The 112,590-nt window shown below is 66.4% G+C and carries 107 protein-coding genes (2 of these 107 running past the window's edge); 43 read left to right on the top strand and 64 right to left on the bottom strand.

Annotation, left to right across the window (positions count from 1 at the left end):
- Both KRR55_RS02290 and KRR55_RS02285 read right to left on the bottom strand, forming a co-directional pair.
- Window positions 1-627: the 5' portion of an ABC transporter permease gene (locus KRR55_RS02290; protein WP_217387410.1), read on the bottom strand. It extends 396 nt beyond the left edge of the window; the window shows 627 of its 1,023 coding nt (coding positions 1-627); it begins with the start codon at window positions 625-627; the stop codon falls past the left edge of the window.
- Window positions 624-2,267, bottom strand: a complete 1,644-nt coding sequence (locus tag KRR55_RS02285) for an ABC transporter substrate-binding protein (RefSeq protein WP_336245017.1) — start codon at window positions 2,265-2,267, stop codon at window positions 624-626. Before KRR55_RS02285 ends, KRR55_RS02290 begins: the two co-directional genes overlap by 4 nt.
- Before the next feature lie 447 nt (window positions 2,268-2,714).
- Between KRR55_RS02285 and KRR55_RS02280 the strand changes: the two genes are divergently transcribed.
- On the top strand, window positions 2,715-4,142 hold the full coding sequence (locus tag KRR55_RS02280; protein WP_336245016.1) for an LLM class flavin-dependent oxidoreductase: 1,428 nt from the start codon (window positions 2,715-2,717) through the stop codon (window positions 4,140-4,142).
- Between the two features lie 154 nt (window positions 4,143-4,296).
- Here KRR55_RS02280 and KRR55_RS02275 read toward each other — a convergent pair whose 3' ends face one another.
- Window positions 4,297-5,103, bottom strand: coding sequence for a Gmad2 immunoglobulin-like domain-containing protein (locus KRR55_RS02275; RefSeq protein WP_217387408.1), 807 nt, complete (start codon window positions 5,101-5,103; stop codon window positions 4,297-4,299).
- 168 nt (window positions 5,104-5,271) lie between these two features.
- Complete coding sequence (locus KRR55_RS02270) at window positions 5,272-6,447, bottom strand: NAD(P)-dependent malic enzyme (protein ID WP_217387407.1); 1,176 nt, start codon at window positions 6,445-6,447, stop codon at window positions 5,272-5,274.
- A gap of 355 nt (window positions 6,448-6,802) precedes the next feature.
- Here KRR55_RS02270 and KRR55_RS02265 point away from each other — a divergent pair, with 355 nt between their 5' ends.
- Complete coding sequence (locus KRR55_RS02265) at window positions 6,803-7,204, top strand: helix-turn-helix domain-containing protein (RefSeq protein WP_217387406.1); 402 nt, start codon at window positions 6,803-6,805, stop codon at window positions 7,202-7,204.
- 273 nt (window positions 7,205-7,477) lie between these two features.
- Here KRR55_RS02265 and KRR55_RS20180 read toward each other — a convergent pair whose 3' ends face one another.
- The gene (locus KRR55_RS20180) at window positions 7,478-7,699 is read right to left on the bottom strand and encodes a hypothetical protein (RefSeq protein ID WP_254455746.1); all 222 of its coding nucleotides are present in this window, start codon (window positions 7,697-7,699) and stop codon (window positions 7,478-7,480) included.
- Between the two features lie 25 nt (window positions 7,700-7,724).
- Between KRR55_RS20180 and KRR55_RS20175 the strand changes: the two genes are divergently transcribed.
- The 3 genes from KRR55_RS20175 (at window position 7,725) to KRR55_RS02250 (ending at window position 9,810) form a co-directional block, all read left to right on the top strand.
- The gene (locus KRR55_RS20175) at window positions 7,725-8,120 is read left to right on the top strand and encodes a GerMN domain-containing protein (RefSeq protein WP_254455745.1); all 396 of its coding nucleotides are present in this window, start codon (window positions 7,725-7,727) and stop codon (window positions 8,118-8,120) included.
- Between the two features lie 68 nt (window positions 8,121-8,188).
- Complete coding sequence (locus tag KRR55_RS02255; RefSeq protein WP_217387680.1) at window positions 8,189-9,442, top strand: aminotransferase-like domain-containing protein; 1,254 nt, start codon at window positions 8,189-8,191, stop codon at window positions 9,440-9,442.
- 71 nt (window positions 9,443-9,513) lie between these two features.
- Window positions 9,514-9,810, top strand: a complete 297-nt coding sequence (locus tag KRR55_RS02250) for a DUF503 domain-containing protein (RefSeq protein WP_217387404.1) — start codon at window positions 9,514-9,516, stop codon at window positions 9,808-9,810.
- 11 nt (window positions 9,811-9,821) lie between these two features.
- Here the strand turns inward: KRR55_RS02250 and KRR55_RS02245 are convergent, their stop codons facing one another.
- From KRR55_RS02245 to KRR55_RS02235, 3 genes are all read right to left on the bottom strand, one after another.
- Window positions 9,822-11,291, bottom strand: coding sequence for an L-lactate permease (locus KRR55_RS02245; RefSeq protein ID WP_217387403.1), 1,470 nt, complete (start codon window positions 11,289-11,291; stop codon window positions 9,822-9,824).
- A 208-nt stretch (window positions 11,292-11,499) separates the two neighbouring features.
- Window positions 11,500-11,952 carry a DUF4383 domain-containing protein gene (locus tag KRR55_RS02240; protein WP_217387402.1) on the bottom strand — a complete coding sequence of 151 codons (453 nt, stop codon included), beginning with the start codon at window positions 11,950-11,952 and terminating at the stop codon, window positions 11,500-11,502.
- A gap of 112 nt (window positions 11,953-12,064) precedes the next feature.
- On the bottom strand, window positions 12,065-12,442 hold the full coding sequence (locus KRR55_RS02235; protein WP_217387401.1) for a winged helix-turn-helix transcriptional regulator: 378 nt from the start codon (window positions 12,440-12,442) through the stop codon (window positions 12,065-12,067).
- Between the two features lie 108 nt (window positions 12,443-12,550).
- On the opposite strand from KRR55_RS02235, the gene KRR55_RS02230 reads away from it, so the two are divergent.
- On the top strand, window positions 12,551-13,159 hold the full coding sequence (locus KRR55_RS02230; protein ID WP_217387400.1) for an NAD(P)-dependent oxidoreductase: 609 nt from the start codon (window positions 12,551-12,553) through the stop codon (window positions 13,157-13,159).
- A 94-nt stretch (window positions 13,160-13,253) separates the two neighbouring features.
- Here the strand turns inward: KRR55_RS02230 and KRR55_RS02225 are convergent, their stop codons facing one another.
- On the bottom strand, window positions 13,254-14,183 hold the full coding sequence (locus KRR55_RS02225) for an alpha/beta fold hydrolase (RefSeq protein WP_217387399.1): 930 nt from the start codon (window positions 14,181-14,183) through the stop codon (window positions 13,254-13,256).
- 332 nt (window positions 14,184-14,515) lie between these two features.
- Between KRR55_RS02225 and KRR55_RS02220 the strand changes: the two genes are divergently transcribed.
- Genes KRR55_RS02220 through KRR55_RS02205 form a run of 4 tightly spaced genes read left to right on the top strand, consistent with a single transcriptional unit; the run spans window position 14,516 to window position 19,728 of the window.
- Window positions 14,516-16,180 (top strand): ABC transporter substrate-binding protein, encoded by a 1,665-nt coding sequence (locus tag KRR55_RS02220; RefSeq protein ID WP_217387398.1) that lies wholly within the window; start codon window positions 14,516-14,518, stop codon window positions 16,178-16,180.
- Between the two features lie 28 nt (window positions 16,181-16,208).
- A complete protein-coding gene (locus KRR55_RS02215; protein WP_217387397.1) occupies window positions 16,209-17,186 on the top strand; it encodes an ABC transporter permease in 978 nt (325 codons plus the stop codon).
- Complete coding sequence (locus KRR55_RS02210; protein WP_217387396.1) at window positions 17,183-18,076, top strand: ABC transporter permease; 894 nt, start codon at window positions 17,183-17,185, stop codon at window positions 18,074-18,076. The genes KRR55_RS02215 and KRR55_RS02210 overlap by 4 nt, the downstream gene beginning before the upstream one ends.
- Entirely contained in the window at window positions 18,073-19,728 is a 1,656-nt protein-coding gene (locus KRR55_RS02205) for a dipeptide ABC transporter ATP-binding protein (protein WP_217387395.1), read from the top strand. The genes KRR55_RS02210 and KRR55_RS02205 overlap by 4 nt, the downstream gene beginning before the upstream one ends.
- A 15-nt stretch (window positions 19,729-19,743) precedes the next feature.
- On the opposite strand, the gene KRR55_RS02200 is transcribed toward KRR55_RS02205, so the two are convergent.
- The 3 genes from KRR55_RS02200 to KRR55_RS02190 form a co-directional block, all read right to left on the bottom strand.
- Window positions 19,744-20,877, bottom strand: coding sequence for a cation diffusion facilitator family transporter (locus KRR55_RS02200; RefSeq protein ID WP_217387394.1), 1,134 nt, complete (start codon window positions 20,875-20,877; stop codon window positions 19,744-19,746).
- The gene (locus KRR55_RS02195; protein WP_217387393.1) at window positions 20,874-21,236 is read right to left on the bottom strand and encodes an ArsR/SmtB family transcription factor; all 363 of its coding nucleotides are present in this window, start codon (window positions 21,234-21,236) and stop codon (window positions 20,874-20,876) included. The genes KRR55_RS02200 and KRR55_RS02195 overlap by 4 nt, the downstream gene beginning before the upstream one ends.
- 225 nt (window positions 21,237-21,461) lie before the next feature.
- On the bottom strand, window positions 21,462-22,757 hold the full coding sequence (locus tag KRR55_RS02190; protein ID WP_217387392.1) for a benzoate/H(+) symporter BenE family transporter: 1,296 nt from the start codon (window positions 22,755-22,757) through the stop codon (window positions 21,462-21,464).
- Window positions 22,758-23,055: 298 nt separating this feature from the next.
- On the opposite strand from KRR55_RS02190, the gene benA reads away from it, so the two are divergent.
- From benA to KRR55_RS02155, 7 genes are all read left to right on the top strand, one after another.
- Complete coding sequence (benA, locus tag KRR55_RS02185) at window positions 23,056-24,456, top strand: benzoate 1,2-dioxygenase large subunit (protein ID WP_217387391.1); 1,401 nt, start codon at window positions 23,056-23,058, stop codon at window positions 24,454-24,456.
- Window positions 24,440-24,979 (top strand): benzoate 1,2-dioxygenase small subunit, encoded by a 540-nt coding sequence (gene benB / locus KRR55_RS02180; RefSeq protein ID WP_217387390.1) that lies wholly within the window; start codon window positions 24,440-24,442, stop codon window positions 24,977-24,979. Before benA ends, benB begins: the two co-directional genes overlap by 17 nt.
- 120 nt (window positions 24,980-25,099) lie before the next feature.
- Complete coding sequence (gene benC / locus KRR55_RS02175) at window positions 25,100-26,650, top strand: benzoate 1,2-dioxygenase electron transfer component BenC (protein WP_217387389.1); 1,551 nt, start codon at window positions 25,100-25,102, stop codon at window positions 26,648-26,650.
- Entirely contained in the window at window positions 26,647-27,486 is an 840-nt protein-coding gene (locus tag KRR55_RS02170; RefSeq protein ID WP_217387388.1) for a 1,6-dihydroxycyclohexa-2,4-diene-1-carboxylate dehydrogenase, read from the top strand. Before benC ends, KRR55_RS02170 begins: the two co-directional genes overlap by 4 nt.
- Window positions 27,487-27,673: 187 nt before the next feature.
- On the top strand, window positions 27,674-29,032 hold the full coding sequence (locus KRR55_RS02165; protein ID WP_336245015.1) for an MFS transporter: 1,359 nt from the start codon (window positions 27,674-27,676) through the stop codon (window positions 29,030-29,032).
- Between the two features lie 117 nt (window positions 29,033-29,149).
- Window positions 29,150-31,810, top strand: a complete 2,661-nt coding sequence (locus KRR55_RS02160) for a helix-turn-helix transcriptional regulator (protein ID WP_217387386.1) — start codon at window positions 29,150-29,152, stop codon at window positions 31,808-31,810.
- A 38-nt stretch (window positions 31,811-31,848) separates the two neighbouring features.
- Window positions 31,849-32,643, top strand: a complete 795-nt coding sequence (locus tag KRR55_RS02155) for an alpha/beta fold hydrolase (RefSeq protein ID WP_217387385.1) — start codon at window positions 31,849-31,851, stop codon at window positions 32,641-32,643.
- Window positions 32,644-32,823: 180 nt separating this feature from the next.
- Here KRR55_RS02155 and KRR55_RS02150 read toward each other — a convergent pair whose 3' ends face one another.
- The 13 genes from KRR55_RS02150 to KRR55_RS02090 all read right to left on the bottom strand — a co-directional run bounded on the left by KRR55_RS02150 (window position 32,824) and on the right by KRR55_RS02090 (window position 45,028).
- The gene (locus KRR55_RS02150; protein WP_217387384.1) at window positions 32,824-33,012 is read right to left on the bottom strand and encodes a hypothetical protein; all 189 of its coding nucleotides are present in this window, start codon (window positions 33,010-33,012) and stop codon (window positions 32,824-32,826) included.
- Window positions 33,013-33,091: 79 nt separating this feature from the next.
- Window positions 33,092-33,652, bottom strand: coding sequence for a flavin reductase family protein (locus tag KRR55_RS02145; RefSeq protein ID WP_217387383.1), 561 nt, complete (start codon window positions 33,650-33,652; stop codon window positions 33,092-33,094).
- Between the two features lie 170 nt (window positions 33,653-33,822).
- Entirely contained in the window at window positions 33,823-34,677 is an 855-nt protein-coding gene (gene catA, locus KRR55_RS02140; protein ID WP_217387382.1) for a catechol 1,2-dioxygenase, read from the bottom strand.
- Between the two features lie 323 nt (window positions 34,678-35,000).
- Window positions 35,001-35,279: a muconolactone Delta-isomerase gene (gene catC, locus KRR55_RS02135; protein WP_217387381.1), complete on the bottom strand. Its 279-nt coding sequence runs from the start codon at window positions 35,277-35,279 to the stop codon at window positions 35,001-35,003.
- A gap of 33 nt (window positions 35,280-35,312) precedes the next feature.
- Complete coding sequence (locus KRR55_RS02130) at window positions 35,313-36,413, bottom strand: enolase C-terminal domain-like protein (RefSeq protein WP_217387380.1); 1,101 nt, start codon at window positions 36,411-36,413, stop codon at window positions 35,313-35,315.
- Window positions 36,410-37,303 carry a LysR substrate-binding domain-containing protein gene (locus KRR55_RS02125; protein WP_336245014.1) on the bottom strand — a complete coding sequence of 298 codons (894 nt, stop codon included), beginning with the start codon at window positions 37,301-37,303 and terminating at the stop codon, window positions 36,410-36,412. The genes KRR55_RS02130 and KRR55_RS02125 overlap by 4 nt, the downstream gene beginning before the upstream one ends.
- Window positions 37,304-37,465: 162 nt before the next feature.
- Window positions 37,466-38,146, bottom strand: a complete 681-nt coding sequence (locus tag KRR55_RS02120; RefSeq protein ID WP_254455744.1) for a phosphoribosylanthranilate isomerase — start codon at window positions 38,144-38,146, stop codon at window positions 37,466-37,468.
- Between the two features lies 1 nt (window position 38,147).
- The gene (locus tag KRR55_RS02115) at window positions 38,148-38,963 is read right to left on the bottom strand and encodes a hypothetical protein (protein WP_217387379.1); all 816 of its coding nucleotides are present in this window, start codon (window positions 38,961-38,963) and stop codon (window positions 38,148-38,150) included.
- Window positions 38,964-39,294: 331 nt separating this feature from the next.
- On the bottom strand, window positions 39,295-40,053 hold the full coding sequence (locus tag KRR55_RS02110) for a hypothetical protein (protein ID WP_217387378.1): 759 nt from the start codon (window positions 40,051-40,053) through the stop codon (window positions 39,295-39,297).
- Window positions 40,054-40,164: 111 nt separating this feature from the next.
- A complete protein-coding gene (locus KRR55_RS02105) occupies window positions 40,165-41,595 on the bottom strand; it encodes a dihydrolipoamide acetyltransferase family protein (protein WP_217387377.1) in 1,431 nt (476 codons plus the stop codon).
- Between the two features lie 62 nt (window positions 41,596-41,657).
- Window positions 41,658-42,638, bottom strand: coding sequence for an alpha-ketoacid dehydrogenase subunit beta (locus KRR55_RS02100; RefSeq protein ID WP_217387376.1), 981 nt, complete (start codon window positions 42,636-42,638; stop codon window positions 41,658-41,660).
- Window positions 42,635-43,783, bottom strand: coding sequence for a pyruvate dehydrogenase (acetyl-transferring) E1 component subunit alpha (gene pdhA / locus KRR55_RS02095; protein ID WP_217387375.1), 1,149 nt, complete (start codon window positions 43,781-43,783; stop codon window positions 42,635-42,637). Before pdhA ends, KRR55_RS02100 begins: the two co-directional genes overlap by 4 nt.
- A gap of 123 nt (window positions 43,784-43,906) precedes the next feature.
- Window positions 43,907-45,028: a histidinol-phosphate transaminase gene (locus tag KRR55_RS02090; RefSeq protein ID WP_217387374.1), complete on the bottom strand. Its 1,122-nt coding sequence runs from the start codon at window positions 45,026-45,028 to the stop codon at window positions 43,907-43,909.
- Window positions 45,029-45,146: 118 nt separating this feature from the next.
- Here KRR55_RS02090 and KRR55_RS02085 point away from each other — a divergent pair, with 118 nt between their 5' ends.
- Window positions 45,147-45,539, top strand: coding sequence for a phage holin family protein (locus KRR55_RS02085; RefSeq protein WP_217387373.1), 393 nt, complete (start codon window positions 45,147-45,149; stop codon window positions 45,537-45,539).
- 40 nt (window positions 45,540-45,579) lie between these two features.
- On the opposite strand, the gene KRR55_RS02080 is transcribed toward KRR55_RS02085, so the two are convergent.
- The gene (locus KRR55_RS02080; protein WP_217387372.1) at window positions 45,580-47,004 is read right to left on the bottom strand and encodes a hypothetical protein; all 1,425 of its coding nucleotides are present in this window, start codon (window positions 47,002-47,004) and stop codon (window positions 45,580-45,582) included.
- A 16-nt stretch (window positions 47,005-47,020) separates the two neighbouring features.
- Window positions 47,021-47,341: a hypothetical protein gene (locus tag KRR55_RS02075; protein ID WP_217387371.1), complete on the bottom strand. Its 321-nt coding sequence runs from the start codon at window positions 47,339-47,341 to the stop codon at window positions 47,021-47,023.
- A gap of 181 nt (window positions 47,342-47,522) precedes the next feature.
- Between KRR55_RS02075 and purB the strand changes: the two genes are divergently transcribed.
- The 4 genes from purB (at window position 47,523) to KRR55_RS02055 (ending at window position 54,278) form a co-directional block, all read left to right on the top strand.
- Window positions 47,523-48,932 (top strand): adenylosuccinate lyase, encoded by a 1,410-nt coding sequence (gene purB, locus KRR55_RS02070; RefSeq protein WP_217387370.1) that lies wholly within the window; start codon window positions 47,523-47,525, stop codon window positions 48,930-48,932.
- Between the two features lie 277 nt (window positions 48,933-49,209).
- Window positions 49,210-50,604: an MFS transporter gene (locus KRR55_RS02065; protein WP_254455743.1), complete on the top strand. Its 1,395-nt coding sequence runs from the start codon at window positions 49,210-49,212 to the stop codon at window positions 50,602-50,604.
- Complete coding sequence (locus tag KRR55_RS02060; RefSeq protein WP_217387369.1) at window positions 50,605-52,773, top strand: molybdopterin oxidoreductase family protein; 2,169 nt, start codon at window positions 50,605-50,607, stop codon at window positions 52,771-52,773. It abuts the gene before it with no gap.
- Window positions 52,770-54,278 (top strand): FAD-dependent oxidoreductase, encoded by a 1,509-nt coding sequence (locus KRR55_RS02055; RefSeq protein ID WP_254455742.1) that lies wholly within the window; start codon window positions 52,770-52,772, stop codon window positions 54,276-54,278. Before KRR55_RS02060 ends, KRR55_RS02055 begins: the two co-directional genes overlap by 4 nt.
- Window positions 54,279-54,456: 178 nt before the next feature.
- On the opposite strand, the gene KRR55_RS02050 is transcribed toward KRR55_RS02055, so the two are convergent.
- Window positions 54,457-55,236, bottom strand: coding sequence for a VOC family protein (locus tag KRR55_RS02050; protein ID WP_217387368.1), 780 nt, complete (start codon window positions 55,234-55,236; stop codon window positions 54,457-54,459).
- 279 nt (window positions 55,237-55,515) lie between these two features.
- Between KRR55_RS02050 and KRR55_RS02045 the strand changes: the two genes are divergently transcribed.
- The 3 genes from KRR55_RS02045 to KRR55_RS02035 are packed head-to-tail and all read left to right on the top strand — an operon-like array spanning window position 55,516 to window position 58,114.
- Window positions 55,516-56,472 carry a metal ABC transporter substrate-binding protein gene (locus KRR55_RS02045; RefSeq protein WP_217387367.1) on the top strand — a complete coding sequence of 319 codons (957 nt, stop codon included), beginning with the start codon at window positions 55,516-55,518 and terminating at the stop codon, window positions 56,470-56,472.
- Window positions 56,469-57,212 carry a metal ABC transporter ATP-binding protein gene (locus KRR55_RS02040; RefSeq protein ID WP_217387366.1) on the top strand — a complete coding sequence of 248 codons (744 nt, stop codon included), beginning with the start codon at window positions 56,469-56,471 and terminating at the stop codon, window positions 57,210-57,212. The genes KRR55_RS02045 and KRR55_RS02040 overlap by 4 nt, the downstream gene beginning before the upstream one ends.
- On the top strand, window positions 57,209-58,114 hold the full coding sequence (locus KRR55_RS02035) for a metal ABC transporter permease (protein ID WP_217387365.1): 906 nt from the start codon (window positions 57,209-57,211) through the stop codon (window positions 58,112-58,114). Before KRR55_RS02040 ends, KRR55_RS02035 begins: the two co-directional genes overlap by 4 nt.
- A 90-nt stretch (window positions 58,115-58,204) precedes the next feature.
- On the opposite strand, the gene KRR55_RS02030 is transcribed toward KRR55_RS02035, so the two are convergent.
- The 9 genes from KRR55_RS02030 to KRR55_RS01990 all read right to left on the bottom strand — a co-directional run bounded on the left by KRR55_RS02030 (window position 58,205) and on the right by KRR55_RS01990 (window position 67,350).
- A complete protein-coding gene (locus tag KRR55_RS02030; RefSeq protein WP_217387364.1) occupies window positions 58,205-59,488 on the bottom strand; it encodes a dicarboxylate/amino acid:cation symporter in 1,284 nt (427 codons plus the stop codon).
- A gap of 199 nt (window positions 59,489-59,687) precedes the next feature.
- Window positions 59,688-60,362 (bottom strand): metal-dependent transcriptional regulator, encoded by a 675-nt coding sequence (locus tag KRR55_RS02025; RefSeq protein WP_217387363.1) that lies wholly within the window; start codon window positions 60,360-60,362, stop codon window positions 59,688-59,690.
- Between the two features lie 58 nt (window positions 60,363-60,420).
- A complete protein-coding gene (locus tag KRR55_RS02020; protein ID WP_217387362.1) occupies window positions 60,421-61,056 on the bottom strand; it encodes a response regulator transcription factor in 636 nt (211 codons plus the stop codon).
- Window positions 61,053-62,204: a sensor histidine kinase gene (locus tag KRR55_RS02015; protein ID WP_217387361.1), complete on the bottom strand. Its 1,152-nt coding sequence runs from the start codon at window positions 62,202-62,204 to the stop codon at window positions 61,053-61,055. Before KRR55_RS02015 ends, KRR55_RS02020 begins: the two co-directional genes overlap by 4 nt.
- Window positions 62,141-62,896, bottom strand: coding sequence for an ABC transporter permease (locus KRR55_RS02010; RefSeq protein ID WP_217387360.1), 756 nt, complete (start codon window positions 62,894-62,896; stop codon window positions 62,141-62,143). The genes KRR55_RS02015 and KRR55_RS02010 overlap by 64 nt, the downstream gene beginning before the upstream one ends.
- Window positions 62,893-63,855: an ABC transporter ATP-binding protein gene (locus KRR55_RS02005; protein ID WP_217387359.1), complete on the bottom strand. Its 963-nt coding sequence runs from the start codon at window positions 63,853-63,855 to the stop codon at window positions 62,893-62,895. The genes KRR55_RS02010 and KRR55_RS02005 overlap by 4 nt, the downstream gene beginning before the upstream one ends.
- 172 nt (window positions 63,856-64,027) lie before the next feature.
- On the bottom strand, window positions 64,028-65,317 hold the full coding sequence (locus tag KRR55_RS02000; protein ID WP_217387358.1) for an MFS transporter: 1,290 nt from the start codon (window positions 65,315-65,317) through the stop codon (window positions 64,028-64,030).
- Between the two features lie 34 nt (window positions 65,318-65,351).
- Window positions 65,352-66,110, bottom strand: a complete 759-nt coding sequence (locus KRR55_RS01995) for an SDR family oxidoreductase (protein ID WP_217387357.1) — start codon at window positions 66,108-66,110, stop codon at window positions 65,352-65,354.
- Window positions 66,111-66,513: 403 nt separating this feature from the next.
- The gene (locus KRR55_RS01990) at window positions 66,514-67,350 is read right to left on the bottom strand and encodes an IclR family transcriptional regulator (RefSeq protein ID WP_217387356.1); all 837 of its coding nucleotides are present in this window, start codon (window positions 67,348-67,350) and stop codon (window positions 66,514-66,516) included.
- 268 nt (window positions 67,351-67,618) lie between these two features.
- Between KRR55_RS01990 and KRR55_RS01985 the strand changes: the two genes are divergently transcribed.
- The 3 genes from KRR55_RS01985 (at window position 67,619) to KRR55_RS01975 (ending at window position 72,044) form a co-directional block, all read left to right on the top strand.
- The gene (locus tag KRR55_RS01985) at window positions 67,619-69,022 is read left to right on the top strand and encodes an MFS transporter (protein WP_254455741.1); all 1,404 of its coding nucleotides are present in this window, start codon (window positions 67,619-67,621) and stop codon (window positions 69,020-69,022) included.
- A 76-nt stretch (window positions 69,023-69,098) separates the two neighbouring features.
- A complete protein-coding gene (locus KRR55_RS01980) occupies window positions 69,099-69,989 on the top strand; it encodes an amidohydrolase family protein (RefSeq protein ID WP_217387355.1) in 891 nt (296 codons plus the stop codon).
- Window positions 69,990-70,049: 60 nt separating this feature from the next.
- Window positions 70,050-72,044: an acetoacetate--CoA ligase gene (locus KRR55_RS01975; protein ID WP_217387354.1), complete on the top strand. Its 1,995-nt coding sequence runs from the start codon at window positions 70,050-70,052 to the stop codon at window positions 72,042-72,044.
- Between the two features lie 77 nt (window positions 72,045-72,121).
- Here KRR55_RS01975 and KRR55_RS01970 read toward each other — a convergent pair whose 3' ends face one another.
- Complete coding sequence (locus KRR55_RS01970; protein WP_217387353.1) at window positions 72,122-72,880, bottom strand: IclR family transcriptional regulator; 759 nt, start codon at window positions 72,878-72,880, stop codon at window positions 72,122-72,124.
- Here KRR55_RS01970 and KRR55_RS01965 point away from each other — a divergent pair.
- Window positions 72,879-73,886: a LysR family transcriptional regulator gene (locus tag KRR55_RS01965; RefSeq protein WP_254455740.1), complete on the top strand. Its 1,008-nt coding sequence runs from the start codon at window positions 72,879-72,881 to the stop codon at window positions 73,884-73,886. The genes KRR55_RS01970 and KRR55_RS01965 overlap by 2 nt on opposite strands.
- Before the next feature lie 44 nt (window positions 73,887-73,930).
- Here the strand turns inward: KRR55_RS01965 and KRR55_RS01960 are convergent, their stop codons facing one another.
- Both KRR55_RS01960 and KRR55_RS01955 read right to left on the bottom strand, forming a co-directional pair.
- Window positions 73,931-75,271, bottom strand: a complete 1,341-nt coding sequence (locus KRR55_RS01960) for an MFS transporter (RefSeq protein ID WP_217387352.1) — start codon at window positions 75,269-75,271, stop codon at window positions 73,931-73,933.
- Entirely contained in the window at window positions 75,268-76,314 is a 1,047-nt protein-coding gene (locus KRR55_RS01955) for an MBL fold metallo-hydrolase (RefSeq protein WP_217387351.1), read from the bottom strand. Before KRR55_RS01955 ends, KRR55_RS01960 begins: the two co-directional genes overlap by 4 nt.
- A 467-nt stretch (window positions 76,315-76,781) precedes the next feature.
- On the opposite strand from KRR55_RS01955, the gene KRR55_RS01950 reads away from it, so the two are divergent.
- Window positions 76,782-78,038 (top strand): hypothetical protein, encoded by a 1,257-nt coding sequence (locus KRR55_RS01950; protein WP_217387350.1) that lies wholly within the window; start codon window positions 76,782-76,784, stop codon window positions 78,036-78,038.
- A gap of 97 nt (window positions 78,039-78,135) precedes the next feature.
- Here KRR55_RS01950 and KRR55_RS01945 read toward each other — a convergent pair whose 3' ends face one another.
- Complete coding sequence (locus KRR55_RS01945) at window positions 78,136-78,582, bottom strand: MarR family winged helix-turn-helix transcriptional regulator (protein ID WP_217387349.1); 447 nt, start codon at window positions 78,580-78,582, stop codon at window positions 78,136-78,138.
- Window positions 78,583-78,740: 158 nt separating this feature from the next.
- Between KRR55_RS01945 and KRR55_RS01940 the strand changes: the two genes are divergently transcribed.
- The 3 genes from KRR55_RS01940 to KRR55_RS01930 all read left to right on the top strand — a co-directional run bounded on the left by KRR55_RS01940 (window position 78,741) and on the right by KRR55_RS01930 (window position 81,262).
- The gene (locus tag KRR55_RS01940; RefSeq protein WP_217387348.1) at window positions 78,741-79,931 is read left to right on the top strand and encodes an MFS transporter; all 1,191 of its coding nucleotides are present in this window, start codon (window positions 78,741-78,743) and stop codon (window positions 79,929-79,931) included.
- Between the two features lie 54 nt (window positions 79,932-79,985).
- The gene (locus tag KRR55_RS01935) at window positions 79,986-80,825 is read left to right on the top strand and encodes an aldo/keto reductase (protein ID WP_217387347.1); all 840 of its coding nucleotides are present in this window, start codon (window positions 79,986-79,988) and stop codon (window positions 80,823-80,825) included.
- Window positions 80,826-80,938: 113 nt separating this feature from the next.
- Complete coding sequence (locus KRR55_RS01930) at window positions 80,939-81,262, top strand: hypothetical protein (protein WP_217387346.1); 324 nt, start codon at window positions 80,939-80,941, stop codon at window positions 81,260-81,262.
- Window positions 81,263-81,373: 111 nt separating this feature from the next.
- Here the strand turns inward: KRR55_RS01930 and KRR55_RS01925 are convergent, their stop codons facing one another.
- Window positions 81,374-82,810 carry an MFS transporter gene (locus tag KRR55_RS01925; RefSeq protein WP_217387673.1) on the bottom strand — a complete coding sequence of 479 codons (1,437 nt, stop codon included), beginning with the start codon at window positions 82,808-82,810 and terminating at the stop codon, window positions 81,374-81,376.
- A gap of 289 nt (window positions 82,811-83,099) precedes the next feature.
- Here KRR55_RS01925 and KRR55_RS01920 point away from each other — a divergent pair, with 289 nt between their 5' ends.
- Genes KRR55_RS01920 through KRR55_RS01910 form a run of 3 tightly spaced genes read left to right on the top strand, consistent with a single transcriptional unit; the run spans window position 83,100 to window position 86,199 of the window.
- The gene (locus KRR55_RS01920) at window positions 83,100-83,768 is read left to right on the top strand and encodes a response regulator transcription factor (protein ID WP_217387345.1); all 669 of its coding nucleotides are present in this window, start codon (window positions 83,100-83,102) and stop codon (window positions 83,766-83,768) included.
- Entirely contained in the window at window positions 83,765-85,201 is a 1,437-nt protein-coding gene (locus KRR55_RS01915) for a sensor histidine kinase (RefSeq protein ID WP_217387344.1), read from the top strand. The genes KRR55_RS01920 and KRR55_RS01915 overlap by 4 nt, the downstream gene beginning before the upstream one ends.
- Entirely contained in the window at window positions 85,198-86,199 is a 1,002-nt protein-coding gene (locus KRR55_RS01910) for a TAXI family TRAP transporter solute-binding subunit (protein WP_217387343.1), read from the top strand. The genes KRR55_RS01915 and KRR55_RS01910 overlap by 4 nt, the downstream gene beginning before the upstream one ends.
- 120 nt (window positions 86,200-86,319) lie before the next feature.
- Here KRR55_RS01910 and KRR55_RS01905 read toward each other — a convergent pair whose 3' ends face one another.
- Entirely contained in the window at window positions 86,320-87,750 is a 1,431-nt protein-coding gene (locus tag KRR55_RS01905; RefSeq protein ID WP_217387342.1) for a sugar porter family MFS transporter, read from the bottom strand.
- Between the two features lie 185 nt (window positions 87,751-87,935).
- Between KRR55_RS01905 and KRR55_RS01900 the strand changes: the two genes are divergently transcribed.
- Both KRR55_RS01900 and KRR55_RS01895 read left to right on the top strand, forming a co-directional pair.
- Entirely contained in the window at window positions 87,936-89,078 is a 1,143-nt protein-coding gene (locus KRR55_RS01900) for an ROK family transcriptional regulator (protein WP_217387341.1), read from the top strand.
- Between the two features lie 228 nt (window positions 89,079-89,306).
- Window positions 89,307-89,576, top strand: coding sequence for a peptidase associated/transthyretin-like domain-containing protein (locus KRR55_RS01895; RefSeq protein ID WP_217387340.1), 270 nt, complete (start codon window positions 89,307-89,309; stop codon window positions 89,574-89,576).
- Between the two features lie 250 nt (window positions 89,577-89,826).
- On the opposite strand, the gene KRR55_RS01890 is transcribed toward KRR55_RS01895, so the two are convergent.
- The 14 genes from KRR55_RS01890 to KRR55_RS01825 all read right to left on the bottom strand — a co-directional run bounded on the left by KRR55_RS01890 (window position 89,827) and on the right by KRR55_RS01825 (window position 102,767).
- Window positions 89,827-89,994 (bottom strand): hypothetical protein, encoded by a 168-nt coding sequence (locus KRR55_RS01890; protein WP_217387339.1) that lies wholly within the window; start codon window positions 89,992-89,994, stop codon window positions 89,827-89,829.
- Between the two features lie 153 nt (window positions 89,995-90,147).
- Window positions 90,148-91,101, bottom strand: a complete 954-nt coding sequence (locus KRR55_RS01885; protein ID WP_336245013.1) for an HNH endonuclease family protein — start codon at window positions 91,099-91,101, stop codon at window positions 90,148-90,150.
- A complete protein-coding gene (locus tag KRR55_RS01880) occupies window positions 91,094-91,906 on the bottom strand; it encodes an excalibur calcium-binding domain-containing protein (RefSeq protein ID WP_336245012.1) in 813 nt (270 codons plus the stop codon). Before KRR55_RS01880 ends, KRR55_RS01885 begins: the two co-directional genes overlap by 8 nt.
- Before the next feature lie 302 nt (window positions 91,907-92,208).
- Entirely contained in the window at window positions 92,209-93,408 is a 1,200-nt protein-coding gene (locus KRR55_RS01875) for a hypothetical protein (RefSeq protein ID WP_217387337.1), read from the bottom strand.
- Between the two features lie 146 nt (window positions 93,409-93,554).
- Window positions 93,555-94,502 (bottom strand): hypothetical protein, encoded by a 948-nt coding sequence (locus KRR55_RS01870; protein ID WP_217387336.1) that lies wholly within the window; start codon window positions 94,500-94,502, stop codon window positions 93,555-93,557.
- 38 nt (window positions 94,503-94,540) lie between these two features.
- Complete coding sequence (locus tag KRR55_RS01865; RefSeq protein WP_256449105.1) at window positions 94,541-95,356, bottom strand: ABC transporter permease; 816 nt, start codon at window positions 95,354-95,356, stop codon at window positions 94,541-94,543.
- Window positions 95,346-96,317 carry an ABC transporter ATP-binding protein gene (locus KRR55_RS01860; RefSeq protein WP_217387335.1) on the bottom strand — a complete coding sequence of 324 codons (972 nt, stop codon included), beginning with the start codon at window positions 96,315-96,317 and terminating at the stop codon, window positions 95,346-95,348. The genes KRR55_RS01865 and KRR55_RS01860 overlap by 11 nt, the downstream gene beginning before the upstream one ends.
- Window positions 96,314-97,558 (bottom strand): LolA family protein, encoded by a 1,245-nt coding sequence (locus tag KRR55_RS01855; RefSeq protein ID WP_217387334.1) that lies wholly within the window; start codon window positions 97,556-97,558, stop codon window positions 96,314-96,316. The genes KRR55_RS01860 and KRR55_RS01855 overlap by 4 nt, the downstream gene beginning before the upstream one ends.
- Before the next feature lie 95 nt (window positions 97,559-97,653).
- Window positions 97,654-97,893, bottom strand: a complete 240-nt coding sequence (locus KRR55_RS01850; protein ID WP_217387333.1) for a helix-turn-helix domain-containing protein — start codon at window positions 97,891-97,893, stop codon at window positions 97,654-97,656.
- Entirely contained in the window at window positions 97,893-98,369 is a 477-nt protein-coding gene (locus KRR55_RS01845) for a DUF2975 domain-containing protein (protein WP_217387332.1), read from the bottom strand. The genes KRR55_RS01850 and KRR55_RS01845 overlap by 1 nt, the downstream gene beginning before the upstream one ends.
- A 170-nt stretch (window positions 98,370-98,539) precedes the next feature.
- Complete coding sequence (locus KRR55_RS01840) at window positions 98,540-99,037, bottom strand: SRPBCC family protein (RefSeq protein ID WP_217387331.1); 498 nt, start codon at window positions 99,035-99,037, stop codon at window positions 98,540-98,542.
- Window positions 99,034-99,384, bottom strand: coding sequence for an ArsR/SmtB family transcription factor (locus tag KRR55_RS01835; RefSeq protein WP_217387330.1), 351 nt, complete (start codon window positions 99,382-99,384; stop codon window positions 99,034-99,036). The genes KRR55_RS01840 and KRR55_RS01835 overlap by 4 nt, the downstream gene beginning before the upstream one ends.
- A gap of 213 nt (window positions 99,385-99,597) precedes the next feature.
- Window positions 99,598-100,935, bottom strand: coding sequence for an MFS transporter (locus KRR55_RS01830; RefSeq protein ID WP_217387329.1), 1,338 nt, complete (start codon window positions 100,933-100,935; stop codon window positions 99,598-99,600).
- Complete coding sequence (locus tag KRR55_RS01825; RefSeq protein ID WP_217387328.1) at window positions 100,932-102,767, bottom strand: FAD-dependent monooxygenase; 1,836 nt, start codon at window positions 102,765-102,767, stop codon at window positions 100,932-100,934. Before KRR55_RS01825 ends, KRR55_RS01830 begins: the two co-directional genes overlap by 4 nt.
- Before the next feature lie 118 nt (window positions 102,768-102,885).
- Between KRR55_RS01825 and KRR55_RS01820 the strand changes: the two genes are divergently transcribed.
- A complete protein-coding gene (locus KRR55_RS01820; protein WP_217387327.1) occupies window positions 102,886-103,578 on the top strand; it encodes a GntR family transcriptional regulator in 693 nt (230 codons plus the stop codon).
- Window positions 103,579-103,670: 92 nt separating this feature from the next.
- On the opposite strand, the gene KRR55_RS01815 is transcribed toward KRR55_RS01820, so the two are convergent.
- Both KRR55_RS01815 and KRR55_RS01810 read right to left on the bottom strand, forming a co-directional pair.
- Window positions 103,671-104,768 carry a pyridoxal-phosphate-dependent aminotransferase family protein gene (locus tag KRR55_RS01815; protein WP_217387326.1) on the bottom strand — a complete coding sequence of 366 codons (1,098 nt, stop codon included), beginning with the start codon at window positions 104,766-104,768 and terminating at the stop codon, window positions 103,671-103,673.
- A 175-nt stretch (window positions 104,769-104,943) separates the two neighbouring features.
- Window positions 104,944-105,219, bottom strand: a complete 276-nt coding sequence (locus KRR55_RS01810; protein WP_217387325.1) for a hypothetical protein — start codon at window positions 105,217-105,219, stop codon at window positions 104,944-104,946.
- Window positions 105,220-105,708: 489 nt separating this feature from the next.
- On the opposite strand from KRR55_RS01810, the gene KRR55_RS01805 reads away from it, so the two are divergent.
- On the top strand, window positions 105,709-106,254 hold the full coding sequence (locus tag KRR55_RS01805; protein ID WP_217387324.1) for a YceI family protein: 546 nt from the start codon (window positions 105,709-105,711) through the stop codon (window positions 106,252-106,254).
- A gap of 99 nt (window positions 106,255-106,353) precedes the next feature.
- Here KRR55_RS01805 and KRR55_RS01800 read toward each other — a convergent pair whose 3' ends face one another.
- A complete protein-coding gene (locus KRR55_RS01800) occupies window positions 106,354-106,956 on the bottom strand; it encodes a dihydrofolate reductase family protein (protein ID WP_217387670.1) in 603 nt (200 codons plus the stop codon).
- 306 nt (window positions 106,957-107,262) lie between these two features.
- On the opposite strand from KRR55_RS01800, the gene KRR55_RS01795 reads away from it, so the two are divergent.
- On the top strand, window positions 107,263-108,159 hold the full coding sequence (locus KRR55_RS01795) for a hypothetical protein (protein ID WP_254455739.1): 897 nt from the start codon (window positions 107,263-107,265) through the stop codon (window positions 108,157-108,159).
- Between the two features lie 482 nt (window positions 108,160-108,641).
- Here the strand turns inward: KRR55_RS01795 and KRR55_RS01790 are convergent, their stop codons facing one another.
- Together KRR55_RS01790 and KRR55_RS01785 are read right to left on the bottom strand one after the other, a co-directional pair.
- Window positions 108,642-109,685 (bottom strand): LLM class flavin-dependent oxidoreductase, encoded by a 1,044-nt coding sequence (locus KRR55_RS01790; protein WP_217387323.1) that lies wholly within the window; start codon window positions 109,683-109,685, stop codon window positions 108,642-108,644.
- A 37-nt stretch (window positions 109,686-109,722) separates the two neighbouring features.
- On the bottom strand, window positions 109,723-110,394 hold the full coding sequence (locus KRR55_RS01785; protein ID WP_217387322.1) for an NADPH-dependent F420 reductase: 672 nt from the start codon (window positions 110,392-110,394) through the stop codon (window positions 109,723-109,725).
- 92 nt (window positions 110,395-110,486) lie between these two features.
- Here KRR55_RS01785 and KRR55_RS01780 point away from each other — a divergent pair, with 92 nt between their 5' ends.
- A complete protein-coding gene (locus tag KRR55_RS01780) occupies window positions 110,487-111,002 on the top strand; it encodes a MarR family winged helix-turn-helix transcriptional regulator (protein ID WP_217387321.1) in 516 nt (171 codons plus the stop codon).
- Between the two features lie 99 nt (window positions 111,003-111,101).
- Entirely contained in the window at window positions 111,102-111,545 is a 444-nt protein-coding gene (locus KRR55_RS01775; protein ID WP_217387320.1) for an acyl-CoA thioesterase, read from the top strand.
- 35 nt (window positions 111,546-111,580) lie between these two features.
- On the opposite strand, the gene KRR55_RS01770 is transcribed toward KRR55_RS01775, so the two are convergent.
- Both KRR55_RS01770 and KRR55_RS01765 read right to left on the bottom strand, forming a co-directional pair.
- A complete protein-coding gene (locus KRR55_RS01770) occupies window positions 111,581-111,991 on the bottom strand; it encodes a DUF2695 domain-containing protein (RefSeq protein ID WP_217387319.1) in 411 nt (136 codons plus the stop codon).
- A gap of 138 nt (window positions 111,992-112,129) precedes the next feature.
- Window positions 112,130-112,590, bottom strand: the end of a protein-coding gene (locus tag KRR55_RS01765) for a pyridoxal phosphate-dependent aminotransferase (RefSeq protein ID WP_336245011.1). The gene runs 745 nt beyond the window's last position; 461 of the gene's 1,206 nt are visible here — the last part of the coding sequence; the start codon falls outside the window, past its right edge — the gene reads right to left on this strand; its stop codon occupies window positions 112,130-112,132.

Below are 112,590 nucleotides of genomic sequence, written 5' to 3'. Positions count from 1 at the left end.
CAAGATCAGGCCTTCAATTCCCGGGGCACCACTGGTGGCCGGAAGCCACTGCAGGCTGACGCTGAAGACCAGGATGAGCAGGCTGCCCAGCCAGAAATGGGGTACCGCGGCCGAAACGACTTCCAGCAGGTTTCCCACGAACGTGGCGCCCCTGCCGCCGCGTGCCGACCAGAGCGCCAGCCCGAGGGCAAGCACCCAGGCCGAGGCAAGCGCCAGAACCGCGAGCACCAGGGTGTTGCCAAGCTGGTCGCCCAGGACCTGCACGACAGGTTCTCGCAGCTGGTAGGAATTGCCGAGATCCCCGGTCACGAGCTTGCCGAGGTATGCGCCGTATTGGATAAGGATCGGTTCATTCAAGCCGTTCAGTTCCCGCGTCAGCTCACGTACCTCTTCGGTGGCGTTGTTGCCCGGTCCGCCCAGCAGCGCATCCACCGGATCCCCCGGCACCAAGCGCATCGCGAAGAAGGCCAGCGTGGCAACCGCCCACAGGACGCCAGCGGCTCCGAGGATACGGAGACCGCTCAGCCGAAGTACCGACCGCAGCCGTGAACTGCCTGCCGTCGAATCTGTGGTCGCGGAAATTGCTGCCGAGGTCGATGGTGTGTGGTTCAAGGTTTCGAGGCTCATGATCGGTCCAACCAGGTGTCGTAGAAGGTGGGCATGCCCAGCGGGGAAAGAAGCGCGACACCTTCGACATCCGAGCGGAAGCCAAGGCGCGTCTGCTGGTCGAAGATCGGCAGCGAGAGATACTGTGCGTCGACGAGTTGCTGGGCCTTGGCATATTGCTGACCACGCTGCTTTTCGTTCCCGGTGGTGGCGGCCAGGCGCAGGGCCTTGTCGATGTCATTGGCCGACGACCCGATCAGGCCATTGTTATTGGCGTGGTAGCCACCCTTGATGACCGAGGGGATGTGCGAGGAATCGTAAACGATGTTCAACACCGACGGTGAGTTCTTGGTGTAGTACAACGGCGAGAGTCCGTATTCCCAGGCGTAGCGCCGGGCGTTGAAGCTTGCCGGCTCCTCCTGGCTGATTATCAATTCGAATCCCACGGCCTTGGCACTGTTCTGAAACTGCTCAAGTACAGAAACCGGAACAAGGATGCTGTCATTCTGGATGACGGTGGTGGAAAGCCGTTGCCCGTCCTTGGTCCGGTACCCCTCGGAATCCCTTTCCGTCCAGCCTGCTTCATCCAGCAACCGGTTGGCCTTGTCCACATCGGTGGAATAGGCCTCGGGGTTTTGCCGGTTGAACTTCGTGATGCTGCTGAGCACCGAATTCGAGCGCGGGACGGTGCTCATGAAGATGCTCTTGAGCGCCGCGTTCACGTCCACCGAACGCACAAACGCCTCACGCACCCGCACGTCTGTCAGCGGTCCGGTGGTGGTATTGAAGGTCAGGTTCACGACGTGTCCGGGCCTGGATCCGATTAGCGTGTCCAACGCCGGGTCGGCGTCCGCCGCCACGGCGTTCTGCGGCTGCAGCACATCGATGACGTCGACCTCGCGGGACTGCAGGGCGGCAAAGCGCGCCGCGTGGTCCGGCAGGAAGCGCCAGACGATCTTTTCCAGGTAGGCGGGTCCCGCATGCCCGGCAGCGGGTGAGGGCGTGTGGTACTCGTCGTTGCGGGTGAGCACGACTTCCTGCTGCTTGGACCAGCTTTCGACCTTGAACGGCCCGGTGCCCACCGGGGAGAGGCAGTTTGCCTCGGCCCCGCGGGCCAGCGCCTTCTGGGACTGGATCGGCACCCAGACCTGGGCGAAGTGCTCAAGCAGCGCGTTGTCGGGTTCCGAGAGGTGCAGCCGGGCGGTGAACTCGCCGATCTTCTCGACGGAGGCCACCTTCTCCACGGCCAGGATTCCGGTGCTCGAGAGCGTCTGGGGATCCTTGATGTAGGCGACGTTCTCGACGATGGTTTCGGCATTGAGCTGCTGGCCGTCGGTGAAGTGGACGTCCTGGCGGACCGTGATGTCCAGGGCCAGCCTGTCCTTGGACCATTTCCAGTCTTTTGCCAGCCAAGGTCCGATTTCGCCCTTCTCGTCCTGGAAGAACAGCGGCTCCAGATATTGGGTGGAGACCAGTGCCTGCGGGACGTTGCCCGAGACGATCGGGTCAAGGCAGGCCGGCTCGGTGTCGCCCGTGGCGTACACCAGGGTGCCGCCGGAGACCGGTTCCCCGGTGGGGCCACTGGCCGAATCTGCGTGGACCGCACCGCCGCAGGCGGACAACGCCAGCACGGCGCCAAGTGCGGCGAATGCAAACGGCACGCGCTTCTTGAGGTTCCTTGTGCTTGTGGCGAGTGGGCTGTCTGCGGAACGGGAGGAACTTGCTGTCTCATCCCGGTACGCCGGCTGGCGGTTTTTCACGGTGGTACTCCTGGACTTGTCGTGGGGTGCGCAGCTCCCGTTCCCGGAGCACGGGAGCGGATTGGCGCGATGTCTGAGACAGTTCTATCCGTGGTCCGACAGCTAGCGCCAACACCGAGCGCCGGATGCTTTGCATGGGTTCTCGGCACGCAACATGGCGTCATTACCCGACCTCAAGGACGGGTCGCAAACCCGTCATAACATCACAAGAGGTCATGTGACGACCCGTTGGTTCGTAATCTTCCGGCCCCCGGATCGCGAGTGCCAGCATCGAGGAAGACAAGCCCCACCGGGAGATCCAGGTTCGGAGGCAGGGATTTCTACCTTAAAACAATCAGGAGACGCATCGTGAGCAAGCCGCTACATTTCAACGCATTCGTCATGAATACGACCAGCCACATCCACCACGGACAGTGGCGCCGGCCGGATGCCGGCCAGACCGAGTTCAACGACGTCAACACGTGGATCGAGCTCGCTCAAACGCTTGAGGCAGCGAAGTTCGACGCGATGTTCTTCGCCGATGTCTCGGGGCTCTATGGGGATTCGGACGCCGACTTCGACGTCTACGCGAACGAAGGGCTGCAGATCCCTTCGAATGATCCAACGGTGCTCCTTGGTGCCCTCGCTGTGAGCACCAAGCACATTGGCCTGGCCACCACGTCGAACGTCGTGCAGAACCATCCCTACAACTTTGCCCGGCAGATCTCCACGCTCGATCACATTTCCGGTGGCCGCATCGCCTGGAACATCGTGACCGGCATCAATGACAATGCCTCACGCAACTACGGCCTGCCCCAACTGACCGACCACGCAGAGCGATATGCCTGGGCCGACGAATACGTTGACGTCGCCTACAAGCTCTGGGAGGGTTCCTGGGATTCCGGTGCCTTGAGGAAGGACAAGGAAAACGGGGTCTACTCCGATCCGTCCAAGATCCACAAGATCTACCACGAGGGCCTGCGCTACCGGGTTGAGGGTCCGCACCTGCCATCCCCCTCCCCGCAGCGCACGCCACTGCTGTTTCAGGCCGGTTCTTCCACCTCGGGGCGTGCCTTCGCCGCACGAAATGCCGAGGCCACCTTCATCATTGCCCCGTCCCCGGCCATCGCGAAGGAGCTGATCAGCGACACCCGCCGGTTGGCCGCTGACTACGGACGCAACCCGGAGGACATCAAGTTCTTCCAGGGCCTGTCCTTCATCATCGGCGACACCGAGGAGGAAGCCAGGGAAAAGGAGGCGTACTACGACCAGTTCGTCAGCGTCGACGGCTACCTGGCCCATTCGGCCATCGTGGACAAGACCGGGCGCGTCTACCCACCTGAAACACCGATTGCCGACCTGGACACCAACACCGGCAAGGGCTTCTCCGAATGGGTGTCCAAGCACATCACCGATCGCGAGCCGGTCGTTGCCGACATAGCGTGGCTGCAGGCCCGCAACACCCGCGTGGTGGGAACTCCGGAGCAGATCGCCGACAAGATCGCCGAATGGCAGGCCGCCGGTGTCGACGGAATCAACGTCATCAACTGGGTGATCCCCGGCTCCTTCGAGGAATTCGCCGACAAGGTGCTGCCCGTGCTGCGCGAACGCGGCCTGGCCCAGAGCGAATACTCGCCCGGGACCCTGCGTGAAAAGCTGTTTGGCGGCGGTCCCCTGCTCAACGACCGCCACCCGGCGTCCGGCTACCGCGGCGCCTTCGCAGCGGGCCCGACCAGTTGGGAAGAGGCCGAGGCCAAGCGCAGCCTCGATGCTCCGCGCATCGGCGTGGATTCCTGATCCCGGCGCACCGCCGGTGGGTGGACAAGGGTGTGGGGTCTGTCCTTATCCGTCGACCCTGAGGAACCTCCTCAGCCCCAAGTCGGAATCCAGCCCCATGGCTGCCGGCATGCCTCCCGCCGAAGCCGCCGAAGAAACACCACACCGGCGTTGGCTAGGATTGCGCGGCGAACCCGACCGGCACCGCGGCGGCAGTCCACACGCTTCCGTCCTTGGCGCTGGAAACGAACAGCAGCAGCGCGCCCCCGCCGGTGCCGGGGTTGTCCCACTGGACGTTTCCGCTGAACGGCCCCAGATCGGGCCCGGATCCGCCCATGACTATCCCGCTTCCAAGCGGCTCTGCACTCCCGTGGGAACGGACCTCGACGTTCACTGTTGCCTCGAAGGCGCGCGACGATCCGGATAGCTCCACCGGGGAGGCGATCCGTTCACCGGCCACCGGGACCTCGAGCTGGATCTCGCTGCTGGTCGCCCCGATGGCGTACCACCGGCCGTCGGAAAGCTGCCGGAGCAGGACGGTGGTCACCGGCCCGTCCGCGGCGGGGCGGACCTCCAGCTCACCGGAGCGGGCATCCCCCTGCATGAATTCGCCATAGACCGGGTCGGTGAACCCGGCGAAGTCCTCGGCGAATCCGCGCGCGGCGTCTTCCGGGTTCGCGTAGCGCAGGGTGCCGCCGGGATCAGGCCACACGACGGTCGCCGCCTCGGCGGCGGGCAGCGACGGGGTGCCGGGCAAATCCGAGGCGCTCTGCGTCGGCGACGGGGTCGCGGGCGTGGCGGAGGGGCCGGGCGCCGTGGTGGTTTCCGGTGCAGGGGTCGTTCCCGGGCCGTTTTGGCCGGGGCCCCCGGTTTGTTGCATCAGCAGGATCGTGATCCAGACGGCGGCCGCCACAAGGGCCAAGACAAGCACGACGATGGCGGTTTTCCGGCCGCGGTCGGACGGCGCCGGGTTTTCGTTCATGGGAGCACCGTAACAACGTGCCCCGAACGCAAACAAGGCCGGAACGGCCGCATTTCGGTGACATTTGGGTGCACGCCACCGACGCGGAAATCGCCGTTGGCCCGCACACGGCTCCGGCCCGGACCCCCAGGGGAGATCCGGGCCGGAGCCGTTCGGGAAGCTGGCGCGCTACTGGCCCTGCGCGGCCTTTCCGACGGCGGCGGAGACTGCCGGCATGACGCGCGGGTCAAGCGGCGAGGGCACGATGTATTCGGCGGAGAGCTTGTCCTGGGCGAGCTCGGCGATGGCGTGCGCGGCCGCAACCTTCATTTCGGCGGTGATGCGGCGGGCGCCGGCATCCAGCGCGCCGCGGAAGATGCCCGGGAAGGCCAGCACGTTGTTGATCTGGTTCGGGAAGTCCGAACGACCCGTGGCCACGACCGCAGCGTACTTGCGGGCAACATCAGGCATGACCTCCGGGTCCGGGTTGGACAGCGCGAAGATGATGGCGTTCTCGTTCATCTTCGCCAGGTCCTCTTCCACGAACTTCGACGAGGACACGCCAACGACGACATCGGCCCCGTCGAGGGCCTCGCGGATGCCGCCGATCAGGCCATCCTTGTTGGTGATGGCGGCGTACTTGGCCTTGATGGCGTTCAGGTCGTCGCGGTCGCGGTGAATGATTCCCTTGGAATCAACCAGCACCACGTCGCCCAGGCCGACGTTGATGAGGATCTCGGCAATGGCAATGCCTGCGGCGCCCGCACCGGAAATGACTGCTCGCATCTGGCCCAGTTCCTTGCCGGCAACCTTTGCGGCGTTGAGCAGCGATGCCAGGACGACCACGGCGGTGCCGTGCTGGTCATCGTGCATGACCGGGCAGTCAAGGGCCTCGATGAGGCGCTCCTCGAGTTCGAAGCAGCGCGGGGCGGAGATGTCTTCGAGGTTCACGGCACCGAAGCTCGGGCGCAGGCGGACCAGGGTCTCGATAATCTCGTCGACGTTGGTGGTGTTCAGCACCAGCGGGATGGAATCCAGGCCGCCGAATTCCTTGAAGAGCGCGCTCTTGCCTTCCATGACCGGCAGCGAGGCGGCGGCGCCGATGTCGCCAAGGCCCAGCACGGCGGTTCCGTCGGAGACCACCACGACCAGGCGCGAGGCCCAGGTGTGGGTGGCGTGCATGGCCGGGTCCGCGGCAATGGCGCGCGAAACCTGGGCGACGCCCGGGGTGTAGGCAATGGAGAGGTCCCGCTTGGTTGCCAGCGGCATCTTGGACTGGACGGTGAGCTTGCCGCCGATGTGGGCGTCGAAGATATCGGCTTCGGTAATGGCGGCGGCGGCGTTAAGAGAGGTGTCAATGGACATGGGGGGACTCCTTGAAAGTTCTGAAATGTGTCGGAGCGAGGAATCGATTCGATGATCGTAGATGTCGTAAGTTTCAGCCGATCCCACGTCGACGTGGTGACCACCTACTGCTTAGCCTCGCTGTGCGTCTGCCGGCCCGGGGTGGGGGCTCAGACGATGCGCACTGGTCAGTACTTTCTTTAGACCGTGGTCCTCACACTACTGCAATTCACCGCGCTTGTGCCACCACTTGACGCAACCATGTCGATACATTCGCTACTGGACGAAGGCCGGGGACTGCCGGTTTCGATATGCAGGCACGCGTCATCGACGCGGCTGGGCGGCACTTTTGTGCGGCATCGGGCATGATGGAATCATGTCCTCCCCAACACCGTCATTGAGCAAAGCCACGGCCTTTCCCGCCCTCGAAAAGAAGGCCGCGGCACGGCTCGCGGCAGCCCTCGAAGAGTCCGCGGACACCACCATCTTTGTCAACGGCACCACCCTGCAATTGCCGGATGTCGCCCACGCGGCCTTGATCGACGTCCTGCAGCGCATGGCGCGTGGCGACGAGGTGAGCGTGAGCACCGTCGAGTCGTTGCTGAACACCTCTCAGGCGGCGAAAATGGCGGGTGTCTCGGCCAGTTACCTGCGCAAGCTCACCGACTCCGGGATCATCCCTGTCGAATACCGTGGCACGCACCGCAGGATCCGGCCGGCTTCCGTCCAGGCTTGGCTCGATGACCGCACCGAGGCGCCGACCGACACCCCGGAATAGGCCCAAACGCAACTCCACCGTGCTGGTTTGGGACGGCAAGACCTTCGTATGTTGGAAGTGGCCGCAGTGGCCGGCGTAGGTGCTTGAAGGTGAGGGACAGATGTTCCGCAATCATTTGATTCGACTCGGGCTGGGCGGGCTGACGGGTGCCGGATTGGTCTTGGCCCTCTCGGGCTGCGCCGGCGGGCCGGCACAGGCACCGACAGCGTCCGAGCCCCATCCAACCGTCGCCCCCTCGGCCACCACCGTGCAGTCAAGTACGCCTGCACCGGATCATTCTCCCTCCGCCGCGGCATCGGCGAGCGACGCTGCCACCCGGGCGAGCAGCGCCCCGGCGTCGCCAACGTCAGTACCGTCGGCGTCCACCCCCGCGACAGAGACTCCCACCGCCACCGCCACTGCGGCCAGCACCGCAGCAAGCAGCGCCCCACCGTCGCCAACTGCCACTCCAGCTCCCGCTCCCGCTCCCCCACCCTCCGCTCCGCCCTCCGACACGCTTCCGGCGACCTCGACCTCCTCCTTGACGGTTTTCTATGTGGCGCTCGGTGACCAAGGCCAGGCCGGTCCCATGATCGGTTGTGGCGACAGCATCGTCGCCACCGAAACCGGTCCCGTGATCTACGCCAGCCAGGTGGAGGCCGCAATGAGTGACCTGCTGGAGAACAAGGACACCGTGCACGGCGAATCGGGTCTCATGAATGCGCTCGCGGGGTCGAATTTGAGATACGTATCTTCTTCGGTGTCGGGTAACACCGTGACCGTCGAACTCACCGGGGACCTCAGCTCCGGAGGCATTTGCGACGATCCGCGCATCATTGCCCAGCTCACCTACACCGCCATGGTTGCCGCCGGGGCCGGGGAAGCGAGGATCCTCATCGACGGCATCGACATTGGCGACAAACTGAGCCAGAAATAGCCAGATGTTGACTTATAGGCAACAAGTGTTGATAAAGTGCCGGTGTGACCTCAACAACAGAACCCGGCATGGGCAGTGAAACCGAAATAGCCATGATTCGTGCCGCCGCGCATGAATCACTCTTATCCGAGCGGGCATCGCACATCAAGCAGTCCGCGGTCCGTGACGTTTTTGAGCTCTCCCTCGACCCCTCGCTGGTCTCGCTGGCCGGTGGCAACCCCTATCTGCAGTCGCTGCCTCTGGAAAAGCTCGGGGCCATGGCCTCCGAGCTCATCGCGACCCAGGGAATGACCGCGCTGCAGTACGGAAGCGGCCAGGGCACCGAGGAGCTGCGCAACCAGATCTGCGAGGTCATGGCCGAGGAAGGGATCACCGGGGTCGATCCAAATAACATTGTGGTCACCACCGGGTCACAGGCCGCACAGGACGTTGCCTGCAAGGTCTTCTGCAACCCCGGGGACACCGTGCTGTGCGAGGACCCCACCTACGTGGGCGCGCTGAACACCTTCGAGGCCTACCAGGTGCGCGCCGAACCTGTCGCCACGGACGAGCACGGCCTCGTTCCCGCTGCCCTGCGCCAACGGATCGCCGAACTGCGCGAGGCCGGCGCACGGATCAAGTTCCTCTACACGATCCCCAACTTCAACAATCCCTCGGGCATCACCCTGGCCGCCGAGCGCCGGGCCGAGATCGCCGAGATCTGCATCGCCGAGAACATCCTCATCCTTGAAGACAACCCCTACGGCATGCTGCGCTACACCGGGGAAGCGATCAAGCCGCTGCGCGCCGAAAACCCCGATCACGTGATCTACATGGGCTCGTTTTCCAAGATCCTGGCCCCCGGCCTGCGCATCGGCTGGGCGGTGGTTCCGACCCATCTCTTCCGCCGCTTCTATCTGGCCGCCGAGGCCGTCACGCTCTGCCCGGCGACCTTCAACCAGATGCTGATCAGCAAGTACCTCGCGGAACATGACTGGCGCGGGCAGATCCAGACCTACCGGGAGCTCTATGCTTCCCGCTGTGAGGCGATGCTGCAGGCGCTGGATGAGTACATGCCCGAGGGCGTGCACTACACCCGGCCGGAAGGCGGCTTCTTCATCTGGGTCACGCTGCCCGAGGGAATCGATACCTACGGGCTGCTGTCCAAGGGCATCGAGGCAGGGGTGGTCTTCATTCCCGGCGCCGCTTTCAGCCCCCTCGAAGGCGCCGGCCACCGACTGCGTCTGGCCTTCAGCGCGGTGCCCGAGGAGAAGATCCGCGAGGGCGTCAAGCGCCTTGCCCCGGTGCTCGCCGAGGCCATCGCCGCAAACGGCGTCCGCTAGGATCTCTTCGGCGCAGAACGGTTCCCTTGTCGGCCCTCCCGCGCAGACGATCGCCGGCGCATGATGTAACCATGTGGTTTGGATGGATCGAATTCGACATCCTGCTGGGCGATGTCCGCTCGCTCAAAGAGAAGCGCGCCATCGTGCGGCCGATCCTGGCCGAGATCAGGCGCCGGTTCGAGGTCTCGGTCTCGGAGACCGGCGGGCAAGACCTGCATCGGCGCGCCGGGGTGGCGGCGGGGCTCGTCGCGGCCGATGCCGCGCATGTCATCGAAGTGCTGGACGGCATCGAGCGCCTGGTCGCCGCCCGCCCGGAGGTGGAACTGCTCAGCGCGCGGCGCCGCCTGGGATCTTCCGGGGACGAGTAGCCAGCCGGGCGCTAGCGGATCACCCAGGTGACCAGGCCCAGCAGGGTGCAGACAACGGCCAGGAGAATGCCGAGCCGCGGGGCGATCCATGCGGTGACCTCGGCCTCGCTCGGCGGCCCCGCCAGCGCGGCAGGTCCGGGGACCGCGGCGACGGGAACCACCGCCATCTCGTAGGCCAGCAGGATCCGCGAGGGTGCCAGCATGGTGGCCATGGACGCGGTGACATTGGAAACCGCGACGATCTGCAGCACGGATGAGCCCATGCTTGCCGCCGCCTGCGCCTGGGTCGCCGCCAGCATCGAGTTTGCCGCGGTGTTGGATCCGGAAATGAACCCGGCCAGCCCGTTGAGCACCGGACCCAGCACCAGGTACCCGGCACCGATTCCGGCGAGCGCGGCACCCAGTTCCCTGCCCATGCCGGTGGCTGCAAGCAAAGCGCCCAGAACGGTGAAACCCCCGGTGGCGATTCCCACGGGTATCCAGCTGCGGTAGGCAAGGGCGGCGCGGGCACGCAGGCCGGCCGTCCCGCCGCCGAGGGAAGCGGAACCGTATTGCGCGACGAGGCAGGCCACGACGAGCCAAACCCCGCCGCTGGTGATGGTCCGCTTGAGCAGGGAGGCCTCCATCGGCGAACTAAGCGCGCGGGCAGCCAGCAATCCGAGGGTGAGCACGGCGTAGGGCAGCAAGGCCACCCAGACCTCGCGCCCCGCGGGCACCAGCGAACCGCCGATCCTGAAGGCCACCAGGTGCGCCGCCAACACGAGCAGCGAGCCGACGATGCCCGCCGGCGGGGTGCCCATGAGCAGGTTGGCGGCCAGGATGCCGGCGTTGAGCAGCACCGCGGCACCCAGCAGGTGCGCCAGCAGGCGCCCGGGCCGGGGCGACTCGCCGCGCAGCACGAGCCACGCGGTGACTCCGGCGCCGAGCACCACCGGCAGGGTCATGAGCGCCGAACGGACGCCCACGTCAAAGAGGGTAAGGCCGGCCAGGTCCGCGGCCACCAGGGTGCCCGGGCCCAGGGCTCCCCACGGGACCGCCACGAGCCCGAGCAGGCTCAGGATCGCCGAGTTCTTCACCGAATGCCCCAGCTGCAGCAGCAGCGGAACACCCACGGTGACGCCGATGCCGAATCCCGTCACCGACTCGGCGAAGGGCACCAGCCCGAAGATCACCAGCACGGTTCCGGCCTGCTGGTTGGAGGCGCTTTGGCGCAGCCAACCGGAAATCCTGTCCATGGCACCGGTTTCGGAGGTGATGCGCGAGAGCAGCACGCCGCCGAAGAGGATCAGCAGCACCTCGAGGATGGTGGGGCCGAACATGGCCCCGGCCCGCAGGAGCTCGACAAGGGGGGTGGGGAAGAAAAAGATGGCCGCGAGTACACCGGTGAGCAATGAATAGACGGCCATGGTGGTGGCCTTCGTCCGGGCCAGGAACAAGGCCATGGCCACCATTATCGGGGAGGCGGCAGCCAGTGCCAGCATGCGGCGGGTCCTTTGTTCGGGGTGCCGCACACGGAAGGCTCACGCGGCATGTTCTGCTGCGATCGACGATACCTCTCCGGCGACGGAACAACGACTTGGTTGCGGCGGCTTGGCCCGGGACGGCGACGGCCGAGAACCGCCGCACGTTTCACCAGGTGAACGTACGGCGGGTCCCGGGATCTGTTTCTGTTTGTGGAAGGGGCGGTGCCTAGGCGGTGCGGCGGGCCGGGGCCAGGTTCCGGCCCAGGGCCAGGCCGAGTCCGGCCATGCCAACGCCCAGTGCGAAGTGCAGGATGTTGTCCGCCGTGTTGACCGGCACGAAGTTGGCGGCGCTGGACTGATCAATGAAGACTCCATAGAAGCCCAGGACCAGGTACACGATCCCTCCTACGACCAGGAAGGCCTTCGCCTTGGCCGCACTGCGCCAGAGCGTGAGTCCCAGGACGCCGAAGAGCAGGTGGACCACGTTGTGCAGGACCGAGACCTGGAAGATGCCCAGCAGCATGGACTCGGAGTGGTGTCCCGCCATTCCGAGGTGTTCGGTGTTGCTGGTAATTCCGGGGATGAACCCCAGGATGCCGACCAGCAGGAAGACAGCGCCAACTGCCAGTGCCGCGTATTGCACCAGGGAATGGCTGGTGGTGGTGTGTGTCGAGGCCATGATGGGCTCCTTGGGTTCCTGTCGATTTTCAACGCGTTTGCGTTGCTGACACCAGGTATTCGGAACCCCGGCTCGGACGGATTGCCCCGGCGCGGAAAAATTTAGGAGGACCCTATACCTCGTTGAGCTCGTCGTAGTCGTTGCGCGCCCGGAGGATTTTCTCCGCGTGGTCCTGCGACCATTCACGGATGATTTCCAGCGGGCCCAGCAAGGTTGCACCGAGCTCGGTGAGCTCGTATTCCACCCGCGGCGGCACCTCGGGGTAAATGGTCCGGGTCAACAACCCGTCACGTTCTAGGGAGCGCAGGGTTTGGGTGAGAACCTTGGGTGTGACCCCGCCGATGTCCTGCCGCAGCTGCGAGAAACGCCGCGGCCCGGATTCCAGGGCCAGGAAGACCAATGGCGTCCATTTGTCCCCCATGCGCTGCATGATCGAGCGCGAGGGGCAGTCGGGGCTCATCACATCGAAGGCACGCCGTTCAGTATCCATTAGGTAACCATATTACGTTGAGGTACTCAATATCAATTGGATACCATTGACGTCATGCCCCTGTACGGGCCGGCATGGCCCGCACAACCAGAGAGAAGGGAACAGCCCATGAAGATTGCCGTTTACGGAGCCACCGGAATGGTCGGCAGCCAGATCGTTGCCGAGGCCGCCAAGCGTGGACATGACGTCACCGCCGTGTCGCGCAGTGGACGCGAAGTCCAGGGAGCCGCCAACGTGGCCACCGCCGAGTTGGGCGACATGTCCTCATACCGCGCCCTGGCCACCGAGCACGACGTGGTCGTCTTCTCGATTCCGCCGTCGCGCACCGGCGAATCCCACCAGCCCTTCATCGACGCCCACGAGGAAATCTCCGAGACCCTCGTCCCGTCCCGCGTGTTCATCGTCGGCGGAGCCGGCGCAACCGAGGTTGACGGCGTGCGCCTGGTCGACACCCCGGGCTTCCCCGAGGCATACATGCCCGAGGCCCGGACCATGGGCGAGGTCCTGGACTTCTACACCTCGGCCTCCGGCCTGGACTGGACGATGCTTGCACCGGCACCGGTCATCGCACCGGGCGAAGCCTCCGGCGCGATCGTCCTGGGCAACGACTCCCCAGCAGGCGACCACGTCAGCACCGGCGACTTCGCCGTCGCGGCGCTGGACGAGCTCGAGGATCCCAAGCACCAGCACCGCCGCTTCACGGTAGCCAGCGCCTAGCTTGCCCGAAGTTCCCTTGGACAGATCGCCAGGATCCCCGCGTCATGGGGATCCTGGCGTTTTCATTAACACCACTGCCCCAAGGACGCCTTGATCATGGCGATGACTCGGGAGGCGGGCCCGCCGAACTGTTGCCCCGTAGCCACTCAAGCGCGTAGAGGGGGGCGGTGTCGCCTTCCTCAAGGAAGAATGCAACATGGGAGCCCTGCATCCAGTAGAGCTCGGAGCCACGGATACGCTGGTGGGCGTGCAGGGCATTTTCCGGCGGCACGCTCGCGTCCCCGGCCGCATGCATGATCAGCGTGGGACAGGTAATGGCCTCGAGGTCCAGCGGTGCCAGCGTCTTGATCGTCGCGGAGTCATTGTCAAACCCAGCACGGCGGCCAGCCCATCCGGCGGAAGCCATGAAGATGGCCTCGAGGTGCGCCATGCGGACCGGGTCCGCGGCGACGGCGGCCGCCCGGACCGCTGCCTCGGCCGGGGATGCCTGGCCGAATCGCCGGAACAGCATCTTCAGCATCGGGGTGGCGGCATGGCTGAGAAACAACAGCTGCAGCTTGATGGCAGGATCCCTGGAGCCCAGCCTGGCGAACGGGAAGGGCGGGACCGGCAGACAGACCGAGTCGATTTGGACCAGACTGGCGACCCGGTCCGGGTGTCTGGCGGCCAGGGAGTACGCGGCCGGGCCGCCTCCCGAGCCGCCAAGCACCGCCATTCTGTCGATGCCGATGTCATCCAATAATGCCGCGAGGGCATCCGCCTGCTCCGCGGGTGTGCGTCCCGTTGCCAGCGGCGTCCCCAAATAGCCCGGTCGGCTGGGCGCGACGACGCGGAATCCATTGACTCGGAAGAATTCCGTGGCCACCAGTCCTTGGTCACAGCCCCCGAGGGTGCCGTGCACCGCAAGAAGCGGCTCACCATGGCCTCGGTCGGCATATTCCACGGGACCCGCAGCGGTGGCTACCGTGGTCCGGGGATGGGAAAGACAGGAGCGCAGGTCTTCGGGCCGCAGAGGAGTCTGCATGGTCCTCATGCTGGCACATGTTCGGTGTCCACAACAGCCCTGGGGATGCATCTCTCCTGGTCGTGGACCGCAAAAACCTCCCGCGATGCCAGTGATCGAGCGCCACACACCCACTGCGTCGCGCAGGACGGTCGTAGGATGCACAACGGGTGTGGTGGGACCGGCAATACCGGTTCCCCCACACCCGTTCGCCATTAACCGTCCCGCTGGGCACGGTGCGTCCCGTCTATGAACTCGGGCACACACGCCTGCGCGGGGCAGACCATGCGGACTAAGGTGGATGGCGGTACCCACCCGCCCACGCACTTCACCGTTTCGCAGGAAGCAGCATCATGAGACATGTTCGCCCCTTGGCAACCCGCCTATTCCCGGCCGCCGCGGCCCTGGCCGCGGCATTGGTGCTCGCCGGCTGCGCCCCGGCCACCACGGCACCCGAGTCCGGCAACGACGCCGGTCCCCCGGTCGCCGGCGGCACCCTGGTCTACGCCTCGGGCGACGCCGAACCAAGCTGCCTGGATCCGCACGTGGGCGGCAACTACCCCCAGGCCCTGGTCGCCTCCCAGTACCTGGAGACCCTGTACACCAAGGACGCCGCGGGCACACTGGTCCCCTGGCTCGCCGAGGACTCCACGGTCTCCGCGGACGGGCTGACCCGCACCGTGAAGATCCGGCCCGGCATCACCTTCACCGACGGCACACCGCTGGACGCCGAGGCCGTCAAGGCGAACTTCGAGCACCTGCTCGATCCGGCGACCGCCTCCTCCACCGGGTACCTGGCCCTGGGCAAGATCAAGTCGATGAAGGCGCTGGATGACGCCACGCTGGAACTCAAGCTCAAGACCCCGGACAACGCCCTGCTCGAATCCTTCGCGATGCCCTGGGTGGCCATCCAGTCCCCGCTCGCACTCAAGCGCAGCCAGGCGGAGAACTGCGCCGCGCCCGTGGGCACCGGCCCGTTCAAGGTCGCTTCCTGGAAGAAGCAGGACGCGGTGAACCTGGTCCGCAACGAGGACTACGTGCAGCCCGTCGCCACGCCCGGCCACGAGGGGGCGGCCTACCTGGACGGCATCACCTGGCGCTTCATCCCCGAGGCGGCCACCCGGTACGCCGCGCTGCAGGCCGGCGAGGTGCACGTCATCGACAACGCCCAGCCCGACACCATTGCCGCGGCAACCAAGCTCCAGACCATCAAGCACCTCGATGCCCCGCGCCCCGGTGCCTCCAACCGCATCGAGCTCAATTCCTCCAAGGCCCCCTTCAACGACGCGGCCGTGCGCGAGGCCTTCATCCACGCGGTGAACGTCAACGCGAGCGTCGACTCCCTGTTCTTCGGCACCGCGCCGCGCTCCTACTCCCCGCTCTCCAGCGCAGAGCCGCTGGCCTACTCCGCCGAATCGCTCTTCGCCTACGACCCGGCCAAGGCGGGCGAACTGCTCGACGCCGCCGGCTGGAGCGAACGCGACTCCGAGGGCTACCGGACCAAGGACGGCGAGCGCCTGTCCCTGACCTTCCCGGTGAGCACCAGCCAGTCGATCCCCGCCGAGCAGTCGCTCTTCGAGCAGATGCAGGCCACGGCCAAGGAATCGGGCTTCGAGATCAAGATCAACCTGCTGGATCTCTCCAGCTGGTACGGCGAGTTGTTCACCAACGACTACAACCTGGTCTCCGCCCCGTACACCAAGGTGGGCCCAAGCGTGCTGGCCGTGCTCTTCCACTCGGATTCCACCATCCCGGCACCGTCGGGCTACTTCGCCAACCTGTCGCAGGTCAAGGACCCGAAGCTCGACGAGCTGCTGGACTCCGCGGGGTCCACCCAGGACGAGGCCGAGCGCAAGGAGCTCTACGCGCAGGCGCAGAAACTGGTGCTCGAGGGCCACTATCTGCTGCCGCTGTACAACCAGCAGAACCACTTCCTGTACGCGGGGAAGCTGCAGAACGTCGGCGCCACCACCGCCGTGGCCACCCCGACGTTCTTCGACGCCTGGCTGGCCAAGTAGCCGAACACCGAAGAACCACCCTCCTGCCATGCACCCGCGCACCCTTGCCGGCGGGCGGTCGGCCCGGATCGCCGGGACGGCCGCCCGCTGGGTGCTGGGCAAGATCGGCGGCGGGCTCTTCGTGCTGTGGGCCGTGGCGACGGCCATTTTCTTCGGCATCCGGATGATCCCGGGCGACCCGGCCGAGGCCATCATGGGCGGGCCGGGATCGCAGGCATCCGCCGAGGCGCTGGCCCAGGCACGCGCCGACTACGGCCTGGATGAGCCGCTGTACGTGCAGTACTTCGGCCAGCTGTGGCGCCTGGCCACCGGCGACCTGGGCACCTCCTACTCGTTGAAGCTGCCCGTCGCCGAGGTGCTCGGCGAGCTGGTCCCGCCGACCCTGGTGCTGGCGGTGCTTGCCCTGGCCGTGGCCTGGGCACTCGCCCTGGTGGTCGCGGTGCTCTCCACCCGCAGCGGAAGACTGGGCACTGCCCTGGCCTCGGGGCTGGAGATCGTCTCAGCCGCCGTCCCGCACTTCTGGCTCGCCAGCGTGCTGATCATGCTCTTCGCCACCGCGCTGGGCTGGCTGCCGCCGGTGAGCACCAACTCCCCGGCAGGGCTTGTGCTGCCAGTTGCCACCCTGGCCCTGCCGCTGGCCGGGTTCCTGGGCCAGGTCATGCGCGACACCCTGGACGCCGCGCACCGCTCGCCCTTTGCGCTTTCGGCCAGGGCACGCGGCGAATCGGAGACCGGCGTGCTGCTGCGCCACTCCCTGCGCCACGCCGCCCTGCCGGGCATCGCCCTCTCCGGCTGGGCCTTCGGCTCGCTGCTCTCCGGAGCGGTGGTCGTGGAATCCATTTTCGCCCGGCCGGGCCTGGGCCGCTCGCTGCTCTCGGCCGTCACCGCCCGCGACATTCCCATGGTCACCGGCGTGGCCCTGCTCTCGGCCGCCGCCTACGTGGTGATTATGGCGTTCTCCGACCTCGCCGAACGCCTTGCCGACCCGCGGATGGGTGGATCATGAGCATCGACAAGCAGGATCTGAGCCCGGGCGACCCGGTGCTGGCCCCGCACCCGGCCCGGCGTCCGGCACCGGGCACCGGCGGCCTGCGGGCACTGGCGGCACGCCTGCCGCTGCTGCTCGCCTCCGCCGTGCTGGCGTTCTTTGTGCTCGCGGCCATGCTGCCCGGTCTCTTGGCGCCCTACGACCCGCTGGCCATCAACCCCGCCGACGCGTTCTCGGCGCCCGGGGGCGGGCACCTGCTGGGCACCGACGAGTCCGGCCGCGACATCTACTCCCGGATCATCCACGGTGCCCGGCCCTCGCTGCTGATCGGGGCCGCGGCCACCGCGATCGGCCTGGGCCTGGCGTTGGTGCTGGGCACCGTTGCCGGATTCGGCGGGCGCTGGCTTGACTTCGGGGTCGGGCGGATCCTGGAGGTGCTCTTTGCGCTGCCCGGACTGCTGCTGGCCTTGGTCTTCATTGCCCTGGCCGGACCGGGCGTCGGGACCACGGTGGTGGCAGTGGGGCTGACCACCGCCCCCGGCTACGCGCGGATGATCCGCGCCCAGGTCATTGCCCTGCGCACCTCGCCCATGGTCGAGGCCGCCACGGTGCTGGGGCGCTCGCGCGCGAAGATCCTGGGCATCCACATCCTGCCCAACGCGCTGGCCCCGATCGCGGTGCTCGGCACCCTGGGCCTGGGCCAGGCGGTGGTCTGGGCGGCGTCGCTGAGCTTCCTGGGCCTGGGCGCCCCGCCGCCGGCCCCCGAATGGGGCGCCATGCTCTCGGCCGGGCGCACCTACCTGGCCCTGGCCTGGTGGATGACCTTCTTCCCCGGCCTGGCCATCGTGTTGGTGGCTGCTGCCTCCACGGTGCTGTCCCGGGCGCTGAAGGCGGCGGGTGCCCGATGAACGCCCCGGCACCGATCCTGCGCGTCGAAAACCTCGGCGTCTCCTTCGGCGAAACCCCAGTTGTCTTGGACGTTTCCCTCACCGTCGACCCCGGTGAATGCCTGGCGCTGGTCGGCGAATCGGGCTCCGGAAAGTCCGTGACGGCGCGCTCGCTGATCGGTTTGGCCGGACCAGGATCCACCGTGCGCGCCGACGCACTGGAGGTGGCGGGCGTGGACGCCCGGGGCCTGTCCCAGCGTGCCTGGCGCTCGATCCGCGGCAACAAGGTCGGCCTCATCCTGCAGGACGCGCTCACCTCGCTGGATCCGCTGCGCCGGATCGGCAAGGAAATCGACGATGCGCTGCGCCTGCACGGCTCCGGCTCCGGGGCCGCGCGCGCCGCACGCGTCGTCGAGCTGCTCGCAGCGGTGGGCCTGGACGATCCGGTGCGCCGGGCCTCGCAGCTTTCGGGCGAGCTCTCCGGCGGCATGCGCCAGCGCGCCCTCATTGCCTCGGCCATCGCCCTGGATCCCGCCCTGGTCATCGCCGACGAGCCCACCACGGCGCTGGATGCCACCGTGGCCGCCGCGGTGCTTGACCTGCTGGCCGGGCTGCGGGCGGCAGGGTCCGGCATGCTGCTGATCAGCCACGACCTGTCCACGGTGGCCAAGGTCGCGGACACCATCGCGGTGATGCAGGCCGGGCGCATCGTGGAAACCGGTTCCACCGAGGCCATCCTGGGCGACCCGCAGCATCCCTACACCAAGGCCCTGCTGGCGGCGGTGCCGGCGGGCAAGCCGCGCTTTGCGCGGCTCTCCCCCGCGACCGCCTCCCCCGCCGCGGTTGCGGCCCCGGCCCCGGAGGCGCCGTCGGCAGCGCCCGGCGAATCCGGGCAGCCGCCGGCGCTCAGCGCCCGCTCGCTCTCCCGCTCCTTCAAGGTGCCCGGGGCAGCCGACTTCCCGGCGGTGAAGGACGTGGGCTTCGAGCTGCTGCCGGGCCGCACGCTGGGGGTGGTGGGCGAATCCGGGTCGGGCAAGACCACCACGGCCCGCATGGCCCTGGGGCTGCTGGCACCCGATGCCGGCTCCGTCCACCTGTTCGGCGAGCCCTGGAGCGCGGTGCCCGAGGCACAACGGCGCACCCGCCGCCCATCCCTGGGCGCCATCTACCAGGACCCGCTTTCCTCCTTTGATCCGCGCCATTCGGCGGGGCAGGTGCTGGCGGACGCGCTGAGTTTCGGGGCCACCCGCAATCCGCGCAAACACGCCGGGAGGATCGCGGAGCTGCTCTCGCTGGTGGGCCTGGCACCGGAGGTGGCGGCGCGGAACCCCGCCACGCTCTCGGGCGGGCAGCGCCAGCGCCTGGCCATTGCCCGGGCCCTGGCGCCGAACCCGCGGGTGCTGATTTGCGACGAGCCGGTCTCCGCCCTGGATGTCTCCATCCAGGCGCAGGTGCTGGATTTGCTCGACGAGCTGCAGCGGCGCCTCGGGCTGGCCTATCTCTTCATCTCCCACGACCTGTCGGTCATCCGGCACATGAGCGATGCGGTGCTGGTGATGCGCGCCGGGGAGGTCGTCGAGTCCGGTGACACCGAGTCGGTGTTCACCGCCCCGCAACACCCCTACACGCGCGCCCTGCTGGCCGCCTCCCCGGCGCCGACGCCCGGGCGCTGAGCCGGAGGCGCGGCTTCAGGACCCGGTTTCGCGCGCCAGGACGGGGTCGGCGGATTCCGCGGCCGGGGCCGGCTGGCCCGCGACTGCCTGGATGAGGATGTCATCGAGCTTGGGCAGCGCGCGGGCCACGCACAGCTTCGCCTCCCGGACGGTGTCCTGAACCGCGGTGAGCGCGGCGTCGTTCACCACGACCGTCGCCGTGCAGTGCAGGCGGTGGCCCACCCAGCGCAGCTGGATCCGCGGGGTCTGCAGGATCCCGGGCACGGAGGCGAAAGCCTCCTCCGCCCTGGCCAGCAGATCGGGTTCGATGCCGTCCATGAGCCGGCGCCCGATGCTGCGCACCGTGCCGAAGAGCAGCACCATGATGGCGGCGGAGATCAGCAGGCCGACGATGGGGTCGGCCAGCGGGAACCCGAGCATGGCGCCGATCGCGCCCAGGACCACGGCCAGCGAGGTGAACCCGTCGGTGCGGGCATGCACCCCGTCCGCCACCAGGGCGGCCGAGCCGATCTTGCGCCCGATCCTGATGCGGTACATGGCCACGGCCTCGTTGCCGATGAAGCCAATGATCCCGGCGGCCAGCACCCAGCCCAGGTGCGCCAGCGGCTGGGGGTGGATCAGCCGGTCGATGGATTGCCAGGCTGCGACGACTGCCGAGAGCGCGACGACCATGACGATGAACAGCCCGGCCAGGTCCTCGGCCCGCCCGTAGCCGAAGGTGTAGCGGCGGTTGGCGGCGCGGCGCCCGAGCACGAAGGCGATCCACAGCGGCACGGCGGTGAGCGCATCGGAGAAGTTGTGGATGGTGTCCGCGAGCAGGGCGACCGACCCGCTGATGGCCACCACGGCGAATTGCGCGATGGTCGTGCCGAGCAGGATGAACAGGCTGATCTTCAGCGCGCGAATGCCCTGCACGCTTGATTCCATGGCGTCGTCGATGGAGTCGGCGGAATCGTGGGTGTGCGGGACGAACAGTTCCACAAGCCATCCCTTGAACCCGGAGTGGTGCTGGTGGTCCCCGTGCCCGCCGGGGCCATGGCCGTCTCCGTGGTCGTGGGGGTGGTCGTGGACTTCGGGCCCGTCGTCGTGCGCTCGCGCCTCGTGGACGTGGTCGTGTCCGTGCGGCCCGGGTTCCACGCCGGCGCTCATGAGGCTTCCCGCCTGCGTGCGTGGTGCGCGGGGGTGCCGCCCAGCGCATGCTCTGCCTGGTGGATCGCGTCGACGACCAGCTGGCGGGCGTGCTCGTTTTCGAGCCGGTACAGCACCTTGGTGCCCTCCTGCCGGGTGGCCACCATGCGGGCCAGGCGCATCTTGGCGAGGTGCTGCGAAACCGATGCCGGACTCTTGCCCAGCAGCTCGGCCAGTGCACCGACGGCCAGCTCCCCGTCCCGCAGGGCCAGGATGATCCGCACGCGGGATGCATCGGCAAGCATGGAGAAGACCTCCACCGCGAGCTCGACGTACTGGCTGTCGGCGTTCAGGGAGCATCCCTTGCTATCTGCATTCATACGCACATAGTTGCACAGCGTGGCGGCGGCATCAAGGGCAGCGCATGCAGGAACCCGGGCACGGTCGGACGGAGGCGACGCCTTGCGCCTACCCGGCCTCGCCGATCGACCTGGTCCCCGGATTTCATACGGGTGATCGGCTACGCCGACGACGTGCTCGTGGTGGCGCTGGTGCTGCGCTTCGCGGTGCGCGCCCCATGCGGCAATAGCCGCAGGAGCGGGCTACTACTTCCTGGCCTCGCCGGCCGGAATGACCGCCGGCAGGGAGCGGCCGGCGGCGGGCCTCGCGCGCCGCCGGCCCCGGGCCACGGTGAGCAACAGGTACACCGCGGCGCCGGCCAGCACGCCCCAGAACGGGGAAACGATGCCCAGCGGCGCAATGCCCGAGGCAGTGACGATCAGGGTGACAACCGCCGCCTCGATGGCCGAGGGGCCGTGCCTGCCCGCATCGAGCATGTCCAGCAGCGAGCCCTGCAGCGCACCGAGCAGTGCAACCCCGGCCATGGCCGTGATCAGCTCGCCGGGAACCGCCGCGAACAGGTCAAGGATCGTGGCGCTGAACAGCCCGAAGCCAATGAAGAACACGCCGCCGGCGGCCCCGGCGATGTAGCGCTTGGCCGGGTCCTCGTGGGCCTCGCGGCCGCAGCAGATGCCGGCGGTGATGGCCGCGAGGTTGATGGCGTGCGAACCGAACGGGGCGAAGAGCACGCTGGCGACGCACGTGCCACTGAGCAGCAACCTGTCGTTGGGCTCGTAGCCGCTGGTGCGCATCATGACCAGCCCCGGGCCGTTCTGCCCGGCCATGGTCACGATCAGCAGCGGGACGGAGATGCCCATGATGGCCTGGATCGAGAAGGTGGGCACGGTGAACACCGGAACGGTCAGCGCGAGGGAGAGATCGGGGCTCTGGGCCTGGCCGGCAATCACCGACAGCAGGACTCCGGCCACCAGGGCGGCAGGCACCGCGTACTTGGGGAATAGGCGCCGGCCGACGAAGTAGGCCACAACCAGTCCCCCGGCAACCACCGGCGAGACCAGCACGGCCTGGGTGACGTTCAGGACGAAGGGCAGCAGCACCCCTGCCAGGACGGCGGCCAGGATCGGGCGCGGGACTGCCGCAAGCAGCTTGCCAAAGAGGCCGCTAAGGCTCAGCACCAGGCCCAGCAGCCCGGCCACGATGTACGCGCCGATGGCCTCGGAAAACCCGTAGTCGCCCAGCACCGTGAGCAGCAGCGCCGCGCCGGGCACCGACCAGGCCACCACCACGGGCTGGCGCGTGAACAGGCTCAGGAGCAGGCCCACGATCCCGCTGCCGACGGACACCGCCCACACCCAGGAGGCCGTTCGGGCCGGGTCAAGCCCCGCCCTTTCGGCGGCCTGGAGGATGACCAGCATGGGACCGGCGTAGGACACCGCCACGGCGATGAATCCGGCGCACACGGCGCTGACCGAGACATCGCCCAGGACCCCCGGAAGTCTGGTGCGAGGACCCCTGCCCCCCGCTCCGGCTTGATTGCTCACGGGCACGATGGTGCCGCCTTTCGGATGGAGGGTAACGGCACGGATTCCGCGGGCGGCAGACGGCCAGGACCGGGGAGAACCATTTGGGGCCCAACGCTACGGCGCGGGCGCGCCGTAGACAAATATCAAGATCTTTGTGATTGATATCGCAATCCACTCAATAGGCACCACCCTTGGTCAAGCCTAGGCATATGCCCAGTGTGAGGTCACGCACATACTGACACGGTGTATCTCATGGTTTCGCCACCCACCGGGTGGACCAGGGCGCCAGCGCCCGCTACGAAGGATGGAGCACTCCATGACAGAAACACTTAACACCGTCTCGGCCCTGCTTGATGATGCACTCGTCGACAGCCCGGAGACCGGCGAATTCCGCGCCAACCGAAATATCTTCACCGACGAAGAGACCTTCGAGCTCGAGATGAAGCACATCTGGGAGGGCAACTGGATCTACCTGGCCCACGAATCCCAGATCCCGAACATCGGCGACTACTTCACCACGAACATCGGCCGCCAGCCGATCGTGATCTCGCGCAACAAGGAAGGCGTGCTCAACGCCCTCATCAACGCGTGCAGCCACCGCGGTGCCATGCTCTGCCGCCGCAAGACCGATAACCGGACCACGTTCACCTGCCCGTTCCACGGCTGGACCTTCAACAACTCCGGCAAGCTGCTCAAGGTCAAGGACTCCCGCGGCGCCGGCTACCCGGAGGGCTTCAACAAGGACGGCTCGCACGACCTGACCAAGGTCGCCCGCTTCGAGTCCTACCGCGGCTTCCTCTTCGGCTCGCTGAACGCGGACGTCAAGCCGCTGACCGAGCACCTGGGTGAATCCACCAAGATCATCGACATGATCGTGGACCAGTCCCCCGAGGGCCTCGAGGTCCTGCGCGGCTCCTCGACCTACACCTACGACGGCAACTGGAAGCTCCAGGCGGAAAACGGCGCCGACGGCTACCACGTCTCTGCCACCCACTGGAACTACGCCGCCACCCAGGCCCGCCGCAGCGCCGGCGAGTCCACCAACGACACCAAGACCATGGATGCCGGCGGCTGGGACAAGCAGGAAGGCGGCTACTACTCCTTCGAGAACGGCCACCTGCTGCTGTGGACCGAGTGGCTGGACCCGGCCAACCGCCCGCTGGCCGAGAAGCGCGACGAACTCGTTGCCGCCCACGGCGAGGCCAAGGCCGACTGGATGATCGGTGTCTCGCGCAACCTGTGCCTGTACCCGAACGTGTACCTGATGGACCAGTTCTCCTCGCAGATCCGCGTCTTCCGCCCGGTGGCAGTGGACAAGACCGAGGTCACCATCTACTGCATCGCCCCGGTCGGCGAATCCGACGAGGCCCGCGCCAACCGCATCCGCCAGTACGAGGACTTCTTCAACGCCTCGGGCATGGCCACCCCGGATGACCTGGAGGAATTCCGTTCCTGCCAGAAGACCTACCTGGCCACCGCCGCCAAGTGGAACGACCTCTCCCGCGGACAGGCGCACCAGATCACCGGTGCCGACGAGAACGCCAAGAAGATCGGCCTGGAGCCGATTTCCTCCGGCGCCCGCACCGAGGACGAGGGCCTGTACCCGATCCAGCACGGCTACTGGCTCGACACGATGCGCAAGGCCGTCGCCGCCGAGGCCGCCTCCACCACCACCGGCACCACCGAACAGGGGAACCACCATGACTGCAACCACTAACGCCATCATTACCAAGATCCAGACCGGCGCCGGTGAGGTCAAGCTGGAGGACATCGCGCAGTTCCTCTACCGCGAAGCCCGTTTCCTCGACGACCGCGACTTCGATCGCTGGATCGACTGCTACCACCCCGAGGCCACCTTCTGGATGCCGGCCTGGGCCGACGATGACAAGCTCACCGAGGATCCGCAGCGCGAGATCTCGCTGATCTTCTACGGAAACCGCGGTGGCCTGGAAGACCGCGTCTTCCGCATCAAGACCGACCGCTCCAGCGCCACCAGCCTGCCGGAGCCGCGCACCGGTCACAACATCACCAACGTGGAGATCGTGTCCGTCGATGGCGACAAGGTCGACGTGCGCTTCAACTGGTTCACGCTCTACTACCGCTACCAGAACGTCGACACCTACTTCGGCACCTCGTACTACACCATCGACTACTCCGGCACCCAGCCGGTCATCATGGCCAAGAAGGTAGTCCTGAAGAACGACTACATCCACCACGTGGTCGACATCTACCACATCTAGTCCCGCACGGGCCCCCTCCCGGCCCCGGAGACTGGCGTGCGGGGGCGTTGACTCGCCCCCGCACCACCACCTTGCACCTCTTGCCGCACCACCCTGCACTATTTTGAAAAGAGTCCCCTCATGACCTATCAGGTTGCCCTCGCCTTCGAGGACGGTATTACCCGGTTTATTAAAGTTGGACCCCGCGAAACCGTCGCCGATGCCTCCTACAAGGCACGGATCAATATCCCGCTGGACTGCCGCGATGGCGCTTGCGGCACCTGCAAGGCGTTCTGTGAGTCCGGCAAGTTCGACGGCGGCGACTACATCGAGGAGGCCCTGACCGACGACGAGGCGGAAAAGGGTTTCTGCCTCCCCTGCCAGATGGTCCCCGAATCCGACCTCGTGCTGCAGATCCCCACGACCTCGGATGTCGCCAAGACCGCGGCCACCACCTACTCCTCGACGCTGACAGAGATCCGCCGCATCTCCGAGAGCACCTACGCCTTCAGCCTCGAGATCGAGAACCGCGACGACCTCTCCTTCCTGCCCGGCCAGTACGTGAACATCGAGGTTCCCGGCTCGGGCGGCCAGACGCGTTCGTACTCCTTCAGCTCCGGCCCGGAGGTCTCCACCCTTTCCTTCCTGATCCGCATCACCGATGGTGGATTGATGTCCACCTACATGCGCGACGTGGCGCAGGTCGGGGACCAGCTCAACTTCACCGGCCCGATGGGCAGCTTCTTCCTGCGCGACCCCAAGCGCACCTCGCTGCTGCTGGCCGGCGGCACCGGCCTGGCGCCGCTGCTGGCCATCCTTGAAAAGCTTTCCGGCATGCAGAACCCCCACCCCGTCCACCTGATCTACGGCGTCAACACCGACACCGACCTGGTCGAGATCGACGTGCTCGAGGACTACAAGTCGCGCATCGACGGCTTCACCTTCGACACCGTCGTGGGCGACCCGGCCAGCAGCTCGGAAAAGAAGGGCTACGTCACCAACCACTTCGAGCCGCACCACCTGGTCGAGGGCGACGTCGACATCTACCTCTGCGGCCCCCCGCCGATGGTCGAGGGCGTCCGCCGCCACCTGGAGGCCGAGGGCATCAAGCCGCAGAACTTCTACTTCGAGAAGTTCGCACTGGCCGTCACCCCCGATGCAGCAGCAGCGCCGGAGGCACCGGTTGCCGAAGCACCGGCGAAGGAAGCCGCAGAGACCCCGGTTGCCCAGCCGGCGTACGAAATCGGCGAAGAGCACGCAACCTTTCAGGCGCAGTTCGACGCGCGCATGGCCCTGGAACTGGCCATCGTTGAACTGACCATGGGCAAGCTGACCCCCGAGCAGTTGGCCGAATTCAAGGTCCTGGCCGAGCTTGCCGGCAAGACCCTGTCGGGAGAGAAGTTCGTGGACGCCGCGGAATTCACCGTCACCAACGAGGCCTTCCACCAGTTCCTGTTCAGCTGCGTCGGCAACGAACACCTGCTGCAGGCGTACAACCGCCTGGAGGTCCCCGCGACCATGGCCAAGGTACTGCGCCAGGAGCACTGGATCGACGGCGCCGTCGACGCCGACCACCTGGCAATCGTCGCCGCCTTTGAGAACCAGGACCTGGCAGCCGCCCGCACGGCCATCATGGCCCACAACGAGCACGCCAAGGCCACCATGGCCGCCGCGTCGCGCGCGTCCAAATGAGCGCCGACAACCAGGCGGTGAACGAGGCCGCCGCGGCACCACTGCCCGAGTCCTTCCACGCGGGCCGTTTCGCCTCCAAGGTCGTGCTCATCACCGGTGCCGCCCAGGGCATTGGCTGGGCAGTGGCCCGGCGCATTGCCGCCGAGGGCGCGGAACTGGTTCTGGTCGACCGCTCGCCGCTGGTGCATGACGTCGCCGGGGGCCTGCGGGCCCAGGGTGTCAAGACCCTGAGCGTCACCGCCGACCTCGAGACCTTCGAGGGCGCGCTGTCGGCGGTCACTGCCGCGGTCGCCGAATACGGCCGGATCGATGTGCTCATCAACAATGTCGGCGGGACCATCTGGGCCAAGCCGTTCGAGCACTACGCGCCGGAAGAAATCCAGAAGGAAATCCAGCGTTCGCTCTTCCCGACCCTGTGGATGTGCCGCGCGGCGTTCCCGGAAATGGTCAAGGCCGGATCCGGAACCATCGTGAACGTTTCCTCGGTCGCCACCCGCGGACTCAACCGCGTCCCGTACGCCGGAGCCAAGGGCGGGGTCAAGGCCATCACCTCGGCCCTCGCCATGGAAGGGGCTGCCCACGGAATCCGCGTGGTGGCCACCGCCCCGGGCGGAACCGAGGCCCCCGAACGCCAAGTCAAGCGGGGCCCTGCCCCCGAGGGCGAGCAGGAGAAGGCCTGGTACCAGCAAATTGTTGACCAGACCATCGATTCCACCCTGATGAAACGCTACGGCACCCTCGACGAGCAGGCCGGACCCATTGTGTTCCTGGCTTCCGACGAGGCGTCCTACATCACCGGCAGCACCCTTGCAGTGGCCGGAGGGGACCTCGGCTAGAGAAGTACCTTCAAATTGCATGCAGGCGGCGGTATCCCCGCCGCCTGCGTGCTCTCCACGGCCCGCCGCCCGAGTACCCCTCGGGTCACGGCTTCCACCCCGCGGCCACAGGCAGCGGTACTAGTCCGTGCCCCGAATACCCGCACATCGACGTGCGCCCGGGGCCCATAAGCATATGGAGCAAATCGTGAAATCACCGGAAGCAAGCGCCACCAAGAAACAACAAAGCACCGTCCGCTGGGTGGTGGCCATCGCCGCCATCGCCCTGATCTTCGACGGATACGACCTGGTCGTCTACGGAACCGTCGTTTCCACCCTGCTCAACGACCCCACCCAGCTGGGCGAAATCGGCCCCGCCACCGCCGGCGTGCTGGGCAGCTGGGCCCTGTTCGGGGTCATGGTCGGTGCACTGGTCACCGGCGCCGTCGGGGACTACCTCGGCCGCCGGAAGATCATGATCACCGGCATCCTCTGGTTCTCCATCGGCATGGGCCTGACCGCCCTGGCCCCGAACGTCATCGCCTTCGGCGCCCTTCGCTTCTTCACCGGGCTCGGCGTCGGCGCACTGGTGGCCACCGCCGGTGCTGTCGTGGCCGAGTTCGCCCCCAAGGGCAAGCGCAACTACTACAACGCCATCGTCTACTCCGGAGTGCCCGTCGGCGGCGTCCTGGCGTCCCTGCTGGCCATCGTCCTGCTGGACCTCGTGGGCTGGCGCGGACTCTTCCTCATCGGTGCAACCCCCATGCTCTTCCTGCTGCCCATGGCGCTGGCAAAGCTGCCCGAGTCCCCCGAGTGGCTGATGGCCCGCGGCCGCACCGAGGAAGCCCAGCGCGTCTCGATCCGCACCGGCGTCCCGATCTCCGCTCCGGCACCCCAGGGCGCCCACGTGCTGGTCTCCGAACCGGTTGACACCAAGATCGGTTTCCGCGCCCTGGCCTCCAGGAAGTACGCGCTGCCCACCTTGTTGCTGGGCCTGATGAGCTTCGCCGGCCTGATGCTGACCTACGGCCTGAATACCTGGCTGCCGCAGATCATGTCCCAGTTCGGCTACGGCAAGTCCTACTCGCTGGCCTTCCTGCTGGTGCTCAATGCCGGAGCCGTCTTCGGCGGGTTGATCGCCTCCGTCGGTGCCGACCGCATCGGCGCCAAGCGCGTGGTTTCCACGACGTTCTTCCTCGCCGCGGTGGCGATGGTGTTGCTGACCATGCAGCTGCCCTTCGGCATCCTGCTCGCACTGGTTGCGGTGGCAGGCGTGGGAACCATCGGCACCCAGGTGCTGATCTACGGGTTCGTTTCCAACTATTACAACAGCGCCGCCCGCGGCGCCGGGGTTGCCTGGTGTGCCGGGTTCGGCCGTCTGGGCGGAATCTTCGGCCCCTTGATCGGCGGGCTGCTCATGGCCGCGGGCGTGGAGAACCAAGTCGCCTTCTACGTCTTCGCCGCAGTTGCTATCGTTGGTGCATTGGTAACCGCCTTTGTACCACTGCGCAACTCCGAGACCCAGCTGCTTGCCAGCTCCTCGGCCCCGGTCAAGATCGCTAAATAACCATAGGCCCGGTGCATAACCGGTCACTGGGGGCCGCGTGGACAACGATGTTCGCGCGGCCCCCGCTTTATACACGGAAAGGTTGGCTGCGGCGGATCCATGCATCAACAACGAACATTGGCACTCCTGACACGGCTGCTGCATCAGGCCGAGTCCGGCAGCGCCCAGCTGGTGGTTGTCAGCGGCCCGGCCGGCTGTGGAAAAAGCACCCTGGTTCGGCGCTTCATGGACAACAACAAGCACCTCGCCTCGTGGACCTCCGCCGGGGCGAGGTGGGAAAAGGACTTGGCCGGATCCGCCCTGCAGGAATTGCTCGGTCCAGCCGATGCCGCAGGCGAGGTGGCACTGCCCGAACGCCTGCTCGCCTTCATCCGCAACGCCGGCAAGCAGAGCGGAATCCTTCTGCTGGAAAACCTGCAGTGGACCGACGCTCAGTCACTGGCCGCACTCCTGTTTGCCTGGCGCCGGCTGCGCACCGAGAAGCTGCTGATCATTCTCACCCTCCGCCGGGAGGAAGCCGCCTTCCTGCCGCCGGGGGCCCGCGAACTCCTGGAGGCGCCACACAGCACCACGATCGAACTGGACCCGCCAACCGCCGCGGCCTTGAAGGAAATATCCGTTTCCAGGCTTGGCGTGGAACTTTCCGCGGCCGCGGCTGACCAGTTGGCCGCCTACACCGAGGGCAACATCCACACTGCCCTGGAACTGATCCGGGAAAACCCCGAGGAATCCTGGAACCACTTCAACAGCCGGTTCCCGGCGCCCCGGGCCGTGACCGCAGAAGTTGCCGAGCGATTGGACGCCCTCTCGATCCCTGCCCGGTCCCTCCTTGAGGCCGCCGCCATCCTGGGCCCCGGGCCAAGATTGGACATGGTCGTCGCCCTGGCCGAGGTCGACGAACCCCTTCCCCTGGTGGAAGAGTGCGTGACCTCCGGCCTGGTGGAGGTGGCCGGCAGCGGCGGAAACCTCTCACTGCAGTTCACCGGGCATATCAAGCACATGGCCGTCTACCATCTGGTCCCCTTGTCGCGGCGCCTGGCGCTACACGCCGCCGCCGCCTCTCTGGGCGACTGTGCGGGGGATTCCCTGGCCCACCGCGCCGATGCCACGCTGCTTTCCGACCCCGCGCTGTCGCACCAGTTGGAACTCTTCGCCGAGAATCAGGCGGGCAAGGGAGAGTGGTCCTCCGCCGCGGCAGCCCTTCACCGGGCGGCCCACCTCGCCACGAATGCGGCGGACCGCGAGCCGCTCTTGCTCAAGGCCGTCGACGCGACGGTGGCGGCCGGCGAGCTGCCCCGCGCCCTGGCCTATTCCGAGGAATTGGCTTCCCTGGCCGCCAGCCCCGAAAGCGACCTGCTCTCCGGATACATTGCCATTCTCCAGGGACAGGCGCTGACCGCAGACCGTTGGCTAACCCGGGCGTGGACCGGTGCCGAGGAGGCCCGGCAGACCGAGATCATGGCCACCGTTTCCCAGCGCCGGGTCCTTGATTCGCTGGGCCGGCTGGATGGCTTCAAGCTCGTTGAATGGGCGGAACGGACCCTGGAGCTGGCGGACGAGGGAAGCCCCGTCGCCGTGGAATCCTCGGCCATCCAGGGGCTGGGGCTTGGCATGCTCGGTCGAGGCCCCGAGGGCGAGAAGATCCTGGCCCGGATGCTCGCCACCCTGCCCACCGGCGCCCAGCGCCAACGCGCCGAAATGGCCATGGGGTGGCTGCACGTGGCCGGGGACCAGGTCGAGCTCGCCCGGCACGAACTCATGATTTCCAGTTCCACCGACTACACCGAGGGTTCCCACCGGATCGCCCTGTGGGCCAGGGCCTGGCTGGCACGGGCAGAGTACTCGGCAGGTGACTGGGACCAGGCACTGGAAACCGTGCGGGCAGGCGTCGCACTTCAGGAACGATCCGACATCGAGCTGGTTCGCCCGCTGCTGCACTACACCGCGGTGCAGATCCACGCCATGCGCGGCGAACAGGAAGATGTCGACGCCCATCTGGCCAAGGCCTGGGCCCGGACCGGCAGCTACGAGGTGATGCAGGTGCCCTATCGGATGGCCAGGGCGGCTGCGGCCCGGGCGCGTTCCGACTACGACGAGGTCCTCCTGGCGTTGGAGCCGCTGTTGCGGCTGGACCGCTCGCGCGGGATCGACGAGCCGGGATTCTGGCCGTGGCACGACATGTACGCCGATGCCTTGGTGCGCAAGGAACGCTTCGCCGAGGCCCTGGAATTCATGGATCCGCTCATGGCGGCTGCCCGCAGGCGGAAGCACCGCTCGACCATCGCACGCTTCCTGGTGGTGCGCGGGCAGGTGCTCGGTTCGCACGGTGACCTGGAGGGATCGCGAGACGCCTTCGAGGAGGCACTGTCCCTGTTGCAGGGACTCACGCTGCCGGTGCTGCGGGCAAACATCGAGTACGCCTACGGGCAATCGCTGCGGCGCGCCGGGAAACGCGGCGAATCCGCCGGTCCCCTGACCCGTGCCCTGGCCGGCTACACCCAGCTGGGGGCAACGATCTACATCGAGCGGTGCAACCGCGAGCTGCAGGCCACCGGCATCAGTGTCCCGCGCCGGGACGCGGCCGACTGGTCCTCGCTCACCTCCCAGGAAAAGGCGGTGGCCTCCCTGGTCTGCGCGGGTGCCAGCAACAAGAAGGCCGGCGAGGAGCTGTTCATCGGGGCCAAGACGGTCCAGTACCACCTGACCCGGATCTACGCGAAGCTCGGCGTGACGTCCCGCACCGAGCTCGCCGCACGATACCGGGACAACGAACGCTGAGCATAGGCAGGCCTGTGTCCCGGGAGTAACCTGAAACCATGGGATCCGAGGTCAGGAAGCTCAGGCTCTCCACGGGCATCGAGGTGCCGTGCTTCATCGACGGCGCGGCGGAAGCCAGGCCGCTGCTGCTATTGCATGCGTGGGGAGAATCCTTCGAATGCTTCGACCGCCTGGCACCCCTGCTTGCCGGCTTCAGGGTCTATGCGCCCGACCTGCGCGGCCAGGGCGATGCCGATAAGCCGGCGGACGGCTACACGCTGGCGGAGCAGTCCGCGGATGTTGCCGCGGTCCTCGAGTCCCTCGAGGTTCCCCGGGCTTTTGTCCTGGGTTCATCGAGCGGCGGCTATGTGGCGCAGGCGCTGGCCGCGGGCCACCCGGAGCGGGTCGCGGCCCTGGTCTTGGTCGGGGCGCCGCTGAGCCTGCGCGGCCGGCCGGCCTTCGCGGACGAGGTCGAGGCCCTGGTGGATCCGGTCAGCGCGGCGTGGGTCCGGGAATCGCTCACCTGGTTTCCGCTGCTGCACGAGGTTCCGGCATGGTTCATCGACGACCGCGTGGACGACGGAACCAGGATGCCCGCACACGTATGGCGGGCCATCCTTGCTGGCCTGTATGAGGCCACGCCGCCCACCGAATCGGGAACCATTGATGCGCCCACGCTGATCCTCTGGGGCGGGCGCGACCACCTGCTTTCACTGGCGGACGAGGAAGAGCTGGCCGCACGCATCGCGGGTTCGGTCCTGAAGGTCTATCCGGACGCGGGTCATCTCGTCCTGTGGGAATGCCCTGAGCGGGTGGCTGCGGACACAGTGGAGTTTCTGCACGGCCTCGGTTGAGCTGCGGCGGTGCGGCATGTGGTGGGCTCCGGTTCGGCCTTTCCGCCGCATGCCCGTTCGGCCCGCCTGCCTTGCCCCTGCGTGCGGCGGGAGCCGGCAACAGAAACCTCGAGGGGCCCATGTCAGCGTCGTTGCTGTCATGGGCCCCTCGGGTGTGGCGGTGCTGCTTGGGATGAAAGCCTAGGCGGCGAGCAGCGAAATGTGGTGTTCGGTGGACTGCACTCCGGGCTGGAACAGGTCGTGTTCGGCTTCGGGCATCCAGCCGGTCCAGGCCCAGTGGTTCAGCTCCTGGACGGTGTCGGTGGTGGCCCGCAAGCTGTTCGCGGACAGGCGTTCTCCTGCGGTCTTTCGCCGTGTTGGGACAAACATGGTGTGCTCCTTTGTGGCCAAGTAATGCATGGATTGATCGATTGACGGGTGGGTGATCCGCGCCGGTGGGTGGCGAGGCTCAGTGTTGCTGCGGGACAAACGGCTGGAAGGACTTGGCGCCGGCGAACCAGCTGTCATCCTGCCCGTCCTCGAGCCGCTCACCGATGTGGTGGAACGCGCCCTCGTGGAAGAGCAGCGGGTCCGCGTCCCCCACCGTCAGCGAGCTGACCTCACCAACCACGATGATGTGGTCGCCGCCGTCGTAGTTGTTCCACGCCCGGCATTCCAGCGTGGCTGCGTTGCCCAGCAGCACCGGGACGTTTCCGTTGAGGACCCATTCCGGTTCGCTGTCCATCGGTTCGCCGGCGAAGTGCTTGGCGACCTCCTTCTGGTCTGAAGAGAGGATGTTGATGGCGAAGGACGACCCGTCCAGGTGCTTGGCGGCCCTGGAGCTGCGAGTCAGGGTGATTTGGGCCAGTGGAGGGTCCAACGACACCGCGGCGAACGCCGTCACCATGGCGCCGTAGGGATTGCCGTCTGTCCCCTGTGTGGTGACCACAGTGACGCCGGTGGTGAATTGGCCAAATGCGCTGCGCAGTTGGCTCGCATCCACCGAGTTCAACATGGTTTCCTGGGTCATTGCTGCTTCTCTTTCACATGGAATTGCCGGGATGCGAACGCGGCCTTGGTGTTGTCTTGGTACCCGAGGGCGACGCCGCGAGCGGCATCCCGGAAAGTACGGTGGTACGACAACGGCGGGGTCCCCCGCATGCCTATCGGGAGCCCCGCCGTGACGAGGTTTGTGAGGACCTACTTGGCTTCGGGGTCAAGCACGAAGTCGTAGGTGGTCTGCACTCCGGCACCCTCGGCGGCCGGCTGGATCTCGAGCAGCAGCTCCGGCTTCACCGCGGTCGCGATGTCGTCGTCGTTGTGTGCGTCGCCCGGGAAGTACAGCTGGGCGGTGAGCAGTTCGTGGCCCGGGGCCGAAACCTTCAGGTGCAGGTGGGCCGGACGCCAGGCGTGCCAGCCGGCGGCGGCGATCAGCTGGCCGCAGGCGCCGTCGGTCGGGATCTGGTAGGGGGCCGGCTGCATGGTGTTGATCTGGAAGTTGCCCTCCTCGTCCGCGATGAAGGTACCGCGCAGGTTCCATTCCGGGATGTTGGGGGCGAACTGCGAGTAGAAGCCCTCTTCGTCGGCGTGCCACAGTTCGATCTTGGCGTTGGACAGCGCGCTGCCGTCGGTGGAACGGACCTGGCCCTGGAAGAGCAGCGGGGTGCCCTGCTCGTCTTCACGCATGGAGATGGTTGCCGGGGTCTTCTGCTCCGGCGCTTCCGGGATGTAGTACGGGCCCTCGATGGAGCCCTTGTTGCCCTCGCGGTGATCGGTGGCGACTTCCTCGACCGAGTGCTCGAGCCACACGTCCAGGAACAGCGGCCATTCGCCGTCTTCGCCGACCTTGATCAGCCAAGCCTTCAGGGCATTGAACTCGTCGTAGCTCACGCGCTCTTCGAGGACGATGTCGTTGGCGGCCTTGATCAGCTTACTGGCCAGCAGGTTGACGCGCTCGACGTCTGCCTGGATGGCGGAAGTCTTGCCGGACTGACGGAAACGGTCGGTGGCTGCGTTGCCTGAGGCGGCTGCGCTGGCGGTGGTTTCGGTGCTCACGAGTTGCTCCTTCTATCTCCAGTTGGAGGGGGTGTTGATGCGCTGGTCCGACATCACATGATGCGGTGACTGTTGTCACAGCGACTTTCTATGCACTCAATCTATGCCGGTTATTGAGAAGAGGGAAATACTTCTTTTGCTTCAATTCAGAGCTTCTGCATATAAGTACCTGGTTGTTCGGGACCCACGTTTCCGTTGGGCGGGCAAATTCGCCGGCTCGACCGCTAACTGGCCAATAAGTCCCCCGATGCCAAAGGTGGGCCGCGTCGAAAGACGCGACCCACCTTTGCCGTGCTCTTGCGGCGAACTTGCCGCCGATCCGCCTAGCGGATCGAGTTCGGGTGCTTGGCCAGCGGAGTGACCTTGATCTTCATGTACGGGTACATCGGGAAACCGCTGAGGATCTGGTGCAGCTCGTCATTGGACTCGACGTCGAACAGCGAGTGGTTGGCGTATTCGCCGACGATGCGCCAGATACCTGCCATCTTGCCGCTGCTCTGCAGCTGGCCCGAGTATTCCTTCTCACGAACCTGGAAATCGGCGATCTGTGCTTCGGTCAGGTGGGCCGGGAAGGTTACGTCCATGCGGGCGAGGAATATCATGTCTTCTCCTGGATTTGGCGTGGTTGGTGGGTGCTAGTTCTGGCGGTAGCGGGCGAGCTTGTCTTCGTCGATTCCAGCGCCGACGCCGGGGACGTTGCGCACCGAGATGAGGCCGCCGTTGATGCGGATGGGTTCGGCAAGCAGGTCATCGGCCATGTCCAGGAAGTTGGACAGCTCGCCGGCGCGGCGCGTAGTGGCCTCGTGGGCGGCGCCGAAGGTCACGGTGGCCAACGAACCGACCTGCGTGTCGATCTGGTTGCCCATGGTCACATCGACGCCCAGTCCGGTGCACAGGCCCAGGATCTCGGTGGCCTCGGTGAATCCGCTGCGGGCGGTCTTGATGCAGATCGCGTTCGAACCCCCGGAGAGCAGTTCGCGGGAGACGTCTCCGGCGGTGGGCACCGATTCGTCGCCCACGATGGGAATCGGGGACTTCTCCACGAGCCTGCGGCGGCTCATGGCTTCCTTCGCATCGCAGGGTTCTTCCAGCGCCGTCAGCCCCAGGCCCTCGGTGCGGCGCAGGACTTCCATTGCCTCGTTGGCGGTCCAGCCGCGGTTGGCGTCCAGGTAGAGCTCCACGTCGTCGCCGAGTCCGGCGCGCAACACGTGGCAGGCCTCGATGTCCAGGGCCAGCGGGCGGCGTCCGACCTTCAGCTTGAAGGTGGTGATCCCGTACTCCTCGCCAAAGCGCAGCGCCTCGTCGAGCAGTTCCTGCGCCGGGCGGAACCCGAGCATGTGCGAGACGCGCATCGAATCGGTGTAGCCGCCCAGCAGCTTGTGCACCGGGGTCCCCAGCGCCTTGCCCATCAGGTCCCACAGCGCGATGTCGACAGCGCCCTTGGCCACCTGGTTGTGGATGGTCCGGGCCATCACCTCGTGGACCTTGCCGCGGTCGAATGGATCGAGCCCGATCAGTTGCGGGGCGAAGACGTTCTCGATGATGGTGATGATCGATGCCTGGGTCTCGCCGTAGGTGTAGGGGCGCGGCGGGGCGTCGGCCTCGCCGACCAGTCCCTCGTCCGAGTGGATGCGCACCAGCACGTGCTCGGCGTCGGTGACCTGACCGCTGGCGAACTTGAGCGGGTGGGTATAGGGAATCGAGTAGGGGATCGCTTCGATGCGCAGGATCTTCACGCCGGGTTTCCTTCCGTGGGGGCTGGACTTTCAAAGAGGTCCAAGAACTTTTTAAGCAGGGCTGAGTCGTTATCGGTCTTCCAGGCAACGGCAAGGTCGACCGCAGGCGCATTGCGCAGCTGGCGGAAGACGATGCCCTGCAACGCGAACATGCGCCGGGCGGTGGGAACCAGGGCCACGCCCATCCCGGCGGCGACGAACGAGAGCAGGGTCGAGGTTTCCTGGGTTTCCTGGACGATGTGCGGACTGAAGCCTGCCTCGCGGCAGGCCTCGGTGGAAATGGCATTCACCGCCGAGGAAAGCGGGTAGGCGATAAAGGGTTCCTCGGCCAGGTCCGAGAGGTCAAGCAGCCCGCGCGAGGCCAGCTCATGGTCCTCGGGCAGTGCCACAACCAGTTCGTCCTTCTCCAGGAACTTCAGGCTCAGTTGGTTCGACCGGACGGGCGGGCGCAGCACTGCAACATCCACCCGCTGCTCTTCCAGGGCGATTTCCATTTCGGGGGTGAGCATCTCGCCCTGCACGCTCAGACGCAGGCCGGGCATGTGGACCCGGGCGGCCTGAACGATCATGGGCATTAGCCGGTAGGTGGCCGTGCCGGAGACGCCGACCCGCAGCACGCCGCTGGCTCCCTGCCCCACGAGCTTGACGTCTTGTTCGAGTTTGTCGATCTCGGCCAGCAGGAGCCGCGACCGGGTCAGGAGCAATTCCCCGGCGGCGGTGAGGTCGACCTTGCGCGTGGTGCGCACCAACAGCTGCGTGCCCAGCTGCTCCTCGAGCGCCTTGATCTGTTGGGACAGCGGAGGCTGGGCCATGTGCAGGCGTTGGGCCGCACGACCGAAGTGTCTTTCCTCGGCCACGGCAATGAAGTAACGCATCTGACGTACTTCCACGTCGTCCACCTCCGGTCATGGGGCACCGATGTGCTCCACAGCCAGATTAGGACGCAAAGATTACTTATGGGAAATACATGTTCTAGCTGGATTCAGACCTAATAAGTATCGGTGCTCGACGCGAAGGCCCCCGGATGGGGCGCGGGACACGGAGTGCGGTGCCTAGGTGGTCGGTGTCTCGGGGGAACGGGCAGCCGCGACAAATGCCTCGATCAGTCCGACATCCTTCGTTCCGCGGCTGGATTCGACGCCCGAGGAGACGTCCACCCCGGCCGGGCGCAGCGTGCCCACCAGGTGCGCGACATTCCCCGGGTTCAGTCCCCCGGCCAATATCCAGGGTCCTGGAGGCGGCGCTGCCACGAGCTCCGAGGCGTCGAAGGTGACTCCTGCTCCCGGCTCGACCGCGTCAAGCAGGATCCGCCCGGTTTCCCAGCGCTTTCGTTCGGCGTCGTCCAGCGCGCGATAGCCGTCGATTGAGAAGGCCCGCAGCGTCGCAAACCCCTGTGCGGTCAGCGCCTCGAGATCCGCGTACGGTTCATCGCCGTGCAGCTGCACCGTGCCGACACCCGCCCGGCGGGCGAGGTCGATGACGTCCTCGACCCGCTGGTTGCGGAAGACCCCGACGGATTCGACATGCTCCGGCACCTGCGCGACGAGCGTCTTCACGAGTTCCGGTTCGACGGTTCGCGGACTGCCGGGGGCAAAAACGAAGCCCACCGCGTTGGCGCCCGCGGCAACGGCCGCCGCGACGGTCTCCGGTGTGCGAAGTCCACAGATCTTTACGTACAGCTCGTGATTCACTCGGTTCTTCCGCATCGGCTCGTTGGTGGCGTTTCCCTCCATGCTACTTCTGAACGCGCATGCTGAGCATCACTGCACGCAGCAGGCGGTAGTCGCGGCTCTGCATGATCTTCCGGGCATCCGCGAGGCTCACGTGGTCGTCATGGAATCCCAGTTCCTCTGCCAAGTCATCGGAACTTGTCATCTGGGCCTCGAAGCCCTTCTTCGGCCGGAAGAAGCTCGACGCGGGATTTTTGTCTCTCGCCCCGGTGGCTGCCGCGTCGTTGAGCATCAGCATCACCTTCTGCTCCCGGGCCTTTCCCGGGGTGTCCAGGACGAAGTGTTCGAAGACCACCTTGGCAGGGGCGAGGAAGCCTCCTTCCACGGGCGTGGATTCCAGCACGGTGCGCTTGTAGGTGCTAGTGTCCACGTCGGTGTCGGTGGCCGAGTCGGCACGGAACTCGGCGATCTCGTTGCCGTCCGCGTTCTCGATGTCCCATTTGGTGAACGGGTCGGCCAGCGGCCTGGCCGTGGCATTGCAGTTGGTGCAGTCGTCTTCCTCGATATGCCAGTCGGGAGGGTACTTGAAGCTCAGCCACTGGGTGGCGAAGGTCTTCCATCCCGCCGTGTCGATCTCGCGGGCAGGTTCGGGGGACGGGGTCGCGGGCGACCGGCCGTTGTCCCCCGCGGCGGGCAGCTTCGAGGGGTCCTGCGGGGGGCCGAAGGGAGTCGTTTCGATGGTGCTGGATTCTTCCGCCGCCCAGGGCGCGATGTCGGCGCAGCCTGACAGCAGCAGCACTGCCGACAGCGCCGCAACGCCCAACGCCCTGGCCATTGCCGTCGGCTTGCCGCTCGTGGTTGCGTCAGGGTAACTGCTCATCGGTGATCTCCTGGGCGCGAGTGCCAATTTGGACATCGATACCTTCCCCACTGTGCCCCATCCCGCGCGCGCTTGCCAAGGCATGCGGGGCCCGGTGCGGCGGTTGCGTCACGGGCGGCACCGGCACCGGCACCGGCCACTTTTCCCGGAAGTACCAACACGCATGCCAGTTAATCAGCAGTGCCGGATCCTGCCTAATCGAGGCGGCACCGGCCGCGAACCGCGCCGACATGTCCACCAGACCGGACCCCGGGCCGAACCCGGACGGCGCTAGGCGGATTCCGTCCGGAATCCCAACGATCCCGGACGGAAGGCACACGCGGGACGGGACTCAGAAGGTGCTGGCCCGGACTGAGAGCATGACCTGCCTCATCGTCCGGTAGTTCTCGCTGTCCATGAACTGCCTGGCTTTGCCCTTGGTGACATGGTTCTTGTCCATGCCGCCGGTTTCCATGAACTCCGGCGTGGTTTGGATCCAGGTCGTTGCCCCGGACCGCGGCTGGAAGACGGGAAGGAAGGGGTGCTTGTCACGCGTTGCCAGGTTCGCATCCGAGGAAAGCATCAGCCTTGCCTGCTGCGCCCTCCGGTCGGTTCCCGCCACGGGTGCCTGCGAATAATCGATCCGCACGTGTTCGAAGACCATACTGGTCGGCTCATAGCCGATCCCTTCCACCGCGGCCGTGTCCAGGTCGGTGCGTTTGTACAAACCGGTGTCCCCGTCAGTGTCACCCACGAAGTTCGGGAACACGTGGGCCACCCGCACCCCGTTCTCGTCCACGATGTTCCACGGCGTGTACTCGTCCTCCGGCAGCGGCGGGTCATCGACCTCGCAGCCGTCGCAGGTGTAGGGCAGGATTTCCCAGTCGGCAGGATAGTCGAAGGCGATCCCGTACTTGTCGAAGGTCTGCCAATCCGACGTGTCAATGGGTGCCGACGTCCCGGGGGCAGCGGCAAGGCCGGGCGCGGTGAATGCGGGGGTGGTCCCCGGGCCGCCGATCAGCAGGGCGCAGGCCATGGCGGCCAACAAAAGGCGCCGTCGGCGAAAGGGTGGGTGGGCGGAGATGGTGGACGGTTTCGGTGCGTTCCTCACGGTGTGCTCCTTGGGCTCTGACTCCGGCGGTTTGCCGGAAGGTACCAGTACCCGTCTTATGTCCGCCCCGTGATGCCCGGTTACCCTCCGGGCATCACGAAAGGATAACGATCAATCCAGCAGCAGCGCCGGCTCCTGCATGATCGAGGCGACATCCGCCATGAAGCGCGCCGACAGGTCGCCGTCGACCACGCGGTGGTCGAAGGAGCCACCCAGGGTGGTGATCCAGCGCGGGACCACCTGGCCGTCGACAACCCACGGCTTCTGCCGAATGGTGCCGAAGGCAACGATCGCCACCTCGCCGGGGTTGATGATCGGGGTGCCGGTGTCGATCCCCAGCACGCCGATGTTGGTCACCGTCAGCGTCCCGCCGGTCATGTCCGCCGGGGAGGTCTTGCCCGCGCGGGCCGTCTCGGCCAGGTCGTTCAGGGCAATGGCCAGCTCGCGCATGGACAGGTCCTGCGCTTCCTTGATGTTCGGGACCAGCAGGCCGCGCGGGGTGGCCGCGGCGATGCCCAGGTTCATGAAGTGCTTGACCTGGATCTCCGCGCCGTTCTCGGTCTCCACCCAGGAGGCGTTGACGGAGGGGTTGCGCGCGGCGGCCCAGATGACTGCCTTGGCCAGCACCAGCAGCGGGGAGACCTTGATGCCCTCGAAGTCGCGGCTCTTCTTCAACCGGGCCACGTATTCCATGGTGCGCGAGGCATCCACGTCGACGAAGATCGACACGTGCGGGGCGGTGAAGGCCGACTCGACCATGGCCTTGGCGGTGGCCTTGCGGATGCCGCGCACCGGGGTGCGGACCACCCGGCCGTCAACTTCCTGGCCCTTGGCCGACCAGAACATCGGGGCCGCGTCGCGTTCGGCCTCGCGCTGGGCCTTATAGGAGAAGACGTCGTCGCGGGTGATTTCGCCCTGGCCGCCGGTTCCGGTGACCTGGGCCAGGTCCACGCCGAGTTCCTTGGCGACCTTGCGCACCGGCGGCTTGGCCAGGACGCGGTCCACGAAAGCCGCCACCGCGGGCTTGGCCGCGGCCGTCAGGCGCGTCGAGGCGTGGCCGAGTTCCGCGGCGCGGCGGGAAATCGTGTCGGCAAGCGCCGCCGGGATCGCCGGGGCGCTTCCCTGAACCCCGGGGGCCTTGGCGGGCCGGGTCGGTGCGGGGCGGTTGGTGCGGGCGCGGCGCTTGACGGCATCGGCCTTGGGGCCCGAGCCGACCAGTGGGCCCGGTTCCTCGCTGGCGACGGGGGTGTCGGCCTCGGCGATGTCTGCCACCTCGGGCACATTGGCCATCGGGGCGGGCCGGGAACCGACCTCGTCAACGCTGAACAGCGGCGAGCCCACGGCCAGGGTCTCGCCCTCGGCCGCATGCAGTTCCTTGACCACTCCGGCATAGGGGCTGGGCAGCTCGACCAGGGACTTCGCGGTCTCGATTTCCACGAAGACCTGGTTGACGACCACGGTGTCCCCGGGCTTGACTTTCCAACCGACGATTTCGGCCTCGGTGAGGCCTTCGCCGACATCGGGAAGGTTGAAGGTGCTCATCGTCTGACTCCTTTAAGAAACAATGCTGCAGCGGTGCGGTGGCGCGCGTGCGCACCACTGAATTAGTAGGCGAAGGACCGATCGAGTGCTTCGAGGACCTTGTCGATGTCGGGCAGGTACTGTTCCTCGACCTTGGCCACCGGGTAGGGCATGTGGAATCCGCCGACGCGGATGACCGGGGCCTCCAGCGACAGGAAGGCGCGCTCGGCCACTCGGGCGGCGATTTCCCCGCCGATGCCGCCGAAGGTCGGCGCCTCGTGGGTGACGATGAGCCTGCCGGTCTTTTCCACCGATTCGGTGATGGTGTCGAAGTCGATCGGCGAGACCGAGCGCAGGTCGATGACCTCGACCGAGCGGCCGTCCTCGCGCGCCGCCTCGGCGGCCGCAAGCGCGACCGGCACCAGCGGGCCGTAGGTGACGATGGTGGCGTCCTCGCCGGGACGGATGACCTGGGCCTTGAAGGCGTCGGCGGCAGGGTTCTCGGTGTCGACCTCGCCCTTGAGCCAGTAGCGGCGCTTGGGTTCGAAGAAGATCACCGGGTCCTGGCAGGCTGCGGCCTGCTGGATCATCCAGTAGGCGTCGTGCGCGTTGGACGGGGCCATGATGCGCAGGCCCGCGGTGTGCGCGAAGAGCGCCTCCGGGGATTCGGAGTGGTGCTCGATGGAGCCGATGCCACCGCCGTAGGGGATGCGGATGACCACCGGGGCGCCGAAGCGGCCCTCGGAGCGGGCGCGCATCTTGGCCAGCTGCGTGGTGATCTGGTTGAAGGCCGGAAAGACGAAGCCGTCGAACTGGATCTCGGCGATCGGCGAGTAGCCGCGGATCGCCATGCCGATGGACGTGCCGATGATTCCGGCCTCGCCCAGCGGGGAGTCGATCACGCGGTCGGCTCCATAGGTGTCGATCAGCCCGTCGGTGACGCGGTAGACCCCGCCCAGGCGTCCGATGTCCTCGCCGATGAGCAGGGACTTGGGATCATTGGCCAGGACTGCGTCGAGTCCGGCGGTGATGGCCTTGGCCAGGGTCATCGTGGTGGTGCTCATCGGGTGGCCCCTTCCTCGGTGGTGTCGGCGAATCCTGCCTCGTATTCCAGGTGCCACTTGAGCTCTTCCTGGATCAAGGGGTGCGCCTCGGCGTAGACATTGGCAAAGGACTGGGCGAGTGACGGATCGGGGAACGCCAAGGCTTCCTCGCGGACGCGGGTGGCCATCTCATCGCCGTCGACGGCAACCTGCTTGAAGAACACCTCGTCGGCGAGCTGGTTGTCCTTCAGGTGCTTTTCCAGGCGCAGCAGCGGGTCGCGTTCGAGCCAGGCTTCCTCGTCGGCGCTCATCCGGTACTTGGTCGGGTCATCCGCCGTGGTGTGTGCGCTCATGCGGTAGGTAACGGCCTCAATCAAGACCGGGCCCTCGCCGCGGCGGGCACGTTCCAGGGCCCAACGGGTCACGGCCAGGACGGCCAGGACGTCATTGCCGTCAACGCGGATCCCGGGGAACCCGTAGCCGGCGGCGCGCTCGGCCAGCGGAACCTTGGACTGCACGTGGAACGGGACGGAGATGGCCCACTGGTTGTTCTGGCAGAAGAAGACCACCGGCGAATTGAAGCTGGCGGCAAAGACCATGGATTCGTGGACCTCGCCCTCGGTGGAGGAGCCGTCCCCGAAGTACGCGACGACGGCGGTGCCGTCCTTCTCCAGGCGCTCGGCATCCCAGCCTGCCTGGTCGCGCTGCACTCCCATGGCGTAGCCGGTGGCATGCGGCATCTGGGCCGCGAGCACCATGGTGTACATGTGGAAGTTGTTTTCCCGCGGGTCCCACCCGCCATTGGAGATGCCGCGGAAGATCCGCAGCATCTGCGGAAAGTCGACGTTGCGGGTCAGCGCGACGCCGTGTTCGCGGTAGGTCGGGAAGATGTAGTCGTTGGGTCGGGTGGCCCGGCCCGAACCGATCTGAGCCGCTTCCTGCCCGCGAAGCGGAACCCACAGAGCCAGCTGGCCCTGGCGCTGCAGCGCGGTGGCTTCCTGGTCAAAACGGCGGGTAAGTGCCATGTCGCGGTAGAACCCACGCAACATTTCCGCGTCGATGTCCTGGATGTAACTGTCGTACTCGGCGTGCGATCGACGTTCCCCCTCGGGGGTAAGTAGCTGGATCAGCGCCTGCTCCGAGGGCTCGTGCACGGTGTTCGTCATACCGAGGGCGTCCTTACGTACATGAAATATGCCCCGCACGGAATAGATTCCGCATGGGGCATATAGCGGTTTTGTCTGTTCTAGCCTAGCGGTGGAAAGCCGCAAATCACGACTTATCCGTCCCTAGGAAAGCGTCGAGCCTTTTGGATAGTTCCGACAAAGCTCGAGGAAGCGGGTGTTGGCCTCGTCCTCGCCGATGCTCACCCGGACACCCTCGCTGGCGAACCCACGCACGGCCAAGGCTTGTTCGGAAGCCAGCTCGACGAATTCGGCGGTATCGGCCCCCAACGGCAGCCAAACGAAGTTGCCCTCGGCCGCCGGAATCTTCCATCTGAGCTCCTCGAGCCCGGCCACCACGCGGGTACGCTCATCGACAATCTTTTGTACCCTTTCCACAACCTTGTCGTAGTGGGCCAGCGAGGCCACGGCTGCATCCTCGGCAACGGACGAAACGGCGAACATCGTGGCGGCAACGCGGATGTTGTTGGTGACTTCCGGGTGCGATACCGAGTACCCCACGCGAAGGTTTGCCAGCCCGTGCGCCTTGGAGAAGGTTCGAAGCACCATCACGTTGGGGTGGTTGCGGTAGGTGTCGATCCCGTCGACGGCCTGGGGGTCGCGCACGAATTCCTGGTAGGCCTCGTCGATGACGATCAACACGTTGGAGGGAACCTTGGCGATGAAGGCTTCGACCTCGTCTCGTCTCAGTGCCGGACCGGTGGGATTGTTCGGGGTGCAGAGCAGGATCACCGAGGTGCGTTCGTTGACCGCTGCGGCCATGGCGTCCAGGTCGTGGCGCCCGTCCTCGAGCAGCGGAATCTGCACCGGCAGTGCACCGGAGGTTTCAACGACGATCGGGTAGGCCTCGAAGGAGCGCCAGGCGAAGATCACTTCGTCCTGGACCCCGTCGTCGTCCTGGCCCGCAAAGGTGGCCAGGATCTGGGTCAGGGCACCGAGCGATCCGGCGCCGGTAACGATGTCCTCGGCCGGGACCGAAAGGAATTCCGCCAGCGCGGAGCGCAGCTTGGTCGACAGCGGATCGGGGTAGCGATTGATATCGAGCTGGGCCCGAATCGCGTCCATGACCTCCGGGATCGGCGGCATCGGGGTTTCGTTCGAGGATAGCTTGTAGGCGTTCAGGCCCGGGATCTCCCGAGGCGGCTTGCCGGCAACGTACTTCGGCATCCGGCCGATGACGGTGCGGGGCTGGACCGGATCGAGGGGCGCTGGGTTTTCGGTGGTCATGCCCCAAAGCTTAGCCGTTGCGATGCCGGCAGGCGCCATGTGTTTCACTGACTTGGCTCCACTGAAAACGGCGGACCCACTGCGCCGGGACACAGAAAGGTATGCCAGTATTGGGTCCATGATTGCGTTCATCCTCCGGGTGGTGATCAACGCGCTGGCCCTTGCCGCCGCCGCGTGGGTCCTCCCCGGCATCACCGTCACCGCCGTTGAGTCCTCCGACGCGACCCTGGGCATTGTCCTGGCCTACCTCGTGGTCGGCCTGGTCTTCGGGTTGGTCAATGCCGTGGTCCGGCCGATCGTGAGCCTGTTGTCGATGCCGATCACGTGCCTGACCCTGGGCCTGTTTACCCTGGTCATCAATGCGGCCATGTTGATGCTGACGTCTTGGCTGACCCAGTACCTGCCCTTCGGGTTGCACGTTGACAAGTTCTTCTGGGATGCCATCCTCGGTGCCCTCATCATTTCCCTCGTTTCGGCCGTCATGGGCTGGATCGCACCGAAGCAGCGCTAGCACCACGCTGCTTCCCGGCGTCGCGCCGCGTTGCCGGGCCCTAGTGCGGCGGGGCGATCTCCTTCAGCCGATCCTGCTTTCGGTCCCTGCCGGGCAATTTCACCGCGGACCTGGGCCGGCGGGCCAATTGGAAGGACCGGACCCGGCCCCGGCCCGAACTGCCGAAAAGGGCGCCCAGCAGTCCCATCGATTCCACGACCCCGGGATCCGTAGCACTGCGCAGCTCCTTGGCGTGCGCCTCGTAGTTTTCGAGCTTGTGCGCCTCCCCGAATCCATCGTTTCCCAACTCCTTTGTTTCGTCGGGACCGTCGAAGACCACCGTCAGCCGGTTTCGCTCATCGGGATTCGGGCTGCCATCGGTGCCCGGCACCAGGTCATTCCTGTCCTCCAGATGCAACGCCTGGGTGTCCTTCGGGACCGGAATCCGTCCCGTCGGGGACCCGAAGGTTGAAAGCAGGGAGAAGCTGAAGAGAGTGTTGAGGTGATCGTCGTTGACGATGTTGGTCGCGTGGATTCCGCCCTGGCTGTAGCCACTCACCACCACGCGGTCGCCGTTGCGTGCCCCGGACTGCCTCAGCGCGTCCTCGATGGACGGGATCAGGTTTCGCGATTCATTGCCCATCCCCTCAACAAGGCCGAGGCCGTCCCAGGGATTGCCCAACTCCTGCCCGGAATCCGTTCCGTCGGGCCGGCAGACCCTGCTCTTGGCGCCCAGGGATGGATCGGACTGGGTCCCGGGAAGCGTCAACACGTACACGGGGCCTTCCGGCCGCTCGACCCGGGTGACCAGCAGGCTTCCCGGGGGCTCCTTTTCGGCCAGTTTCTGCAACCGCACGAGGGACTCCACGGATCCGTCGATATCCACGGTCTGGTCCCGTCCGCGGCCGAGCACTTCGATGGGCGACAGGTCAACGAGGTTTTGGTCCCGCAACAAGTCGGTGAGCCACCGGTAAAGCCGGTCGGGATAGGGAGTCTGGAACAGTCCGCCGTGCTCCTTGCCCCGCAGGAATCCCAGCGGCACCCCCATGAATCCCGGCAACTCGTTGAGCAGATCCTCGGTGGTCTGCGTACGCGGCCGTCCCTTGTTTCCCAACAGGTCCCAGAGCAGCGTCAGCGGCAGCCGGTCGACGCGTGACCTTGTCACCAGGCGCTGCGCCTCCGCCTCGGCCTGCTCATAACGGGCACGCGCCGTGACGACCTTCAGGGCAAGTATCCCGCTTTCGGCCGCACGCAGGTAGCACAGCGAGGTGGCCTCGCGGATGCCGTTCTCCACGTCGGTTGTTTGCCGGCGCAGTCCCGCGTTGCCGTGCGCCATCGTCACGGCGGGGAAATCCGGGGCCCGTGCCAGGAGACCGGCGGCCTCGATCAGGTGTTCCTTGGCGCTGCCCAGCATGGACCCGGTGCGTTCAAGCTCCGTGATGGAGTACCGAATCGATCCCGGTCCCCCGCGGACCTCGTATCCCATGGCGGCCTCCTTTCACCTACAGTGCCCCGAGCAGCCCTCGCGGCGGACCCCACGGTGCAACGACTGGACCCATCGGGCCCATCGTGGAGAGGATCACCGACTCCAGCTCGGCCAGGTCGGCGCGGGCGGCCCAGATTTCCCCGCGAGCCGCCTCCAATCTGGTGTCGAGGTCCGCGACCTTGCCGGCAAGCTCCGCCGCCCGGTCGCGAAACGCCCTGCCGGCAGGTGACTCCCATTCCAGGTTCAGCACCTGCCCAAGTTGTTCACGGGCCCGGTACACCGCGGCCTGGGCGGCAACCACCCGCATCAGCATTTCATCGGCAATTGCTTCCAACATGGTCTTTCCCACCACGTCCTTTCCGTATCCGCACCGGTTTCCCGGAACCGTCGTCCTGAAACCAACAGTGACAGCGGCCGGCCGCTCCGGCCGTCGGGAGGCCACTGCGTGTGGATAAGCATGAAGTGGGCGGCGTCACGCTCTGGGCGTGTGCGGGATGAATCGTGAAAGAATGGGCACCATGGCTGATTCCGCGCGCATTTCACTTGCATCCGAACCCCTCGCCCTTGGTGCCCTGGACGGTCGTTACCGTGCCGCCGTGGCCCCGCTGGTCGACCACCTTTCCGAGGCGGCCCTTAACCGGGACCGTGTCCACGTGGAGGTCGAATGGCTGATCCACCTGACGGACAACTCCGTGCTTCCGGGCACCTCCCCGCTCACCGAGGCCCAGCGCACCGCACTGCGCAAGATCGTCGCCGACTTCAACGCCGCCTCCGTTGCCGAACTGGCCGAGATCGAGGCCGTCACGGTGCACGACGTGAAGGCCGTGGAGTACTACATCGGCCGCCGACTGGGGAACATCGGCATCGAGGACCTCACCGCGCTGGTCCACTTCGGCTGCACCTCCGAGGACATCAACAACCTCTCCTACGCCCTGGGCATCAAGGACGCCGTCCTGAACGTCTGGCTGCCTGCGGCCCGCACGCTGGTCGCCCAGATCACCACGATGGCCGAGGATTCCCGCGACGTGCCGATGCTCTCGCGCACCCACGGACAGCCCGCCACCCCCACCACCCTGGGCAAGGAACTTGCCGTGCTGGCCTGGCGCCTGACCCGCCAGCTTGACCGCGTCGAAAAGACCGAGTTCCTGGGCAAGATCAACGGCGCCACCGGCACCTACGCCGCCCACTACGCCTCGGTCCCCTCCGCCGACTGGCAGGAAGTCTCGCGCTCCTTCGTCGAGGGCCTGGGATTGAGCTGGAACCCGCTGACCACCCAGATCGAGTCGCACGACTGGCAGGCCGAGCTGTATGCCGACGTGGCACGCTTCAACCGGATCCTGCACAACCTGTGCACCGACGTGTGGAGCTACATCTCCATCGGCTACTTCGCGCAGATCCCGGTTGCCGGTGCCACCGGCTCCTCGACCATGCCGCACAAGGTCAACCCGATCCGCTTCGAGAACGCCGAGGCGAACCTGGAGATCTCCAACGGCCTGCTCGATACCCTGGGCTCCACCCTGGTGACCAGCCGCTGGCAGCGCGACCTCACCGATTCCTCCTCGCAGCGCAACATCGGCACCGCCTTCGGCCACTCGCTGCTGGCAATCTCCAACGTCGCCAAGGGCCTTGACCGCCTTGACGTTGCCGAGGCCGTGCTGGCCAACGACCTGGAGCACAACTGGGAGGTGCTCGGCGAGGCCATCCAGATGGTCATGCGCGCCGAAGCCATCGCCGGGGTCGAGGGCATGGAAAACCCGTACGAGCGCCTCAAGGACCTGACCCGCGGCCAGCGCGTCGACGCGGCCCGCATGCAGGAGTTCGTCTCCTCGCTGGGACTCTCGGCCGAGGCCGAGGCACGCCTGCTGGCGCTGACCCCGGGGTCCTACAACGGCATCGCCTCGAAGCTGGTCGACCACCTCAAGAAGTAGCCCGCACAAGTGTTGGCGGGGTGCCGCATGGCACCCCAAGGCCGGTGGCCTGCCGGGATCCGCATGGATCCGGGCAGGCCACCGGCCTTTAACGCGGGATCCGGCGGGTGCCGGGCGGCATGGGTGCCCATGTTTCGGACAGGTTTCCGTTTCCTTCCCCTCCCAGGCTCCGCGGTGATCTACATGTTCGCTTCCCGCAACATCAAGTGCGGCCCGGCGAAACCTCCCTCGGGAATGCTTAAGGCATCAACCACCAGGGACGAGGGGACGATACGCCTTGAGCGCACAGCTAGAGCAGGAACAACATCGCACCGGAACGCCGACCACGCAGGTCCGTCTCGACATGGGGCCGGGACGCTGGGTACACAACTGGGACGCCGAAAACCCTGCATTCTGGGAAGGCATCGGCAAGAAAACCGCCCGCACCAACCTTTACTGGTCGATCTTCGCCGAATTCCTGGGCTTCGTGGTGTGGCAACTGTTTGCCGTCGTCGCCGTCTACCTGCCGGCCGCCGGATTCGACCTGGACAACGGCCAGCTCTTCTGGCTGATCTCGATGCCCAGCCTGGTCGGAGCCACGCTGCGGATCCCCTACACCTTCATGGTCGCCCGCTTCGGCGGACGCAACTGGACCATCGTCTCGGCGCTGCTGCTCTTGATTCCCGCCGGCGGCCTGGCCGTGGCCGTCTCCAACCCCGCAACGCCCTTCTGGATGCTGCTGACGCTGGCCGGGCTCGCCGGGTTCGGCGGCGGCAACTTCGCCTCCTCGATGGCCAACATCACCTACTTCTTCCCCGCATCGCAAAAGGGCTGGGCGCTGGGCCTGAACGCCGCCGGCGGGAACCTGGGCGCCGCGGTGGCCCAGCTGCTGGTGCCCATCGCCGTCACCGTCTTCGCCGCAGGCTCCCTGCAGCTGCCGCTGGCCGGACTGATCTGGATCCCGCTGATCCTGCTGGCCGCCTGGGGCGCCAAGCGCCACATGCACAACCTGTCCAACGCCCGCTCCGATGTTCGCGGCGCCCTGGCCTGCCTGAGGGAACCACACCTGTGGATCATTGCCGCCCTGTACATCGGAACCTTCGGATCCTTCATCGGGTTCTCCGCGGTCTTCCCCAAGCTGATCCGCGACACCTTCCCCGACTATTCCTCCTTCACCCTGGGAACCGCGGCGCTCTCGCTGGCCTTCCTCGGCCCGCTGGTCGGATCCCTCGCCCGGCCCGCCGGCGGCAGGCTCGCCGACAGGCACGGCGGCGCGCGCATCACCCTGGGCGCACTGGGCGTCATGGGCCTGGTGACCATGGCCGTGGTCCTCATCCTTCCCGCCGCGAACTTCTGGGTCTTCCTGGCCCTGTTCCTCATCCTCTTTGCCGCCAGCGGCATCGGCAACGGCTCGACCTACCGGATGATCCCCGTCGTCTTCGCGCTGCGCGCAGCGAACGGCACCGGCAACGTCTCGGCTGCCCGCAAGGGAGCCGCGGCCCTCGGGCTGATCTCGGCCATCGGTGCCTACGGCGGATTCCTGATCCCGCAGGCCCTTGGGCTCTCGCTGTCCAAGAGCGGCTCCTACAGCGCTGCCTTCGTCCTCTTCGTGGCGTTCTATGCGGCCCTGATGTTCCTGGTCTGGTTCTGCTACATCCGCCGCGGCACGGCCTTGGCCGGGCGGAGCATCTAAATGACAGCCACCGCCGTTGACCCCAAGACCACGCCCACGCACTGCCCCTATTGCGCCCTGCAATGCGGCATCAGCCTGGACCCGAGCCCGGGCGCCGAGGCGCGCGATCCGGTGCTGCTGGCCGGACGCGACTTCGAGACCAACGGCGGCGCCTTGTGCCGCAAGGGATACAGCGCGGGAAACCTGCTCAACCATCCCGAACGCCTGCGCACCCCGCTGCGCCGCCGGGAGGACGGCGGCTTCGAGCCGGTGGGCTGGGACGAGGCGCTGGACGAGCTGGCGCGGCGCGCTGCATCGATCCGCAAGGAGCACGGGGCCGATGCGGTGGCAGTCTTCGGCGCCGGCGGGCTGACCAATGAGAAGGCCTACCAGCTAGGCAAGTTCGCCAGGCTGGCCCTGGGCACCTCGCGCATCGACTACAACGGGCGCTTCTGCATGTCATCGGCCGCAGCCGCCGGCAACCGGGCCTTCGGCCTGGACCGGGGACTGCCCTTCCCGCTGGTGGACCTTGATGCCGCCTCGATGATCCTGATGCTGGGATCCAACGTGGCGGAAACCATGCCGCCGTTTGTGCGGCACCTGGAAAACGCCCGCACCTGCGGCGGGCTGATCGTGGTGGACCCCCGGCGCTCCCCCACGGCCGGGTTGTGCAGCGATGGCTCCGGCTGGCACCTGCAGCCCACCCCCGGCACGGACCTGGAGTTGCTACTGGGCCTGGCGCACGTGCTGCTGGCCGAGAACCTGGCAGACGACGACTACGTCGCGAAGCGCACCAACGGGCTGGCCGGGCTGCGCGCCTCGCTCGGCGCCTGGTGGCCCGAGCGCGTTGCCTCAACCACCGGCGTCCCGGCCGCCGAGATCCGGCGCACCGCCCGGGCCCTGGCCGCCGCAGCAGCAGCCGCCAGGGCCGGCGGCGGGGGCGTGTTTATCCTGACCGGGCGCGGGGTCGAACAGCACGCCAACGGCACCGACACCACCACCGCCGCCATCAACCTCGCCCTGCTGCTCGGGCTGCCCGGCACCACCGGCGGCGGTTTCGGCACCATCACCGGGCAGGGCAACGGCCAGGGCGGGCGCGAGCACGGGCAGAAGTCCGACCAGCTGCCCGGCTACCGCAAGATCACCGATCCCGCCCACCGGGCGCACGTAGCCAAGGTGTGGGGCGTGGACCCCGGAATGATTCCCGGCCCCGGCATCCCCGCCACCGAGCTTTTGCACACCCTGGGCACCGAATCCGGGTCCCGCATGCTGATGGTCCACGGGTCCAACCCCGTCATCTCCTCCCCGGATGCCTCCAAGGTCCTGGCCGGGCTGCGCCGCCTGGACTTCCTGGTGGTCTGCGACTTCTTTCTCTCCGAGACCGCCGCCGAGGCGGACCTGGTGCTTCCGGTCTTGCAGTGGGCCGAGGAGGAAGGCACCATGACCAATCTGGAGGGCAGGGTGCTGCGCCGGCGCAAGGCCCTGGAGGCACCGGAGGGGGCACGCGGCGAATTGTGGATCATGGCCGAACTCGCCAAGCGGCTGGACTCCCCCGGAACGTTCTCGGCCGACGCCCGCGAGGTGTTCGAGGAGCTGCGCCTGGCCTCGGCCGGCGGGCTGGCCGACTACTCGGGCATCGACTGGGAGGACCTTGACGCCGGGGCGGCCGTGTACTGGCCCTGCTCCACCGAACACCCGGTGTCGCGGGTGCCGGGGCGGCGCTCGGGCACGCCCCGGCTCTTCCTGGACGGCTTCGCGCACCCCGATGCGCGGGCGCGGCTCATCCCGGTGTACCCGGATGCCGGCGGCGAGGCACTGCACGGCGAGGGGCAGCTGGCGCTTCTCACCGGGCGCCTGCTGGAGCACTACCAATCCGGGACGCAAACCCGCCGGGTCCCCGAGCTGGCCGGCGCCGCCCCCGAGGCACGCCTGGAAATCCACCCCGGAACGGCGCTTGCCCACGGCATCGCGGAGGGCCAACGCGTCGCGGTGCGCAACGGGCGCGGCGAAGTCGTGGCCCGAGCCAGTCTCACCACCGCGGTGCGCCTTGACGCAGTGTTCCTGCCCTTCCACTTTGCCGGGACCCAGAACGCCAACCTGCTCACCGGATCCCGGGTGGACCCGGTCAGCTCCATGCCCGAATTCAAGAACGCACCGGTGTCCCTGCACCCCTTGGGAGATGAATCATGAGTGAGACGATCCGCGAACGCATCCTCGTCATCGGCTTCGGCCCGGTCGCCGCCTCGCTGCTGGAGGGCCTGCTTCCGGGCCTCGCCGCGGGGCTGTTCACCCTCGATGTCGTTTCCGCCGAGGAACACGCAGCCTACAACCGCGTGTTGCTGGCCGAGGTGGCCAGCGGCGCGACCTCCCCGGAGCATCTGGCCATGATCGATCCGCATCGCCTGGTGGCGGCGGGCGTCGGGCTGCACCTGGGGGAAACCGTGACGCGGGTGGACCGCTCGCGGCGCCAGGTGCGCCTGGGGTCGGGCCGCGTGCTGGGCTATGACAGGTTGGTGTTCGCCACCGGCGCCCGCCCGGTGGTCCCGACGCTGAACGGGCTGGACTTCGCCCCGCATGCGGAGGCAAACCTGCCTGCCGGAGTCATGGCGCTGCGCACCCTCGAGGATGCGGCGGCGCTGAACCGGGTACTGGAATCCGGCGGTCGGGTGCTGGTGCTCGGCGGCGGCATCCTGGGCATCGAGGCTGCGCTGGCCATGGCCGAGGCCGGGCACCGACCCGTGCTGGTGCACCACGGTCCCGCCCCGCTGGGTCGTTCCGTGGACGCAGATGGCGGAATGCTGCTGGCACGGTCCCTGCGCGCCGCGGGCGTCGAGGTCGTTTCCGGGGTCAGGGCCACCGCCGTGCGGCGGGACGCCCACGGGTTCACCGCGCTGGCGACCGAAGACCACGGGGAGATCACCGGGGATGCCCTGTTGCTCTCCTGCGGGGTCCGGGCACGCACCGAACTGGCCGCAGGGTGCGGGTTGAAAGTGGGCAAGGGCATCCAAACCAATGAATACCTGGTGGCCGACACCGAGAACCGGGTCTTCGCGCTGGGAGATTGCGCCGAGGTGGCAGGGACGGCGCCGGCCGGGCTCTTGGCCCCGGGCTGGGCGCAGGCCGCATGGCTGGCCGACTTCCTGCTCACGCACCGGGCCCCGGCCCCGGACACGGCGAGCGGGCCGCTGGATGCCCCGACCGCCGCCCCGCGCCACGAGACCTCCAACGTGTTGATGCTCAAGGGCCAGGGGCTGGAGCTGGTCGTTGCCGGAAACGTGACGGCAGGCCCGTGGGACGAGGGCAGGGCGCGGGTGAGCGTGTTTGCCGATCCGACGGCGGGCCAGTACCTGAAGCTTGTCACCGAGCGGGAGGTGCTGACCGGCTTCCTGGCGATCGGGTTGCCGCGCACCGGCGCCGAGTTGGTGCTGGCCTTTGAGCGGGGCAGCACGCTGCCCCGGGACCGTTCCACGCTGCTGCGGCTCGATGACCCGGGCCTGCCCGAGTCGCTCGTCGCGGCAGGCGCCGATGACCAGTTGTGCCGCTGCACCGGAGCCACCCATGGCCAGGTGGCAGAAGCCGTTCAGGAAGGTTGCACCACCGTGGCCGAGATCGGTGCCGCCTGCCGGGCCGGCACCGGCTGCGGCGGGTGCCGCGCGACGATCGAGGCCATGCTTCGGGTTTCGGTCCCGGCCTAGGCGTGGATGCCGGTGTCGACCTGCTTCCGGTCTCCGCCGGGTGGCGGCATGCAACCCGACCGCCGTGGAGAACCCACGGCGGACATTGGCGCCGGCACCTCGCACCCCCAGCGACAAGGCGCCGGCGTCAATGTTTCCCCCTAGTCGCCGGAAACCCGGATGTCCGGTTCCGGCACTCTCAGCCCTGCGCGATTTCCTGGGTGATCCAGAACTCCGCGCCGGTGGGATCCTTCAACGCGGCATTGCGCCCAAAGGGCGTGTCCTCCGCGGGCTGGACGACAGCGCCGCCCAGTGCCAGCGTCTTTTCGATGACCGCGTCGGCGTCCTCGACCGAGAAGTAGACGTGCCAGCTGGCCGGTGCGCCCTCCGGCAGGAACGAACTGGCGTCCATGATCCCGGCCTTGGAGTCGTCCCCGGCCCCCAGCGTGGTGTAGCGGAACTCGTCGGTGTCCCCGACCACGGCGGTCTCCCAGCCGAAGACGTCCTCGTAAAACTTCACTGTCGGGGCGAAGTCCCGGGTAAAGAGTTCGTGCCAGGCCGGTGCGCCGTTTTCGGCCGCCACCTCGTATCCGGTGTGACCGCCAAACTCCCAGATTCCCACGGCAGCTCCACCGGCGTCACCGAACATCGCCATCTTGCCCTGCTCCGGTACCTCCATCGGCGGCATGTACACCTGGCCTCCGTGCTCGGTCGCGGACTTGGCCGCCGCGTCAATGTCATCCACGCGAAGGTACGTGGTCCACACGTCCGGGGAACCGGAGGTGCCGTCGTTGTGCATGATCCCGGCAACCATCTTCCCGTCCTTCGACGCGGTGATATAGCCGCCGTATTTCTCCTGGTCCCCTGCCTCGTAGGTCCAGCCAAAGAGCGTGTTGTAGAAATCCTGTGATTTCTGGGGATCCGAGGTCAGCAGGTCGATCCAGCAGGGCGATCCAACGGTCAGGTCTGGCTTGGGCATGGCGTCTCCAACTATCGAACGTATTGTGTGAAGGTGGGTTCAGGCGCGAGTCTATGCCCGTGGACGCGGCACATCAATGGCCCGGGGCCCGATACCCGGCAGTAGCCCGTGCTTTGCCCGCACCCTGCTGCCCGCCGGCCCACACCCGCCGCCGCCATCGCGTGCCGGACAGCCAGATCCACCAAAGTTACGCCAAGGCGTACATTGATCTACGTCATGCCGTACTATGAATTACGCGCTTCTTTCACCGCTCGACACACCGCACCGCATAGGACCTCAATGACGAATCCTTCCCGCGCCCGCGCCTCCTCCTGGCGCCGCCGCCTCTCGGCCACCCTGGCCTGCATCGCGCTGGCCGCCACGCTTGCCGGGTGCGATTCCCCCGGGGCCGTCTCCGGCCAGGGTCCCACCGACCGCCCGGTCGTGCTGACCACCTTCACCGTGCTGGCCGACATTGCCCAAAACGTTGCGGGCGACAAGATCGCCGTCGAATCCATCACCAAGGCCGGTGCCGAGATCCACGGCTACGAGCCCACGCCCCAGGACATCGCCAAGGCCTCGCGCGCGCAGCTCATCCTCGACAACGGGCTGAACCTCGAGGCCTGGTTCGAGCAGTTCATCACCGAGCTCGACGTGCCGCACGTGGTGGTCAGCGAGGGCATCGAGGTCATCGACATCTCCGAGGACGCCTACACCGGGCTGCCGAACCCGCACGCCTGGATGAGCCCGGTCAACGTGCAGCGCTACGTGGCCAACATCCGCGACGCCTTGATCGAGCTCGATCCGGAAAACGGCGCGTACTACACCGAGAACGCCCGCGCCTACACCGCCGAGCTGGAAACGCTGGAGAAGAACCTCATCGACGGGCTCTCCGGGCTCAAGGAGAACGAGCGGGCGCTGGTGACCTGCGAGGGGGCCTTCTCCTACCTGGCCCGCGACGCCGGCCTGACCGAAAAGTACATCTGGGCAGTGAACGCCGAGCAGCAGGCCACCCCGCGGCAGATCGCCTCGGCCATCGAATTCGTCAAGGAGAACGAGGTGCCGGCGGTGTTCTGCGAATCCACCGTCTCCGACGCCCCGATGCAGCAGGTCGTGCAGGGCTCCGGCACCAGCTACGGAGGCACCCTGTTCGTCGACTCCCTCTCCGAGGCCGACGGCCCGGTCCCCACCTACCTGGACCTCATCCGGCACGACACCGACGTGATCCTCGAGGCACTGACCGGGGAGAAGCCGTGAGCACCCCTGCGGTCACCGTCACCGACCTCACCGTTAGCTACGGGGATGTCCTGGCCCTGAAATCGGCCTCCCTCCAGTTGAACAACTCGCGCATCTGCGGCCTGGTGGGCATGAACGGGTCGGGGAAATCGACGCTCTTCAAGGCCATCATGGGCCTGGTCAAGCCCGATTCCGGAACCGTGCGCATCAACGGCGGCACCCCTGCCCAGGCCCGCAAGTCGGCGGCCATCGGCTATGTGCCGCAGAGCGAGGACGTCGACTGGGCGTTCCCGGTCTCGGTGCACGACGTGGTCATGATGGGCCGCTACGGCCACATGGGATTCACCCGCCGCCCCTCCAAGGCCGACAAGCTGGCGGTGGACGAGGCGCTGGAACGCGTGGAACTCACCGACTACGCACGCCGGCAGATCGGGCAGCTCTCCGGGGGCCAGAAGAAGCGGGCCTTCGTGGCCCGCGGCATCGCCCAGGACGCCACGATCCTGCTGCTCGACGAGCCGTTCGCGGGCGTCGACAAGAGATCCGAGGCCACCATCACCCGGTTGCTGCGCGAGCAGGCCGCCGCCGGGGCCGCGATCCTGGTCTCGACCCACGACCTGCACGCCCTGCCGAACCTGGCCGACGAGGCGGTGCTGCTGATGCAGAAGGTGCTCATGCACGGGGACCCGGAGACGGTGCTGCGCCCCGAGAACCTGGCCCTGGCCTTCGGCCTGGACGTCCTGGGCCGGGGGGATGCGGCATGAACCCCATCGACCTGCTCCTCGAGCCGCTGGGATATGGATTCATGATCAACGCGCTGGCCACCGCGGTGACCGCGGCCGCCGTCTGCGCGGTGCTCTCCTGCTGGCTGGTGCTCATCGGCTGGTCGCTGATGGGGGACGCGGTCTCCCACGCGGTGCTCCCGGGAGTCGTGCTGGCCTACGTGTTCTCGGTGCCCTTTGCGATCGGCGCGCTGCTCTTCGGCTTCCTGGCCGTGGCGCTGATCGGGGCGGTGCGCGACACCAGCCGCATCAAGGAGGACGCGGCCATCGGCATCGTCTTCTCCACGCTCTTTGCCCTGGGCCTGGTGCTGATCTCGGTCACCCCGTCGCAGACCGACCTGGGCCACATCATCTTCGGGAACCTCTTGGGGGTCTCCAAGCCCGAGCTCATCCAGATCGTCATCCTGGGCGTGCTGGCCCTGGGCGCCCTGCTGCTCAAGCGCAAGGACTTCACACTCTTTGCCTTCGACTCCACCCACGCGCACGCCATCGGGCTGAACCCGCGGCTGCTCGGGGCGGCGCTGCTGGGCCTGCTGGCGCTGACTTCCGTGGTGGCGCTGCAGGCGGTGGGCGTGATCCTGGTGGTGGCGATGCTGATCATCCCCGGCGCCACCGCGCACCTGCTCACCGACAGGTTCGGGCGGATGCTGGTCATCGCCCCGGCGATCTCGGTGGCCTGCGCGGTCATCGGGCTGTACGTCAGCTACTACCTGGACACCGCCTCGGGCGGGATGGTCGTGCTGACGCAGGGGGCGGTGTTCGCCCTGGTCTACCTCTTCAGCCCCGGCCAGGGGCTGCTGGGTCGCCGCCTCGCTGCCTCGGTGCGCCGGGCGCGTGCCGGTCGCGGAGCCCCCGTGCTCCGGCGGGCCGGCGGGGAGCGCTAGGAAGCATCCCCGCCCCGGTCCCGGATACGCCTGATGCCGATGTTTCGCTTCGAAACATCGGCATCAGGCGTTGGTGCTGCGGGGTGTTCCCTACTCCGCCAGGGCGTGCGGTTCGGCCTTGCCGCCGGCCGCGGTCTCGACCGTCTCGTCGGCAGGATCCTGTGCCTGCGCGCCGAGGTGGCCGCGGGTGAGCTTGTTCATGATCAGCGCGATGGCGCCGTCGCCGGTCACGTTGGTGGCCGTGCCGAAGCTGTCAAGGGCGATGTAGGCGGCGAACATGAGGCCCACCTCGACCTCGCCGAAGCCGAGCATCTGCGCCAGCAGGCCGGCCGCGGCGGCGATCGCGCCGCCCGGTACGCCGGGGGCCGCGATCATCATGACGCCGAGCATCAGGATGAACGGGAAGTACGCCCCGAACGATACATCGCCGCCGGAGAGCAGCAGAACCGCAATGGAGAAGCAGGTGATCTTGACCATGGAGCCAGAGAGATGGATCGTCGCGCACAGCGGCACCACGAAGCCCGCAACCGAGTCGGAGACGCCGTTCTTCTTGGTCGAGGCGAGCGTGACGGGAATCGTCGCGGCGGAGGACGAGGTGCCCAGCGCGGTGAAGTAGGCATCGCGCATCCGCCACAATGCCTTGAGCGGATTTTGCCCGGTCATCGAGCCGGCCACCGAGTACTGCACCAACAGCACGACGAGCGTCAGGGCGAAGGACACCAGGGCCACGAGCAGGAACTTGGTCACGACCGTGACGGCCGCGCCACTCGCGGCGAGGTCCATGAAGATGCCGAAGATGAACAGCGGCAGCGCCGGCACGATGATGCGCCGGATCACGGATTCGATGATCGTGCGGAACTCGACGGCCCCGCGGAAGATCACTCTGGAGTGGAAGGCAGTGAGGCCTACCCCGATCACGAAGGCGAGCACGAGGGCGCTCATGACGCCGATCACCGGCTCCAGCACGATCTCGGTTGCCGAGTCGCCTGCGCTTCCCACCACGGTCAGGTACGGGGTGAAGCCCGAGCCGCCTTCCTCGCCGAGCTCCTCAAGCCCTCCTCCTGAAAGCGTCGGGGTGAACAGCCACCGGCTCACGAAGTAGGCGAGCAGTCCCGCCAGGATCGTGGAGCCGTACGCGATCAGGGCAGTGATCCCGAGCCATTTTCCGGCACCCTTGCCGAGCTCGGCGATGGCGGGCATGACGAGGCCCAGGATGATCAGCGGCACGATGAAGCCAAGGAACCCCGAGAAGATCGAGTTGTAGGTCAGGAACGCCCCGCCGAGCCACGCGGGCATCACCGGGCCGGTCAGGATGCCCAGGACGATGGCCAGGAGAATCCAGCCAAGCAGGGGTATCGATTTCAGCAGCTTCATGGGGGTCCTCAGGTCGACGGGATCGGTGCGATCGGGCACGGGCACGCTGGTTGTGGCGCAGCCCACGCCTCAGCCATAGTAGACGGTGCGCGCCGTTCTCCGAAATCAGGGCAAGCGCCAGCCACGGCCCCCCGCATTGGGCGCGCGGACCGGTGGCCGGCGGCCTCCGGCCGGTGACTTGGCCCGACCCGTTTCGGCGCTAGCCGAGGGAGACGTGCAGGGCCGCCGTGGCCTGCCGGCCCAGGCTGATGGTGCCGGGGACCCCGGTGACGGACAGCAGCACCGCGTCGGAGAACGGGGCCGCCTCGGTGATGACCAGGCCCGCACCCGGCACGACGCCCTGCGCACTGAGGTACTGCAGCAGTGCCGGGTCCTCGTCGTTGATCCGCTCCACGGTCACCGGCACCCCGGGTTCCACGGTGCTCAGCAGCACCGCGTCGGGCAGCGTCAGCACGCCCTCGGCGCTCGGGATCGGGTCCCCGTGCGGGTCCCGGTCGGGGTGTCCCAGGAAGGCGTCGAGGCGCTCGACCATGAAGTCGCTCATCGCGTGCTCGAGGTTTTCGGCCTCGTCGTGGACCTGGTCCCAGTCATAGGACAGGGTCTGGACCAGGAAGGTTTCCAGCAGCCGGTGCCGGCGCACCATGTCCAGGGCATACTTGCGGCCCAGCGCTGTCAGCTCGACGGCGCCGTAGCGCGCGTGGCTGACCAGCCCCTGCGCGGTCAGCTTGCGCACCGCGTCGGAGACCGAGGAAACCCTGAGCCCGGATTTCTGGGCAATGTCCGTTGCGGTGACGGGGTCGTCCGACCATTCGGACAGACCCCAGATGACCTTCAGATAGTTTTGCGTGCTGATGGAAAGTTCCGAAACCGACATGTCTACGAGTCTACAGAGGACGCCCGCACGGGGGTTTCCCCCGCGGGTGTGACATCGGCTAGATCCAGCCCTGTTCGCTGGCCAGGTGCGCGGCCTCGATGCGGTTGGCGGCCCCGGTCTTGCCGATGGCGCTGGAGAGGTGGTTGCGCACGGTGCCGGCACCCAGGTGAAGCGCCGCGGCGATCTGCGCCACCGGCGTTCCGGACCGGGCCAGGGCCAGGACCTCGCGCTCGCGCTCGGTCAGCGGGTTGGCCCCGTGCAGCAGCGACCGGGCCGCCAGCGACGGGTCAACCACCCGGTGACCGGAATGCACGCGGCGCACCGCCGCGGCGAGCTCGGCCGACGGGGTGTCCTTGACCAGGAAGCCGCTGGCACCGGCCTCGAGGGCGGCACGCAGGTATCCGGGACGGTCGAAGGTCGTCACCATCAGCACCTTGCACCGCGGCAGCCGCGCCCGCAGCAGGCCGGCGGCCACGAGCCCGTCCACCACGGGCATCTGGATATCCAGCAGGGCAACGTCCACCCGATGTTCCTCGGCGAGCGCCACCACTTGCGCGCCGTCCCCGGCCTGGGCCACGACCTCGATGTCGGGTTCGAGGTTGAGCAGGGCGGCAAGCGCCCCGCGCACCAGTGCCTGGTCATCCGCCAGCAACACCCGGATGGGGGCGGCTCCGGCCGGTTCCGGAGCGCTCATGCCCAGCTCACCGCGACCCTGGTTCCCCCGTGTGCCGATGCCCCGATCTCGCAGTGCGCCCCGGCCAGCCGCGCCCGCTCCCGCATCCCGCGGATGCCGTGTCCCTCGGCGCTTCCCGCCAGTGAATCCCCGTCGTCCTCGATGCCCAGCACCCCCGGGGCGATGTGGATCCAGCAGGTGGTGGCGTGCGCGTGGCGCAGCACGTTGGTGGCTGCCTCGCGCAGGATCCAGGACAGGGCGGTGGAACGAACCGGGTCGATCTCCTGCGCGTTGCCGGTCAGCACCGCCCTGATCCGCGCGTCGTCGAGGGCTGCACGAACGGAGGCGAGTTCCTGTGCCAGGCTGGTGCGGCGCAGACCGCCGACAGTGGCGCGGATGGACTCCAGCGCCTCGGTGTTCAGCGCGCGGATCTGCCGCAGCTCGGCGCGGGCCGCCTCCATGTCGGAATCCAGCAGCCGCTCGGCGAGCTCGGCCTTCAGCCCGATCGCGGTGAGCGAGTGGCCCAGCACGTCGTGCACGTCCCGGGCCATCCGCTCCTGTTCGGCCAACAGGGCGTAGTCAAGGCGCAAGTCGTCGTCCGCGATGCTGCGCCGGATCAGCGTGGTGTTGACCGCGTTGACGACGATGAGCACCACCAGCAGACCGAGCAGGAAGACGTAGTCGCCCAGCCCGGCGGGAATGGCGACCGAGAGGGCGGCGGCAAGCACCGCGGCGTTGACGATCCACATGCTGCGCACAGAGAGCAGGTAGGCGGCGAAGCTGATCAGGAACGGGCCGAAGCTGATGGCATCGGCCCCGAGGAGCGGAAGGGTGGCAGCGGTGATCGCCAACAGGGCACCGAAGGGGATCCAGGCGCGGGCGTGGCCGCTGACGCTGACCCCGAGCTCCGAGCTGTAGGTGAAAAAGCCCCACAGGTAAACGGCGGCGAAGGCCGCCACCAACCCGTAGCCAACCACGCGCGCCGGCAGCGGGAGCGTGGACTCGGCGATGGAAAGGACCGGGAAGATGAGGAAGACGACCCAGACCGCTGCCAGCAGCCAGCCGAAGCGGGACCAGAAGGCGTCCGGCTCCCCGGGATCCGCGCTCACCGCCGCGCCCGGGACCGGCGAACCGCCCAGAGGGCGAACAGCGCGAAGAGAAGGGTCCATGCCACTAGGTTAGCGACAAGCAGGCCCGGCGAATCCGTGCCAGCCCCCTCGCCGGCGCCGAATCCCTCGGTCAACGGGTAGCGCACCAGCCCCGCGTAGCCGTACATGGGGGTGAAGCGGGCGATCTCCAGCATGGTCCCGCTCAGCGGCATGAAGACGTTGCCGAAGAAGGCGAAGAACACCATGCCGCCGCTTGCCACCCCCAGCGCAGTCTCCGACTTGAAGGCCATGCCGATGCCCATCCCGTAGAGGGCGAAGATCCCGCATCCGAGCACGGTTAGCAGGAAGCTGGCGGTCCAGACCCAGGGTGCATCGGCCCGCGCACCGGTGCCCGCCCCGACGGCGAAGACCAACCCGGCACAGCCGGTGGCAACGATCATGGCCACGGCGAGCTTGGAGGCGACGAAACCCGAGGGTTTGATGCGTGTCAGGGCGATCTGTCGCCCCCATCCCAGCATTGCCTCGGTGGAGGCCGTCCCGGCAATCGAGGTGGTGGCAAGCGCCGCGCCGTAGGCCGCCATCGAGGACATGACGTAGAACTTCACGTTCCCGTTGCCGGCGGGTTCCCCGCCGCCGCCGAACATGTTCCCGAAGAGCAGGTACATGACCACGGGCATCAGCACCGTGAACATCAGGTTCCCGACGTCCCGGGATTGGCGGAAAAGTTCGATGCGTACATAGGTCGGGTTCATGAGTCTTCTCCGGTCAGTGCCATGAAGGCCGCCTCGAGGGTCGGGGAGGTGATTTCCAGGTCGGTGGCGCCCAGCTCGTTCAGCAGCATCCGCGCCGCCGCGTCGGAATCGGGGCCGGTCACCGTGACCCGGTTCCCGTTCAGCTGCACCGCGGCGACACGCTCGAGGGCCTGCAGGGCAGCCACCGCGGGTTCCGTGGGACGACCTCTCGGCAGCGTTGCGCCGACCACGCGTCCCCCGGTCATCTCGCGCAGCTGCGCGGTGGGACCGTCGGCCAGCACCCGCCCGGCCCCGATGAGCACGGTGCGTTCGGCGAAGTCCTGGGCCTCTTCCAGGTAGTGGGTGGCGAACAGGACGGTGCGCCCGGCCAGTGCGTCCTGGCGCATGGTGTCCCAGAAGGAGCGGCGCGCCGAGACATCCATCCCCGCGGTGGGCTCGTCGAGGATCAGCAGGCGCGGATCCGGCAGCAGGGCCAGGGCGAACTTGAGCCGCTGCTGCTCGCCGCCCGAGCACTTGGAGACCTTGCGCTTGGCCAGGGAGAGGATGTCGGTGCGCTCCATGACGGTGTCGATGCGGTCCCTTGCCCCGTGCAGCGCGGCGATCGCGGTGACGGTCTCGCGCACCGTGAGGTCGCGCAGCAGCCCGCCGGTCTGCAGGACCGCCGAGATCTCTCCCGCCTCGATGGCCTCGCGCGGGGCCTTGCCGAACACGGAGATGGTGCCCGAGGTGGGCGCGGTCAGTCCGAGCATCATGTCGATGGTGGTGGTCTTGCCTGCGCCGTTCGGGCCCAGGAACGCCACGATCTCACCGGTGCCCACGCGCAGGTCGATTCCCGCGACGGCCTCGAACCTGCCCTCGTGGGTGTGGAAGGACTTGCGCACGCCCTGCAGTTCCAGGGCCGTGGCGTGGGGCTGCGCCGCCCCTGACGATGCCGATTGCCGTGCGGTCGTGGTTTTCATGTTCCAAGTCTGCTCGGCGCGCGCCGGGGGCAGAAGTGCAAAATGTCATGCCTTGGAATGACGGTTGCCCTGGCCCGGACGGCTTGCGCCGCATGGCGCGCGAAAGGCCCGGTCGCTGACCGGGCCTTTCACATTCCCTGATGGTGGGTCGTGCCGCCGCGAGCGGCGGGGATTACGCCTTGGCGGCGGTCCCTGCCGTGTCCTCGACGTAGCGTCCGGTGCGGGCCATCATCATTCCTCCCAGGGCCATCGGGATGAACGTTGCCACGTACACCCACAGCGGGACGGTCCAGCCGCCGGTGGTGGAGAACAGCCAGCCGCCCAGCAACGGGCCGAGGGTGCCGAAGAGGTAGCCGACGCCCATGGCGAAGCCCGCCATGGCCGCGGACCCCGCCGTGGTGCGGCTGCGCAGGTTGAACATCGCGATGGCCAGCGGGAAGGCGCCTCCCGCCAGGCCTGCCACCAGTGCGGCGAGCCAGAGCGGGCCGATGCCCAGGACCATGAGCAGGTAGCCCAGCGGGCCGGCCGCGGCCAGGACGACCGCGAGGATCGCGGGGTTGCGCATCTTGTTGGCGATCAGCGGGGTGATCACGGCCATCGGCAGGGTCATGAACGTGTAGATGGAGAACGCGGTCGCTGCCGCTCCCTTGTCCAGCCCGAAGCCCTGCTGCATGATCGTGGGCAGCCAGGCCAGCATGGCGTAGATGTTCAGCGACGCCATCGCGTAGAACAGCGCGGTGCCGACCGCGACGGGGCTGGCGACCAGCCGGCCCAGTGAAAGGTTCGATCCGGCCGCGGCGCCTGCCGTGGCGGCCTGGGCGGCGGGAGCACCGCTGCGGCGCTCCTTGAGCAGCACCAGCGTCCAGGGCAGGACGGCCACCAGTGAGAGCACGCCCCAGGAGGCGAGCGAGAGCTGCCAGCCGCCGGCATTGGCCAGCGGCAGCGCCGTCATGGCAGGCAGCGTCGCCCCGGCCTGCATGAGCAGGGCAAACACGGTGACCATGGAGGCCTGGCGGTCGGGGAAGTGCTTCTTGACCAACGGGGCACCCGCCACGTTGCCGAAGCCCATGCCCAGCAGGGCAACGAACGTCAGCGCCATGAACATCGCGGGGCTGTCGCTGAAGGGACGCACCAGCGTTCCGGCGGCGGCCAGGATCACGGCAACCAGGGCGGTTGCCTCGAGCCCGATCCTGCGCACGATGACCGGGGCCAGGAAGCCGCCGATGCCGAAGCTCAGCGTGGGAAGCATGCCGATGAAGGTGGCGCCGGCGGTGCCGATGCCCAGTTCGCCGGTGACGGTGGTCAGCAGCGGCGAGAGCCCGGTGACCGCGTAGCGCAGGCCGATGCCCAAGAGGAGCAGGCCAACGATGATAGGGATGCGGCCCCTCCAGAGGCCGACGCGGGGGTTGCCCGCGTCGGCCTGTGTCAGGTTTCCGCCGGAAGTGTAACTCGTGGTGGACATGTCCGGTCTTCGATTCAGCTAGGGGTTTCGCTTTTTAGGTGTGCTTCGAGTCGCCGTCGATCGGGAACATCTGTCCCGAGATGGTGCGGGCGTGTGGGCCGGCCAGGAAAAGGGCCAGTTGGGCGATGTCGTTGGGGTCGATGAACTTGCGGATCGACTGGTTGTCCAGCGCCTTGTTGGTTTCTTCCTCGATGGTGGTGCCGTTGACCTCGGCGCGACCGGCCAGCACGCTGCCCATGCGCGGGCCGTCGACGGCACCGGGGTGGATGGTGTTGGCGGTGATGCCGTCTTCACCCAGTTCCAGGGCGAGCGTCTTGGTGAAGCCGACGAGTCCCCACTTGGTGGTGGAATAGGCGATGCGGTTCGGGTAGCCGAAGCGGCCAGCGAGCGAGGACATCACGAGGATGGATCCCGCGTCCGATTCCTTCAGCAGCGGGATGGCGCGCTGGGTGACCATGAGGGTGCCGGTGAGGTTGATGTTCACGACCGCGGCCCAGGTGTCGACGGGGTAGTCGGAGGCGGGTGCGGTGGCACCGGCGATGCCGGCGTTGTTGATCAGCACGTCCAGTCCGCCGAGCTGTTCCTCAACGTCCTTGAAGAGCACATCAAGATCCTCGGACTTGCTGATGTCGCCCACCGATCCGGTGATGTTTTCGTTTTCCGCGACGATGGCCGCGACGGCCTCGGCGTTGACGTCGGCGATGTGGACGCGGGCACCGTTGGCAACGAATGCCTTGGCGATGGCCAGTCCGATTCCGCCGGCTCCGGCGGTGATGAGTACACGCTGTGACATGATTTCGACTCCTTCTACACGACGCCGTGGTTCCCACGGCTTCGGTTCGCATTCCTATGTACGGTGAGGGCCGGGACTCTCGGGCCAGGTGGTCCGGCGGGTGACGGTCCGTGCTTGTTTGCTTCTCACGGTGCGGAAAGGAATTCCGCTTCCGGTGTTGATGCATTTCATACAGTAGGCTCGCCCGAACCGAGCGTCAACGGCGCTGATCACACCGATATTACGGTTTTCCCACTGCCGGAATGTCGAGTTCTCACCCTCGTAGAAATTATATGCAAATACATGCAATCAGGGATTCTGGTCGGGAATTCTCGTCAACTTTTCCGTCCAGAGGAAAGCCGAACACAACATTCCCTTGGTCACACGGATCGCGGATCGATGCCCTGCCAGGGACGCTCCGGCCTCAGAGCGCGCGCGTCAGATCCGCGATGCGACGACCGGTCTCTTCCGCCGCCTGGACGAGGGCATCGACGTAGCCCTTGAGCTCGTCCCGATGGAAGCGGGCAGTGGGCAGAACAGTCGTAAAGGCCCCGAGTGGCTGTCCTGTCGTGGGGATCGCAACACCCACTCCGCAGATGCCCGGCGACGTTTCCTCCAGATTCACCCCGTAGCCGTTGCGGCGAACCACGGCCAGATGCCGCTTCAACGTTGCGAGCGATCCGCCTTCCGCCCCGGCCCGCTCATCCAGCGGCACCGGAGCCCCCGAAGCGGATGCAACGGCGGCCAGGTCGTCATTTCGCAGTTGCGCCAGCATGGCCTTGCCCCCGGCCGATTCAAATGCCGGCAGCTTGTCGCCGATGCGAATCACCACCCGCAGGTTTTGCTCCATTTCATCTATGCCGTCCAGGAAACGAACTGAACCCATTTCCAGCACCATGAAGCCCACACTTTCATGGAGCCGGACATGGAGCCGCTCAAGCGCAGGGCGAGCCAGGTCGCGCAGTGAACTTCGGGCTATGGCCCCGACCGCCTGGGCGGCAAGAACAGGTCCCGCAACATAGCGCCGCTCCCGGTCCTGACTCGCAAACCCCCGATAGGAAAGGGCCGCCAGCAGGCGGTGTGCCGTGGAGACCGCCACCCCGAGTCGCGCAGCGGCCTCGGTGACCGTCAGGGCACCGCCGAAGCGGAGCATGAGCGCCAGCTGCAGCGCGCGGTCAACGGACTCGATGGGCGGGTGGGCCACGCCATCGGTCCAGGACTCGACGTCGCCCGCGGCCGCATCGGGCGTGGAGTTGGTCATGGCTCAAGCATCCCACGACACCGGCCGGCACGCCTGCATCGGAAGTGGCCGAGGCGCAACCCTCGCCACTCCCCGGCGCAAGCCCGCCCGCCCCTCATCCTCGGTCAAGAATTCCTTCATACGGAACGACTCGTCAACTACTTTCCGCTCGAACAAATGCCCAAATCCACCTGAAAAGCCTAAAATTACGGCAATTTGGCGATTCCTGTTAGAACCGCGATTCCGCAATAAGGAATCTGCGTTCAAAATGTGGATGAGCTTCGATTTCATGACTAAGCTCACACTGTCGGGCGGCGTTCCCCCCGATTCCCTCTCACCCAACCAGGAAGCCCCCATGGAAACTCTCGCGGAAATACGCAGTTCGGCCATGAGCCGGTTCCAGGTGATGGCCGTCGTCATCGCCTTGACCTTGATTCTCATCGATGGGTTCGACGTGGCCGCCATGGCCTACGCCGCGCCGGTACTTTCCCGCGAGTGGGGCATCGCACCGGCCGCCCTCGGATTCCTGCTGAGCGCAAGCCTGTTCGGCATGGCTGCCGGTTCCATCTTCCTGACTCCGCTCGCCGACAAGATTGGTCGCCGCCGCCTCACGTTGATCTCGCTGGTGGTCATCAGCATCGGCATGGTTGCCTCGGTCTTCGCCACCGATGCCACCCAGCTCCTGGTCTTCCGGATCGTCACCGGCCTGGGTGTCGGCGGCATGATGGCCAACCTCAACGTCCTGGTCTCCGAATACTCTTCGGACAAGCGCCGCGGCTCGATCATGGGAATCTACACCGCCGGCTACCCGATCGGCGCCACCATCGGCGGCATCGTGGCCGGACCGTTGATCCCCAGCCTCGGCTGGCAGTCCCTTTTCGCCGTGGGCGCGGTCCTGACCATCATCATGCTCGTCGTTTCCTGGGTCTGGCTGCCTGAATCCCTCGACTACCTGTTCACCCGCCGCCCGGCAGGCGCACTCGGTCGCGTGAACAACATCCTTGCCAAGATCGGGCGCCCCGCGCTCGACACCCTGCCTGCCTCCACGGCCACCGGCAAGGAACAGTCGGCGATCCGTGAGATCCTCACCGGCCCGATCCGCTTCCGCACCTTCATGCTCTGGGCCGGCTACGGCTGCCTTGTGGCCGCCTACTACTTCGCCAACACCTGGACCCCTAAGATCATTGCCGGCGTCACCGGCGACAACTCGGCAGGCGTCACCACCGGAACCATCGCCAACGCCGGCGGCATCCTGGGCTGCTTCGTCTTCAGCGCCCTGGCCGTCCGCTACCGCGCACGCCCGCTGCTGGTCATCGCGCTTCTCGGATCGGCCGCCGCCTACATCGTCTTCTCCATGCTCTTCAGCCAGATCACCTTGGCCATGGTGCTCGCCCTCTTCCTGGGAATGCTCACCACCGCGGGCATCGCCGGCTTCTACACGGTCTCCCCCGAGATCTACAGCGCCCGTGCCCGGGCAACCGGTGTCGGCTGGATGATTGGCCTGGGCCGCTTGGTTTCCATCGTTGCCCCGATCCTGGTCGGCTACCTGCTGTCCGGAGGCTGGAAGCCGGAGAACATCTTCGTGCTCTTCGCCGCCCCGCTGGCCGCATCCGCCCTGTGCATCCTGGCCCTGGGGCACTCGCTCAAGCGCCAGGCCCGCACGGCGCAACCCGTTGCCGCCACCGTCTCCTGATTCGACCCACTCCTCCACCACAGCCCCGCCAACGGTGGCGGACCCGTCCGCCACCGGCAAGGAAAAGACTCCACCCATGAGCAAGATCAACGTCGCGGACCTCGTCGCCATCGACATGCACGTCCACATTGAATCCGATGACCACGGCCACACCGACATGCCCGACGATTTCCGCGAGGCGGCCCAGGCGCATTTCGGCGCTGCCCACGACCCCCTGGGGATCGAGGCCGTCGCGGCGCACTACCGCGAACGCAACATGGCGGCAGTCGTCTTCACCGTGGACCACGAGGCCACCACAGGCCACCCGCCGATCTCCAACCGCTACATCGCCGAGGAGGCCGCCAAGCACGCAGACGTGCTGATCCCCTTCGCCAGCATCGATCCCGCCCGCGGGAAGGCGGCCATCAACGAGGCCCGCATCCTGGTCCAGGACTACGGGATCAAGGGATTCAAGTTCCACCCGAACCTGCAGTCCTTCTTCCCCAACGACCACGCCGTCTACCCGCTGTACGAGGAAATCCAGTCCCTGGGCGTTCCCGCCCTCTTCCACACCGGCCAGAGCGGCATCGGAGCCGGCATGCCCGGCTCCGGCGGGATCCGGTTGAAATACTCCAACCCGCTGGCCCTGGACGACGTGGCGGTGGACTTCCCCGAACTCCGCATCATCATGGCCCACCCGTCCTTCCCCTGGCAGGACGAGGCCCTGGCCGTGGCGGTCCGCCACAACCACGTGTATATCGACCTCTCCGGCTGGTCCCCCAAGTACTTCCCGGCCAATTTGGTGCAGTATGCCAACACCATGCTCCAGGACAAGGTCCTCTTCGGGTCCGACTACCCGCTGTTGCCGCCTGACCGCTGGATGGCCGACTTCGCCAAGCTGGAGCTGCGCGACGGACCGCGGCAAAAGATCACCAAGGACAACGCCGTGAAGTTGCTCGGACTCGATTCCGGCACCATCGCCTCCTAACGCACCGCAGTCCCGTCGTCGGGCACCCCGGATATACGAACACCATTAAAGGAAAGAACCATGAAGAACACCGAACCCGGCACCCTGCTGCGGCCCGCACCTGCCCGCGCAGACTGGTCAAACAGCCAAATGGGCCGCTTCCTGGAAAAGATCGAGGCCAAGACCGGCAGGCACTTCGCCGACTACGAGGACGCCTGGGCCTGGTCGGTTCAGAACCTCGAGGACTTCTGGGGCGAGGTCTGGGACCACTTCGAGATCATCAGCCACGCCCCGCACACCTCGGTGCTCACCGAACGAACCATGCCCGGGGCGCAATGGTTCACCGGGGCCAGGATCAACTTCACCGAGCACATCCTGCGCTCCCTCGCACGGCGCCCGGAGGACACCATGGTCAAGTCCCGCAGCCAGACCAACGGCAGCGTCGACTGGACCGGCGCCCGGCTCACCGAGGAAATCGAACGCATCCAGCAGGGCCTGATCCGCCAGGGGATCAAGCCCGGGGACCGGGTCGCCGGATACCTGCCCAACATCCCGCAAACCCTCGCCGCCTACTTCGCCGTCATCGGCCTGGGCGCCATCTGGTGCTGCGTCCCGCCGGAAATGGGTGTCAAGGGCGTCCTGGGCCGCATCGGCCAACTCGAGCCAAGCCTGCTGATCTCCATCGACGGCTACCGCTGGGGCGAGAGGCCGATCTCCAAGCTCAACGACCTGGCAGCCGTCCGCGCCGAGCTGCCGGGCATCCCCACCGTGCTGCTGCCCTACCTCGACGAAGACCTGGACACCGAAACCGCGGCACCCGGTGCCCTGTCCTGGGCCGACTTCACCGCCGAACGCGCCACGGCCGTCATTGAGCCGGTGCCCTTCAACCACCCCATGACGGTGCTCTTTTCCTCCGGCACCACCGGCACCCCCAAGGCCATCGTGCACTCCCACGGCGGCCTGCTGCTGGAGCACTACAAGGCCATGGGCCTGCACTTCGACATCTCCGAGGCCGACACCGCCTACTGGTTCTCCACCACCGGGTGGATGGTCTGGAACATGGGCGCCTCCTCGCTGCTGGTGGGCGCCACCGTGGTCCTGCAGGACGGGGACCCCAACTGGCCGACCCTTGACGGCGAATGGTCGCAGTGGGCGGTCATGGCCGAAACCGAATCGACCTACATGGGCACCGGATCGGCCTACCTGGCCGCCTGCGCCCACGCGGGTGTGGAACCGGGAAAGAAGTGGGACCTGGGCCGGCTGCGCGAGATCCAGTGCTCCGGTTCCCCGTTGGCCGCAGACGTTGCAGGCTGGGCGTATGACTCGATCAATCCCGATCTGGTAATGGCGCCGACCTCCGGCGGCACCGACATCTGCGCCGCCTTCCTGGGCGCCAGCCCGCTGTCCGCCGTCCATGCCGGGGAAATGGCCTGCCGCCCACTGGGCGTTGCCGTGGATTCCTGGGACCATGACCGCAATTCGTTGCACGGGGAACCCGGCGAGCTGGTCGCCACGCTGCCCATGCCCTCGATGCCGGTGTTCTTCTGGAACGATCCGGACAATGAGCGCTACAACGCCAGCTACTTCGATGTCTTTGAGGGCGTCTGGCGCCACGGCGACTGGCTGGTGCGCACCGAACGCGACACCTGGGTCATCACCGGCCGCTCGGACGCCACGCTGAACCGCGGCGGCGTGCGCCTGGGCACCGCCGAGTTCTATGCACTGCTCGATGGCCACCCCGGCGTCAACGACGCCATGGTGATGCACTTTGAGCAGGGTGGCGCGATGGGCCAGCTGGTCCTGCTGGTGGAGGCCGAGGAGGACGCCGACACCGTGGCACTGGAGCGCTCGATCCGCACCGCGCTGCGCACCCAGCTCTCCCCGCGCCACGTCCCGGACCACGTGTTGTTCGTGCGCAGCATCCCGCGCACGCGCACCGGCAAGCGCATGGAAATCCCGCTCAAGCGCCTGGTGCAGGGCGGATCCGGCGGCGTGCTGGACACCGGCGTGCTGGTCAATCCGCAGGACCTGGACGAGACGGTGCAGTCCGTCTCCCGCATCCTGGCCGCCGCCTAATCGACAGGTGCCGCCGGCGTCTCCCCGCGGGGAGGCGCCGGCGGCACCGAGTGTCCAGCCCCGTTCGACGCGGGACCTCAGCCTCCGCGCAGTTTCTCCATGATCTCCGTGGCGGCCAGCTGCAGTGCCTCTATATGCTGCGGCATCGCGGAGCGATTGAAGCGAATGCTCGGAGTTGCGGTGGTCACCGCGGCAACCGGGCGACCGTCGGCGTCGTTGATGCTGACTCCCAGGCCCACCACGCCTTGCTCGGTTTCCTCGAAACTGGTGCCGTAGCCGTCCCGGCGGACCTTGGTCATGAGTCGCTTGAGCGAAGCCACGGTGGTGGTCTTGCCGGTGGCCCAGGGCGGCAGCCCGGAACGGTACAGCTCCTCCAGCTCGGCGTTGGTCAGCCGCGCCAGCATCGCCTTGCCGCCGGAGGACACGAAGGCCGGCATCATGTCCCCGACGCGCTTGGCCACGCGCAGGGTCCGCGCCGACTCGACGCCCTCGACGAACTGGATGTTTCCTCCGTTCAGGACCATGACCTGCACCGTCTCCCCCACCGTGCCCTGCAGCCGGACCAGTGCCGACTGCGCGTGTTGGCGCAGCTTCTGGGTGGAAATCGCCTGCGGGGCGTTCCCGGAAAGCTCGGGCCCCTGCCGGTAGGTCCGGTCGTGGCCCTGGGCGGCGAAGCCGCGGAAAGCCAGAGCGGTCAACAGCCGGTGAGCCGTCGAGGGTGCCACGTCCAACAGCTGCGCCGCGGCCTTGACCGAGAGCGGGCCGTCATCGCGCATGGCAAGCACCAACAGCAGGGCGCGGTCCACCGACTCGACGGGCGAGGATTTGTTCTCCATGCTGAAATCATGGCACAGCCGGGTGACCGCAACGCAACGCCCGGCGCCTCGTGACCGCACGCACATCACCTACGCTGGAGAAGTGGTCAACTACACCTTCAAGCAATTGCAGTACTTCATCGCCGTGGCCGATGCCGGCACGATCTCCGGTGCCGCGGCGGCCTGCCACATCTCGCAGGCAGCGATGTCCCAGTCCATCGGGGAACTCGAGCGCATCGTCGGCTCCCAGCTGCTGGTGCGCCACCGGGCCCGCGGCGTCGTGCTGACCGCGGTGGGAACACACTTCCTGCGCGATGCCAAGGATCTGGTCAGGCACGCCGAAGAGGTCCAGGGCCTGATCGGCGAGCGCCAGAGCGGCCTGGTGGGGCCGCTGAACATCGGGATGTATTCGGGGCTTTCGGCCTTTTGGCTGCCGGTGGTCTGCGAGCAGTTCACCAAGCCGCATCCGGGGCTCGAGGTGCGCATCACCGAGGGCGACGGCGCCGAGCTGCAGGAGCGCCTGTTGGAGGGCTACCTCGATGCGGTGATCACCCACACCCGCCACCTGCTGCCCCACGTGCAGCACACCACGGTGATGAGCGGGCGCCCCTACGTGCTGCTTCCGGCCGGACACCGGCTCGCGGGGAACGGGACCGTGCGGCTGGCCGACCTGGCGGACGAGGACTTCGTGTCCCTGGACATCCCCACGGTGCGCGACAACCAGCTGGTCAACCTGCGCATGTCGGGCCTGGACCCGAAGATCGCCTGGAGCAGCTCAAACTTCGAGGCGGTGCGCGGCATGGTCGCCCGCGGGCTGGGCTACACGGTGCTGGTGCAGCGCCCGCCGGCGGATGTGAGCTACGACGGGCTGCCGCTTGCAGTGCTGGAGATCGAGGGGCAGGTGGGGCACAGCGACATCTGCGTCGCCTACACGGCCGCCGAGCGTCCGAGCCTGCGGCTGCGCGCCTTCATCGAATTCTGCGAACGGGTCGGGGCCGAACGCGAGCGGGGGCCGGAGGCGCCCTGAACGGACGCTTCCGGCCCCCGCACGGCGGAGCGAGGCGGCTGGTGCTACATCTCCTCGGCGCCCAGGTCCGCGTCCTTGCCTTCCTTGATGCTGCGCATGGCCAGCGCGGCAATGATGAAGACCGCTGCCCACACGGCCCCGGCGAGCCAGAGCGAGCCACCGCCGGCCAGCACCAGGCCGGTGACGATCATCGGGGTGAAGCCGGCACCCAGCGTGGAGGACAGCTGGTAGACCAGGGAGGCCCCGGTGTAGCGGATGCGGGTGGGGAACAGCTCCGCGGTGAAGGCGCCGAACGGGCCGAAGATGGTGCCCTGGATGACGCCGTTGGCCAGGAAGAGCGCAATCGCGAAGAGCCAGAGCTCGCCGAGCTGCAGCATCCACATGATCGGCAGGGCAAGCACCGCGCCGGCCAGGATGCCGAACATCATCACCGGGCGGCGGCCCAGCTTGTCCGAGTAGCGGGCGGCAAACCACACCGCGACGATGGTCAGGGTGGCGCCCACGGCCTTGATGTTGAGCACCGCGGTGCGGTCCATGCCGGCTTCCTCCACGACGTAGGAGATGGCCCAGACCGTCATCAGGCCCTGCACGGTGTAGGAGCTCATGCCCACCAGCGTGCCCATGAGCACCGACTTCGGGTACTTGGTCAGCACCTGCAGCAGCGGGATCTTGCGCTCCTCGGCCTTGCCCTCCAGGGCCAGGAAAAGCGGGGACTCGGCGACCTTCAGGCGGATGACCAGGCCGATGGCGACCAGACCCAGGCTGGCGATGAACGGGATGCGCCAGCCCCAGGCCAGGAATTGCTCGGTGGGCAGCGTGGAGACCGCGGAGACAGCCAGGGTTGCCAGCACCGCGCCGGCCGGGCCGCCCATGTTCGCGAAGCTCGCCGCGAAACCGCGGCGCTCCTTGGGCGCGTGTTCCAGGGCCATGAGCATGGCCCCGCCCCATTCCCCGCCCACGGCCAGTCCCTGGATGATGCGAAGGGTGATCAGTGCGATCGGGGCAATGATGCCGACCTGCGCGGTCGGCGGCAACAGGCCGATGATGGTCGAGGCGACGCCCATCATCACCATGGACGTGATCAGCACGCCCTTGCGCCCGAGCTTGTCCCCGTAGTGCCCGAAGATGATGCCGCCCAGCGGGCGGGCCAGGTAGCCAACCGCGAGCGTGGCGAAGGAGGCGAAGAGGGCCACGGCAGGTGACTGGTTGACGAAGAAGACCTTGTTGAACACCAGCGAGGCGGCGGTTGCGTAAAGAATGAAGTCGTAGAACTCGATGGCGCTGCCGATGAAGCTGGAGGCCAGGATCCTGCGCATGTGCGGTGAGTTCAGCGACGGGACGACAATGTCGGCGGAGTTCCCGGCGGGTGTTTGGGTGTGGCTCATCGTGCAACCATCATTTCTGTTCGAATGCGGCTAAAGGAAATGGTATCGAGATCCTCGGGCACCAGGAAGGTTCCGGAGAAATCCTTGGAGTGGGAGAGCCACGTGGACAGTGGCGTGGTCCCGGGCACCAGGTGGTGCAGGGCCAGGGTCCGGGCCCCGGCGCGTTCGGCGAGCTCGATGGCCTGGGCGGCCGAGGTGTGCGAGAGCCGGTGGTGGTCCATGGAGGCCTGGGCGGCCTCGGTGCCGATGCTTCCGTAGCTGCGCTGGACCCAGTCGAAGTCGATGGCCTCGTGCAGCAGCAGGTCGGTGTCGCGGGCGAGCCGCACGAGGTTGTCGCAGGGCGCGGTGTCCCCGGAGATCGTCACGGAGCCTTCGGCGGTGTCGAAGCGGAAGGCAAAGGCCGGGGCGATCGGCGGGTGCTTGACCAGGGTGGCTGTCACGGTGACCAGCTCGTCCCGGTAGATCTCGAAGGGCTCGAAGTCCTCGGGCGTCGGATTCCCATTCGGGTGGTATCCGGTGCCCGCGGGGATCGCGATGTCAGAAGCTATGAAGTGGTCCAGCGGGGAGGGACGCAGGGCATCGATCACACGGTCGTTCAGGTCGGTGCCGTAGGCCTGCATGAGGTGGCTGAACATGTCCGCCGTGCCCGGGGTCGGATTTTCCGGGTACAGCGGGGTCGGCGGGACCTGGGCGCGCGGGGAGGCCGGCGGCAGGGCGCCGCGGTCGCCGGGGCCGATGATGTGGATCGGTGCCTGGCCGGGGGTGATGGTGAACAGTCCGAAGATCGCCAGCGACGCCAGGTCGATGGTGTGGTCGGAGTGCAGGTGGGTCAGGAAGATGCCGCGCAGGTTCGCGGTGCTGAACCCGGCCTTCATGAGCTGGTTGCCGACGCCGGTCCCGGCGTCCACCAGGTACACGGCGTCGCCGACGACCACGGCGGTGGCGATGCCCGCGCGCTTGCCGGCGTTTTCGCCGGTCCACCAGCGCGGTCCGCCGGCCGTCCCCAACGTGACGACGTGTGGTTTCAGGGAAGTGCCTTGCACGTGTTCTGCTCCTTATGCGAGAAGAATGAGATGTCCTTCACACAAGGATGTAGCCTTACGGCACAGACGTAAAACTGTTTTTATCGATCCAATTCACCGGTTTTACCTATATCGCTCGAGGGGTGCCCTCCTGCGGCAGAAGCGGCCGAGCAAGGAGTGGAATCGAACTCCTCGGCGCAGAAGCGCGCGTCGTGCTACGTCTCCGCCAGCGGTTCCGACGTCCGGGCGATCAAATCCTCGTATCGTCACCCTCGGGACCCCGTTCATGCTTGGGCTCAGCGGACATTGTTGCCGGCCGCGCGAGGGCCGGAGCCCGGGGGAAGTCCATTCGCGGTCGGCCCGGCCACCCTTCACACGTGGCCCCAAGCGGTCGCCTCGATCCGGGCAATGCACCAAGCCCCGGGGCGCGCGCCTGTTGTACTGTGATGGGGAGTCGTCCGACTGCGCCTTATCGATTGTGAGATCCCATGACCAAGAAGAAGCCGTCGACATCCAACAAGACCAAGCAGGGACACCCCGCGCGGTCCGCGGCCGCCGGACAGATCGTCAGCATTGACGAGTTCCGCGCCCGCAGCACCGGGGACGACGTCTCGGCACGCTTCATGAAGTGGGTTCGCGCGAACACGTCCCTGACTGCCATTGGCGATCCGCTGCCGGTTCTTCATGAATTCCTCGGGCACTACGTGCGACTTGGCGGTGGCGCGGACACGACTACCTTGCAGCTCTCCCCCACCGTAGCGACCTTGGTCTGGTATCTCACCGAAGACTCTGACGACGATCTCGACTTCGTCCTGCACGTGGTCATGGGATACCTGCTGTTCCTGGACGACTCGGACCTTTGGAGTGGCAGCGACGCCCAGTTCGAGGCAGCCCAGGAAGCGATACTGGAAATCATCGACGAACAGTCCGACGCGACCTTCGACGGCCGGGTCCTTGAGGTTCCCGCCCTGACCCGCAAACAAACCCGAGACAGCCTGCTCGCACTGCCCTTGTCAGGTCGCCTCCAATCATTCCTGGAGTGGTTCGGCGAAAAACGCGACGTTACGTCCAAGGGCGTGTTGACGCGAAAGGACATCCAAGGTGCCGCCGCGGCCCTGGGTGTTGCGGCCGTGGGCGTGAACACGGATCCGACGATGTTCACCGCCCGTGAAGGCGAACCACTGCGGGTGACCACGGCCCGGGACGTTCCACGCCTGGACCTGTATTGGGAGGCGCTGGTGCGAATAGGCATCATCGAGCTGGGCGCACGCCGGGCAACGATGCACCGCCCGTTGGCCGCAGCCACCGGACTCGATCGCGAAGAATTACTGATGCACATCATCCGCGATGTCGCATTGTGCCTTTATCTCCGGTTCACGGCCGTCGATGGGGATCGCGAGGCCCACCAGGGCACCACGGAAGATCTGTCCAACGAAGACATTGAAGGCATCATCATGACGTCGATGCTCCTGGACGCCGCGACCGAGGACGGGTACTCGGTGGAGCACCTGGAAACCGCCCTTGACGCAACAGCCGGCGACGACCAACTTGACCTGATGATCGCGCAAATGACTTTGGATTTGTTGTGCGACGAGGGCCTGGTGCTCCGCGATTCGCACTATCGGATTCCTCCGGTGCTCAAGAAAATGGTTGCCTATGCCGTCGCCGAGCCGGCCGGGCTTGAGGTCAACTATGCGGACCCCCTGGACGCGGACGATCCCAGCTACCTGGGCGCCGGCGACTGACTGATCCCGCGCGGGGCCGGGGCACCGCGAACGGCCGGTCGCCCATCGTACGCGCCCCGCGGTGGAGTCGCGGCATCGTGAATAGTGGGACGAATCGCTAGTTTTCGCCCTCGGGAGCCACCGCGGTGACCAGGTCCTGGAGTTCGGGCACCCGCGCCGCACTTTCCAGTGCCGAGCGGAGCACGGCGTCGTGCGTCGGGTGGGCCTCGGCCAGAAGTTTCTCCCCCGCGGCTGTCAGTTCGGTGTAGATGCCGCGGCGGTCATCCGTGCACAGGATGCGGGTCAGCAGGGCGCGATCCTCGAGCCGGGTCACCAGCCGGGTGGTGGCACTGCTGGACAGGGCCGCGGCGCGGGCGAGCTGGGCCATGCGCATGTGCCAACCGTCCTGCCGGCTCAGGGCGTCAAGCACGGTGAATTCCACAACGGACAGCCCGTGCTTGGCCTGCAGCGCGCGCTCCAGCTCCCCCTCGATGAGGTTGTGCAGTGCGGCGAGCGTGCGCCATCCCTGCGCGCGGATCTGTACAGCGTCGTCCTTGATCCCCATGGGTGATTCTCCTTGTGTTTTCGTCCCCCTCAGCATATCACCTTGCGCCGATATAACGCGTGTGCAATCATTGCGTTAGCAGTTAGTTGCATACGCAACGATTGATGCGGGGACACCCTTCGCATCTTCTTCCAACCCTCACACACCGAAGGTTCACCATGCCCGTAGCTCTCTACGCCCTCGCCCTCGGCGGCTTTGGAATCGGATTGACGGAATTCGTCATCATGGGCCTCCTGCCCGAGGTTGCCGCAGATTTCGGCGTTACCGAAACCGTCGCCGGCTACCTCATTTCCGGATACGCACTCGCCGTGGCCATCGGCGCCATCATCTTCACCGCGGTGCTCAGCAGGCTGGACCGCAAGAAGTCATTGCTGTTCCTGATGCTCCTGTTCATTATCGGAAACCTGCTCAGCGCCACGGGTCCCACCTATGAAATCGTCATGGTCGGCAGGATCGTTGCGGCCCTCTGCCACGGAGCATTCTTCGGAATTGGCTCTGTCGTTGCCGCAGACCTGGTGGCAGACAACAAGCGGGCCGGCGCCATTTCATTCATGTTTGCGGGCCTGACCATCGCCAACGTCTTGGGCGTGCCTTTCGGCACCCTGCTGGGCCAGGCCACCGGGTGGCGTTCCGCCTTCTGGGCCATTACTGCCATCGGCGTCGTCGCCCTCGTTGGCATCATGCTCCTGGTTCCAGGAAACCTTGCCCGGTCGGGCAACAAGGGAATCTTCGGCGAATTCGGCATTTTCCGCAGCCCCCAGGTCTGGCTGTCCATGATCGTGACCATCCTGGGCTACGGCGGCATGTTCGGCGCCTTCACCTACATCGCCTTCACGCTCACCGGTGTCAGCGGCTTTGCCGCCAGCTCGGTCCCGTGGTTGTTGGTCCTCTTCGGCCTCGGCCTCTTCGCGGGCAACATCCTCGGTGGCAAGGCCGCCGACCGCAACCTGGCGGCAACGCTGATCACCGTGCTTTCGATCCTCACCGTCGTCCTGGTGGCCTTCGCGCTCACCGCCGACAACAAGGTCGCCACCATCATTGCGCTCGTCCTCATGGGCGGAATCGGCTTCGCCACCGTCCCGGGCCTGCAAATGCGCATCATGAACCATGCCGCCCACGCACCAACCCTCGCCTCGGGGGCCAACATCGCCGCCTTCAACGTGGGCAACGCACTGGGCGCATGGGCCGGCGGACTGACCATCGCCGCGGGCTTGGGCTACACCTCCCCTCTGTGGGCCGGAGCCGCCATCACCGTTGCCGGACTCGCGGTCATGCTTATCGCCACCCGCGTCCGGGGCGGCGAATACGCCAAGTCGCGGACTTCCGCTTCCGTGCCGATCACCGTCTAGGACGACGGGCACGCCACCATCAACACCTTTCCCGTCAATCCAAGGAGTATTCCCATGACCAGCTCAACGACCACCATCCCGACCGTCACCCTCAACGACGGCACCACCATGCCGCAACTTGGATACGGCGTCTTCCAGGTCCCGGACGACCAGACCACCGAGGCGGTGGCCACGGCCCTTGAAACCGGATACCGCAGCATCGACACCGCCGCCATTTACGGCAATGAGTCAGGAGTGGGACGTGCACTGGCCGAATCCGGCATCCAGCGCGACGAACTCTTCGTGACCACCAAGCTCTGGCTGGCTGACCTGGGCCGGGCGTCTGCGCGTGACGCCTTGTCCGCAAGCCTTGAGAGGCTCGGCCTGGACCATGTGGACCTTTACCTGATCCACTGGCCGGGCACCGACACCAATGCCTACCTCGAGTCCTGGCAGGCAATGGAGGAATTGCGCGCCGAGGGCCTGACCCGGTCCATTGGCGTCTCTAATTTCCTCCCCGGACAGCTCGAACGCATCTTCGAGCTCGGCGGCACGGTTCCGGCCGTTAACCAGGTGGAACTGCATCCCTTCCTGCAAAACCGGGAAACCGCGGCCATGAACCGCGCACACGGCATCGCGACCGAGGCCTGGAGCCCCTTGGCCCAGGGGGCCGTGTTGGATGACCCCTCCGTGTTGGCCGCCGCGCGGGTCCACGGGGTCACCCCGGCCCAGGTCGTCCTTCGCTGGCACCTGCAGCAGGGCAACGTGGTGATTCCGAAGTCAGTCACCGCCTCGCGCATGGCCTCGAACCTGGACGTTTTCGGGTTCCATCTGGACGCCGGCCAGGTCGCAGCGCTCGACGGGCTGGAACGGGACGGGCGCACCGGTCCGTTCCCCGGCACCTTCAACGGCTAGGAACCCAACGCATGGCGCCCGGTGGCCGCATCCCCGTTCTCGAGGGACGGCCACCGGACTTTGGGCCGCCTGCCCGCTTTACGGCCGCGACCCAAACGCGCGATACTCAAGACGTGGAACCGATCTTGCAGGTGATCCCCGGATGCCCGAATTCCGAATCCGCCCGGGAACTCTTTGCCACCGCGCTTGAACTGGAGGGCATCGCGGTTCCGGCCTTCGTGCGTGAAATCCGCACGGATCAGGAGGCAGCCCTCCACGATTTCCACGGATCTCCGAGCTTCAGCCTCAACGGCGCCGACCTCTTTGAATCCGGGACGGAACCGGCGGTGTCATGTCGTGTCTACCGAACCCCGAGTGGTTTCGCTGGCCAGCCGGACCTGGAGGACCTGCGCCGTGCCATCCGGGCATCGCAGGCCTCCCCCGGGTCAGCAGCCTAACCAATCCCCGGCACTCCCGGCGCCACACACAGAAAGCCACCCGCCTTCACGTTGGGACGCGTGATGACGGGTGGCTTCCTTTCCGGGGACGACCCCGGCGAAACGGTGGAACTAGGCGTCGACGAGATCCTTCTTGTCGCCGTCCTGGTCCTTGGCACCCTGGCCGTCGGCCTCGACGGCCTTGCCGTTCCAGGCGTGGCCCTGCTCGTTGTCCAGGTGCGTGGTCTTCTTGTTCTTCAGCGCGAAGATGTAGACCAGCAGCGAGATCGCGATGGCCACGGTGACGTAGGTGAAGAACAGGTCAACGCGGTCGGCCTTCTGCAGGGCAGCGCCGATCAGCGGGACGGTTCCGCCGAAGAGCGAGTTCGCGATGGCGTAGCCCAGTCCCACGCCCAGGGCGCGGATCGAGGCGGGGAACAGCTCGGCCTTCACCAGCGCGTTGATCGAGGTGTAGCCGCCGACGATGACCAGTCCGCCCATCATCAGCAGGAAGGCGAAGACCGGGTTCTGCGTCTTGGACAGCATCGAGAGCAGCGGCCAGGTGAACAGCACGCCGGTGATGCCGAACCAGAGCAGCAGCGGCTTGCGTCCGACCTTGTCGGAGATCATGCCGTAGACCGGCTGCAGCAGCATGAAGATGAACAGCGCCCAGAAGTTGATGACCGAGGTCTGGGTCTTTTCGATGCCCGAGGTGTCGTTCATGAACTTCAGGATGAAGTTTGTGTAGGTGTAGAAGGCAACGGTGCCGCCCAGGGTGATGCCGATGCAGACCAGCAGCGGCTTCCAGTACTGGGTGAAGAGCAGCTTCATGGTGCCCGGCTGGGCCTCGCCGGCAACGCCTGGCTTGTTGGCCGCGGCAACCTGCTCGGCGGAGACGGTTTCCTCCATGGTGCGGCGCAGCCACAACACGACGAGGGCCGCGACGCCGCCAATGGCAAACGGAATGCGCCAGCCCCACGCGGTGAGCGTCTCGTGGCTCATGGTGTTCTGCAGGATGACCAGCACCAGCAGGGCCATCATCTGGCCGCCGATCAGGGTCACGTACTGGAAGGAGGAGAAGAACCCGCGGCGCCTGGAGGTCGCGGCCTCGGACATGTAGGTGGCGCTGGTTCCGTACTCGCCACCCACCGAGAAGCCCTGCAGCAGGCGCACGAAGACCAGCAGGACCATGGCCCACATGCCGATGGCCTGCTGGGTCGGCAACAGCGCGATGGCGAAGGAACCGCCGCTCATCAGGGTGACCGAGAGGGTCAGCGCGGCCTTGCGGCCGTGGCGGTCGGCGTAGCGGCCGAAGAACCAGGCACCCACCGGACGCATCAGGAACGAGGTGGCGAAGACGGCCATGGCCTCGAGGCCCGCCTGCAGCTCGTTGGTCGAGTTGAAGAAGTGGGACTGGAAGTACGCGGCAAACACCGTGTAAACGTAGAGGTCAAACCACTCCACGAGGTTTCCGGCAGAGCCCTTGAGGATGTTGCTGACGGCCCTGCGGGTTGCCGCCGCCTCGCTTGCATCTTTGGTGCCGGCACCGGATCGCGGTGCCTTCTTCATGTTCTCCACGGCAGCTTGGCCCATGGGTTCCTCCTCTTGCGTTGGTGGCTCCCACAATCAACCGGGGCCTCAACCAAGGTAATCGTGAGACACGTTACAACCAACGTGAAAGCGAATTCCTAACACTTCCTTAGGAGTCCATCCCGCGTCCCGGCGGCGCCCGGGAAGGCTGCGGGCGGGGGCGGGAAACGCGAAGAAATGATACTCTCCAAGACGGGCGCACCGCGTATTTGCCCCCGTAAACCACGACTTTTTTACGACACACTCCACGAAGCAAGGAACCCGGGCCATGGACGTACTCATCGTAGAGGATGACGACTCCATGGCCGCGGCACTCACCGCCGCGGTGAAGTCCACCGGACACGGCGCCACCCGGGTCGCCCGCGGCACCGATGCCCTGCTCAGGCACCGCGACTTCGACGTGATCCTGCTGGATCTGGGATTGCCCGACATGGACGGACTCGAGGTGCTGCGCAAGCTGCGCCAGGTCTCCGATTCGCCCATCCTGATCCTCACCGCCCGCGACGACGAGCGCTCCGTCGTGCTGGGCCTGCGCTCGGGCGCCGACGACTACCTGATCAAGCCGGTCAAGCTCGTGGAACTGCTCGCCCGCATCGAGGCCGTCACCCGGCGGACCAAGGTTTCGGGCGGACGCCGCACCCCCCACATCCGCCTCGGCGAGTTGGCCATCGACCTGGACCGCCGCGTGGCCGAGATCGCCGGGACCGAGCTGGCCCTGACCCCCACCGAATTCGACCTGCTCTCCCTGCTGGCCCGCAACGCCGGCTCGGTGGTGACCCGCGAGCAAATCCTCGATGCCCTGTGGGGAGACGCCTTCCTGGCCTCCTCCCGCTCGCTGGATGTGCACCTGACCGGGCTGCGCTCCAAGCTTTCACTGCCCGGCTTCATCGTCAACGTCCGCGGCGTCGGCTACCGCATCGAGGCAGACCCGCAGTGAAGCTCCGCGTCCTGGGCGTGCTCAGCGTGCTGGTGCTGCTGCTGGTGTTGTTGGTGTCCAACGTGATCCTCACGTCCGCGGGCCGCGAGCTGACCCAGCAGCTGCAGATCAACCGGGTCGCCGCGCTGAACCGGATCGCCCAGGTGGCCTACGACGCGGCAACCGACGGGGACACCACGGTGCTGCAGCGGGACATGGACACCTACTCCGGCCTCTACGACGAGGGCCTGGTGGTGCGCCTGCAACGGGACACCCTGGTCTCCGGAGGGCTGGACCCCGAGCGGGCCGACGTGCGCGATGCCCTGGCCCGGGCCTCGCTGAACCTGGCCGACACCGCGCTGGATCCCGTCAGGCCCTTCGGCACGGGCACCGAGGTGATTTCCCGGTCCTTCGGCAGCGCCAGCCAGGTCCTCGGCGAGGCGGTCATGGAGGTCAACCTCGATGCCGCCCGCGACAAGCTGCGCTACCGCTGGCTGGTCACCGCCATCGCCGCCATCGCTCTGGCCGCGGTATTGCTGCTGCTGGCGGGCCGGGTCACCGGTTGGGTGCTGCGCCCGGTGCAGCGGCTCGGCGCGGCGGTGCGGGAGTTCAAGGACACGGGCCACACTCCTGCGCTGCCGGAGGCCGGTCCCCCGGAGCTGCGCGAACTCTCCCGGTCCTTCACCGACATGGCCTCCACCTTGGGCGAACTCATTGCCTCCCAGCGCCAGCTCATTGCGGACACCTCCCACCACTTGCGCAACCCGATCGGGGCACTGCGCCTGCGCGTGGATCTGCTGCTCCTTGAATTGCGCGAGGAGAAGGCCCGGGCCGCCGGGGCCGGGGTGCTGGCGGAACTTGAGCGCGTCGAGGAGATCCTTGACTCGGTGCTCAAGCTGGCCGTTGCCGAACACCGGGCACTCGAGGACTCGGCCGGTGTTTCCGCCGAGGTGCCCGAGGGCCCCGGATCCGGAAGGGTCAACGCCTTCGTGGTGCTCACCGAAGAGGTGGACCGAGCGCGGCCCGCCGCCCTGGCTGCCGGGTCAAGCCTGGTCCTGGCCACGGCCGAGGACCCCGGCGCTGAACTTTCCTGCAGCCGGATCGAACTGTCGCAAATGATCGGCGAGCTGCTGAACAACGCCGTCAAGTACGCGCCGGGGGCGGAGATCACCGCCTCGGTGCGCCGCGAAGGTTCGCGCACGATCCTCGAGGTCGCCGACACCGGCCCGGGCCTGGGCACGGAGCAGCTGGCCGCTGCCACCACCCGCTTCTGGCGTGCGCCCGAGCATTCCGCGATCCGCGGCAGCGGCATGGGCATGACGATCGTTGACAAGCTTGCCACCGCGAACGGCGGACGGCTGGTGCTCTCGCCCCGCGAACCCCACGGGCTGCGCGCCCGCATCGAGTTCGGCGCAGTGGACACCGCACCCGGCCCCGGGCAGGGCACCGCATGACCAACTTTTCCCCCACACTTTTACCGGCCCGGCGCCAGGTGCTGCGCGCGGCCCTGGCCACCGGCGCGGCTGCCCTGCTGGCCCCGGCGCTCGCCTCCTGCGTCCCGGATTCCCGCCGCGCGTCCATCGTCGTTGCCGGCGGCGAACCGGGCGGTTTCTACCTGGAGTTCGCCACCCTGCTGGCCGCCTCCCTGCAACGGCACCGAGTGGCCGACACCGCCACGGTGAACCCCACCGGCGGGAGCCTGGACAACGTCGCCCAACTGGTTTCCGGGCGGGCGGACCTGGCCGTCGCGCTGGCCGACGCCGCTTCGCTCCAGGGCGGGACCTCCGGGGTGAACCGCGGACAGATCGCGGCGCTGGGCAAGGTCTACCAGAACTACGTCCACGCCGTGGTGCGTCGCGACGGCGGCATCAGGACCCTGGATGATCTCGCCGGGCGCACCGTGGCGGTGGGCATGCCGGGTTCCGGGACCTCGTTGATCACCCCGCGGCTGTTTGAGGTCGCCGGTCTGGAATCGAATCCCCCGGCCGGGGGCAGGCACGTGACAGTCAAGCCCCTGGGGCTCAACGACGGGGTCGCCGCGTTGTCCGGCGGGGAGGTGGACGCGCTCTTCTGGTCCGGCGGGGTGCCCACCGCCGCCATTGCCCAGGCCCACGCGGCCTCCGGGTTCGCGCTGCTGGATCTCTCGGCGCTGCTCCCGGGATTGCGCCAACGCTACGGCCCGTTCTACGACAAGGTGTTGGTACCGGCCGACAGCTATGCCGGGATCGACGAGGTCTGGACGGTCGGGGTGGCCAACCTGCTGCTGTGCCGCATGGACCTGGATGCCGAGACGGTGCGGCGCACCGTGGACCTGCTGGTGGGGCACGCCGACGAGCTGATTCCGCGCTCGAGCGTCGGGGTGCAGTTCCTGAGCCCGAATTCCCTCATCAACACCGCCGACGTTCCGCTGCACCCGGCCGCCGCCGCGGCCTACCGCGAACTGCACGGGTAGCACTTCCCCGCCGGCCGGTGCCCGGGGACAACGACATCGCCCCACGCCCCCTGCCCTGGCGGGCAAGTGGGCATGGGGCGATTCCCGCGAGGTCCCCAGGACCCGCGATGCTCCGGGGAATCAGAGCGTCATGTGCTCGAGCTGGCGACCGTTGGTCTCGCGCACCAGGCGCCAGACGAAGATGAACGAGAGCAACGCGAATCCCGCGTAGAGGCCATAGGCGACCTGCAGACCCTGGTCGGCGAGCGTCGGGAAGGTCGTGCTGACCGCGAAGTTCGCCAGCCACTGCGCCGCGGCACCGATGCCCAGGGCCAGCGCCCGGATGTTGTTGGGGAACATCTCCCCCAGCAGCACCCACACCACCGGTCCCCAGCTGGCGCCGAATCCGACGACGAACAGGTTCGCCGCCACCAGCGCGACCATGCCCCAGGAGCCTGGGAGGCTGAGCTCCCCATTCAGGGTGACAGCCTGGGCGAAGGCCACCGCCATGGTTCCCAGCGAGAGGGTCATCAGGGCGGAGCCGACCAGCAGCAGCAGCTTGCGGCCCACCTTGTCCACGAGCGAGATCGCCACAATGGTTGCCACGATGTTGGTGACCGAGGTGATCACGGAGATCGTGAACGAGTCGGATTCCTGGAACCCGACGGACTTCCACATCGTGGTGGAGTAGTAGAAGATCACGTTGATGCCCACGAGCTGCTGGAAGACCGAGAGCAGGATGCCGATCCACACCAGGGTCTTGAATCCGAACCTGCCGCCAAAGAGATCAGCGAAGCGCTGTCGCCTCTCGAGGTTCACCGTCGACTTGATCTCGGCGATCTTGCTTTCGGTCGCCGCTCCCGCTTCCATTCCCACCACGCCGATGAGCACCCGCCGGGCACCCTCGTCGTCGTTTTTCTCCACGAGGTAACGCGGGGACTCGGGCAGCCGCGATGCCAGGATCCCGTAGACCAGCGATGGCACCAGCAGGGTCAGGAACATCCAGCGCCAGGCTTCCAGTCCCAGCCACGCGCTTTGCGCCGCTCCCCCGGCCAGCCGGGCGATCATCGCTGAAGCCAGGAACGCGAGGAAGATGCCGCTGACCAGCGCGAGTTGCTGCAACGTGGCCAGGCGTCCGCGTTGCCTCGAGGGTGCGATTTCGGCAATGTATGCCGGTGCAATCACCGAGGCAAAGCCCACGCCGATGCCGCCGACAAAACGCCACCAGATCAGGTCCCACACGCCGAAGGCGAACCCGCAGCCGACCGCGCTGACCGAAAGCAGGGCACTGGCGACCAGCATCGTGCGGACCCGGCCGAAGCGTTGCGAACACACCCCGGCATACCAGGCCCCCAGTGCGGCACCCAGCAGGGCGCAGGAAACAGTGAAGCCCAGCAGGCCCGAACCCAGCGAGAACTGCTCGCGCACCGCGTCAACGGTTCCGTTGATGATCGCGCTGTCGTAGCCAAAGAGGAATCCGCCCAGTGCGGCGGCCGATGCCATGCCCACCAGCCTGGCAGTCACCCGTCCGTCGTTCTGGTCCGGGGCCGCTACGCGCGTCGCCTTAGGCATCGGTGCCCTCGAATCCGCCCGTTGCGTCCAGCTGTGCCTGCGGCAGCCCATGAGATTGGTCCACGTTGAAATCTCCTCGGATCCATTAGTAAGACTCAATTAGTAAGGGAGCCTAAATATTGTGATGTCCAGCATAGGGCACTGCGATAGTATTTGGAAAGACTGCCTAACCAAAGGACCATTCCATGACCACCGGAGCCCCCTCCGGAGCCGCCGCCGGGCCCCTGCCGCGGACGCTGGCCGCCGCGACCGACCGACGTTTCCTGGAGCACCTGCTGGTCCACGGCCCCAGCTCGCGCGCCGACATCGCCTCGTCCACGGGGCTCTCGCGCCCCACCGCGTCGGAGGCGGCCATGCGCCTCTCGGCAACCGGCCTGCTGAGAACAATCCAAACGCCGCCGGCGAAAAAGCGGGGCCGGATACCGGAGATCTACGACCTGGATCCCGCCTACGGACACACGCTCTCGCTCGCTGCGGCTGCGGGGCGGACCCGGGTGCAAACCCACGACCTGCGCGGCGAATTGCTCCACGATGCCGCCCGCGACCTGCCCGATTCGACGACGCCGGCGGAATTCGAGGCAACCCTGCGCGAACTTGTCACCACCGCAGTCACCGCCACCGGCTCGCCGTGCCTGGCCGCCACCGCCTCGCAGGGAAATCCCGTGGATCCGGTTTCCCAGCGGGCCATGGTCCTTCCGGCCTCGGCGTTTCCGGAAGGGCGGGGCGACGTTGCCGCGCTGTTGCGCGAAGTCTGCAGCGGGCCCGTCCGCATGGACAACGACGTCAACTGGGCGACCCTGGCAGAACAGCGCATCGGCGTTGCCCGCGGCATCGACGAACTCATCCTGGTCTATCTGGGTCCTGGCATCGGCGCCGGATTGGTGATGACCGGAACCGTGCAGCGCGGCCGACACGGTGCTGCCGGCGAGCTGAGCTACCTGCGCTCCGGAGGCCGAACCTTGATCAGCCAGTTGCTGGAATACGGAGTGGCGACCCCGGGCAGGGACCGGCTGGACGTCGCCGGGTGCCTGTCCCTCTTAGCCTCCACCCCCACCCCGGAGAACGCGCGACTTTTTGTCGAGGCCATTGCCCGGCAGATCAGCAACATCGCCGCCATCACCGATCCGCAGGCAGTAGTGCTCAGCGGCCCGATCGCCGAAAGCGCCGCCTTCATGCGGCTGCTCGAAGTGGCCCTGCAACCGCTGCTGCTCAATTCCGGCTTGGAGGTGTTGTCCGGCTCCCTGGGCGAGGACGCTCCCTTGACCGGGGCCAGCCTGGCCGCCCGGGACATGGCTGAATCCCGCTTCTGGAGCAGCTACCGCTGCTGAGGCGAGGTTTCCCTTCCGGACCGGCGGCGCCGTATCGGGGACAACCTGACGGCGTCAATACGTGGAACCGAGGCCATCGCGTTTTCATCCCACATCGCCATGCACCCGCCCAGCACCTTCGCCGCCCGCATCGCTTCCCCGAGGATCCGCGCGCCAACGCGGCGTTGCATGCGTTTACGCCCGAAATGCGAAAGAATGGGCCTTCACATTCACGAAGGCGAGTCCCACATGATTACTCTCAAGCAAGATGCAGACGGCAACGTTCGCATGCGTGCCATCTACCCCAAGGGCGCACGGGTTAATGTCATCTTTACCGACGGCACACAGGAAGAATTCACGGGCCAGCGCCTGAATGAACTGCGTGAAGCCGCCAATGCCGCGTTCCGGCTGGCCAACGCCCTGGATGCCAAGGGCTTTGACCGCAACAAGGGCAAGCCGGTGGCCCGGAACAAAATTGTCGAGTTTGTGCCGGTCAGCCCCGGCTCATCCAAGCGGTAACCGAACATTGCCCGGGGCTTCCATTTGCCCAATGTGTTGCCGGCGTCCCCTGCAGCCAGCCCAATCGATCCCCCGGCGGACAATCAACACCCGGCGCAGGGACCTCAATAGTGGTCAAGCAAGCATTTTGCTGCCCGTTGATGCGTATCGCGCTGACTGACAGAATGCCGCCATTTAGCATCGGTTCTTCTCGTCATGGGCGATGGCCAGGACGGTGATTCCTGGACCGACGGTGTTATCAGCATTTTTCTCAACGCTTGGAAGAATCTGAATCCGTACCCTCGGCCGCACCGTGTTCGACGGGCTCGGTTCCGGCTTCCATGGCTTCCTTGAGCCGGGGGTCCTTGGGCACCTCGCCGTGCGGCGGACGGTCGTAGAACTTCTTGTAGCGTTCGTCCTCGTGATGGTTGTTGCCCATGGCGTGCCTCCCGGGAAAGGGTTCGGATACCCCAACCGTGGCACCAGTTCAGGCTCTTGGCAACAGTCTCCCGCCAGAGGATGCGACTAAGCCCGGGCCGAGGAATTCAAGCCAGGTGACTGCGAAATCCGACCCTGACCGGCGCCCGGTGCCTTAGCCGGCCGGGACCGTCTGGTTCGGGCACTGCGTGGTGAGGATCCGCTTGATGCCTTCATGTTCGGCCTTGGTCATCCACAATCCGTGCTTGGCTTTAACGGCAGTCTGACGGGCAACGTAGGAGCAGCGGAACGACTTGTTGGGCGGAAGCCAGCTTGCCGCATCCGAATCTCCTTTTGAGGCATTGGACGGACCGTCGACCGCCAGAAGGTTCAGTGGATCGTTGGCAAAGGACACCCGCTGCTGCTCGGACATCTTTTGCGCACCTTTTTGCCAGGCATCGGACAGGGCGACCACGTGGTCGATCTGGACCTGGGTGCTGGTCCCCTGGCCACGCACAAAATCAATCCGCTTTCCGGTGAATGGGTCGGAGAGGACCCCGCTGGTGACGACGCAGCCATTTGTTCCCGGTTTCACGGCGATCCCGCCCAGGTCCCGGCGCAGCATGTCGTTGCGGGCGTCGCAGCCGTTGCGGTCCGGATCCTTCCAGCCGCTGCCGAACAGGCTTCGCTCGTAGCCCGTCTTCGGCGCCCTCCCCTTGACGGGAATGCCGGCGAGCTGGTGCAGCGTCGTTCCCGGCTTGCCCTTCGCGCCACTTCCCGTCCCGGAAGATGCAGTCGGGGCCGCGGATTCAGGCGAAGGAGACTTCGAGGATTCGACCGTCGGACGTGTTTCTTCCAACGCAGGTTCAGGCGCTGGTTCGGCAACGATTGGGGTGGGCTCGGGCGCCTCCGACCAAATCACAAGTGGTTCGGCGGAGGGCGCCTCGGACCAGATGACGGGAGCGGCAACGGCGGGCGTTTCGGCGCCGGTCCCCGCGCAGGACGTCAGGACCAGGCCCAGTGCCAGCAGCACGGCCGACAGCGGGACGGCAGATCCAAACCCATTTCGGGGCAGCTGGGGTTCCTTCGCCCCGGCACCGAAGAGTGTCGATCTGGCGCTACTACTCACAGGCGACACCATCGCCGTCCCGGTCAAGTTTTTTGCTGTAGCCCGGATCGCCCCTATAGATCGGTGCCGCTCCCGCAGCCTTTACCGCTGAGCAGTTCGCGTAGGACGTGCTGCCGGTGAATGTCTGCATCTTGGTCTCGGCCGCCTGCTGCTCCTCGCGGGCTTCTTCGGCGACCCGGGCGGCCCGGGCTTCCTGTTCACGGACCTTTGCTGCCTGGGCATCCGCAGCCTTCTTGGCGGCCTTGGCCTCGGCAGCCTTCTCCGCCTTCGCGGCGGCGACCGCCTTCGCTTCCTTGGCGTCGGCATCCGCCTTCGCCTTGTCAGCGGCGGCTTCTTCCGCCTGCTTTTTCGCTTCGGCGGCCTTCTTGGCTTCGGCTTCGCGTGCCAGTGCCAGATCGGCTTCGGCTCGCTCATGGGTCTCCTGGTCGACCCAGACCAGGACACCTGCCGAATCCGCATCGCAGTAATTGCTCGCGGCTCCCTGGGTCATGACCTGATAGTCGAATTCACAGGGCTTGCCGACATGGCTCGCGAGATCGGTCGGAAGTGTTTCGGCCGCCGCAGGCTCCTCGACCAAAGCCTCCGGGCTCATGTTTCCGTCGGTTCCGCTCAGCGCCCCTCCGGCAAATGTGAGTATCAATGCCGCGCCGGCGACGCCGGCGCCGATCTTCCGGTTCGGGATCCTTGCCCATTTGATGCCGTTGGCCATCAACGCCACGATGCCCAGGACCAGGGCAATCAGACCTACAAGAATCATCAGCCCCGGCAGAGCGCCGGAGGTTGCCAGCAGGATGAGGGTCAGCACGGCGATCCCCAACCATATCCATCTCTTATTTGTGCGTCTGTTTGACGGCGCTGGTTCTCTACCCCAAGTCATGATTTCCCCATAGCTTCAACTAATCCAACCAATAGGCCAAACCATAGCCACTATTTCCCAATTGGTCATTTCTTACCCTGGCGAACGATGCCTTGAATCGTCGTAACCATCGACTGACCTACATATATGCACTCGGGGGTACGTCGATTGTGAACCCCGTTCATTAACGCGCCGGAGGCGGGACAGCACAAGTTGCGCTGACCCGCCTCCGGATGTCTTGGCCAACTTTGTTAGCGGACCACCCGCTCGAATCCGGCGCTGCCGGAGCCGGTCCACCGATATAGCTCCAGCGTCGCGGCTTCCTGTTTGTGCCCGCTGGAGTAGTCGTCGAAGTCGCGGGCTACATAGAAGTAGCCATGGCCGACCGGCTCGATGCCGACATCGGACTTGAACTCCCAGCCGAAGATCCCGGTGGTCTCGTCCGGGATCCCGGCCTGAAGCAACGGCACCAGAAGCCCGGTTTCGTTACCGGGCTGGCCCTCAAGAACGCCCTTGGCAGGGGCCACTGTGCCATCCACGACGTAGAGGGTGCGGTTCGGGTAACCCGGCTTGGAACCGCGGTAGACCCCGAGGTACCAGTTCTTGCTGTGTTCGTCGTAGGCCAGGTTCTGGACCCCGAAGTTGGTGTTGCCGGTGTGGATAAAGTACTTCGCACCCACGGTGGCGGGGCCGGAGACGTGCGGATCGTCCTGGGTCAGCGGGCGGGCGAATTCACCCCACGTGGATACGTCGTATTGGAGGATGACCTGGTGGTTGTTGTCCTCACGATTGAGGTTGCGGTAGACCCCATAGGCCACCATCAGTTGCTGCTTGCCGTTGGCGGAACCGAAGGCCGGGCCGAAGGAAACGCCGTCGATCCCGCTGGAACCGTAGCGGTGGTCGGCGGTGTTGGCGGTGTCGCCGTCAAAGACCCCGTTCCCGTCCAGGTCGGCGGTGAAGTCCTTGGCCACTTCCTCCAGGTGGACGGCGGTGACGATGCCGGAGTCCTCGGCATCCATGCCTACCCCGGTGATCTTCTCGACGTCGAAGATCGCAATGTAGAAGGACTCGGCCGCCTTGTACTCGAGCGAGCCGTAGACCCGGCCGTCGTGCGCGTTGAAGTCAAGGTCACCCAGGTGCCCGGTGAAGCCCTCGACGGTGCCAATGACGTGGCCGGACAGGTCGGTCTTCACCAGCATGTTGGTGAACGAGTGGTAGACGAAGCCGCCCTTTTCATCGATGGCGACGCCCTGGATGTGCCCGGCGTCCCATGAGCCGGATTCGATGATTTGCGGGTATCCGTCGATGGCTTTCTCGGGTGCCGCGTGCACGGGAGGGCCCTGCGGATCCGGGGCGCCGGCGGCCAGCGCCGCGCCGGGGATGCCGGCTCCGGCGAGCAGGACGAGGGAAAGTGAGAGGGCCGCGGTGGCGAGCCAGGGTTTTTTGGGCATGGTGTGGATGTCCTTGGGTGCGATGGGGCAGACGTGGTCCGGGCACCCCAACACCCGCACTTCCCCCACGTTGCCGCACCGAAACCAACACTTGGCCGGATGGGCATTAACTCTTCGAGAACTTCTCCTCTCCGGCCCCGTGGCGCTTAGTCCCGGATCAGGTCTTCGGCCTCCACGCCTGCCCAGCTCAGCACCCGCAACGCACGCAGGGTGTTCCAGCGGCTCGGCTTGCCCTGCGGCACATCGACATCCAGATACGTCCGGCCGGGCCAGGTGACGCCGGAATCCCAGCGTCCGTCCTCGGCGCGCTTGGCCAGCAGCGCCTCAACGGCCGGCTCCAGCCGCATGTCGACCGGTCCTCCCGAGTCCCGGAAATAGTCCAGGGAACGCAGCACGTCGTAGAACCAATACGGCGGGAAGGAAAAGTTCAGGTAGCGGCCCTCGGCCACGTCCCCGGTGCCCAGCCGCTTGAAGCCCGAGCGTTTGAGCAGGTATTCCTCGCCGCGTGTCCGGGCCTCGGCGAGCGCGGCGGGGGCCTCCCCCACAGCCCGTTCATGTTCGAGCAGTCCCTCCAGCATGCAGAGGGTCGTGTCGAAGGAGGAAACCTTGGAGTTTTCGGGGGCCTCGCAGTTCCACCCGCCGTCGGGCAACTGCTCGCCCAGCAGGCGTGCGAGAATCCTTTCGCTGCCCTCACCGAGCTTCCCAAAGTATGCCGCCTGGGCTAGCACCCCTCCGTTGATGCACGGTTCGACCTCGCCATGGAAATAGGGGAGGTTGTCCCAGTACTTCCAGGTGACCGAATCGTGGACCTTGTCCACCGCGGCGAGCACATCCGGGGCCGAGGGGCGGGCACCCAGCCGGCGCAGCAGCGCCAGCGTCCAGAAGACCGACCTGCGGCTATGGTCCTCGCCGTATTCCTCGTTGTCCCAGTACCCGCCCGCATCCTGGAGCGCCAGCAGCTGCGCGCCGAAGCCCTCGAGGGCAACGCGGTCCCGTTCCGCTGCCGACTCGGCCTCCGGGGCATCGAGCAGGTCGCGCTGGACCTGCCAGCGGATGGATGGATCGGAGTCAAGCAACCAGGCCACAATGTCCATTTCCCCATTGTTGCGTCCCCGAGGCCGGGTCGCCAGTGTCAGGAGAGAACGTCCTTGCTGGCGAACCTGCCGTAGGCCAGGGCACCGAAGACCAGCAGGTACCCGCCCTGCAGCAGCGCGTTCTGCCCGAATTCGCTCCAGCGGATCGGGTCGCGCAACAGGTCGGCGAAGCCCAGCCAATGTTGGGTGAACAGCCACGGATGAAGCCAGTCCAGCTGCGGCAGCTGGCCCAGGATCTGCGCGGTCACCGCGAGTACCGCGGTGGCTGCCATGGCGCCCACGGGCACATCGGTCAGCGTGGAGATGAACAGGCCCAGCATGGTCAGCCCCAGCAGCGACACAGCAACATAGAGGGCCACCAACCCCACGCGCAGCACCGCGGCCGGCGCGGAGATGGTTGTTCCCGACAGCAGGGTCACCGGTCCCGTGGGAAAGAGCAACGCCCCGATGCCCAGTCCGCACAGGGCCACCATGGCCGCGGCGGCCAGGGCGAAAAGCGCCGCCACGGCGAACTTGACCAGCAGCAGGCGCGGGCGCGAGACCGGCGCGGTGAGGAGGTAGCGCAGCGTCCCGGTCCCCGCCTCCCCGGCGATCGTGTCTCCGGAAACCACGGCGATGGTCAGCGGCAGGAAGAGCGGGATGCACACCAGGAGCCCTGTGATCGCCACGAACAAGCCGTTTCCCGCCACCCGGTCCAGGAACGCCGGTCCTCGCCCGGTGGGCGGGCCGGAGGTCAGGCGCACCGCGACGGCGATGAGCACCGGCACGGCTCCCAGTGCCAGGAGCATGGCCCAGGTGCGGCGGCGCCGAAAAAGCAGCGCCACTTCGTTGGCCAGCAGTCCGCTACTGGACAAGGTCGAATCCCTCCCCCGTCAGCGCCACGAACCGCTCTTCGAGGCTTGCCGCCTGGACCGTGAAACCGCGCACGCGAACACCGGCGGCAACGAGTTCCTCCACCAGCCGCTCGGGCTCGGGTGCCTCCGGGCCCAGCGCCGCGTCAAGGACACCGTCCTGCCCGCCGGGCACCGGATCCTGTCGTGCCTCAAGGCCCAGTCGGGCCAGCACGGCCAGGGCCACGCCGGTGTCGGGGGTGCGCAGGGAAACCACGCGTCGTCCATCGGCCCGAAATTCCTCCAGCGTCCCCTGGGCGACAAGGTTTCCGACGCTCATCACCGCCACATGGCTGCAGGTCTGCTCGATCTCGCTGAGGAGGTGGCTGGAGACGACGACCGTGGTGCCTTCGGTGGCCAGCACCCGGATCAGGTGCCTGACCTCGCGGGTTCCCTGCGGGTCCAGCCCGTTGGTCGGCTCGTCAAGGACCAGCAACTCGCGCACATTGACCAGCGCGTTGGCGATCCCCAGCCGCTGCTTCATGCCCAGCGAGTAAGCGTGCACCGCCAGCCGTGCTGCCTTGCCCAACCCGACCTTGTCCAGGGCGGCGTCCACGCGGCGACCGCGGGTGGACGCGTCGGATTCGTGGTTGGCGGAGTCAAGGCGGATCAGGTTGGAGCGCCCGGAGAGGAACGGGTAGAACGCCGGCCCCTCGATCAGCGAGCCCACCCTTGGCAGCACGCGGGAGGCCGCGGCGGGCATGGGTTCGGAGAGCAGGGAGATGCTGCCGCTGTCCGGGGTCGCCAGGCCCAGCAGCATCCGGATAGTGGTGGTCTTGCCCGCACCGTTGGGTCCGAGGAATCCGAAGATCGACCCGCGCGGCACCGCCAGGTCCAGGTCGTTGACCGCGCGGCGCTTTCCGAAGCTCTTGCCCAGCCCCGTCGTGTGGATGGCCAGGTCTCCGGGTTCCGGCAAGGCCGTCATTGGTTGTTGGCCGCGGCCTGCAGCCTGTCGACAGTCACGGCGCCGATGACCATGCGTCCGTCGTCGGTGACCAGGATGTTGAGCAGTGAGGTATGCAGCAGCTTCCCGCCCTCGACAGGCGTGGCCAGCTGGTTCAGCAGTTCGTTGTTGGCCAGGTCCTTGGGGACCTCCTTGGCGGGAACCACCACCACGGTGTCCCAGCCCGTGCCGTTGATCGTCGCGGGATGACCTGCCGGGTTCTTGGGCCCGGGCTTTGCGTTCTTGTCCTTGGCTCCGGTCTTGTGCTCAAGGAAGGGCTTCGGGATCTTGTGCCCGTTGGCCTTGGCCTTGGCACGCGGGCCGTGGTCGGGCTTGTGGTCGAGGAACTTCTTCGCGATCTTGTGCTCGGTCACCTCGGCCCCCGGCGGCGGAGTGAATTCAAAGAGGTCCGCAGCCGGTGTCTCGGGGGTGAAGGTCGTGAATCCGACGGCGATGGCCGGATCCTCTTGCCCCACTGCGTCCACCACGACCTCCAGTGGAGCGCCGGTGGCGGCATCGACCCCGATGCTCACCTTGGCAATCAGTGATCCGTCGCTGCGCGGGACCAATTCGAGGATGTAGGCGTCGCGGCCCGCCACGCGGGTGTCGTCCTGCACGCTCATCTCGGTGTTCGGCCCCATCGCCTCGATGAGGCGGTCCGCCACCACGCCGGGGGTTGGCGGCTGCATCGTGTGCCGTGGCGGCCCGGCATGCCGGGGCACCTTGGGAAGGACCAGGTGGACGGCGGTGTTCTCGGCCGAGTCGTAGTGCCACAGGGAGGAGCCGTTGCGGATGAAGTTCTGTTCGTCCATTCCATCCATGACCTGGATCCGGGCCTTCTCCGGTCCGTCAACGTAGACGCGGGCCTCGTGGGTTCCAGACAGGGCCGAGAGCATTCCCAGCAGGTTTGCGCCGGCCGTTTCCGGGGCACCGTCGGTGTCGGTGTCGCCTTCGGACCCCGGGGACCCGGGTTGCTGCATCATGCCGGAGCTTCCCGGATCCGGCAGCTGCGGGATCCCCAGGTCCAGCGTTGCCCGGGCGGTGCCGGAGAAGTCGACGACGCTGGATCCGGCTATCATCTGCAGGACCTGCTGCGGCGTCTTGGGCTCGAGCTCCACCTGTGCGTTGGCGGAGAACGAGGCACCCACGGCGAAGGCCGCAATGACTGCCGGTGCCAGCACGGCGGGTATCCATTTCTTGAGCACAGCAGGTTTCACAGCCATCAATCCCCATCAAGCATCTCGGTATCTCCACCGTACGCCGGTGCGGCAGCGTTGGCGATGCCCGGCGGGCGCACCCGGCGCGGACCGCCGTGCCCTCAGGCTCCCGAAGCGGAACCACCGGTGGCGGACGGTTCCGGCTCCCACCGCAGCAGGTCCCCCGGCTGGCATTGGAGAACCTCGCACAAGGCTTCAAGCGTCGTAAAACGCACAGCCTTGGCCCGTCCGTTCTTGAGCACCGCCAGGTTGGCAGGGGTGATGCCGATTTTTTCGGCGAGCATCCCGACCGGCATCTTGCGCTTGGCCAGCATGACGTCGATGTCCACGATGATCGGCATCAAATGACCTCATCCAGCTCGGCGCGCATGTCCAGTGCCTGGGCCAGCAGCATGCGCAACACAATGACGATGAGGGCGACGCCACCGACCAGCAGTGCTCCGCCGCAGAGGAGCAGCACAATCCCCGGGGCAACGGGCTCCCCGGGCGCGAGGACCACGGCCATTGCGAAGGTGAGCAATGCGGCCGCCCCGACGGCACCGACCACGATGTCGACATAGCGGAAGGCACCGTGGGAAAAGACGGTTCCCCTGCGCACCATGCTCAGCAGCCGCCACACGCAGACCATGGAGACCTGGACGGTGACAATGCCCAGCAGCACGATCACGATCAGCGGGGTCCGAACGGCAATGACGTCGGGGCCTGCCTCATTCAGGTCGATGGCCAGCAGCGGGACCATCACTACCTGGACGAACAGCGATCCGGCAAGACCCAAGGTGAGAACGATGCGCAATGCGAGGACGGTAAGCTTTCCCATCAGGGCTCCTAATATCGATTAACAATTTGAATATATCGTTAAACGATAGATCGGACAAGCTGCGTGGGCCAGCCTTCTACCTGAGCGACGCCCATGCCCGGCATGAAACAGGGGACAGGACCCGATCGGCCCTGTCCCCTGTTTCATGCAATGCACTGTCGCTGCGACACCTATCTAACCGACGTCTCCGCGAGGATCGCGTCGATCTGCCCGGCGGCCTCGCGCATGCCCTCCTCCATGCCCATCTTGATCATTTCCTCGAGCTGCTCGGCACTCTCGAAAGAGGACACCGAGGTCATGCGGGTCTTCCCGTCCTGCTCCTCGAGTTTCACCACGCACGTCGTGGTTCCCAGGAAACCGCTCGGCTCCCCGTCATCCCCTGCGAATCCGTCCTGGAACTCAAATCCGTCGGGCTGGTTGACTGACAGGATCTTCCACCAGCCACGGGCCTTCTCGCCGTCGGGTCCGCTCATGTAGTACCTACAGTCACCGCCCTCGACGAACTCGTGGCGGACGAAGGTGGCGGGCCAGGTCGGCGGACCCCACCACCGCTCGAGTTGGCGGGGATCCTCCCACACCTGCCAGACGCGTTCCTTCTTGGCCGCGAACTCCGCAACCAGCGTCAGGGTGAGGTTTTCCGGGTCGGTTTGAACGCTGATGACGCTCATGGTTTTGCTCCTTCGAGTCCATCGGAGAGGATGTCTCCGATCCTTCCGACGCGTTGCCGCCAGATGCCCTCGTAGGCTTCCAGCAGCCGGGCAGCCCGGCGCAGGGATTCGGGGTTCCCATGCACGATTTGCTCCCTTCCGCGTCGCTCCTTGGTGATCAGCGATGCCCTCTCGAGCACCGCCACGTGCTTCTGCACGGCCGCGAAGCTCATGTCATAGCGCTTCGCCAAATCGGAGACCGACTGCTCCCGGAGCATTGCCTGCTTGATGATGTCGCGCCGGGTTGCATCCGCCATGGCCTGGAAGATGCGATCGATCTCGAGTTCACTCAATACATGTACAACCATTTGGTTGTAGATTACTGCGGCCTCGCACACGAGGCAAGGGCTCTTGGAATCTTTTTCAATTTCGTCCGGACCTTTGTCGACGGTGCCCTCTGAGCATCAGGGCGAGACCGCCAAAAATTCACGACAGAGGCGAGACTCCGGCGCCCGCATTCCAGAGGCCAAATGCGGCGGTCGGAACCGCGCTGGCCCCGACCGCCGCCAAATCCAGCCCGTCTATACCTTAGTTTCGACGACGATCTCCTGGGTCAGATTATTGTGTTCGGCTTCCTTGCGACCCCAGCCTCCCGGGAGCAGGGCGACGGAGACGCAGGAAATCACTGCAACGATGACCAGATAGACCACGATGGCATCCGAGGTCCCATAGGCGGCGAACAGTGCAGTGGCGATGGTTGGTGCAAATGCGGGGCCCGCTATCTGGGAAATCGTGTATCCGACGGAGGCCCCGGTGTAGCGGACCTCGCGACTGAACACCATAGAGAATAGCGAACCGGTCACTCCGGCCGCCGGTGGCATTGCGATGCCGAAGATCAAGACCACTGCGGCGATGAAGCCGGCAACCGTGCCGGTGTTGATCATCGCGAACGCCGGCCCGATGGACAGCAACATGGCCACCGCCCCGATGAAGTACATGGTCTTTCGTCCCCAGGTATCGGAGAGTGCCCCGAAGACCGGGTAGAGAACCACGGCCACCAACGCGGCGATCAACACGCCCAGCAGGGCCATGCTTCGGTCGAGCCCCACAATTTTCGAGGCATAGTTCACCAGGTAGCTCATGGTGATGTAGGCGAGCACGCCTTGGGATAAGTAGGTACCGGCGATGAGGAAGATTTCCTTCGGGTGGCGCTTGAAGGCTTCGACGAGTGGCACCTTGACCAGTTCCTGCTGCTCGCGTGCCGCAGCGAATACCGGTGACTCGGAAATACTGAGCCGAATGACAAGCCCGACGACGACCAACACCGCACTGGCCAGGAATGGCAGGCGCCATCCCCAAGACAGGAACGCTTCGTCCGGCATTTGGGCCACCGCGAGGAAGGCCACCGTGGCCAGGGCCGTACCGGCCGGGGCGCCGGTCTGCGGGAAGGCTCCATAGAAACCTTTCTTGCCCTTGGGCGCGTGCTCGACCGCCATGAGTGTGGCGCCGCCCCATTCGCCGCCGACCATGACGCCCTGGACCAGGCGGAGGATGGTGAGCAGGATCGGTGCAGCGATGCCGATTTGCGCATATCCCGGAAGCATCCCCATGAGCAGTGTGCACAAGCCCATGCCGACCAGGGAAATGATCAGCATCTGCTTGCGACCGACCCGGTCTCCGAAATGCCCGAAGATGATCCCGCCCACCGGGCGGGCCAGGAATCCCACTCCGAAGGTTGCGAAGGAGAGCAGGGTCCCCATCAGCGGGGTGGCGTCAGGGAAGAACAACTGGGGGAAGACCAGGGCTGCGGCCGTTCCGTATATGAAGAAGTCGTAGTACTCGATGGTGGTTCCGATGAAGCTGGCCATCGCCACCTTGAAGGGGGACGTGCGCTTGGGGGCGGTGCGACTGATGCTCATGATGCTTCCTGGAGGGTCGATGAGGAGATGGACAGGACTGATTCACATGCCGAGCGCAGCAAGATCAAGGCCTCGGCAGCGTCACGGACGGGTGCCATGTGGCGCCAGGCAACGACTCCGTCGGGGCGCACCAGAATGGCGCCGGCCTCGGCGACCTCGCGGACGGTGGCCCAATACATGTACGGGTCGGACGCGCCGGGTTCCCCGACAACCACGGTTCGGAGCCACGGCAGTTCAAGATCGCTCGCCGCCTGCTTCCATGCGGTTCCGGAAATCCCGGTGAGCAGCGTGAATTTTCCGCGCCCGACGACGTCCAAGGTGGAAATCCTTTTCCCGTCGCGGCCGACAAGCCATGCATGGCGGAGCTTGGCTCCGGGCCGGGTCGTGGGACGGGCGTGCAGGTCCGAATCCCCGCCAAGGACCTCGTCGCCCTCCGCCGGATCCGGCACGACCGCCGAGCTGGTGTAGCGCTGGTTGGTTTCGGTCCCCAGTGCATTGAACTCGTCATTCTTGAGTTCGAGTGCCGCTTGGAGTTTCACTCGAAGACGTTCACCTTCCTCGGTGGGAGCGTTAAGCCGCTCCAAACCGTAGCGAATGTCGCGGGTCCCGTTGGGGCCGCGGGTGTCAAAGCACTCGCGGAAGGGCGCGTAGTCCAGCCGGGACTGGTTGGCGCGGGCGACTATCTGGGCACCGATCGGTGCGCGTTCCGCCGAGTAGGATTCGAGCAACCCCTCCCCGGCGTGGCCCTTGAGCACGAAGGCAAGCTTCCATGCGAGGTTGTAGGCGTCCTGCATGCAGGTATTCGATCCCAGCCCGCTGCTTGGCGGGTGGCGGTGGGTGGCGTCGCCGCCGCAGAAGACGCGGCCCTTGGACATGGTGGTCGCGTACTGCTGGTTCACGTACCAGGTGCTGGATCCTTGCAGGTCGATCTGCAGGTCCGGATCGCCGACCAGGGTGCGGATCTGCGCCACCACGCGTTCGTCGCTGAGATCCGGTTCGCCGTCGGCGATGTCGAAGCCCCAGCCGGCGATCCACTCGTCCCAGGGGCTGACCGCGCGCAGCAGACCCATGCCGATCTCACCGAAATCGGCGGCCGGGTTCATGATCCAGTGCAGGATCGAGGGTCGGTGTGCCACATGCCGCGACAAATCGGCCGAGAAGCGCACGTAGGCGGTGCCGGCACGCGCCGTGTGCCCGACCAATTCCAGGCCGGTTTCCTCGGCAACCTGGCTCTTGGCGCCGTCGGCTCCGACGAGGTAGCGGGCGCGGATGCTGTACTCCTGGTCCGACATGCGGTTAAGCAGGCGAACGGTGACACCGTCGGCATCTTGGGTGTGCCCCAGGTACCGGGTGGAAAACGCAACCTTGGCACCGCGCTCGGCGGCATTCTTGACCAGTAGCGGCTCCATCACGGTCTGCGGAACATCGAGCATGGTGCACGGGCTGTTCTTCAGGTAGTCGCCGGAGCGGAGGTCTCCGCTTCCCCACGTTTGAAGCCGGGCGATCTCGGGTCCGACCAGGGAGGTGGTGAAGAGCGTGTCGCCCATCTGGTCCCAGGGCACGGCATACTTCGTCACCTCGTTTTCGAGCTCCAGGTCGCGCAGGATCTCCACCGCCCGCTGGTTGGTGATGTGTGCCCGTGGCGTGTTCGCCAGCCAGGACCACTGCGAAACCATCATCGTGCGCACGCCATACGTCGCCAAGGCGAGGGCGGTGGTGGCTCCCATGGGGCCCGTGCCGACGATGAAGACATCGGTATCGAAGTGCCCGGTCCCGGTGGCCGCGTCGAGTTTGTCGGCCGCACCGGCACCGTGCGTGAAGTTTTCTGTCATGTGAAGCAGCTCCCAATGAGGTATTAGGTGGATCACATTCAGACTAAGCGGCTAGCATGCCAGTTACCAACAAGCGTGCCGAGGGACGGCACGCCCCGAGGGGTGGGAAGATGGACGCATGAATGGTTTGCTGATGACCGAGGGGCCCGGGCACGAGGTAGTGGCCGGCAGGCTCTCCGGGCGGGTTTACTCTGCGCTCAAGACGCGCCTGGTGGAAGGGGACTTCCCGGCCGGGAAACGCATCGGCATCGAGGCCCTGCGGCAAGAGTACGGTGTTTCAAAACAGCCGGTCATGGAAGCCTTCCGCCTTCTGGCCTCCGACGGCATCGTGGAAATCGTGCCCCAGGTCGGATGCCGGCCGATGGATTACAGCATCGAGGAGGTAGCCGATTTCTTCCGCGTCTTCGCGGCGTCCGAGGGTGCCGTGGCCGCGGCCGCGGCGACTCGCTGCACGCCGGAGCAGATCGCCGGGCTGCGCACCGCGCTTCGGGAAACCGCCGACCTCGACCAGGAGCCCGATCCGAAAATCCGGGGGCGCCTCTATCGGCTGGCGAACCGGCGATTCCATACGCGGATCCAGGAGATGGCGGCCTCCCGGGTCATCGATTCCGTCTCCAGGCGCATGTGGGACCTCAGCGACTATCTTGTGAACACCTTCCCCGAAGGGGGGAGCTTCAGCGCACATACGGCCGAGCGCCACACGGACCACGAACGGATCGTGCAAGCCCTGGCGCACGGAGACGCATCCATGGCACGTATCGAAATGTCCAACCACATCCTGCATACAGTGCGTCGGCTCGGCCTGGACTAATCGCCGCACTTCCGCGGGCCCGCGAACCTAAATGGGACCGTCCGAACCGGGCCTACGTTCCGCACCCGGCCGGACGGACAGGTGCTTGCGCATTAGGCCTTGGCAATGGCTTCCTTCAGCGCCGTCAGGATCAGCGCAACCGAGGTCGGGTTGGCATTCGGACCCATCAGGCCGATGCGCCACACGGTGCTGGCATATTTGCCCACGCCGCCGCCGATCTCGATGTTGAAGCGCTCCAGCAGGTAGGACCGGACCTTGGCCGAATCCACGCCTTCCGGAACGTACACGGTGGTCAGCTGCGGCAGCCGGTGGCCCTCGGCGGCGAAGAGGGTCAGCCCCATCTCCTCGAGCCCGTCCTGCAGGGCCTTGCCCGCGGCCTGGTGGCGGATGGTGACCGCATCAAGCCCTTCGGCCAGGATCCTGTCGATGCCGGCCTCAAGCGAAGCCACCATCCCGACCGGGGCGGTGTGGTGATAGGTGCGTCCGCCGCCCGCCGACCCGGTGGCGTACCCGCCAAGCAATCCAAGATCCAGATACCAGGACTGCGGCTTCTGCACGCGTCGCTCGAACGCGCGGTCGGAAATCGTGAACGGCGCCAAGCCCGGGGCCACCCCGATGCACTTCTGCGTTCCGGCGTAACCCACGTCGATTCCCCATTCGTCGGCCATTACAGGCATGCCGCCGATCGAAGTGACGGCGTCGACGATGAGCAGCGCATCCTTCTTGATGGCGCCGAGTGCGGCAATGTCTGAAACGACGCCGGTGCTCGTTTCGGCGTGCACTGCGGCAATAACCGTGGGGTTCGGGTGCGCATCGGCCACGCGCTGGGCATCGACCGGAGTTCCGTAATCGTGGTCAACGCGAACAACCTCGGCACCCGCCCGCGAAGCGACCTCGCACATCCGCTCACCAAAGAGTCCGTTGACGGCGATGACCGCCACGTCGCCGGCCTTCACGGTATTGACGAATGATGCCTCCATGCCGGCCGAGCCGGTGGCGCTCAAAGGCAGCGTTCGCGTGTTCTTGGTCCCCCACAGGGTGCGCAGACCCTCGGCGGTGCGATCCATGCGGGCTATGAACAAGGGATCCAGGTGGCCCAGCAGCGGCAGTCCGAGCGCCGCGGTGGCTTCAGGGTAGGGGTTGCAGGGGCCGGGGCCGAAGAGGTGGCGAACCGGAACGATCTGGGTCATTTGATCTCACTTTTCTCGTTGCAATCTCTGTATGGCTCGGGGCCAGCCTATGCCGCGCAGGTTGCGCACCGGTTACTTAGAGCCGTTGCCGCCCTAATGAAGTGGAGACGAATTCGTCGACGTTCACCGGCCGTCCGGCACCTCGAGGTGGACTGAACCGGCCCACACCGGGCAACTAGGCCGCTTTCAGCGCCCAGTCTGTCGCATCGTCGCCGAGCGACATCAGCCGCCGGGCCTCCCGCAGGGCATCGGAGGAGTCCTTCTTGTCTAGCTGGGCCAGCGTAAGCAGGTTGGCGATTCGCTGCTCGCGGCGGCTTCGTCCGCTCTCGCGTGCCAACTCGATCATGGCCAGGACGCGCGCATGGGCACGGCGCCCCCGCGCCTCCGGACCCGAGTCATCGGTGTCGGTGTCACCAAGAATATTCAATGCCTCTAAAACAATGTCGTTCATATACTGCCTGCCTCTTGACTTCCGCTCGCACCTCATCGTGATGCGGATCACCCGCCCAATCCTATGGACAGCCTAGCCTTGACTTGGCAGTCAAGCAGAATCGGCCACCACGCGCCGACCTTGACCGCGCCACCCGGGAGCACGAAAAGTCCGCCCGACGGGACCGCCCAGCCACCCAAGGAGCCACCCCCTGCACCCAAGGCGCCACGCCACCCACAAACCCCGGCGCGGCCCGCGGTGACCCGGGCCGGAACGACCCACCTCGCCCCACGCGGGACCTTCCCCCGCGGGCCCGCGAGGATGGTTCCGCGCAAATGTTCACCCGGCGTTAATTGCAACGCCGCCGCGCGGAACGGAACCCGTGGCAGGTTAAGAAGTGTTGCAACAGCAAAAATAATAGTTGACACGTCAATCACCCTGTGTCATATTTATATACATAAGCATGCAAACCGGTGAACGCGCCGGCTTCCAACACAAGGAGCTTTCCACATGAGCATTGAAATCATTCCCGGCACCTGGACCCTCGACACCTCGCACAGCGAAGTTGGCTTCACCGTTCGCCACGCAGGCATCTCCAAGGTCCGCGGCGCATTCACCGACGTCACCGGAACCCTGACCGTGGGCGACTCGATCGCCTCGTCCAAGGTCGAAGCAGTCGTCAAGACCGAGTCCTTCGACTCGAACGACAACAACCGCGACGCCCACGTCAAGGGCGCCGACTTCTTCAACGTTGAGCAGTTCCCGGAAATGACCTTCGTGTCCACCGGCGTTGCAGGTTCCCCGGAAGAGTTCGAGCTGCAGGGTGAATTGACCATCAAGGACACCACCAAGCCGGTGACCTTCAAGGTCGAGTTCGGTGGCGTGGCAGTTGACCCGTTCGGTGCCACCCGCGCCGGCTTCTCCGCCACCACCCAGATCTCCCGCAAGGAATTCGGCATCACCTGGAACGCCGCCCTCGAGGCCGGCGGCGTGTTGGTGGGCGACAAGGTCACCATCAACATCGACTCCGCCTTCGTGCTCGCGTCGAGCAACTAAGCACCTTCACCGACCGCAGGGGCGCCATCCATGGTCATGGATGGCGCCCCTGCGGCATTAACGCCAGCGCCCTCCCGAAGCGCCGCACAAGCCCATGCCTCAGGCCGGATCTGCACCCTGTGCTCCCGGCCGATACACCGCAATGATGACACCCGTCGTTGTGGTGAGCGACTCCACCAGCTCCAGCCCGACACTGGGCAGGTCACCGGAAAAGAGTCGGGTACCGGCACCCAGGATCAGCGGGTGGATCAACAAGGTGTACTCGTCCACCAGCCCGCCGGCGATCAACGACCGCAGCAGGTTTCCACTGCCCATGACCAACAGGTCGGGTCCGGGCTCATCCTTCAGCGATGCGACAGCCGTCACCGCATCGGGGTCCAATAGCCGCGAATTGACCCAGGCAAGCGGCTCGGTGAGCGTGCGGGAGGCAACGTGCTTGGTCAGGTTGTTCAATCTCTCGGTAAACGGGTTCCCCCTCTGCCCAGGCCAGAACGAGGCAAAGTCTTCGTAGGTCCGCCGCCCCAAGACGAGCTCGGTTTCTGTTGCCATGCCCCTGCCGAGGAATTCCCCCAGAACGGGATCACTGTATTTCGCCGCCCACCCGCCATGGGCGAATCCGCCGCGGGTATCTTCATCGGGCCGCCCCGGCGCCTGCATGACACCATCCAGGGTCACATTGTTCAAAACATTGAGCTTGCGCATCGCCTGCAATCCTCCCCGGAACCACTCCCTGGCAACCATGGTCGGCCCGGGCACTGTAACCGTATTCAACGACCGCCCCGTTGCCCCTCACGCCTCGAGGGTACGCCAGGTGCAGCGCCCGAAAAACAGCCAAGGGAACAATTCACCACTTCCGGCCCTGATGGGCACCCCCCCGAAGCGTCCCTGTCCGGTGCACCGGCAGCAGGTTCCGATTTTTTCGACAACCGCGTCGTCGAAGAGCCATCCGTGCGGTACGTTGAAATTAGGAAATTCCCTTTCATTAAACTTGCATCGGTCAGGCAACTTATGATCTCACCAAAGAAACACCCACTACGCCGACCCGACGAGGTGAATCCCGGCCAGACCTTGGATCTCTACGATGCCAAGATTGTCACGAACATATCCGGACGCACCTCTATGACGCGCAAGCGCCTGGCCAACGGCCGTGAAACCCGCGCTTTTCTTGACGCCGCACTCGACCTTACGACCGAACTCTTCACACCGGCATTGTCTGAACAGTTGCTGGATGCCGACGAAGAAGACGCCCGTCCGGTCATGTCGTATTTATCCCGCCGAAAGGTACTGGCCAAGGCCCGGAAGAATTGCGGCGACGACTTTCCCCTCAGTGAAAACATGATGCGTCACCGATGGACTTCGCACGGGGATTTTCTGGCCGACTTCGTTTCCTACGCGCTGGCCGACAAGCACTGGAGTCTCCAGGTGGCGCTCTCGCAGCACGCCAAGGACTTGTTGACCACGGACGGAAATTTTCCGCAGGCGGTTCACCGCGTCGCCTACGAAGACCTCAAACTCGTACTGGAGCTGCCTGCCTTCCGTTTTCAGTTGCTGGCCGTGGCCACGGCCCAGGCGGATTCCGCCTCCGCACAAGCGCTGGCACGCATGTACACCAATCTGTCCCAGGTGTGGATGACGCTCTACACCAGCGTATTCGACCATTTCGGCCTGTCCTTCAGGCCGGGCGTGACCATGGAGGATTTCAACATCCTCCTGCAGGCCATGGCCGAGGGCCTTGGCCTGCGATTGATTTCGGGCGTGGACGAATCACTGCTTGACCACGAAAAACGGACTTCGCTGTTGGGCACCGCCGCGTTGTCACTGTTTCTGTCATTGGTGGATCCGGGTGACGGCCTCACCCTCGAGCAGGCGGCGGAAGCCGCGATGGGACAGCGGCGCACCAAATAGTCTTGCGGTTGGCCGGCGCCCCCGCGCGCATCAAGGGGAACGGGGGGCCGGATACCCCCAAGCAGCCCGGCGCCCCCGCCCCAAACGCGCCATTGGTCGTCCTCGGCAACGGACCACATCGACGTCCTTCCGCAGGGTCAGCCCCTGTGCCTTCGGCGACAACATGCTGGCGCCGAAGTATTCGATGTGCCCCGATCCCCACGCCAACACGCAGGTGTTCCAGACCCCCGCGAGTACCCACACGTCTTGGCGCATCGGACGGGACCGCTTCACCAGTCCCGGTTCGGCTCCCCCCAAGCCCCGCCCAATGACTCCCAAGTCGACCTACCCGACGGGTTTGGAACCACAGGTCCAATCCAAGCAAAGATACGGTCACAAGTTCTACCCTCACGTGGGTTGACCTGGCTGGGTCCACCCAACTGGGTCCCATCGCGTCTCAATGCCCGCAGCGAGCGAAGGTCTTCGTCGAAACGGCGGCGCCCCTACTTCCGCGCGAGCAGTCGTTGGACGCGAGGCTTGACCTCGGTGGCCAGCAGCGTGATCGACTCCAGCAGGTGCTCCTGCGGGAGCCCGCCGATGTCCGTTTGGAGGAAGTGGCGCATGTGGCCCATGTAGCCATGCAGGTGGACAATGCGCTCGGCCACCTCGTCGGGGGAACCCACATAGTATGCGCCCGGGGCCTCCGCCTGCGCGTCGTAGGCGCGCTTGTCCGGTGCCGGCCAGCCCCTGAGCCGGCCCATTTCCACGTTGAGGTTGTACCAGCCCGGATAGAAACGCTCGAGCGCTTCCTGCTTGGTCGGGGCGACCAGACCCAATGCAGCCACCGAGATCTTCAGCGAATCTGCCGGATGCCCGGCCTGGGCACCGGCGCGCCGGTACAGCTCGGCCAGCGGGGCAAAGCGGTGCGGTTCCCCGCCGATGATGCCATAGGACACGGGCAGTCCCAGCTGGCCGGCGCGGGCCGAAGAGCTTGCGTTGCCGCCGGTGGCGACCCAGATCGGCAGGTGGCCACCGAGCGGACGCGGCACCACGGCCAGGTCCTCGATTGCCGGGCGCTTGGTACCCGACCAGGTGACGTGGTTGCCGCCGGCATTGTTGATGGCCATCAGCAAGTCAAGCTTTTCCGCATAGAGCTCGTCGTACTCGCCCAGGTCATAGCCGAAGAGCGGGAACGTCTCCACGGAGGAACCGCGGCCGGCGGTGATCTCGATCCGCCCGCCGCCGGAGACCGCGTCGGCCGTGGCGAATTGCTGGAAGATCCGCACCGGGTCGTCGGTGCTGATGATGCTTGCGGCGCTGCCCAGCTTGATGCGGCTCGTCGCTGCCGCCGCGGCGGCGATCAGGGCGCCGGGCGATGACGCCGGCATGCTGGTGGTATGGTGCTCCCCCACGCCGAAGTAGTCCAGGCCGACGGCATCCGCGTGCTTGATTGCCTCGAACAGGTTGCGGATGGCCTCGCCGGTTGGCTGCAGGGATCCGTTGGTATTGCGCTGGGTGTCGCCGAAGCTGTAGGCACCGATTTCCATGTGGTCAATCCTCCTTCGTTGTGGGGGCGGACGGTGGTCAGGCTGTGGCCAGGCTGTGCTGCAGCGCCTGCGCCAGTTCGGCCGCGTTGAAGCGCCCGTTGAAAATGTCGGTTCCGGGTTCAAACGCTTTTCCCGCAGCCAGGTCGCCCGCGTCCACCGAGTCGAAGCCCAGCGTGTCGATAAACCCGGCCACCATTGCCTTGGCGGCTTCGTCATCGCCGGCAACGGCCAGGGCCCGGCGGTTCGGCGATCCCTGCTCGGCGGCATCCGGTTCCATCTCGTGGTATCCGATGTGGTTGAAGGACTTCACGACGCGCGATCCGACGAGGTAGGCGGACACGACCTCGCTGGAGGACAGGTGGGTCTTCTCGAAGTCGGCAATGTCGCCGTCGGTGGCGGCCCAATAGTTCATGGCGTCGACGACGACACGACCGGCGAGGGCGCCGGCGTCCAAGGACCTGTACTTGTGCAGCGGGATGGCGACGACCACCAGGTCCGAGGCCGCGGCCTCGCCCGCATCTACGGCCACCGCGCCCGGCGTGACGATCTCGATGATCAGCTCGTTGTCGGCCGCCGGCTTCGAGGTGGCGACCTTGACCCGGTATCCGGCGGCAATGGCCAGACGGGCCATCGCCGTGCCCACACGCCCGGCTCCCAGAATGCCAATGGTCCCCCGGGAAGCCGCTTCCCCTTGTTCGCCGATGTCCATGCGTCCCGCCTTCCAAAACTTATGTTGTATTACAGACTATATTCCGAACAGATCATCTGCGCAACACCGTTGATTCGGGTATGATGGGTGCCATGGCCTCCCTACAGCATTCACCCCTCGCACCGGACAAGCCGCTGCCGGGGCTCATTCCCGGCGATCTCGCTTGGCACCTGGGAATGATCCTGCGCGGACACCAAACGCGCTTTGCCGAGGCAGTGGAGGAGATGCCCTGTTCAGTACGCGGCTACCAAATGCTTTCCACCGTGGTTCACCACGACCCGGCGAACCAACAGGCCCTGGGTGCGCACCTCGGCATCGACCGCACGGTGCTGACCTATCTCCTCGACGATCTCGTGGCCGCCGGACTGGTTGAGCGCGTGCCGGCCCCCACGGACCGGCGAGCCCGGAAGATCGTTGCCACGAAGCAGGGCGCAGCCCTGCTGAAAAGGCTCGAGGCCCGCGTTGCGGCGGCCGAGCAAGCCCTGCTCACCGAGCTCGATTCAATCGAGAGCGCGCAACTCGCACGCTTGGTTTCCAAGCTCTCCATGGCAATCCATCGCGCCCAGCCCGGAGCCAACCCCTGCGAAGCCATGGACCACCTGGGTTAGTCCCCTGGCCGCTGGGCTCCTCCAAGCGGAAACGACACAGCCCGATGGTTTGGGTCGCCAACGGCGATCCGACACGTGCAAACACCATAGACTCGTGCCATGAACGCCGGCGACATTACATTCCACACCCGCAAATGGGTCCGCCCCGAAGACCTCAATGCCAATGGCACACTCTTCGGAGGAAGCCTGTTGCGCTGGATCGACGAGGAAGCGGCAATCTACGCCATCGTCCAGTTGGGCAACGGATTTGCTGTCACCAAGTACATGTCCGAAATCAACTTCGTATCCTCGGCGCAGCAAGGCGACCTCATTGAAATGGGCCTGACCGCCACCCATTTTGGCCGCACCTCCTTGACCATGCGTGCCGAAGTCCGCAACATGATCACCCGCCAATCCATCCTGACCATCGAGAAGATCGTGTTCGTGAACATGGGCCCGGACGGCATCCCCGCCCCGCACGGCTACTCGGAGATCACCTACGACCGCGACCGGATCCCGGGCGAACACCTAAAGATCAAGCAGCCCGACGATCTGAAGCCGTAGCGGGCAGCAGCGCCGGGTCCGCCGCTCAAACCCGGTTACGAGGCCTTGGTTGCGGCACGAAAGACTCCCCCGCCCCACTGGACGCCGCTGCGCATCAGCCACAATTCGCAGGGCCGGATGGTGCCCAAGCGGACCTTGTGACATGGAGGACCGTAGCTTTCGTTGACGTTCCCGTCTTCACCCCGTGTCCAGAACTCGTCGTTGACCCTGAACACGTTAGCCATGACCTCGCAATCGCAATAGCCGCCCAGCTCCGGAAATTTTCGCTCCAGCGAGGTGGCCCGCGGTGCACGAAGGTCCCGGTAGGTGGTGCACCATTTCAGTCCGCTGCACCCGTGGTCGAGCATGCGGTTGACGTAGCAGGCCAGGCATTCGTAGCGCGGCGGCAGCAGCCGCTTGACGACCTTGAGCGCGTCCTCAAGTTCCGAGACGGTGTATTGCTCCATGGTGGACTCCTTGTATGAATGGAGTCTTCAGCTTGGGTTCTGGATGCCGGCAAGGGGACCTCGGGCCTCCAGCCTGTGGATCCGCGAAAGCGTCCCGGCAGCCGAAAGGCTGTGAGGAGAAGCGACTTCCCGTGGATGTCAGGCGTTGGCTTGGAAGTGCACGATCCGTTCAAGGGCTGCGGTGACGGCCTCGTATCCGGCTGCGAAGCTCAGACGCACGTGACTGTGCCCATTGACATGGTCGAAGTCGTTGCCGGGAACAATGGCCACTCCCTCGGCTTCGAGCAACGCGGCACAATATGCGGCGGCATTTTCATGTGAACCGAGCTGGTCGCCCAGGTCTGCATACAGATAGAAGGCACCATCGGCCGGCGCGCTCTCGCCCCAGCCGAGCCGACCCATCGAGTCCAGCACCGCGGCGCGGGTTCTCGCAAACTCGGCAACCCTGGCCTCAGCTTCGTCATAGGATTCCTCGGTAAACGCGGCCAGCGCGGCATACTGAGCGGGTGCCGGCGGGCACAACGCCACGTTGCCGGCCAATGCGTCCACGGTGGGCAGCATGTCGTCGGGAACCAGCGCCCACCCCAAACGCCACCCGG

This window comes from Paeniglutamicibacter quisquiliarum, from assembly GCF_019084045.1.
GTDB classification, from domain to species: Bacteria; Actinomycetota; Actinomycetes; order Actinomycetales; family Micrococcaceae; genus Paeniglutamicibacter; species Paeniglutamicibacter quisquiliarum.
Note: the sequence above shows the minus strand (reverse complement) of the source record. Positions and strands in the feature narration are given on the sequence as shown.

Excerpts from the sequence above, each read along its gene's own strand:
- KRR55_RS02275 (WP_217387408.1), bottom strand. The coding sequence starts at position 5,103 with ATGAACGAAAACCCGGCGCCGTCCGACCGCGGCCGGAAAACCGCCATC.
- KRR55_RS02270 (WP_217387407.1), bottom strand. The coding sequence starts at position 6,447 with ATGTCCATTGACACCTCTCTTAACGCCGCCGCCGCCATTACCGAAGCC.
- KRR55_RS02265 (WP_217387406.1), top strand. The coding sequence starts at position 6,803 with ATGTCCTCCCCAACACCGTCATTGAGCAAAGCCACGGCCTTTCCCGCC.
- KRR55_RS02255 (WP_217387680.1), top strand. The coding sequence starts at position 8,189 with ATGGGCAGTGAAACCGAAATAGCCATGATTCGTGCCGCCGCGCATGAA.
- KRR55_RS02250 (WP_217387404.1), top strand. The coding sequence starts at position 9,514 with ATGTGGTTTGGATGGATCGAATTCGACATCCTGCTGGGCGATGTCCGC.
- KRR55_RS02245 (WP_217387403.1), bottom strand. The coding sequence starts at position 11,291 with ATGCTGGCACTGGCTGCCGCCTCCCCGATAATGGTGGCCATGGCCTTG.
- KRR55_RS02240 (WP_217387402.1), bottom strand. The coding sequence starts at position 11,952 with ATGGCCTCGACACACACCACCACCAGCCATTCCCTGGTGCAATACGCG.
- KRR55_RS02235 (WP_217387401.1), bottom strand. The coding sequence starts at position 12,442 with ATGGATACTGAACGGCGTGCCTTCGATGTGATGAGCCCCGACTGCCCC.
- KRR55_RS02230 (WP_217387400.1), top strand. The coding sequence starts at position 12,551 with ATGAAGATTGCCGTTTACGGAGCCACCGGAATGGTCGGCAGCCAGATC.
- KRR55_RS02225 (WP_217387399.1), bottom strand. The coding sequence starts at position 14,183 with ATGCAGACTCCTCTGCGGCCCGAAGACCTGCGCTCCTGTCTTTCCCAT.
- KRR55_RS02220 (WP_217387398.1), top strand. The coding sequence starts at position 14,516 with ATGAGACATGTTCGCCCCTTGGCAACCCGCCTATTCCCGGCCGCCGCG.
- KRR55_RS02215 (WP_217387397.1), top strand. The coding sequence starts at position 16,209 with ATGCACCCGCGCACCCTTGCCGGCGGGCGGTCGGCCCGGATCGCCGGG.
- KRR55_RS02210 (WP_217387396.1), top strand. The coding sequence starts at position 17,183 with ATGAGCATCGACAAGCAGGATCTGAGCCCGGGCGACCCGGTGCTGGCC.
- KRR55_RS02205 (WP_217387395.1), top strand. The coding sequence starts at position 18,073 with ATGAACGCCCCGGCACCGATCCTGCGCGTCGAAAACCTCGGCGTCTCC.
- KRR55_RS02200 (WP_217387394.1), bottom strand. The coding sequence starts at position 20,877 with ATGAGCGCCGGCGTGGAACCCGGGCCGCACGGACACGACCACGTCCAC.
- KRR55_RS02195 (WP_217387393.1), bottom strand. The coding sequence starts at position 21,236 with ATGAATGCAGATAGCAAGGGATGCTCCCTGAACGCCGACAGCCAGTAC.
- benA (WP_217387391.1), top strand. The coding sequence starts at position 23,056 with ATGACAGAAACACTTAACACCGTCTCGGCCCTGCTTGATGATGCACTC.
- benB (WP_217387390.1), top strand. The coding sequence starts at position 24,440 with ATGACTGCAACCACTAACGCCATCATTACCAAGATCCAGACCGGCGCC.
- benC (WP_217387389.1), top strand. The coding sequence starts at position 25,100 with ATGACCTATCAGGTTGCCCTCGCCTTCGAGGACGGTATTACCCGGTTT.
- KRR55_RS02170 (WP_217387388.1), top strand. The coding sequence starts at position 26,647 with ATGAGCGCCGACAACCAGGCGGTGAACGAGGCCGCCGCGGCACCACTG.
- KRR55_RS02155 (WP_217387385.1), top strand. The coding sequence starts at position 31,849 with ATGGGATCCGAGGTCAGGAAGCTCAGGCTCTCCACGGGCATCGAGGTG.
- KRR55_RS02150 (WP_217387384.1), bottom strand. The coding sequence starts at position 33,012 with ATGTTTGTCCCAACACGGCGAAAGACCGCAGGAGAACGCCTGTCCGCG.
- KRR55_RS02145 (WP_217387383.1), bottom strand. The coding sequence starts at position 33,652 with ATGACCCAGGAAACCATGTTGAACTCGGTGGATGCGAGCCAACTGCGC.
- catC (WP_217387381.1), bottom strand. The coding sequence starts at position 35,279 with ATGATATTCCTCGCCCGCATGGACGTAACCTTCCCGGCCCACCTGACC.
- KRR55_RS02120 (WP_254455744.1), bottom strand. The coding sequence starts at position 38,146 with ATGGAGGGAAACGCCACCAACGAGCCGATGCGGAAGAACCGAGTGAAT.
- KRR55_RS02115 (WP_217387379.1), bottom strand. The coding sequence starts at position 38,963 with ATGAGCAGTTACCCTGACGCAACCACGAGCGGCAAGCCGACGGCAATG.
- KRR55_RS02105 (WP_217387377.1), bottom strand. The coding sequence starts at position 41,595 with ATGAGCACCTTCAACCTTCCCGATGTCGGCGAAGGCCTCACCGAGGCC.
- KRR55_RS02100 (WP_217387376.1), bottom strand. The coding sequence starts at position 42,638 with ATGAGCACCACCACGATGACCCTGGCCAAGGCCATCACCGCCGGACTC.
- pdhA (WP_217387375.1), bottom strand. The coding sequence starts at position 43,783 with ATGACGAACACCGTGCACGAGCCCTCGGAGCAGGCGCTGATCCAGCTA.
- KRR55_RS02090 (WP_217387374.1), bottom strand. The coding sequence starts at position 45,028 with ATGACCACCGAAAACCCAGCGCCCCTCGATCCGGTCCAGCCCCGCACC.
- KRR55_RS02085 (WP_217387373.1), top strand. The coding sequence starts at position 45,147 with ATGATTGCGTTCATCCTCCGGGTGGTGATCAACGCGCTGGCCCTTGCC.
- KRR55_RS02080 (WP_217387372.1), bottom strand. The coding sequence starts at position 47,004 with ATGGGATACGAGGTCCGCGGGGGACCGGGATCGATTCGGTACTCCATC.
- KRR55_RS02075 (WP_217387371.1), bottom strand. The coding sequence starts at position 47,341 with ATGTTGGAAGCAATTGCCGATGAAATGCTGATGCGGGTGGTTGCCGCC.
- purB (WP_217387370.1), top strand. The coding sequence starts at position 47,523 with ATGGCTGATTCCGCGCGCATTTCACTTGCATCCGAACCCCTCGCCCTT.
- KRR55_RS02060 (WP_217387369.1), top strand. The coding sequence starts at position 50,605 with ATGACAGCCACCGCCGTTGACCCCAAGACCACGCCCACGCACTGCCCC.
- KRR55_RS02055 (WP_254455742.1), top strand. The coding sequence starts at position 52,770 with ATGAGTGAGACGATCCGCGAACGCATCCTCGTCATCGGCTTCGGCCCG.
- KRR55_RS02050 (WP_217387368.1), bottom strand. The coding sequence starts at position 55,236 with ATGCCCAAGCCAGACCTGACCGTTGGATCGCCCTGCTGGATCGACCTG.
- KRR55_RS02045 (WP_217387367.1), top strand. The coding sequence starts at position 55,516 with ATGACGAATCCTTCCCGCGCCCGCGCCTCCTCCTGGCGCCGCCGCCTC.
- KRR55_RS02035 (WP_217387365.1), top strand. The coding sequence starts at position 57,209 with ATGAACCCCATCGACCTGCTCCTCGAGCCGCTGGGATATGGATTCATG.
- KRR55_RS02030 (WP_217387364.1), bottom strand. The coding sequence starts at position 59,488 with ATGAAGCTGCTGAAATCGATACCCCTGCTTGGCTGGATTCTCCTGGCC.
- KRR55_RS02025 (WP_217387363.1), bottom strand. The coding sequence starts at position 60,362 with ATGTCGGTTTCGGAACTTTCCATCAGCACGCAAAACTATCTGAAGGTC.
- KRR55_RS02020 (WP_217387362.1), bottom strand. The coding sequence starts at position 61,056 with ATGAGCGCTCCGGAACCGGCCGGAGCCGCCCCCATCCGGGTGTTGCTG.
- KRR55_RS02015 (WP_217387361.1), bottom strand. The coding sequence starts at position 62,204 with ATGGACCCTTCTCTTCGCGCTGTTCGCCCTCTGGGCGGTTCGCCGGTC.
- KRR55_RS02010 (WP_217387360.1), bottom strand. The coding sequence starts at position 62,896 with ATGAACCCGACCTATGTACGCATCGAACTTTTCCGCCAATCCCGGGAC.
- KRR55_RS02005 (WP_217387359.1), bottom strand. The coding sequence starts at position 63,855 with ATGAAAACCACGACCGCACGGCAATCGGCATCGTCAGGGGCGGCGCAG.
- KRR55_RS02000 (WP_217387358.1), bottom strand. The coding sequence starts at position 65,317 with ATGTCCACCACGAGTTACACTTCCGGCGGAAACCTGACACAGGCCGAC.
- KRR55_RS01995 (WP_217387357.1), bottom strand. The coding sequence starts at position 66,110 with ATGTCACAGCGTGTACTCATCACCGCCGGAGCCGGCGGAATCGGACTG.
- KRR55_RS01990 (WP_217387356.1), bottom strand. The coding sequence starts at position 67,350 with ATGACCAACTCCACGCCCGATGCGGCCGCGGGCGACGTCGAGTCCTGG.
- KRR55_RS01985 (WP_254455741.1), top strand. The coding sequence starts at position 67,619 with ATGACTAAGCTCACACTGTCGGGCGGCGTTCCCCCCGATTCCCTCTCA.
- KRR55_RS01980 (WP_217387355.1), top strand. The coding sequence starts at position 69,099 with ATGAGCAAGATCAACGTCGCGGACCTCGTCGCCATCGACATGCACGTC.
- KRR55_RS01975 (WP_217387354.1), top strand. The coding sequence starts at position 70,050 with ATGAAGAACACCGAACCCGGCACCCTGCTGCGGCCCGCACCTGCCCGC.
- KRR55_RS01965 (WP_254455740.1), top strand. The coding sequence starts at position 72,879 with ATGCTGAAATCATGGCACAGCCGGGTGACCGCAACGCAACGCCCGGCG.
- KRR55_RS01970 (WP_217387353.1), bottom strand. The coding sequence starts at position 72,880 with ATGGAGAACAAATCCTCGCCCGTCGAGTCGGTGGACCGCGCCCTGCTG.
- KRR55_RS01960 (WP_217387352.1), bottom strand. The coding sequence starts at position 75,271 with ATGAGCCACACCCAAACACCCGCCGGGAACTCCGCCGACATTGTCGTC.
- KRR55_RS01950 (WP_217387350.1), top strand. The coding sequence starts at position 76,782 with ATGACCAAGAAGAAGCCGTCGACATCCAACAAGACCAAGCAGGGACAC.
- KRR55_RS01945 (WP_217387349.1), bottom strand. The coding sequence starts at position 78,582 with ATGGGGATCAAGGACGACGCTGTACAGATCCGCGCGCAGGGATGGCGC.
- KRR55_RS01940 (WP_217387348.1), top strand. The coding sequence starts at position 78,741 with ATGCCCGTAGCTCTCTACGCCCTCGCCCTCGGCGGCTTTGGAATCGGA.
- KRR55_RS01935 (WP_217387347.1), top strand. The coding sequence starts at position 79,986 with ATGACCAGCTCAACGACCACCATCCCGACCGTCACCCTCAACGACGGC.
- KRR55_RS01925 (WP_217387673.1), bottom strand. The coding sequence starts at position 82,810 with ATGAAGAAGGCACCGCGATCCGGTGCCGGCACCAAAGATGCAAGCGAG.
- KRR55_RS01920 (WP_217387345.1), top strand. The coding sequence starts at position 83,100 with ATGGACGTACTCATCGTAGAGGATGACGACTCCATGGCCGCGGCACTC.
- KRR55_RS01910 (WP_217387343.1), top strand. The coding sequence starts at position 85,198 with ATGACCAACTTTTCCCCCACACTTTTACCGGCCCGGCGCCAGGTGCTG.
- KRR55_RS01905 (WP_217387342.1), bottom strand. The coding sequence starts at position 87,750 with ATGCCTAAGGCGACGCGCGTAGCGGCCCCGGACCAGAACGACGGACGG.
- KRR55_RS01900 (WP_217387341.1), top strand. The coding sequence starts at position 87,936 with ATGACCACCGGAGCCCCCTCCGGAGCCGCCGCCGGGCCCCTGCCGCGG.
- KRR55_RS01895 (WP_217387340.1), top strand. The coding sequence starts at position 89,307 with ATGATTACTCTCAAGCAAGATGCAGACGGCAACGTTCGCATGCGTGCC.
- KRR55_RS01890 (WP_217387339.1), bottom strand. The coding sequence starts at position 89,994 with ATGGGCAACAACCATCACGAGGACGAACGCTACAAGAAGTTCTACGAC.
- KRR55_RS01875 (WP_217387337.1), bottom strand. The coding sequence starts at position 93,408 with ATGCCCAAAAAACCCTGGCTCGCCACCGCGGCCCTCTCACTTTCCCTC.
- KRR55_RS01870 (WP_217387336.1), bottom strand. The coding sequence starts at position 94,502 with ATGGACATTGTGGCCTGGTTGCTTGACTCCGATCCATCCATCCGCTGG.
- KRR55_RS01860 (WP_217387335.1), bottom strand. The coding sequence starts at position 96,317 with ATGACGGCCTTGCCGGAACCCGGAGACCTGGCCATCCACACGACGGGG.
- KRR55_RS01855 (WP_217387334.1), bottom strand. The coding sequence starts at position 97,558 with ATGGCTGTGAAACCTGCTGTGCTCAAGAAATGGATACCCGCCGTGCTG.
- KRR55_RS01850 (WP_217387333.1), bottom strand. The coding sequence starts at position 97,893 with ATGCCGATCATCGTGGACATCGACGTCATGCTGGCCAAGCGCAAGATG.
- KRR55_RS01845 (WP_217387332.1), bottom strand. The coding sequence starts at position 98,369 with ATGGGAAAGCTTACCGTCCTCGCATTGCGCATCGTTCTCACCTTGGGT.
- KRR55_RS01840 (WP_217387331.1), bottom strand. The coding sequence starts at position 99,037 with ATGAGCGTCATCAGCGTTCAAACCGACCCGGAAAACCTCACCCTGACG.
- KRR55_RS01835 (WP_217387330.1), bottom strand. The coding sequence starts at position 99,384 with ATGGTTGTACATGTATTGAGTGAACTCGAGATCGATCGCATCTTCCAG.
- KRR55_RS01830 (WP_217387329.1), bottom strand. The coding sequence starts at position 100,935 with ATGAGCATCAGTCGCACCGCCCCCAAGCGCACGTCCCCCTTCAAGGTG.
- KRR55_RS01825 (WP_217387328.1), bottom strand. The coding sequence starts at position 102,767 with ATGACAGAAAACTTCACGCACGGTGCCGGTGCGGCCGACAAACTCGAC.
- KRR55_RS01820 (WP_217387327.1), top strand. The coding sequence starts at position 102,886 with ATGAATGGTTTGCTGATGACCGAGGGGCCCGGGCACGAGGTAGTGGCC.
- KRR55_RS01815 (WP_217387326.1), bottom strand. The coding sequence starts at position 104,768 with ATGACCCAGATCGTTCCGGTTCGCCACCTCTTCGGCCCCGGCCCCTGC.
- KRR55_RS01810 (WP_217387325.1), bottom strand. The coding sequence starts at position 105,219 with ATGAACGACATTGTTTTAGAGGCATTGAATATTCTTGGTGACACCGAC.
- KRR55_RS01805 (WP_217387324.1), top strand. The coding sequence starts at position 105,709 with ATGAGCATTGAAATCATTCCCGGCACCTGGACCCTCGACACCTCGCAC.
- KRR55_RS01800 (WP_217387670.1), bottom strand. The coding sequence starts at position 106,956 with ATGCGCAAGCTCAATGTTTTGAACAATGTGACCCTGGATGGTGTCATG.
- KRR55_RS01795 (WP_254455739.1), top strand. The coding sequence starts at position 107,263 with ATGATCTCACCAAAGAAACACCCACTACGCCGACCCGACGAGGTGAAT.
- KRR55_RS01790 (WP_217387323.1), bottom strand. The coding sequence starts at position 109,685 with ATGGAAATCGGTGCCTACAGCTTCGGCGACACCCAGCGCAATACCAAC.
- KRR55_RS01785 (WP_217387322.1), bottom strand. The coding sequence starts at position 110,394 with ATGGACATCGGCGAACAAGGGGAAGCGGCTTCCCGGGGGACCATTGGC.
- KRR55_RS01780 (WP_217387321.1), top strand. The coding sequence starts at position 110,487 with ATGGCCTCCCTACAGCATTCACCCCTCGCACCGGACAAGCCGCTGCCG.
- KRR55_RS01775 (WP_217387320.1), top strand. The coding sequence starts at position 111,102 with ATGAACGCCGGCGACATTACATTCCACACCCGCAAATGGGTCCGCCCC.
- KRR55_RS01770 (WP_217387319.1), bottom strand. The coding sequence starts at position 111,991 with ATGGAGCAATACACCGTCTCGGAACTTGAGGACGCGCTCAAGGTCGTC.